We start from the raw sequence: 115,343 nt of genomic DNA on the forward strand, positions 1-115,343 counted from the left end.
GGGTACCAGATAGGCAAAGATTGGCATGGTTTGCATCAAATCAAGAAGAGGTGAAATTGCCTTTTCAAATTTTGGCCAACGATACCCACAAGTTCCGATCAACACACCACCAATCACCCCCATAGGAACTGCAATCACAATGGAAGACAATGTGATCATAGAACTTTCCCATTGCCCAAAAACAGCCAGATATAGGAAACATAACATGGCAAATATCGCCAAGCTCATTTTGGCGGGTGTGAGTTTCATTGCCCGTGCAAAATGCCCTATTGCAAAGACAATAATGATCACCGCAATCCAACTTATCGGTGGCAATACCTGTACAGCCTCATTGCCTAGTCCACTGTAAAAACCTGTTGAGAAAATTGCGGTAGAGAAATCAAGTGGCAACTCCAAAAGATAGGCAATACCACGGGTAAACTCCTTAAAAGTGAACAAGCCAAAACTGGCTTCTTCCACCAACCATTCCATACCGTTGGTGATATGACTTTTTAAAGGCAAACGCCATCCAGCAGGATATTTCATCGCCCATTTCATGCCCAATATCTTTGACCAACCCTTGGCATTTGCCGCCAAGATCAAAGAGGCAATGAATAGCAAAAGCCACATCCCTCTGACAGAGACTATAAAATTTTTGAACCTCTCAGTCACCGGCATATCCTTCACCAGCAACAAGAACACTAATTACCTTATCCCGCGAAAGGCTCCCCACCACTTCGCCATTTTCATCCAAAACAGCAAATGGCTTATCTGCCGCTTCAACTTTCACAGCAACATCAGCAATTAAATCTTTCACAGCAACATCGCCAGCAACCTCGTGAGCGCCCAAAGGTGCCGCCATGACTGAACCAACAGTTAAAACTTTGGCTTTTGAAACATGGCTTGTAAATTCCTCTACATAAGCATCCGCAGGGTTTAAGACCAATTCTTCTGCCGTTCCAATTTGTACGACACGTCCGTCCTTCATAATTGCAATGCGGTCTGCCAGACGAATTGCTTCGTCGAAATCATGGGTGATAAAGGTAATTGTCTTATGCAGAACATTTTGCAGACGTAAGAATTCATCCTGCATCTCACGACGGATTAACGGGTCCAAGGCACTAAACGGTTCATCAAGAAACCATAATTCAGGCTCTACTGCCAAGCTACGTGCGATACCAACACGCTGTTGTTGGCCGCCTGAAAGCTCACTTGGATAGTAATTTTCACGCCCTTTTAAGCCAACCAATTCAATAACTTGTCTGGCCTGCTTTTCACGTTCAGCTTTACTCACACCCTGAACTTCCAGTGGAAAAGCAACATTTCCAAGTACGGTTAAATGCGGCAATAATGCGAAATGCTGGAAAACCATCCCCATTTTATGGCGACGAATTTCGATCATTTCTTCTTCGGTCGCATCCAGTAAATTCTTACCATCAAAGATAATTTCACCCGCTGTGGGCTCAATTAGTCTGGATAATAATCTGACTAAGGTGGATTTACCTGATCCTGATAATCCCATAATGACGAAAATTTCGCCTTCATAAATTTCAATATTGGCTTGGCGGACACCAACAACGCAACCTTGCTCCTTCAGGGTTTTATCAAGGTTTTCTGAGCTGGTTTCATTCATAATCTTTTCTGCATTCCCACCAAAAACTTTCCAAATATTTTTGCATGAGAGTTTTACAGATTGGCTGGGCATTTATTTATTCCGATCCGATCAAAACATAAAAAGAAGGAGGAGCATCAAGGACACTCCTCCATAGCAAGGAGTAAAGAGTTTACTTAAGCCACTCTTTCCAGACATCTTCGTTTTCAGTGATCCAGCCTTGAACCACATCATCAATATCTTCGCCGTTCAAATCAGCTTTCACGATCAATGCGGACATTTCGTCATTATTCATGTCAAAACTTTCAATAGCTGAATGTGCACCCGGCCATTTATCCTTCACGCCAGACCATGCCACTTTCCAAATCGGACCTGTTGGCTTACCACAATCATAAGCCAAATCAGGGTTCACACCGACAGATGGGTCATTATAACATTCTGCGCTATATTCCGGGAATTGAATCCAATCTCCCTGAAATTTGAATGTGGCCCAATGTGGGGAATACACCCATAGTAAAATTGGGGCTTCACGTTGATAAGCAGATTCAAGTTCTGCAAATAAAGCAGCATCGGTACCTGCATGAACAACTTCATAATCAAGTTCTAAGGCTTCAACACGCTCATCATCAAAACCACCCCATGTTACGGGTGCGCCAAGATAACGACCATTTGGCAAAGTTTCCGCAGTTCCGAACTCTTCAGCGCAATCATTTAAGGCTTCCCAATTTGGTAAGCCCGGGCAGCGTTCTTCCATATATGATGGATACCACCATTCCTCAATCGCTTGCATACCTGTCGAACCAAGGTTTTCTACCTTGCCGGTTCCAACAGCCTTATCCATAGCTTCACGACCTGTTGTTTCCCAGATTTCCATCGCCACATGCAAGTCTCCAGACTGAAGACCCGCAAATTGCGCAATATAATCTGCCTGTACATATTCTACGTTAAAGCCACCTTTTTTTAGAACCTCACCCATGATCTTTGTGGTGAGTAACTGGCCAGTCCAATCATGCAATGTCAATTTGATCGGATCAGATGAATTTGCCCATGCAGATGCACTTGCACCTATACACATAGCAAGACCAGCCAAACCAAATGTAGCCTTCCTTATTCCATGTCCCATTTTCATAAGTCACCTTCCTGTTATACGAATTTTTTCGTCTTTATTGTCTTCACGATGAGTTAAACACGAACTCATGTCAACATTATTCAACATTTATAATACAAATTATGTTGTTTTGTATAGCATAAATGTCTTTTTTATGTTTCCATCATTCTTATATGCAAAGAATGTAAAGTCACAAAAAGCGAGTTAAAGCTTGTAAAAACTTCAGTTTTCCTTATGAAAACAACCATTAACAGAGATGTTGGTTTATGTTGATTTGCAGATCAGAATGCGCTTTTCAATTAAATTGGCTTTGATTAAAATAGCGGAAAATTAAGAGATTAAAGATAATGCACGCGACAAAACGAGAAACAGAAATCCTTAACACTGTGCGATTGAAAGGGTCCGTTACGACAATGGAACTGGCAGAAATGCTGGGCGTAACTGATCAAACCATTCGCAGAAACGTGATCCCACTGGTTGAAAGAGGATTGGTTAAGAAGGTGCATGGGGCCATCGTTGCACCTGATCGTCTTTTAGAAGCCCCGTTCCATCGTCGCATGCTGGAAAATCAGGACGCCAAACAGAATTTAGCAACTGTGGTGGCCGCAACGATAAGCGATGGTGACTCTATTATGCTAGATGCCGGATCCACGACTTCTTATGTGGCACAAGCCCTTGCGGATAAAAAAAATCTGACTGTGATTACCAACTCCGCACAAATTGCAAGTACCCTCGCACCTAATCCAACAAATAAAGTCTACTTCGCTGGATCAGAACTACGTAGCGATGATTCCGCAGCATTTGACGCACAAGCATTAAAGACTTTCAATCAATTTGACGTACAATATGCAATTCTCTCCGCAACGGCTTTACATGCACAACGTGGCATTATGGTTCAAAAAGCCCATGAAGCGGAATTATCACGTATGCTTATCAGTCGGGCAAGCCATGTAATCGTCGCTGCGGATAGCACAAAATTCGACCGTAAATCTTTGATTTCTGTCTGCGAGTTTTCCGATATTCAAACTCTGGTCAGTAATGAAGCCCCTATAGGTGAACTGGCTGAGGCACTGGAAACAAATAATGTATTTGTTTCAACTCCTAATACTTAAAGTGAGTCATCAAAGCCTTTCAGGACATTAAATACATTTTGTCCAATAGGACCAACATCGTACCCACCTTCCATTGTAAAGACAGTTGGTAGCTCAAGTACCTCTAACAATTTCCCCATTGTTAGAAAGTCATCCGTTTTCAACTTAAACTTTGAAATTGGGTCGCCTTCATACGTATCGACGCCCAAAGGTACAACCAACATCTCCGCGCCAAACGCTTTCACTTTATCACAAGCAATATGAAACGCGTCTTCCCAATCCTTAAAATCGGCACCATCTTTAAGAGGCAAATTTAAATTACATCCCACCCCGGCACCTTCGCCCATTTCATCTTCATATCCCAAATAATATGGAAAATTCGTTTTTGGATGTCCATGTATTGAAATAGTTAAAATATCTTCCCGATCATAAAAGATATCCTGTGTACCATTCCCATGATGGAAATCCACATCTAGCACACATACTTTTTCATAACCGCGGTCCCGCGCCGCTTGTGCCGCAATAGCTGCATTATTCAAATAACAATATCCACCATATGTGGCTGCATGCGCATGATGTCCTGGCGGGCGCGTTAAAGCAAAAGCAGACCTATCACCTGCGCATACATAGTCCAAAGCTGTAAGGGCGGTTTGTGCCCCTTGATAAGCCGCCTTCCAAGTCCCATCCACAATGGCGGAATCGCTAGAGAACGCATAACTTCCAATCTTGGCATTTAAATTTTCATGCGATGAAATATGTTTCAATCCTTTAGCGGGCCATATATAGGGAATAACGTCGCCCTCATTGCCTGCGGCTTTCCATTCTTTCCAGATATTTTGCAAGAACGTCACATAATGATCTTCATGTACTTGGACAATAGGATCTAAACCAAAATCTTTTGGTTCCAGAAATTCGGTTACGCCATTTTTTTTGAATAAACTGATAATATTTCTAAGACGGGACGGGTTTTCGAAACTCGGCACAAGCTTCCCATGGTGAAATTCTTCTCTCGCGTCATGATAAACCGATGCTTCATTTAAAACAATTTTCATTATAATAATCCCGCCTTAATCCTTATTTGTAGAAACATCATATAGATATCAACATTTGTCAGAAACATCATATTTGTAGAAAATTGATGAAATATTGATTATTCTGCCAGCTCAATTAACGAAATCGGCAATAGGAATAATATGGACGACCTAGATCATAGATTGATAGCAGAACTAAGAATTAACGGACGTGCCTCGGTTCCGGTCCTTGCTCAGATACTTGGTGTTGCAAGAGGGACCGTACAATCCCGCCTCAACAAACTACTAGATTCAGGCGTCATTAAAGGCTTCACCGTCAAATTACGTGATGGGGAACGACAAGATATTATCAAAGCAATAATGATGATTGAGCTTGGCGAAAATAACTGCCGTGCCACCATCAATAGCTTAAAGAAAATTCCAGGCCTATCGGAAGTCAGCACCACCAACGGTAAATGGGATTTGATTGCCAATGTTGAAGTTTCAACCATGCAGGAAATCAACCAGCTTATAACCGATATCCGGGCCATGGATGGCATCCGGAAAAGTGAAACTTTCCTGCAATTAGGTCCAGCCTAAAACAAAACCCCGAACTTCATATAAACTCGGGGTTTCATTTTTACTCAGACAGATGAGTTATTTTTTCAAATTCGTCCAGATTGTGTCGTAAACGGCCTGAGTTGCCTGATCACAAACTTCGATAAACACGCCAGGTCCTGCTTTCGCATGTGGGTTCTTCTCTGGCTGGGTTGCAAGTTCTGGATCAAGGAATTCAGCCACACCATTCACACCCGCATTGTAACGCGCATAATTTGTGACAGCCGCAATATTTTCTGGTTCAAGCAAGAAATCCATAAATTTCAATGCGTTTTCACGATTTGGGGCATCCTTTAATAGAACCACATTATCCATCCAAGCTACATAACCCTGTGTTGGATATGCATATTCTACATTTGCGCCTTCTTCCCGTGCTTTGGCGGAGAAACCATCATAAATCTGACCAACGGCAACATCACCTGACACCAACACCTCTTTGGCAGTATCAGAGTTAAAAGAGGCCCAATGTTGTTTTGCATTCTGTAACATCGCGTTAAGAGCTTTTAGCTGTTCACGATCTTGGGAACATTGTGGAATACCCATATGAACAGATGCCATTGCCATCACTTCACCCTGAGAATCCAGCATATTAATGCGTCCACTTAATTCTGAAGGCGGGTTAAACAGGATATCTGTGGTTTGAATATCGCCATTATAAACATCACGATTCACCGCAAAACTTGTGGAGCCCCATTGATAAGGGATGGAATGTTTACGGCCTGGATCGAAACTTGGATCCGCCCAACCGGCTTCGATATTTCCTTTATTTTTCAATTCACCATCGGCAATTGTATCTAACAGACCTTCGCCTGCCATAATCGACACCATGTAATCACCTGGCACAGCAACATCATATGTACCAATTGCACCAGCTTTTAGGGATGCCAACATAGATTCATTTGAATCATAGGTATCCATGGTGACTTCAATGCCTGTTTCTGCTGTAAACTTATCCAGCAATTCTTGTGGCATATATTCAAACCAATGATATACGACCAGTTTTTCTTGAGCTTTAGCAGCAGTTGCCGTCAACCCGAGTGCAAGTGCCATCACACCTGACATTAGATATTTTTTCATTTTCTATCTCCCATGTTTAAAAACATAATTTTATTTTGTGTTATCCGATTTACCGACGATGTAACTTAAGGTGACCATGACAATGGACACGCCCAGCAAGAGGGATGAGATCGCCATAATATTTGGTTTGATGCCTTGCTTAACGGATCCAAAAATGGCCGTTGGTAAAGTTTCCACACCCGCGCCTTTCACAAAATTTGTAATGATGAAATCATCCAAAGAAACGATGAAGGCCAGAATGAAACCAGAAATAATTCCCGGCATCATCAACGGCACCAAAATCTTGGTAAATGCCTGGCGTTTATTGGCATACAGGTCCATAGCAGCTTGTTCATAACTGCTTTCAATACCTTGCATACGTGCTGAAATTGGCAAATACGCAAAAGGAATACAAAAAGCTGTATGGGCAAGAAGAATGGTCATCACTCCACGGTCAAAACCAATAGAGTTAAAGAAGATCAGCGTCGCAACCGCCGTCACAATTTCAGGCACCATCAATGGTAAACTGATCAAACCAAAAGAAACCGTACGCATACGGAAACGCCCGCCTCGGATCATTGCAGTTGCTGCAAGTGTTGCGATTAAAGTCGCCATTGTGGCTGCGGCAATCGCAATCACAAAACTGTTCCATGCAGCGACTTTAAATTTCTCACTTTCCGGACCGCTAAATACATCAATATACCAGCGGAAAGAGAGGCCCTCCCAATTTGTGAGCGATGCGGATGCATTAAAACTATAAACAGTTACGACAACCAATGGCGCATAAAGCACAAACAAGCAAAGAAGCGTGATTGCCTTAAAGCCGCTATAATTTTTGATGTCATATTTAGAGGATTTACGTGTTGCCATGATATCACCCTCCCGCTTTGTCAGCTTTGGCTTGCTGACGCGCATAAAGCATCAGAAGGATCAAAACCATAGACATCAAAATCATGGAAGCCGCGGCCCCAAACGGCCAGTTACCTGCATTCCCCTTAAACTGCTCTTCAATCAATGAACCAATCATAAAGTTCTTCGCCCCACCTAATAAATCAGGCGCTAAGAAAGACCCCATAGAAGGCACAAAGACCAAGATACAACCTGCAATCACACCTGGTTTAACAGCGGGTAACAACACACGTCGCAAGGTTGTCCATTTTGTTGCGTATAAATCTGCCGCTGCTTCGGACAATGAGAAATTATATCTTTCGACCGCCGCATAAATCGGCAATACCATGAAAGGTAAATAGGAATAAAATAGCCCCATCTGCACTGCAAAATCTGTATTCACAATTGTAATCGGCGTATCAATTAATCCGATACCAATCAAAAAATCATTTAAAGGCCCCTGATCTCTTAAAAGAAATTTCATCGACACCGTACGGATCAACAGGTTTACCCAATAAGGAATGGTGATTAGGAAGACCCACATTGGACGGATTTTTTCTGGGCGGGTGGCAATATAATATGCCGTTGGGAAACCAATAACCAAACTCAACAATGTGGCCGCTAACGCTTGCCAGATTGAACGCCAGAAAATCAGGATATATGTCCATTCAATCTTTGGAGGTTCATCCCCAAAAAGACCACGATCAAAGAAGAACTGATCATATGCTGCCAAACTAAATTCCCAGATCACACCTCCGCGAAATTCCTTTGTCAGGAAGGAATATATCAACATCATGAACACGGGTGCTAATACCAAGAAGCCCAAAGTTATCCATGAAGGTAATAATAACCACGTTCTCGCTTCTTTATATGTATCAGTTGTGGCACTGCCGCCACTTGCTGCGCCGCCTGCCATTAGTCCACCAAGAGGCGTGCTGCCCCCAGCTCCATATTTACATAAATCTCACTGCCCGGCTCAAAGATACGTTTATTACCCCGATCACTATTTGACGTGCGAACAATAAAATCCACACCATTGGACAATTTCACAATCGTTGATAAGTCAGTCCCAATAAAGATGTTATCCTGAACGATCCCCTTTAGACTCTCGGCTTCCACAGGCGTATCTGACATAAATAATCTTTCCGGTCGAATATTCATATGAACTTGTGAGCCAACACCAATTCCATCCACGGCATTACAGGTTAATTCATGCCCGCCACCTAGATGACAAACCGCGCGCCCTTCTTCAATTTTATCGACAGAAACTTCCAACAAATTGGTTTCACCAATAAAATCAGCCACAAACATATTACGCGGACGTTCATAAATCTCACGCGCCTCACCCAACTGCTGTAATTCGCCCGCTGACATCACAGCAATACGGTCTGACATAGTCAGGGCTTCTTCTTGGTCATGTGTGACAAAGATAAAGGTAATGCCGGTTTCACGTTGCAAATGCTTCAGTTCAATCTGCATTGCTTTTCGTAATTTTAAATCCAGCGCCGATAAAGGTTCATCAAGTAATAAGACCTTGGGTTCAGGTGCCAATGCACGTGCCAAAGCCACACGTTGTTGTTGCCCCCCTGAAAGTTGACTTGGTTTACGATCTGAAAACTGGCTGAGTTGCACCAACTCCAACATTTCGCCAGCACGTTTGCGGGCATCCGTTTTAGACGCGCCCTTCATCTCCAACCCAAAACCCACATTATCCAAAACTGTCATATGGGGAAAAAGTGCGTAATTCTGGAAGACAGTATTCACTGGCCGCTTAAATGGGGGCAGATTTTCTATCTCAGCTCCATATAGGAAAATCTCACCTTCTGTTACCGTTTCAAATCCGGCAATCATCCTTAACAAGGTTGTTTTGCCGCAACCGGATGGTCCCAATAAGGTAAAGAATTCATTATCCTTAATCGATAATGAAATCTTCTTAAGCGCTGTAAAACTGCCATAGCGCTTGACGGCATCGCGCACGTCAATGGCGCAATCAATTCGATCAGTCACACTTTTCTCCCACTTAGCTTATCCTTTATCCTTAAATTGAATAGCCGACGCAGAAGCAGTTGATAAGGACTGAGTTCCTTAGCTTTGATTAGAAGAAATCTAACCAGATAAAAAATAGGGAGATAAAACCCGATGCCATTGAGAATAGTAAGCGCATGTCAGATAGCTTTTGATTTTTTATTCGTTTAGCCCTACGGTTTTGCCATAACCAATGAATAACGCCTCTATCTATATGAGATTTCAACATGATGGCTGATCTTGATAAGAAGAAAATTTTACCAGAAACAGATCTTCCTTCCGGTGAAGAGCTATTGAATGAGGGACATAAATTACAATCCCACTGGACGGTAGGCAGCAATCTCTTCCTTAGGGAACATGCTGTTGCCAACGAGATAGAATATAAAAATAAGGCCATTCGAAACCGCCGCCTCATGCAACATGCCCATCTTGGTTATCGCAGCCTTGAACATACTTGCGAAGCTTTAAAACGCATCTATGACACTTGTCAGGAAAAAGATGCCACCGTTGATCGTTTTGGCGTTTGTCTTGATTGGTCCATGGGCTATCCAAAAGAAAGTCGAGCGGGCAAGGTAACAGGAACGGGACTTATTTTGAACGGCCCTGAAGATTTTCAAAAACTATCCGACACTGTACCTTCGGCCATGCATTTTGGCGACTTCATGTTAGGTTTTCCTGGTGCCTTAGAGAATACCTGCGCAGCCCTGTCTGCAGGGGCAACCACTATTGGCAATCTTGGGCAGTTTTTCACTTTCAGATTACCTAATTACACTGATGATGTTGAAACAACGGCAAACACCGTAAAAGCACTAGGTTTGATTGCCGCTCAGCCTGTTGATGTGCTCGTACATTCAAATCTTGATGATGGTTTTGCCGCTATCTTTGAAGATTTGACCAGTGCATTAGGCATGGCAATTCTTGAGAAATACATCGTCACTGATCTGATTGGGGCGAAATATGCTGTTTGTTACGGCCATCACTTCACAGAACCCTTAACACGTATAGCTTTCCAGCGTGCACTTTCTGTTGTGACGGATGGCGTTCCGGGATCGCAAGTCTTTGGTGCAACTGTTTTATATGAAGGCGATAGTGCAGAAAATTATGCCTCACTTGCGTCCTACCTCCTCAGCGATATTGTGGCACAAAATACATTACCAAGTGGACATGCGGTAAATCCTGTCCCTGTCACAGAAAACAAACGTATTCCAGATGTAGATGAAGTAATCGATGCGCAATTACATCTTTATCGCCTCTCTCAATTGGCAGAGGGCTACGAACCTGTTTTCAATTTCGCTGCAATTGATGAGATCTGTAATCAGCTCGTAAAAGGTGGCAGACAATTTACCGAAAATGTCCTGACGGGTTTCAAGCAGGCTGGCTTTAACTGCAATGACCCATTTGAGCTACTTCTTGCTTTACGACGCATCGGCGGACGGGAACTTGAACGACGCTTTGGCATTGGCCCCATTCCCGATAAAAAACCGTTACGACGACAACCTGTTATTCCAGCAACTACCTTCACTCATCTTGAAGAAATGGCAACAGAATATCTGGAAACTGCCTCTGCAAAAGGATTGTTTGAACTGGGCGAAAAGGATTTTACGATACTCACTGCAACGACGGACGTTCATGAACATGGGAAAGTCTTTCTTGATATGATTTTTGCAAATGCCAATTTGAATGTCATAGATGGTGGTGTCTCAAGTGATCCAGAAGTTATTATAAGTCTCGCAAAAACTCATAATGCCAAGGCGATCGCCATTAGCACCTATAATGGTGTGGCCCTTCGTTACACAAAATCCTTACTAAATGAGATGAAAGATCAGGGAATTAATATTCCAATTTTAGTCGGGGGTCGTTTAAATGAAATTCCTGAAAATAGTAATACGAACCTCCCAACAGACGTGACACAAAAAATCAGGGAACTCGGCGCTTATCCATGCGCAGATATGGAAGCAGCATCCACTATCTTATCACAGCTTTCATAAGCATGAATTTTTCTGCTATATAACTAAGATATTCATATTTTTCGAGAATCAGACAAACCTGAATGGGGGAACATCAATGGCGAATACTATTCAAGGCACTCAAAGCTTTGGTAGAAGCATTCAGGTTTTACAAGAAATCGCCGATGCAGAAAAACCGCCTCTCATATCAGATTTACTGAAGACAACAGAATTAAGCCGCCCAACTCTTTATCGTATCCTTGCCTCACTTGAACAAGAAGGTTTAATCAAACGAAATAACGATAAAAGTTATGCTTTAGGTGGCCGTTTAATTTCTTTGGCCCGGCGTGCTTTATCAGATAATAATATCCGGTCCATTGCACAAAACGCACTTGAAGAACTTCGTGACCAAACAGGTGAAACCGTCCATCTTGCTATTAGAAGCGGAGATGAACTGGTTTACATTGATAAATTTGAAAGTCGTGCCACAGTAAAGATGGCGTCCAAGATTGGCACCCGTGTCCCCTTTCATTCCAGTGGTGTTGGCAAAGCCTTTATGGCTGCATTGAGCACGGAAGAAAGTGAGGAGCTGCTTACTCGCATATCGCTGCCTGCGATCACACCGTTCACAACAACAGATAAAGTTCAGCTTCGTAAGACAATAGAAGAAGTTAGAAAGCATAGATATGTTTTTGATGATCAAGAAAATGAAGAAGGTATCGTCTGTTTTGGGGCTGCGATCTTAAATGATCGCAACATACCAGAAGCGAGCATAAGCGTTTCAATTCCCAAATATCGATTAAAGCCCGAATATCATGAATATATCGGCCCTCTGCTTCAATGTGTCGATAAAATTGGGAAACTGCTCACCTAACCATCCTTTGAAATGCCGAAAGTTAACTTCGGCATTTTTGCTTTTTACTCACTGACCTGAAATAGAGATATGTTAATTTGTCCATATATGAATAATTTAGTCCATAATATGGACATTAATCAGGATAGATTGATATGAAGCATGCAAAGAAACAAGTTCTTGTCACGGGCGGGACAAGTGGTTTGGGTCAGGCAATTGCCGAAGGTTTCGCAAACGCAAATTGCCAAGTACTTGCAGTGGGTCTTGGTGACCTTCCTCAAGACAAAGAAAATATAAGCTATCGTCATCTCGACGTAACTGATTTAGATGCTGTTATTAGCCTGATCGATACATTGTCTTCATTAGATGTTGTTGTAAATGCCGCCGGTGTCATTCGCAGAGAAGAAGAACTCTCCCCCGACGTCTTTGCTCAAGTGGTAGATATCAATCTAAACGGCACCATGCGTGTTTGTGCAGCGGCACGCCCTCTATTAGCAGATCGAAATGGATCAATCATCAATATCGCCTCCATGCTCAGTTATTTTGGCGGTGGTTTGGTGCCTGGCTATGCCGCTTCCAAAGGCGGCATAGCACAATTAACTAAATCCTTGGCGATTGCTTATGCGTCGGACAATATCCGTGTGAATGCATTGGCCCCTGGCTGGATATCAACGCCACTCACTCAAAACTTACAAGATGATGCAGAACGCAGCGCAGCTATTTTGTCGCGCACACCCATGGCACGTTGGGGACAACCTGAAGATCTTATTGGTCCGGCCTTATTTCTCGCTTCCGAAGCAGCAGGCTTTGTCACTGGAACTATTTTGAATGTCGATGGCGGTTACGCAGCTGTCTAAACCTGAAAGGATTTTTCAATGCCATTAGTTGAAAAAGATGAAAACCCGCGTATTGCATATAAACATCCTATGCCTCAAGACGCTTTACCTGAAATTGTTGTACCTGATGCCCTATCCGAAGAGGATCCACGCATGTGGGTGCAACAGGCAGAACATGTTTTCTTTCGTCCGCTTTGCTTAAATGTCAGTCAAGGATATTGGATGAATCTACTAAAGGTCACAAAGTCAGGCGTGTTGTCACGTCATCGTCACCCCAATGCAGTACATGGATTTGTTCTTAAAGGACGTTGGCATTATCTGGAACATGATTGGGAGGCCCGTGAAGGTGGATATGTATTTGAACCGCCAGGTGAAACGCACACATTGGTTGTACCGGATGATGTCGATGAAATGATCACTTATTTCCAAGTAAATGGCGTCATGTATTACTGTGACCCCGATGGTAATCATCTTGGCTATGAAGATGTATTTACCAAGATCGAAATGTGTCGCAAACATTTTGAAAATGTCGGCCTCGGTGCCGATTACGTAAAAAATTTCATACGGTAACTGATCTATGAGCAATATTATTTATGACTATAAAGATCGTACCGCAGTTGTAACAGGTGGTGCCGCTGGTATTGGATTAGAAATTGCAAAACATTATGCAAAGGCAGGTGCCAATATCGCTATATGGGATTTATCTGAACCATCTGACCTTCCTAACGGATGCATATATTGTAAGGTTGATATCAGTCAGCCGGATCAAATCACCAAGGCAATTGAAAAAACTGTAAATGCCTATGGCACAATTGATTTCCTATCCCATAATGCAGGCTTCGCAGGTCCAACGCTTCCCGTTGTTGATAATGATCCGGAAACTTGGACGCGTGTGATTGAAGTTAATCTGACGGGCACTTTTCATCTGGCTCATCAAATCGTACCAATCATGCAAAAACATGGATTTGGTCGCATTATCAACATGGCTTCCTTGGCTGGTAAAGAAGGCACACCAAACGCTTCTGCCTATTCCGCAGCGAAAGCAGGTGTGATTGGCTTCACCAAATCTTTGGCTAAAGAACTGGCACATACTGATATCCGCGTGAATTGCATTGCGCCGGCGGCGATCAAGACAGCTATTCTTGATCAGATGGAACCGGAATTTGTTCAAATCATGATCGACAAATCCCCTATGAAACGCTTAGGCTGGGTTGAGGAAGCCGCCCGTATGGTGATGTGGCTATCTTCAGATGATTGTACTTTCAACACAGGTGCGGTTTTTGACTTATCCGGTGGGCGCGCCACTTATTAAATTGATGGAGTAAACGATGACATTGCAAATCACCAAAGCCAGTGAAGGTTTAAGCAGCCGTGCGATAGATGCATCCCCATCCATTACACGTGAGTTAGCCAATGCAGCCATGGGAACAGAAGGATTAATTCCTCTATGGTTTGGTGAACCAAATGAACCAACCCCACAATTCATCTGTGATGCAGCAGCATCCTCCCTCTCAGCAGGGGAAACTTTCTACGCCGAAGGTCTAGGTCGTCCCTATTTACGCCAAGCCCTTTCAGAATATATGAGTAATCTGTATGGAAAAGAGATTGGCTCAAACCGTATTGCAGTCACTGTCTCTGGAGGCAATGCGCTAAATCTGGCCTTTCAATGCTTACTGAATCAAGGGGATACGATCGCCACTTTGACACCTGCCTTTCCAAACTTGTTGGCAATCCCTCGTTTACAAGGTGCAAATTTGATCACCCATCAACTGGAAATTAAAAACGGACGCTGGCATCTAGATGTGGATGCATTCCTGGACGCATGCAAACCAGCAAAAGCGGTCCTAATCAACTCCCCTTCCAATCCAACAGGATTCATGTTGGAACGAGAAAAGATGGATCATATCCTCAAAACCCTACGTGAACGTGGCACCTGGATTATATCCGATGAAGTTTATTCACGTGTGGTATTTGACCGTAAAGTTGCTCCTTCCTTTCTAGATGTCGCAGAGCCTGAGGATCGATTGATCGTGGTCAATTCCTTTTCAAAAAGCTGGGCGATGACCGGATGGCGTCTCGGATGGCTAACTTTGCCTGCATCCCTAACTCCATTGGTTGAAAAAATTGCCGAATTTTCAGTGGCCTGCGCGCCACCTTTTTCCCAACGTGCTGGGGTTATAGCCCTAAAAGAAGGTGAGGAATTCATAAGCCAAACAGCAGAGAAATATCGTCAGGCACGTGACATTATTCAGAGCCGCCTTGCCGATCATCCCAATGTTATTTGCCCTACACCGGATAGCGCTTTTTATGCATTTTTCAAAGTGCAAGGAGTTGAAGATTCGATCGAATTTGCGCGTAAACTTATTAAAGATGCGAAAGTTGGTTTAGCACCGGGGGATGCTTTCTTAATGCATGAACCCGGCTGGTTCCGACTATGTTTTGCACAAACACCAGAACAGTTAAATGAGGCCATTGATCGCCTATTACCTCATCTATAAAAAAAGCCGTTACTTCCACACAAAACCAAAAGGAAGTAACGGCTCTCAGGAAACATCAGGTCTGTTCTGATGTCGGGTTATTTCGGTGCATATGTCGCAACAGCGCCTGATTGCTTGCTCCATGCTGCATACCATGCACGGAATAGGTTAAACTGTTGCTCTGCATAGCCGCGTTGACTATCGGATAGCGCATCTGTTTCATTGAAATGGTGGGTATATTCTTTATCACCTAACATCACCATCAAATGCTTATAATAAAGAACTAAATCTGCGCCTTCATCAAAGGAGGACAACACGACTAAAGCTTCTTCCAGTTCTTTCGCTCTTACACGAGCATCCGCATCCCCTTTTGCCGCCGCATTACAAAGGGCTGCCAGATGCAAAACTTCTTTCGGCAACGCATTCCCAATCCCTGTAATTGCGCCTGTCGCACCACAATTCACAATGCCGTGGAAGACCGCGGTATCAACACCAACCATCAAGGCCACATTATCATCACCGCTGGTAATATATTCTGCAGCGTAACGCATATCATCTTCGCCACCAAATTCTTTAAACCCGATCAGGTTTGGATGCTCGTTACGAAGATCAAAGAAAAGATCAGCACGTGTAGCAAAACCATAATATGGGCTATTATAAATAACTGCCGGCAAGTCAGATGCCGCAGTTAGGATTGCTTTAAAATGCGCACGCTGGGCTGCTGCAGAAGTCCCACGTGATAAAACGCGCGGTATAACCATAAGACCATGTGCGCCGACTTTTTGGGCATGCGCCGCATGTGCCACAGCCATTTTCGTATTAATTGCCCCGGTACCAACGATAACTGGCACCCCCGCTTTTACCAAAGCTTCCACACCTTGCATACGTTGTTCATCTGTTAATAAAGGCCAATCCCCCATAGAACCGCAATAAACAACCGAAGACATACCTGCTGCAATGAGCTCTTTCCCTTTACGAACAAGAGCGTCGAAATCAGGATTACGATCTGCGTCGCAAGGCGTCATCAAGGCAGGGATACAACCTGAAAAGATATCTGGGCTCATTGGGGTATTCTCCTATCAATAAATCACGAACCAGTCAGAGCGAATATCATAGGCGAGTAACGCCATTTCGATCTTGTAATATATCAGTGATATATCAGAAAAAATATTATGTCTAGAAGAATTTTGAAACCTTACCCAAAGCTTCAAAGTTACGCAGAAGTTATATTATTATGATCAGATAGTTATGGATGTTTTACGAATATAAAATAATCGACAGAACAGGATAAAACTAACAACGCCCATCCCTAACATCAAAGCTAACCAAATTCCGGAATTATATAAATTAAACTGGATTGATAGAAGATAAGATAAAGGAATGGCCACGCCCCATAATCCAAATATGGAATAGTAAACCGGTTTTTCTGTATCCCCTAATCCGCGCAAAACGCCGATCAATGTAATACGACCAGAATCAATAATCAGACAAAGAGCCGCTAATATTAGCACCGCTTTTGCTTGCGCCATCACAAATTCTGTATTCGCTAATTCCTCGTCCGTAAATAACGGCACAAATATGTCCCCAAACATCATTAAAATGAATGCATATCCCGTCATTGTAGCTGCCCCAAAAGACAACCCCTTCACTATTAATTTTCTGATTTGGTCATATTGTTTCTCACCAACCGCATAGGCAATTGAAATAGCCGCGGCTTCACTAAACCCTAAGGCAAAAGCAATTCCAATTTCTGCAATTTGTATAGTGATCGCATGGATCGCGATGTAATCAGCTCCCGCCAAGCCAATGATAAATAAAATCACTGTAAAGAAAGCAATGGTTGAAGCTTCCAATATCGCCATAGGCACCGCATAAGATAGTACCAGCATAGTAGCATTTTTAGTAAACACATGAAACGGGTTCAAGAAAGCTAACCGCCCGATTACATTACGTGATTTGAGCCAGATATATAATGTAACAGCCTTAAGACAAATACTTATAAATGTACTTAACCCCAATCCTGCAATACCAAGACCGTCAAAATTCCCAACTCCAAACATAAAGATATAATTACATCCTGAATTTACAAAGATGGAGAGAAATGAAATCCAAAAAATCGCCTGAGATTGTTCTCGTATAGAAGCAAAAACCCACAAAAAGCAGAAAATATTAACGGCAATTGCACTTGGTATCAGGAAGTAAAAATAAGGAGGTGTCAGTTCAATCAAATCTTCTGGCTGCTGCAAAATTAACAACAAGTCGTCACCAAAGAATAAAATTGTAACGCCAATAATGGTTATTCCCAAGACGATGTAAGCCGCAATAGTCAGCGTTGAAATAATCTTTTCAGTCTCACCTGCCCCTTCATATTTTGCAAGTAACGGGGAAAGCCCCGCGATAAAGCCAATACTTGATAAAATAATTACGTAAAAGACAGATGCTGCTAAGGCAACTGCGGCTAATTTATCTGTTCCTAACCATCCTGCCATGGCCACATCTGTCACGCCGATCGCAATATGCGCCAAATGCGACAGCCCTAGAAACATTGCCAGTTTTATAAAACGCGGACTTTTGCGATCAGATTCCATATCACCCTCTTGAGGCTATCGGGCCGATGACGTCGATTTGTAGATTCCCACGTTGCGAGAAACCTAATTCTGTCTCCACATGATAAACATGGGCGATATTCCCTGTCGTCAGGACTTCTTCCGGCGGACCGACAGCAACAATTTCACCTTCATTTATTAACACCAAAATATCGCAAAAACGCGCTGCCATATCCAAATCGTGAAGCGCCGCCACTGCGATTGTCTGTGTTTCTTCAACTCTCTTTTTCACCCAATCAAGGACAATCATCCTCCATTGCAAATCAAGGGCAGCAGTTGGTTCATCAAGTAGCAACAATTCAGGATCACGGATCAACGCCAATGCAAGACCAACAAGTTGGCGTTTACCGCCGGATAAACTTTGAAGAGGAGATAACTCAAAACTCCGAAGGCCTAAATTATCAAAGATGGTTTCAATCTTACGCGCCAAATCTTTATCTGATAATGGAAGTGCTAAAGATCGCGCGGTACTCCACATCAATTCAGTTGGCGTCAAGGCTGTGGGGGAAGGTGGTGTTTGCGGCATGGTAGCTACCAAATCATACCATAGCTTTTGGCTTGTCTCTTTTAAATTTAGGCCTTTAAATTCGATAGTTCCCTGACATTTCTTCTCTCCAGAGATACAACGCATCAAAGTTGATTTTCCAGAGGCATTTGGCCCCAACAATCCTACCAAACTACCTTGTGGGATTTCCGGGAAAGAGATGTCTTTCAATATCTCCTTCTTTCCATAAAAGGCCGAAACATTTGATACCTTTAGCACCATTAGAACTGACCTTTCTTTTTAAACAATAAAGACAGGAACATCGGCACCCCAACAACAGCTGTTAAAATACCAACAGGTACAATCACCCCAGGAATGAGTGTCTTAGATAACGCAGATGCCAAGGAAAGAATAAGCGCCCCACAAAGGATAGACCCGGGTAACAAAGTACGATGATCTTCCCCAAGCAACATTCGCGCAATATGAGGGCCGACAAGTCCGACAAATCCGATTGTGCCTACAAAACAAACGGCAAAAGCTGCCAATATAGAAGACCGAACAATCACCCAAGTTCGAAGTCCAGCGATATTTACACCTGTACTACGCGCATGGTCTTCACCGCCTCGCAACAAAGTTAATACCCATACCTGCCGCATACTAAACGGAAATATCAACAGTAAACACAAACTTACAATGGTGACTTCAAGCCAACCAGCTTTGGTTAAATTACCAATAGCCCAGAAGACAATTTGCTGTGCAGCATCGGCATCGGCAATTAAATGAAAACCGGATGCCAACGCATCACAGAGGAAAAACATCGCGATACCAAATAACACCACCATACCGCGGCTTCCTTTTGAAACACGCACAACCACCAGCACAATCGCAGAGGAAGCTAAAGCTCCACATAAAGCCAAAGTTGGAAGGATCGCATATGAGGGCACAAAAGGAATCGCAGGTTCGACAATGATAGCAAAACTTGCGCCCAAGACAGCAGCAGACGAAATGCCCAGTGTAAACGGACTTGCTAATGGATTATCAAGAACGGTTTGCGTTTCAATACCCGATAATCCAAGCGCCCCACCGACTGCCAAGGCAATAAGTGCGTCTGGCAATCTAACGTCCCAAAGGATAATGCGATATCGTAATTCAAGTGTTTCCGGATCAAGTAAACCAGATAGAATTTGCCCCGCATTTAAACCCGCAGGCCCTGACATTAAATCAAGCCATAAACTAGCAAGCAACGCTATGCTTAATCCTGCAAGGATCAGATAGCGCCGCCCATTTAATCGTAAAAAATTTACGTAAAGAGAGGAAGTATTATTCATGATGATAAGTGGTGAAATAAGTTCCATCAATTTCAAATGGCATAAAGTCTTTATAGATCTGACGTAGGCTCGCGTCTGGATCTATATCTTTAAATTCTTCCGGATGTAACCATTTGGCAAAGGCTTCAAGAACCACAATATTGAAGGGTGAATTATAGAAGTTATGCCAAAAAGCATGCGAACGATCATTCTTTACAGCATCAATTGCCTGAAAGTCCGTCGTCTTTAAATATTTTCCAAGACTGCCTTCCGCCATCTCATCGGACATACCCGGACCAACTGTGACCGGCAAAGCCCCGCCATCATATTCCTGTTTCCAACCAGATGCTGTACCAATCCAGACATCGGGATTTTCAACTAATAAAAATTCAGCTGTGTGTAACGCAGTTGGTCCTGGCGCAACAGCATCGGCAATATTTACTCCACCGGCTTCACCAACAAACGGGCCAAGCATACCTTCAGCCATGCCCCAACAACATTCACGTCGTCCAGCATGAACTTGCAAGAATACGCTCGGTTTATCCTTAATCTTTGCAACGCGCGACTTCACCAAATCCAGCTTTTGTTGATAAAGATCGATATATCTTTGCGCATTTTCTTGTTCACCAAGGATTTCCCCCATCAGTTTCAATGAAGGAATAGTATTCTTTAATGGATCCAACCTGAAATCGATAAATACAACTTTGGTACCCGAAGCTTCCAAAAGGTCGATCAGCTCTTTCGCCTTAGAATTCGGCCCGTGATCGCTTAAACCTAAAAATGCCACTTGCGCCTTCAGCTCAATAATTTTTTCGATAGAAACACTATCTGCGCTTTGCATCCCAAAAGTTGGGATATTTTTTGCTTCGGGAAAACGCGCATAAAGCTTTTGTTCCAATTCTGGATGTGTCCAACCCAAAGTTGTCATCATGCCAACAACCCCCTTTACAGGGTTTTCAGGCCTTAAAAGAGATAGAACAGTAAGATAACGCCCTTCACTTACCCCAAATCGCTCAACAGAACCTTCGATTTTAATCTCACGTCCAGCCAAATCGATTGTGTTGATTTCGGCAGCAACTAGTTGCGATGCCCAAAGACATAATGCCAAGCCTGAGAATAAGGATTTTAACATAATTTTTCCCTTAAAAAATAAGAATGGCTCAAGCCCCAAAGTGACTTGAACCATTCCTGAAAGTTAGGATTAAAACTCAGCTTTTGCATAAACCATGAAGGAGCGTCCCGGCTCGTTCTTTGGCTCTACATTTGTAAATTCTGAACCATAAGTCGTACGATCAGCATATTCACGATCCGTGATATTATTTGCTTCAAATCGTAACGTTAAAAACTCATAATCTTCAAGTTTATATTCTGTATATAGATTGAAGACTGTATAACCGTCTAAGCTCTCAGTTTGTGAAGAACCGCCTATCTCACTGTTCGCGAGTGCGGCATCAATTGTACCACCAATTGCAACACCTGTTTGGCCAATACTTTGTTCCGCTTCGATTGCAATAATGCGACCAACTGGTGAGCCAAGATATTGTGATGCATCTGTATCTGTAAATTCACCATCGACACGGATTTCAGTATCAGAATAGGACACACGGGCAAAACCGGAAATCCAGTTATAGCCAAAACCGATTTCATAACCGTCTGTTCGGAAATCTACATTTGTTGCAGGGCCACCATTGTAACTTGCATCACGTGCATTTTTGAAATCACTGCGGAAGATGCTTGTATCAAAAGTAAAGCCATCGATATTGGTTTCAAAACCAACTGAAAAGTTCTCAGAACGTGTTGGCTTCACTTCTGCAGCATTATAATCCCATGCAGAGTTATAGATATATCCTTCAGCGATACTAATACCACCAAACACATTAGAATAACCTGCCTTTAATGTTGTGGTTTCATGCACATCATAGGCAAGGGAAGCGTTACCACTTAAGCCATCATTGGTAAAATCGGTGCCATCATGCCCTTCGAATGTTTGACGATCGCCACGGAAACCAACAGATACATTCAAATCTTCAAGCGGTCTAATGCGTGCTTGTGCATAAATACCAACATTATTGGCTTTTTCAGTCATCGCATCTGAAGTTGGATCATCATATTCGTTTTCATCTTTATAAAAATCGACACCAGCTGTAATTTTATTTTCGCTATCGAAATTGAAATCATTTTCAATTTTACCTGATAAACTGGTTGTTGACCCTTCACTACCGAATGGATCGGGCACATCCACATTAGCAATCCCATAGCCAAGAGTCGCTTTAGGGTCGAATAATCCACTTGCCCCTTCAAGGCTATAGTTAAATACATAGTTAGAACGGTCCAAATTATAGGCACGTTGCTCATTGGTGTTACGGTTCGTTAAATTGGTGATATTTGCACGATATGGTCGATTTTCGTGATCCTTCACCTTCTCACCGGAAACTTCAAAACGATGACCGTTTTCAGCTTCATATGCAACTTTACCCAAGAAAGAATATAATTCCGTACCGGAAGCTAGCTGAGTATCACCGCTTCCATCATCATAATCGTCCCCTTTGGCACCTTTCACAAAACCTAAGATTTCAAATCCATCAATCCGACCGTAAGCCGCATTACTGTTAGTAAAGATATCGCCATTTGTTTCAAAAGAAACCGTTGTAAAACCACCAACATTTTCACCTTCATCCAAAACATCGCCGACATCAATGGTTTCATAGGTAATGCCACCAGCAAGTGCGCCCGGGCCAGCATCGGCGGGTGCAACAGTTGGATCAACTCGTACAGCTTTCAGCAAGCTCGGGTCCAAAAGGTTATTACCTGTATGGTGGAAGTTTTTATTATTTTGACGGGCACCATCAATTGTTACTGCTAGGTTATGCTCTTCAACACCACGGATATATACTTTTTGGGTGGAAGTTTGCGCACCGCCAACTGAAATAGAAGCTTCACCCGCAAATAAATCCTTTGAGTCACTTGGTGTACGACGCGCTAAGTCAGTTGGTGTAATATATTTTGAATCACCGCGATCCGCAGCGCCTGCATGGTCATCAAATTCCGCAGCTTCAGACACCATGATAGGATCAAGCGCCTCATCACCAACCGAAACATCGACAGATGAAATCAATATGGACCCATCGGCTTGGGTTTCAAAATATAAACCAAGGCCGGAAATAATCTGATTCAATGCATCTTGCGGCGACATTTTTCCTTTGACCGCATTTCCTTTCAGATTACGCACAACATCCCCATGTGCGGAAACCTGTACCCCAGATTGTATTCCGAATTCTGCCAAGCTCGCAGATAAGTTTTGCGATGGAATATTGAAATCAACATCTTCTGATATAATTGTTTGCGCATGAGCTTGTTGTTGATATCCGGCAATACCGCCGCTCAATACCAGTGACAACATTGCTACACGAAGCAAGTTGTTGTTACGAAGATTGGATTTAAACCCCTTCATATTTTCTGTCCTTCTATATGCATGAAGCTTCAACTAAATATGCGAATGCTTCTTAATCTCATTACATGCATTATAGACGATTTGAGGTTTTGAAATTTTCAAAAAAAGTTGAAAAAAAATTCTAAACACTTGAAATTACTGTAATCCAAGGGGTGACATGATAAATTTTTGCCCCAACAGATTGTGCAATAGCAGATAACGCGGCATCAGGATTTGTAAGCTGATAAACACCAGTTACAGGCTGCTCACCAATATCATCACCAAGCACAAGTAACGTGCCAGAATGATAATGCGATAACGTTTCTATAACTTCAGAAACCGGTCGATCATTCACAATCAACCTATTCTCTTTCCAAGAAGACACATATTTGGGTTCGATTTTTCCATGGATAAGTGAATAATCGGGCTTAACTCTAATTGTATCCCCAACACGCAGAATGATCTCCTCCGTTTCATCGGGTTTAACAGAAACAATCCCTTCCTGCACTTGTACTTCGACGGATGGATGGCGTGTAGAGACATCAAAGGCTGTGCCAATTACCTTTACAACCGAATTTTCCGCCCTCACGGTAAAGGGTGATTTTGTATCATGCGCAACATCGAAGAAGGCTTGACCATCTATAAGCTCAACCGCACGCTGGGTTGTGGTAAAAGAGACATTCAACCGACTTTCCGGCGCTAGACGAACAACACTACCATCTGACAGGGCGACTTCTTTAACTTCCCCGATCCCAGTAACGTAATCTGCACGAAAATATGAGTGCCAGTTGACTAAAAACACAATTAGGAAACAGGCCGCAATGGACATCGAAGCAGTCCAAAACCTTTTTCTCTTAAGTTTCCCATTATCATTACTTGCAACAAAAAGCTGATCTGTTGAATGCAGATCCTCACTCTTTTGCCTCCACTCTTCTTCATATTGCGGCGGCACACTTCCCATTAGTTTATAAGCATTCAGGACCTTTTCCCAATCCTTTTGATGCTCTGCACTTTCTTCAAACCAATGCGAAAATGCCGCCTTCAAATTTGCATCATTCGGCTTCTCTAGCAAGCTGATCAGCCATTCGCTTGCCTTTTGTGGTTCCAACATCTCTTGCAAATTGCCCCCCATATGGGAAAATCCTGTAATTAAAGCCTATAAATTCTTTTCAATTTAAATTTTAAATTGTGCTACATACTTATAGACGTTTGTTATCCTATTATTTTCAAATTATTCTTCAAAAAGTTTATCACTGCAATATTCAATCGCCTGCACAACCAATTGGTGCGCCGTTCCAATTGACACATCTAGATGCGATGCAATTTCCTTGAAGGTATGATTGCCAAAACGATGCATTTCAAATGCAATCCTCTGTTTATCTGATAGTTCATCAAGTAATCTGGAAAGGTATTCAAGCTCTTGCTTCGCTATAATCTCACGTTCTGCAGATGGTCTTAATTCAGCAAGCTGTTCCAGCGCCAAATCTGCACTATTACCCTTTCTATGCTGATCTCGTTTTAATTGACGCTGTAAATCGTAACAAAGATTTCGAACGATTCTATATAGATAAGCCAAAGGTTCCGATAAGATGGTTTTTTCTGCAGCCTGCACAAATCGAAAATAGGCTTCTTGCACCACATCTTCCGCATGGGCTTCATCATCCAAGATTTTTTTCGCGTATCCAACAAGCTCATTTCTATGAACCGTATAGATATTTAGTGCTTCGGATTGACCAGAAATCATCGTAGTAATTGCCAGATATCGGTGAAATTAATAATTATTCTTAATAAGCTAATGGCAGGATGTTTAAGGTTTTGCAAGTCTTTCGACTATTTTTTCGCCTAACATCTTAAGTTTACTATTAGGGATAGTAAACCTAGCCACTTTTATCCCCTTATAAGCGAAGGACTAAATCCAAACTTTTTCTTATATGCCGTTGAGAAATTTGCAGCAGAATTATACCCAGCTAAAAATGCAGCTTGCGCAATCGTCAGATTATCCCGCTCCATCGCCTCATGAGCCATTAGCAGCTTCCGTTCCCGAATATAGCCCATTAACGGTTGATTAAATTCTGCCTTAAAATACCTTTGCAAACTGTTCACACTCACCCCAAGGTCAACAGAAAGTTGATCAAGACTCATATCTTGTTCAATATTCTGATCCACATAATTCTTGATGCGCAATGCTTTGGAGACATTATCTGTTGATGTGAGATTTTCCTCTTTTTCAGACAGAACATGCTGCAAAGCTTCGGTAATGATTTCTAGTGCAGCTGTCTGTTGGGCCAGATTTTTAACCATCGGATTCTCTTCCGTAGGTCTTATCAATCTTTCTGCAATTGCGAGTACTTTTGAACTTGGCCTCCACATTTGCGGATTTGGTTCATCTACTATTTTCTGCCATTTCTCTGCGGACACGTTAATATCCAAATCCTGGGTGACAAATTCATGATTCATCGTCACGACCACTTTTCGAATTAAGTTGTCTTTCTTGATATGACGTGTCCATTCAATATGTTTATTACGCGAAATAAAATATCCCTTCGGCCCATCATTTGCTTCCAGCACAGTTTCCACCCCATCACGTGCAAAGGAAATATGCCCGGCCAACATAATAATGATGGAAATTGCAGGTCCCAATGTGGCGGTTACATCGTAATCTCTGACTTCAATAATATCTGTTGTATGAATCCGGAAACCGGATTTGTAATTACTGTTTAAAATAGATCCGCGAATAATCGTCTTATCCTGAAACTCTGCCTTCTTTTTAATGGCCGGTTTACTGCCAAAGCAATTATCATCATTTAAAATTTCATCCAGATCGCTCACTTTTAAAGAACGATCATAGATGGCCGTATTTCGTTTTACCTTATGACGATTGATAGAATTCATTATGAAAAACCCGCCCAAGTCGCAAAAAAGCACCCTCTGGAATTTTCGCAAAACAATCTGAGGATTTTGCAAATACTTCTTCGCTGGAAAAATTAATGTTGCTTGATATTAATAATTATTCTTAATAAGTAAAGTTTTTTTCGGAGAAGGCAAAAATGGCAAAGTCCATTATGAAACATACACCTGCAACTTCTGCAGGACGCAGCAAGCTGCACCGCACCATGTTGATGTCCACAGTTGCTATGGTAGCATCCATGCAAGTTGCAATGGCTCAAGAGGCAAACAAAGAGGTTGTCACTTCTGATGAAGATGTTGTTTTGGAGCCTATTTCCATTGATGGTAAAGAAGACGTTCTCACAGGCGGTGTACAGTTAACCGCAGAGGAAATTGAGCGTTACGATCCACAAACATTGAAAGATGTATTTCGTCAAGAGCCAGGGGTGAAAGTGGGTTCGCCTAATACTGTGTCTCAAAAAATCTATGTAAATGGTGTTGAAGATACTAACTTAGCTGTTGATATTGATGGTGCGCGCCAAGCAAATAAAACATATCACCATGTTGGGACAACAATCGTAGATCCTGGTATGCTGAAATCCGTTAAAGTCGAAACAGGCGTTGCCCCAGCAGATGCAGGTCCTGGTGCAATGGCAGGTTCGATTTCTGTTGAAACTAAAGATGGTCGTGACTTGGTAGAGCCAGGTGAGTTATATGCCGGTTTTGCAAAGGTTACATATAACAGTAACACAAGAGGCTTTTCTGAAGATCTCGCCGTTGGAATGGAAGCTGAAGGCTTTGATATTCTAGGCTATGTCACACATGAAAATGGTGACAACTATCACGATGGTGAAAATGAGGAAGTTAACGGAACATCTCCGGCCGCAGAAAACTACCTTATGAAATTTGGTTATACCGCCAATAATGGTTATCGCATCAAATTTTCAGCCAACCAATTTATTGATAATGAAACTCGTTCTGGACGACCAAACTTCTTGGTAAGCTTTGGTGATCCAGCTCCAACTGAATATCGCCGTCAAAATTTCACCTTGTCATTTGGTGATGAAACACCGACTGCCATGTGGGACCCGCAAGTCACCTTAGCTTATACAGACACAGAATTACGCACAACTGTGCCATTACCTTTTGGTACCAATGCACCTCTGGATATTCATGCTGATGTTCGAACTGTGAATGGTAAGGTCCAAAATACATTCACAACTGAATATGGCAAAATTACCACCGGCTTTGACTATTACAAAGACCATGGTAATGGCGGACGTGCCGGATATCGTGGTACGGAAACAACAGATGATCTAGGCATATATGTTCAAGGTCGTATGAACATTACCGAAGACCTTCGTACCTCTTTGGGCGGACGTTATGATTGGAATGATTTCGAAGGTGCGGATGGCACTAAATTTGACGATAAAGGTTATAGCGCCAACTTAAACCTAGAATATGACCTTACAGATGAAGTGATGTTTTATGGTGGTGGTTCAACCGTCTTCGGCGCAGTCCCGTTATCAGAAGTAGGTTTCAAACAAGCCTCTCTTACTTATGACGACATGAAAACATCCCGTTCTTATAATACAAAAATGGGTATGGTCTATGAAGCAGGCCCAGTCACTTTTGATGGTAATGTATTTAGTACGGCAATTGACGATGCTAATGATATCGATGATTCCAACCGTGGTTCCGTCGATAATGTCACAACAAATGGCTTTAACCTGAACTTGAAATATTCATATGGTGATGGCTTTGTTCGTGGCGGTTATTCAAAAGCCAAAGTTCGTGTCAATTCAGAAGTCCCAACATCTACAAGTAGCCATTATCAAGGTATCTTGATGGGAGATTCCATGAACTTGGAAATCCATCATGATTTACCTGATTGGGGTGTACGCATTGGTACAACGAATGAATATTTCTTTGAAAATGATGATACGGAAGAAGCTCTCGGATATGCTTTAGAGAAATATTTCGTTTCTAATATTTACGCAGAATACAACCCTGAAGAAATTGAGGCCTGGACCTTCAGATTTGATGTTCGCAATTTATTTGATAGCGTTTATGCAGCTCGTACCAATGTCGGCGCTGATAGTACCAATAGTTCAGTTGACCCCTATAATGATCCGGGTCGTACCGTTTTGCTTTCGGCAAAACTTGACTTCTAACTCGTCATTAGAAGCAGTCAAAATCAGTGTATGGAGTGGGTGGTTTCGACCATCCACTTTATGCATTTTCACCACCCAAGAACCTTAGTCAGGTCAAATCATGTTAAAAAATCTCTCTATTACCTTCTGCTTGATTACTTTTGCACTTTTGTTCCCTGCACGTGCAGAAATTCATCTAACAGATATTGCAGGTCGTACAGTCGAACTAAATGCGCCAGCGCAGCATATCGTTTTAGGCGAAGGACGCTTCTTACCGACGATCGCTATTTTGGATGGCAAAAACGTCTTTAATCGCGTTGTCGGTATGATGGGAGATTTTAAGAAATATGATCCAGCTTCTTGGGCACAATATTCGAAGAAGTTCCCCCAACTGGAAGAAATTCCACTTATTGGTAGTACAGGGTCTATTTCTTTTAGTGCGGAAAAAGCTTTTTCAGTAAAACCAGACTTAGCTATTTTTGGATTGTCCAGCGGACATGGCCCTAGTGATAAAAACCAAACAGTTATGGATCAATTTGCTGCTGCAGGTATTCCCGTAATTATCATTGATTTTCGACTTGATCCTGTCGTCAATACGCCACGATCCATTGAAATTCTCGGCCAAGTTTTGGGTAAAGAAAAAGAAGCAGATGAATTCCTGAATTTTTACAATGGCAAAATGGCTTCTATTGAAGAAAAACTGAAAAATGTGAAAACCAAACCGTCTGTATTTATGGAAACTCATGTTGGTTTACGCCCAGAATGCTGTTCTGCATTTGGCAATGGCATGATGGGACATTTTATCGAATTAACAGGCGGTGTGAATGCCTATGGTGATGTCATACCAGGTGCGGCAGGCATGGTGAATATAGAACATTTAATTAGCAATCAACCAGATATCTATATCGGTACAGCCATTGGGTCCGCGATGAGTATGGAACAATCTCCCAACTTTATCGCATTGGGCGTAGGCACAGACGAAAATTTAGCCCGCAAATCATTGATTAACTCAACCCATCGAACAGGGGTTGCGCAGTTATCAGCCATAAAAGACAAACGTGGCTATGCGATTTGGCATCATTTTTATAACACACCGATGCATGTAGCCGCGGTAGAAGCAATGGCCAAATGGTTACATCCAGAAATCTTCGCTGATCTGGAACCAGAAAAAACACTGAAAACGTATTTTGATAAATTCCAGCCGGTTGATCTAGATGGTGTCTATTGGGTAGGCATGACTGAGTAGACATTATGAATTTTGATAACGCGGATACACAAAGTCTTTCCACACTTTATAGAAGTTTTATCTGGAAGCGAATCCTGCTTCTAGGTAGCTTCCTATTTGTTCTCATGCTTGCGCTTATTGTGAATATTATGGCTGGCCCCGCTGGTTTAAGTTTAAGTGAAATCTGGTCAGGCTTAACGGCTACAAATACCACAGAAAATTATTATGCCTTAATTATGTGGGAAATACGTCTCCCCTATGTCGTCATGGCAATGCTTGTCGGTGCTTGCCTCGGTTTGGCGGGCGCTGAAATGCAAACGGTCTTAAACAACCCGCTAGCAAGTCCGTCTACTTTAGGTGTGATGTATGGCGCAACCCTTGGTGCATCACTCGCCATCGTTTATAAAATTGGCGTCGGATATATACCGGAAAATTACATATTGCCAATCTGTGCTTTTCTGGGAGCAATGATAACAGTTCTCTTAATTCAGTTCCTATCAGCAAAATTTGGTGCCACCATCGATACCGTGATCCTATTCGGTATCGCAATGGTTTTCGCCCTGCAGGCTTTAATCGCTTTGGTACAATTTGTGGCCGACAGTGATAATTTACAACAAATCGTCTTTTGGACCATGGGAAGTTTAGCCCGGGCAAATTGGGAAAAAAACGCTATCGTCTTAGTGGTTTTATTAGGATGCATCCCTTTTACAATCAGACATCTATGGCAGATGACAGCCTTACGCGCAGGCGAAGAATATGCGAAAAGTTATGGATTGTCTGTCGAACGATTACGTTTGATGGTGCTATTTCGTGTCAGTATTGTGACCGCAGCTGCAGTATCCTTTACAGGTATTATTGGTTTCGTTGGTCTGGTTGCTCCTCATATTTCCCGCATGGCATTCGGTGAAGATCATCGTTTTTACATTCCTGGGTCAATTATTGCAGGTGCTTTTATTCTAGTAGGAGCATCCATTTTAAGTAAGACGCTCATCCCAGGTATTTTGATTCCTGATGGTATCGTCACAGCACTCATCGGTATCCCTTTATTTTTATTCCTTCTAATTCGCCAGAAGGGAGCAAATTGATGACTAATTTCAGCATTGAAAATTATAATTTTTCCTATGGTTCCAACCAGATCCTGAGCGAGGTGAATTTCAACGAAATACCAAAAGGCAAGCTTGTCGGATTACTTGGGGCAAATGGTGTCGGGAAATCAAGTTTCCTAAGAAGCATTGCAGGCCTTGAAACTTATACAGGCTCGGTCAAATTAGATGGTAAAGAGCTACAAGATCAAAGCATGTATAAACGCATGCAACTGGTTGGCTATATGCCTCAAACTTTACCGCAGGCCACCTCCCTTACTGCCTATGAATCTGTTTTTAGTGCCTGTCGTGCAGTACGTCCCGATCTCACCCGTCAGGCAGTTGAAAATAGAATTGAAGATGTTTTCGCAACTCTTGGTATTCGTCAATTAGCCTTTAAAACTCTAGCGCGTATGTCAGGGGGGCAACGACAAATGGTCGGGTTGGCGCAAGTCATCGTCAAAAAGCCAGACCTTCTACTTTTAGACGAACCGACAAGCGCATTGGATTTACGTTGGCAGATAAGTGTTTTTAATGTGGTAAAACAGATGCTGTTAAACTCGCAATCAATATGCATTACAGCGTTACATGATATCAATCTTGCCATGCGTCATTGCGATTATATCGCCTTGTTTGCCAAGGGTAAGCTATTATCCTTTGGCACGCCTACAGACGCGATTAACTCAACCAATTTAGATCTGGCTTATGGCGTCGCTGCTTCGGTAGAAACCAGTCAAGCTGGCTATCCATTTGCCGTTATAAACGGCGTAACCAATGAACAAAGAAATCAAACCTAAGGAGACGAAGTTGAAATATTCTTCTGTTGTAGAAATTAATACAGATCACGCAGGTAAATACATCCAGCAGCTCTGCAAACATTTTGCTCATAAAGTAGATGTAAAATATGACGATCAAAAAGGTCATGTCGACTTTCCAATGGGTGTCAGCAATATGACAGCCTCCCCCAACACACTTCAAATCACGTCAGAAACTGATGAATCTGAAGATGCACGCCGTACCATTGAGGTCATTATCGAAAAACATCTAGTTAAATTTGCTTGGCGGGAAGAAATCTCATTTGATTGGAATATCAAATAAAAATTTGAAAAAACAAATCCATTCTTCGTTATAGAGTATAGATAGCGCAAAGAATTATTTGCAAATAATTCTTAGTATCACTATGTTGCGTTAGTTTTACGTAATGAGCATTCTTGTTTTCAAATCTTGCTATTAATTATGAATAGCAAGAATGAGGTATTTTAAAATGGTTGCAGAGTTAATTGATTTAATAAATGCGGGTGGCTTTGTTGTATATATCCTAGTTGCCTTATCGATTGTTGTGTTAACTATTACCTTTGCTAAGATTTTGCAGTTTCTACAGGCAGGTGTTTTCAGCAAAGGACGCGCAAAACGTGCCGCTTTACAATTCCGTAGAGGAAAAGCGGAGGAAGCGTTGAGAATTGCGATTTCATCTAATGATCTGCGTTCAAAAATTGTACAAAAGTCTATTCGTGGTAATTTGGATACTGAAGGTAACAAAGAAGCCGCACGAGAAGAAGTTACCCGTTTTGCAGCTGAAAAGGTAAACTCACTTTCCAGTCATTTACGTGTCTTTGAATTAATCGGGGCTATGGCACCATTGCTTGGTTTGTTTGGTACCGTTCTAGGTATGATTGAGGCTTTCCAACAGCTAGAACAAGCAGGTAATCAAGTTGATCCATCTATTCTTTCTGGTGGTATATGGCTTGCCTTATTAACAACAGCAGTTGGCTTAGCAGTGGCAATGCCTACGGTTACAATTCATAACTTTTTAGACCGTCGTATCGAACGTTTGACTCATGATTTGGATGATTTAATCGCTCAGATTTTCGTTAAAGATTTCGATCGCATATAACTGGATATAGGCATTTGTTATGTCGTCCATCGCACAACAATATAAACGCAGAAAATTAATGATCAGTCTGACGCCACTTATCGATGTGGTGTTCATCCTGCTGATTTTCTTTATGTTAGCATCAAGCTTTGCAAAGAATCGCTCCTTAGAGCTCAATATTCCTGCAAATGGCACTGCAAATGCTAAAAGCGACATCATTCAAGATGATAAAACGCGCCTAAGGATTCTTGGCGAGGGTAAGATCGAAATTAACAAGATTACGTATTCATTTAACGAAATTTCATCCATCCTCCAAGAAAACAAAAACAACCGTCTGCTGATTGAAGTTGGCGAAGAAGCGATTGCGCAAGATATGGTACAAGTTATGGATTTGGTTTCTAAACTTGCGTTAGAAAAAGTTTCTCTCCTTCCTTATAAAAAGAAGGAAAACGCAGAATGAAATCGATCGCTCAACGCACAGCAAAAAAAGCCCATTTCACCGAAGAAAATGTGTTACCAATGATCAATGTGGTTTTTTTGTTACTGATCTTCTTCATGATTGCAGGTCATATTTCGGCTTCTGATCCTGTGGATCTGGATGCACTTTATTCAGAAAGTGAGACAAAGACCGACGATAATGAAGTCACGATCTTTGTAGATCAATCTGGACAAGTTTACTTTCTTGACAATGCCTATTTGGGCGAAACATTTAAATCACCAATTGCACATCATGTGAATGCAAATCCAAATGCCATTCTGCGCCTCAAAATAGATTCAAATTTAAACGGCCAAGAAATGCTAAAACTATTAAGTATTTTTCGTGAGCTAGGTTTAACAGAAGTCACTTTGGTAACTCAACTTCCTGAAGCAGGGAGTTAATCCAATGGCAAAACTCAACTGGATATTAAGTTTTCTATTAGCAATCTCCTTCCATATCGGCTTAGGACTTTATTACATATATAATCCAACGGTATCACAAGGTGCACGTGAGTTAGGTACTGATGGTTTTGAGGTTTCAATTTCAATGACCGCTGCACTGGCAGGCGAAGAGCCAACGCCCCAACCAGTGGCCGAAGAAGTCGAAGAAACTGTAGAAGAAATCCAAGAGGTAGAAGAACCTGTCGAGGAAATACCTGAAGAACCGACCCCTAATCCAGTTGAAGAAGTTGTTGAGGAAGAAGTACTTGAAGAACCGATTGAAGAATTAGTTGAAGAAATCATTGAGGAAGTCGTCGAAGAAGAAATCATCGAAGAAATTCCTGAACCAGTCATAGAAGAACCTTTGGAAGAAACAGTTGAAGAAGATTCTGTTATTTTTCCACGACCACAACTGAAGCCGATAAATGAGCCAAAATTGGATGTCGAAAAACCAATTGCTCAACCAATCAAAGTTGCTGCAGTAAAAGAGCCAATTCCTGACCCAAAACCAGTACAGCAAGAAACACTGCAAAAACAGATTCAAAAACTGAAAACGGAAGAGCAACCCCAACCCGAAAGGGAAGCTGTAGATGCCCCTAAACCTACTATTGACAGCCAAGGTACCGCTGTAAGTAATGCCGAAATCGCGGCAAGATCTGAAACAGAAAATCGATCAGGCGGTGGCGCATTTGTTGGACAAGTCTCTCCAGAATATAAGGCGGAGCTTCGTTATTGGTTGCAACGGCATAAAGGATATCCAAAATTCTCTCGTCGTCGTAAGCAGGAAGGTACCGTTCTATTAAAATTTACAATGACGCGCGAAGGTCAAGTTCTTGAATATCAAATTCAAAAAGGATCTGGTTATAAAAGACTTGATGAAGAAACGATTAAGATGCTTGAACGTGCACAACCCTTACCAAAATTCCCGGATGAGATTATCGAAGATGTCAGAAGTTTCACAATCCCTATTGATTTTTCCATCTCTCAATAATTGAATTTTATAAAATCTCTCAATTTGACAGCGCCAGAAAAATTCATATTAATGCGACTGATAATCATTATTAATAAAGATTTATAAATCAATGGACGCTTTCTACGGCAAAAACTTGTTCTTGGAACTTTTCACCCAGCATCAGCAGGATTTAATTCGCTATGCGACTTCAATTGTGGGTGAACGTCCTTTGGCTGAAGACGTTGTGCAAGATGCCTATATACGGCTTAGTAAATCCAAAGAAGATTGGTATCTCAATCGCCCGACAGAAGAACCTATCGGCTATATCTACAAAACCATACGCAATATGTCGATTGATGTATATCGAAAACGCAGCAAAGAAGATGTCGGTAACGCTGAAGAAGAATTACAACAATCGCAGAAACCATTTTTACAATCCGGCATCACACCGGAAAGTGAAGTGATGGCCAGACAAGACTTACAAATTTTACAAGATGCTTTGGATGAACTGCCTGAACGTACTAGAAAAGCTTTCGAATTATGTCGTTTTGGTGGGATGAAGCTAACAGATATTGCCGCTGAATTAGATGTCTCAGTAGGCACTGCACATAATCTAGTCAAAACAGCATTAGAGCATTGTAAATCAAGATTAAAAAATAATGTGAAAAAACTGAAAAATTAACCACTCAGATCGTTAATTACTTAGAGACTATGTGAAATAGGTCAGGATAACACGTGTGAATGAAATGAATGTAACTGCAAGTGATTGGCTCATCAATCTGGAACAATTTCCAGATGACTTACAGCTACGGCAAAAATTTGATAACTGGCTTTCCCAAAGTGATGAAAATCGTCGTGATTGGGAAGAGACAATCGAAACTTGGCGCTTGCTTGGTATGACAATTCCGGCTCATCCGGAATTACTAGCAAAGACAAAAGATCCCACTTCGGGGGAAGGTGATAAAGGTCAAGGAGTATCCAATACACATTCAGGTACCCGCGTATCCAGCATGAATGTACCTGCAAATGATAACTCGCGATCTTGGGGAAGAATCGCTATTGCGTCATGTGCAGTCTTATTCCTTGCCTTTATCACCAATATTTTTGACGGGATGAATTATATTCGCGCTGACTATTCTACACGTGCAGGCGAAATACGTGAAGTCACCCTTTCGGACGGCTCAATTGTCACTTTAGCTCCTGAAACCGCAATTATTGCAGATATAAAGCCTAATCAACGTACAATTGAGTTATTATCCGGCACGGCATATTTTAACGTTCAACCCGATAAATCTCGCCCCTTTCAAGTACAATCACGTGATGTTGAAACAACAGTCTTAGGAACAGCTTTTGATGTAGATATGTCACAACCTAAAACGCAGATCGCTGTGTCACACGGATTAGTTAATGTTACAAAGAATGCCAACAAATCCTTCAAACTAAGCCGCGGCGACGTCTTAACTTTTGACTCAGCTGGGCAAGCTTTGCGTCAAAAAATGGATATTGAAAACATTTCAGCCTGGCGCCATGGACAACTCTACGCAAAAAACAAAGCTGCAATTGAGGTTATCTCGGATTTAGATCGCTATTTTAATGGGTGGGTTCTTATTCAATCAGAAAAACTGAAAAACAAAAAACTCACTGGTGTTTACAACCTTTCTAAACCCATTGAAGCCCTATCCATAATTGCAGAAACATACAAAGTTAAAACCTATGAGATATCTCCATGGCTTATTGTCATTACCGACTGACAAAAAAAATTGAAAAATTTTGAAAAAATAAAAACATGCTTCGTTAATCCAATATGTAATGCAATTAATTATTAATAGCATTTGATTTTGACTAATTGGACTTGCGAGTAAAAAAATATGAAATCCGCACAATTCCCCATTAATAGCCGTGGTCTTCGTATGGCTATGGTAATGACAACTGCCTTAGTTTCGACCCCGACTTTAATTCAATCTGCATATGCCGAAAGCACAGAGGTTATTGTTCAAACCGCCCAAGCTATTGAACAAATTCGTTTCAGTATCGACGAACAATCTCTCGCAGATGCATTGGTAAAATTTGGACAACAGTCTGGTGTACAGGTATCCGTTGATAGTGACCGCGTGACAGGCCTTCGTACAAAAGGTGTCATCGGTGTAATGTCTAAGGAAAGTGCGCTTATTGAACTTCTCTCAGGTACGGGTTTAAATTATCGAACAACCTCGAACGGCAATATCATAATTGATGAAACACTCAACTCTGATGACGCCAGTGTCACCATTACAACGCCTGTTATGGTTCAAGCGGAAAGTGATGATACTTTAATTCAGGACGGATATGTGGCCTTGGTTAGTACGATCGGTACTAAAAAAGATACACCTCTTGTCGAAGTCCCTCAAAACATCTCGGTTGTAACAGAAGGTCAGATGGATGAGCGTGCACCCCGTACGATCAATGAAGCTATGGCCTATGTACCTGGCGTGAACAACAGTTCCTATGGTTTTGATACACGATATGATGCTTTTTTCATTCGTGGTTTTGATGGGGCCTATAACGCTGTATTCCGTGATGGACTACGCCAATATGGTGGATCCTCTGCCCTTTATAAATCTGAACCTTACGGTTTGGAGGGTATTGAAATTCTTAAAGGTCCTTCCTCTGCACTTTATGGTGCCAGTTCCTCTGGTGGTCTTGCCAATCAGGTAACAAAACGTCCAACCGAAGATCCATTGCGAGAGGTTGAGTTTCTCGTAGGTAGTCACAACCGGGCCCAAGCGAGTTTCGATGTCTCTGACAGTCTAACTGAAGAAGGTGAAGTGAAATTCCGTGTCACTGGATTAACTCGTGATGCAGACACAGAGCTTACAGATTACGCAGATGATCGTGATTATATTGCGCCAACCATCAGCTTCGAAATCACAGATGATACTAAAATTACGTTACTATCAGAATATATGAAATCCCTAACCGGAGGTACAGCCGCTTATTACAACGAAAATGGGCGAATTACAGATCTCTATGGTGGTGAAGATGGTTACAATGACTTTAATCAGCGCCAATATCGCCTCGGATATGAATTAGAACATCGTTTCAACGATATGTTTACCCTGCGTCAGAATGTTCGATATACGGATATCGATATCGATCTGGAATATGCATATTGGTATGATAATTCCGGTACTTTGGCGCGTGCGGCAGGCCGTGCCCTTGAAACCCAGCATGCTTTAGTTGCCGATACTCACTTAGTTTCCAAAGTTGCAACTGGTAATATTCGCCATACCGTCACAAGCGGATTAGATTATGGAAAATCCCGCTATGCTCAAGATCTTGTGCGCTTCGCAGCCATACCAACATTCGGCTCCACCGTCGACATGACGAACGCAACCAAAGAACGTCAAAAACAAGAGCAAGTTGGCGTTTATGTGCATGACCAGATGGAATTAAACGATTGGCGCTTCACATTGGGCGGCCGTTATGATCGATTGGATTCTACCACTCATAATTCAACTGCCGAGACAAAGCAGGACGATTCAGAGTTCTCTCATCAACTTGGTCTCTCTTATGTCTTTGAAAGCGGCTTTGTTCCATTTGCAAACTATTCCACATCTTTCACACCCAATACAGGCACGCTAATCGATGGCTCTGCCGCTAGTCCTACAACCGGCGAGCAAATTGAAGTTGGTTTGAAATATGAATTCCCTGATCGTAATGCGATGATAACAACTTCATTATTCCATATCGATCAAGAAGACGGCGTTGTCTTTGATTCTGCATCAGGTATCAACCGACAAGTCCAACAAGACATGCGTTCTCAAGGCTTTGAAATTGAAGCTGTTGCAAGCTTGGTTGAAGGTTGGAGCGTAAATGCATCTTATGCATATACAGACACTGAAATCCAAAATGGGGCACAAGGTACTTCAGGCAAGCAGGTTTCCGGTGTACCTGAACATACATTCTCTCTCTACAATGACTACACTTTCCAAAAAACTGCGCTTCGGGGTTTCGGTGCAGGTGCCGGCATTCGTTTCTTTGGTGAAAGTTTCGGAAATGACACCAACACCTTTGAAAATAGCTCTCGTTACTTTGTTGATGCCGCAGTTCATTACGATCTAGGTGAAGCAAACAAAGAAATGGAAGGTATGAAGGTCCAACTAAACGTTACTAACTTGTTCGATCAAACTCGTGAAATCTGTAAAGCAGGCTACTGCTATCGTGATGAAGGTATGAATGTGATGGCAAGTATGCGTTATCGCTTCTAGGGACATTATGACTGAACTTAAAAACAATATGGGTGAGAAATCCCTATTTGCCAGCCGCGAAATTTCTTTCGCGGCTGGTACTCGTGAAATCCTAAAACCTTTAGATCTTAGATTAGATACCGGTCTAATTTATGGCCTGATTGGACATAATGGATCAGGGAAATCAACGTTATTAAAGATCCTAGCAAAACAACTGAATGCCACCGCTGGAGATATCTTATTAAAAGGTCGATCTCTAGCTAGCTGGTCCGTAAAAGAATTCTCGCGTCATGTCGCCTATCTTCCACAAGATATTCCGCCAATCGCGAATTTAACCGTCAGAGAACTTGTATCTCATGGCCGTTATCCATGGCATGGCGCTTTTCTTGGGTTAAGTGATGAGGACAATTCATATGTAAATGATGCCTTAACATTAACCAATCTCAATCATATGCAAGATCGCATGGTAAACAATCTATCAGGTGGCGAAAGACAGCGCGTATGGTTAGCCATGCTCATTGCACAAAACACCTCTTGCCTGCTCCTTGATGAACCTATTTCTGCGTTAGATGTCTCACATCAAATGGATGTCATGGAGCTAATCAAAGATCTAAGTCAGAAAAAAAACTTATCGGTCATTATGGTTTTGCATGACGTCAATATAGCTGCCCGGTTCTGTGATCGTATCCTTGCGCTGCGAGAAGGCGCATTAATCGCAGATCGCAAATCAGAAGATTTAATGAATCCTGAATTGTTAAAAGAAATCTTCAACATGGATATGCAGGTTATCGATCATCCTTCCGGAAAAGGGAGAGTCGCCCTTGTCGATTAATTTCTTTGAAACCCGACGTGATCTTTTGAAAAAGATGATCTGTGTTTCGTCCGCATCACTTTTACCTACCCTATTAAGTAACCAAGTATCACACGCAGCAGAAACCTCTCCAAGGATTATCTCTCTCGATTATGGTGTTTCAACGACACTGATTGCCCTTGGTAGTTACCCTGTCGGTATTGCTTCTGCGGATCATTGGGATCGTTGGGTCAAAGAACCTGTCTTGCCAGATACAATTGCTGATATTGGTCATGATCTAGTGGTAAACAAAGAAGTTATCGCTGCTCTGAAGCCTGATCTGATATTTTTAACTCCCTATACAATGGCACATCAGGCAACACTTGAAAAATTGGCCGATACAGAAATTATTTCTGTGTATCAAGAAGGTACACAGCCGATGGATCGATCTTTCATTGAAACCCAGCGCATTGCTGAAGTCATCGGTGTACCGGAAAAAGGTGCCGCCTATATCGAAAAGGTAAAAACCAAATTAGATTTGGCGAAACAACTTGTTTCTAAACTTTCCCTTCCACCAATCACCATGGTTAATTTCATGGATGCCCGCCATGTAAGAGTATTTGGTGCCAACAGTCTTTATCAAAATGTTATGGATTACATCGGCCTAGAAAATGGTTGGAAAGGCGAAACCAATTATTGGGGCTTTAGAACAATTGGTTTAGAGGATCTCGCCATTAGTTCACAGGGCGATATGGATCTCATTGTATTCGAGCCTGTCGTTGAAGATATCCGACCGACGCTTGCGAATAGCCCATTATGGAAAGATCTACCCGTTGTGAAGCAAAACCGTATGACCATTCTTCCTGCAGTTTTGATGTTTGGCATGCTTCCATCTGTTGAACGCTTTATTGATATCGTCCTTGGCCATTTAGAGGCAAAATACAAATGACATCTCTTGCCCAAAATTCCTTTTCAAAAAACTTGAACCCTCTTATTGCATTAGCACTCTTTGGAGCGTCTGCAGGCTTAACCTATTTACTTATGGGATATGATTTAGCTCGTCTTGATTTATCCCTTCAGAATTACGATACCCGCCAAATGGTGTTGATTTATTCAAGCCTCCCCAGACTTGTAACAGCACTTGTATGCGGTGCAGCCTTGGCTGTTGCAGGTGCAATATTACAACAGGTTTTACGCAATCCACTCGCATCACCTACCACAATGGGTGTTTCAGCTGGTGCTCATCTTGCCTTGGTGCTTGCAACCTTATTTGCACCATCTCTATTAGAGTATGGTCGTCAACCTATTGCGCTTGTCGGTGGATTACTATCTGCCTGTATAGTATTTGGCTTTGTCATGCGGCGCGGTTTCTCGCCTGTTTCTATGGTGCTCGCGGGATTAATGACAAGCCTCTATTGCGGTGCTTTGGCAACATTACTTATTCTTTTAAACGATAGATATCTTATTAGTCTTTTCATTTGGGGGGCTGGTTCCCTCTCTCAACAAGACTGGTCCTTGGTCTCTAATCTCTTACCTCAAGTCGCTATTTTAAGTGTTATTTTAATCTTTCTGGCCCGACCAATGAGCCTTTTGGTGATGGGGGATTCAAGTGCTAAATCACTCGGCCTTAATCCAAATGCTTTGCGTATCCTTTGTGTCGTTGTGGCCATTGCTTTATCCGCAGTGGTGACCAGTAATGTAGGTGTCATCGGGTTCATTGGCCTTATCGCCCCGACAATAGCAAGACTATCAGGTGCCAGACGCACCGTAAGTCATCTAATCTGGTCCGCGATCTTTGGTGCATTGATTTTATGGTTTACAGACAGTGTTATCCAATATCTTGCGGGTAGTTTAAAAGAGTTTGTACCAACAGGTGCCGTTACAGCCTTATTTGGCTCTCCACTTCTGCTCTTACTTATTCCGCGTTTAAAAATGGTGGTAGAAAATGTTCAAGATCGTAACTTCAGCTCATATCAACGCCAATTGTCTACGATCTATCTTGTAACCCTATTTTCTATTCTTGGTGCCATTCTATTCATTGCGCTCACAATCGGAAGAACACCATCAGCGGATTGGAACTTTATCTGGTTCAACGACTGGGCCTTTATTCAAGAATGGCGTTTGCCACGTGTTTTATCTGCCTTTGGTGCAGGCGTTATGCTGGCACTTGCGGGCAGTTTACTACAACGTTTAAGTAACAATGAAATGGCCAGTCCGGAAGTTTTGGGCATTAATGCAGGTGCTATGATCGGCATTTGCATCGGCCTCTTTGTATTTGCGTCGAGCAGCTATCTCTCCTTTATGGTCAGTGCAAGTTGTGGTGCATTTATCTTTATGCTTCTCCTTTTCGGTTTGGGAAAGAAAAACGGATTCCAGCCGGAACGCATGGTGCTCGTCGGGATTTCTTTAGGGGCGATGCTAGATGCGTTTGTCGGTGCACTTGCTGCCACAGGGGATATTCGATCCATCCAGCTTTTACAATGGATGGCTGGATCTACTTACGGCGCAAGCATGACTTCAGCCCTCACCTGTATAACTGTTGCACTTATACTCGCAGCGCCGGTCTTTATGGCTGGTCGCGCCATGAATTTGATGCAATTAGGGGCTGCTATCGCAGGCTCTCTTGGTCTCAAAGTCAAACAGTTAAGATTGATCATGTTTGGTTTAGCATCCCTACTGACAGCAGGTGCAACAATCATCGTTGGGCCATTTAGTTTTATTGGATTAATGGCACCTCATATCGCTTCTGGATTAGGTTTTAAAAAAGCTGTCCCACAATTTTTTGTGGCTTGCATTGGTGGTGGTACCTTAATGGTATTTGCGGACTGGATTGGACGTGTTGCCAATCACCCGTACGAAATGCCCGCAGGCATCTTATCCGCACTTGTTGGGACACCTTTATTACTCATCTTGATGTCACGGCGTGGCACCGAAGAAGGTTTTCTTCAATCAAGCCGCTCTTTCTTTGGATTCAAATCAAAGGCCAAGTCATAATGGACTATACTTCTATCTTATCGCTTCCAATTCCTCATCCAGTAGAAACATTAAAAGCGCAAGTTGACGCTTTAAAAGAACATGACGTGATACCAGCCGACTATAACGAAAATCTTGCACGTTATGACACCGACTATGGTGATTTAGTTATTGAAGTCACTAACGAAGGTTGGTCGATCAAAGTCACCGGAACGAACGAAAACGGCTTAGAAATATTACAAAATTTCATCATTGAGCATATTTTGGAACATTACCCCACTGTACCAGAAGAGATTCTTCAATGGCAGGGATACCAATCCCACGGAGATCATCCCAGCAATTTCCGTTTGGTGGAGATCATTGAGAAAAAATTTGTCGACCCCAATATGATCCGCCTTACCGTAAAAGGACCCCATATGGCTTCCTATGCTGAAAATGGCTTACATTTTCAGTTACTCATTCCTTCAAACGAAAAACTTACAGCAATATGGCCTACAAAAAAAACATCTGGCAAAATTCATTACCCTGTCGCCAATGATGAAAGTGAACAAGGCCTATATCGACGTGTCTATACCATCCGCCATATTCGTGTGGAACAAAATGAGTTTGATTTCGATGTCTTAAGACATGCAGGTGGCATCGCGTCTGACTGGGCTGAAAATGTCTCTATCGGTGATAAGATTGGCATTATGGGTCCTTCCGGCGGTCATTACCCAGAAGCTAATTGGCTTATGCTTGCAGGTGATGAAACAGCCTTGCCTGCGATTGCACGTATCTTGGAGAATTGCCCAAAAGATACCAAAGGAGAAGCTATCATCTCCCTTAAGGATTTAGAAAAATGGGCAATCCAATTGAAAAAGCCAGACGGTATCAACATCAAATGGCTTGATCATTCCAAAGGAAGCATGATCGACACCGTTAAAACCGTGAATGTACCTGAAAATCAATCAGCTTACTTCTGGTTCGGCGGAGAATTTGAAGTCGCAGCCGATCTTCGGAAATATTTCAAACATGATCTAAAACTATCATCCAAACAATATCACAGCTCAGCATATTGGCGTCATTCCTAATATAACGACAATGTGAATGGCTAGATTTTTGAATGTAATTGATCACGGTTGACATCGCGAATGATAATCATTATTAACAACTGCCTATTAATGATATTCAAAGATAATCGCCATGCCATCTACAAATATCGAACATTTATATACAGGCCATAATCTGTGGCTTCGAAACTGGTTTTCTTCCCGGCTTGGATGTAGTTTTCAAGCAGCTGACCTAGCACAAGATACCTTTGTACGCATATTGATGCGTCGGGAGTCCTTAGATCATTCCGTGATACGGCAACCACGTGCATATTTACGTGTTATTGCTAAGGGGCTTCTAGTCGATCATTTCCGACATAAAGAAGTTGAACGCGCATTTCTTGAAGCGCTATCCATATTACCTGAACCGGAAGTTTTATCGCCAGAAGATCAAAAAGTTTTGCTAGAATCCATTCAACTCATTGATGCAGCATTAGATCGTCTACCTGACCCAGTACGCAAAGCGTTTCTGCTCTCTCAACTGGATGGTGCAACCTATAGCGAAATTGCTAATGAAATGGAAATATCCACCCGAACTGTGAAAAGATATATGCAAAAAGGCTTTAGCCAATGTTTGATGGCGGTGGCTTAAAATAATGACAAAACCTTCACGTAAAATCATGGAAGAAGCGGCTGAATGGTTAACAACCATGCAGGAAACGCCTCTAAGTAAGAGCCAAGAGATTGAACTTTTCAATTGGCGTTCCCAAAGCCCTGCTCATGAGCAAGCCTGGCAAACTGCGCAAAATTTTATGGGTATGATGGATGCAATACCATCAAAAGTAGGTCGCAAAATTTGGGGTCGTGATCGTGTGGACCGACGTGCAGCAATCAAAGCATTGGCATCCGTGATGCTATTAGCGCCTGTTGCAAAAATTGCATGGGATAAGTTGCCAGGTATTGTAGCGGATTACAGAACCAAAACAGGCGAAACCAGAAAAATTGAACTCCCTGATGGAAGCGTGATGCATCTAAATACAGCCTCAAGCATCAACGTCAATTTCACTGACAATTTACGGGTTGTTGAACTGGTTGAAGGAGAAATCCTGATTGAGACCACCAAAACACCTAAGATTAACCCTAATGCTCCGTTTATCGTCCAAACGCAAGCCGGGCATATTCGTGCACTTGGAACACGTTTTTCTATTCGTAAAATTGAAGATCAAAAAGTTAAAGTCAATGTTTATGAACATGCAGTCGCTATTAAACCAGCAACCGCCACGACTGAAAGCAAATTGTTAAAGAGTAAAAGCGTCATCTTTACACCTGTTGAGATTTCCCCTGCAACTGATCTTAAGCAATTAGAACCATCTTGGGTTTCCGGACAAATTATTAGTGAGAATATGCCCCTAGGTGAATTGCTGAATGAGATCGCACGTTATCGTACAGGTTTCTTGCGTTGCGACCCTACCGTTGCACATCATCGTATTTCCGGTGTCTTCCAGCTGTCTCAAACCGATGTGGCCTTAAACGTAATTGCCAATACCCTGCCCGTCCGCATCCATAGCATCAGTCCTTATTTTGTACTGGTCACAGAAAAATAAAAAAATTTCAATTTTCCATGTCCCCTTTTTCAATCTCATACGGCTTAGCTAGTAGAAGCAAAAAAACGACTATCCACTACTAGAGGGAAATAGGGATATGAATAAGATGAAATACGGCTTTATTGGTCGTACGAACAAAGCTGCCAGCACTATATTAAGTGCTAGCGTTTTAAGTTTAAGTGTTTTGATGACAGTTGCTCCAGGCAGTATTGCCTCAGCGCAAGAACAATCAACCACACAACAAGCCTACAATATTCCAGCAGGCCCTTTAGGACAGTCTCTCAATAAATTTGCCAGTATTGCGAAGATCACTTTGTCTTTTACCCCTGATCAAGTCTCAAACCAGACAGCACCTGTCTTATCTGGAAATTATGACATTGCCTCAGGCCTACAAGCTCTTCTGATCAATACAAATCTCAGTGCTGTTTATCAAAATGGCGCTTATCAGCTAGAAACAAAAACTGTTGCAGAAGATGTCTCACTCGCGCCGATCAACGTTTATGGTCGTCAACAAAATGATAGCGTAAAAGAAATCCCACAAAGTGTGTATGTCATTAGTGAAGAATCCATTGAAATGACACAATCCAATACTGTCGGTGAAGTCTTACGCCTCATTCCAAACGCATCGCGTAATGGGTCATCCCAAGATATGTTTGCAGATAATTATCGTATCCGTGGGTATGAAGCTGAACAATCAACAAATGGACTTGGTTTCACACGTACCGACCACCCAACAGATTTAGCAAATGTTGAACGCGTGGAAGTATTAACAGGTCCGGCTTCCGTGTTATACGGGCAAATGGAACCAGGTGGCACGGTCAACGTGGTTACTAAACAACCTCTCCACTATTTCTATTCTGATGCTGAAGTCGAACTAGGAAGTTACGGTAGTTATCGGACAACAGCTGACATTACTGGCCCTATCAGTGAACAAGTGCGTTTCAGATTTAATGCGGCCGTTGAGGAGCAAGGTGCAGATATTGATAATTGGGATTATTCTCACAGATTTTTTGCGCCAAATGTCACTGTCGACCTAACAGATGATACCAATCTTACGGTTGAAGGCAGTTATTCAACAAATGGGTGGACAGCCATTAACGGCGGCACACCATTTGAAGGCGCTGTCTTAGATAATCCAAACGGTGATTATGATAAGTCTTTCAACGTCGCCTCTGCAGATAGTTTCACAGATCGTGATTCATACAGCATGAATACGCGTTTAACACATGCAATCACCGATGGTTTGGATATTCGTTTCAGCCATAGCTATCTAAAAAATGAAGCTGACTGGATGGAATATTTCTCAACAGGTCTAAGTACATCCGACTATAGGACTGTTGGTCGCCGTATATTTGTTGGTGAAGATACCTATAACAAAGATCACGATGTTATTCTCGATTTGACAGGTGAGGCGGTTACAGGTTCTCTAAAACATAAACTTACAACTGGTGTCAGTTATCGTCATTCAGATGTAAATCGCCCGACAAAAGCATATAATGCAAGCTCCATCGACCTTTATAATCCTGAATATACAGAGACGGACTTATCTTCAGCTGTGCTACTTCGCGACCGTGTCACCTTACAGGAAGATAAAATCCTGTCTGCATTTATTCAGGATCGTGTAACATGGAACGATTTTCATTTCCTAGCGGGCGCGCGTTTTATTGACTCTAACCAAACTCAAACAACCATTGATCATCTGGCTTCAACGACGACAACTGATGAAGTGGATCAACGGGATGTAACCACACAGTTTGGTCTGGTTTATGATGTAACCAAAAATGTGTCAGTTTATACAAGCCGCAGTGAATCTTTTGTACCTCAACAAGGCACAACCGCAGGCCAATCACCTTTAGAAGCAGAAGAAGGTACTCAATACGAAATTGGAACCAAGGTAAACTTTGGTGGTATCCAAGCAAGCTTAGCTGGCTTTATTCTTAATAAGGAAAATATCGCCATTGATGATCCTAATGATAGTAACTTCTCTGTTGCAGCAGGTGAATCACGTTCCAAAGGTATCGAATTTGCCCTATCAGGTTACGTGATGGATGATCTATTTATTTCCACCAATTATGGTTACACACGTTCCGAAATCACAAAATCTGATACTGTTTCCCTAGAAGGTAATAGTTTTGCACATGTACCAACACATACAGCATCCATTCAGGGTTTATATGATATTAACTATGTCCCGGGCCTAAGATTGGGAAGCACAGTGACTTATACAGGGACACGTTTTGCTGAGGATGCGAATACAAACAAATTACCAAATCATTATCGCGTGGATGTAGGTAGCTATTACTCCTTAGATGATAATCTACAACTCGATTTCGTAATCGATAATATTTTCGATGAAGCGATCTATGCACCCGCAGCTTATTCCGGCGTGGTGAGAGAAGCAGGTCGTACCTACAAAGTTAAATTAGAATATACTTTCTAAGCAGAGCCCGGAAAAATGAAAATTCGGCAGAAATTAGTTGTTCTGCATCGCTATGTAGGGCTGGTTATGGCAAGTTTCTTGATCATCACCAGCCTGACTGGCGTTGTACTTGTTTGGTATCATGAACTTGATACTTGGATTCATGAACAATCATTCCCATCAAACTTGGCGGATAAATCATTTCCGCCTCTTTCTGATTTTGAGTTAAGACAGAAGGTTGATGATAAGTTTCCTGACGGAAGTGTGAATTGGATGCTCTTGCATCAACCATCTTCACCAGATGTAACTCTTTTTCTAATTGAGCCTAAAACACAACCAGATGGCACAAAGATGAAACTGGGATTTAACGAGATTTTCGTTGATCGTCGTGACGGCGAAATACTTGCCACAAGACAATGGGGTGATATCAGCCAAGGTTCAATTAATCTCATTCCCTTCCTCTATCGCTTACATGAATCACTAACGCTCGGTCGAGTTGGGACTTATATTCTAGGCGTTATTTCAATCCTTTGGTTGCTTGATTGTTTTACCGGCATTGTCTTGACCTTCCCTGCAAAATCGAAAAGCAAGACATCCCGATTAAAACGATGGGGAAAGGCATGGAAAGTTCGTTGGTGGGGAGGACGTCATAAAATCACCTTTGATCTACACACAGCAGGCAGTTTATGGGCATGGATTTGCTTATCCATCTTTGCGCTCAGCAGTTTTGCCATGACTTTACAATATGAAGTTTATTTCCCGACCATGTCGACAATGATGGAATTTAAGCTTCCACCTCGTTTGAAAGAAGTTGAACTTGCTCAGCAAAAAACCTCGCCAGAGATGGGATGGGAAAAAGGGTATCAAACTGCGGCACGTTATCTAGAATCGCTTTCTAAGGAAAAAGGGTTTGAGATCATCGCCCATGAAAGGATGGAATATTATCCCCATAAAAACACGTTTAGACTGATGTCTAGAACCAATCTCGACATCAATGATATTTATGGTCAAAGCTGGGTCTATGTGGATGCATCAACCGGCGAGGAACGTGGTTATTTTTTACCCACAAGCATGGCGACTGGTAATACCTTCACCCTCTGGTTAAACACCTTACATATCGCCCGTATTTGGGGAATACCCTATCGCATTGCGGTCACTATTATTGGTCTATTTGTTGCAATGATCACGATCACGGGCGTTCTGATTTGGTGGCGAAAAAAGAAAGCCAAACAACCCAAATTCAAAGAAACAAAAAAGGCTTCGTAAATCGAAGCCTTTTTCTTAGAAGTAACGAGTTAATCTAAGCTGAATATGATCATCATCGCGTGAACTATATAAAAGTTCTTCTTCGCCAATATTCTGATACATACGTCCTTCTAGTTCGATCGACCAGAAGTCCGATAATCTTGTTTCCGCCTCAACACTAAAAGAAGTCGCTTTCGAGGAAGGGTCATAAATAACACCGCCCAAGAAGCTGGTGTCATCCTCATCATTCAACGTCAAACGTGTTCCAACGAAAATATCATCATCAAACATGGTTGCTGGCGCCAAATCATTTCGACCATCATAATGATATTCAAGTAAGACGCCGATATCGCCCACATCATCAATCGCACCAAAGAAGGAATATTCGAAACCTGCGGTCATCGCCGCAAAGGAATCATAGTTATCTGCATGTTCATAAATCGCTTCCAGCTTCCAAAGCCATTCTTCGATAGTTGCTTGAACATCAATACTTGCGCGATCAATCAGATCATAATGTGGTATTAAAACCGTATTACCTGAACCATCCGTACCTGCCACAAGACGTGGGTCACGACTGGTACCACGGAAATACGAGGCACCTAAATCCCAATCCCCAACAACGTGAGAATAACGCAATGCATAATCTACATGTTTTTCTTCACGGGAAGATTCATAAACTGCCTGATCCGTGTCCACAACTAAACCACCGCGTAAACGCCCATCTATTCCTGCAAATGTTCTTTCACGGAAATAAGGTAAAACGAATGCGTTGATATTTCCCCAATCTTGTTGAAGACCAAGATTGATCATTGGTTGTCCGAGTTTATCCTCACCATCAACATCTTCGACAGCATCTGTTTGGTTAATAACATCAACCAAGTGACGGGATTCTGTCACCCCCCAGAACACTTTATCGACGCCAACAACCACATCCCAGCCATCATTGATATGTAAATAGTTCAGCTCCCGGATATCCCAATGACTGCGCTCTTCATCATGACTATCAAGACGCGCAAATGGGTTAAACTCAATACGGTCATCCCCACCATTCCATTCGTACAGCATTTCAGGCTGCAGAACCAAGGAACTATTGAGGGTTTGATCTTCCTGCCCTGTTTGAATGGCATCATTAGGAAAAACCCGTAAATCTGCCGCAACAAAACCGGAAAATTCAAAATAGGTATCATCATCTGCTAGCACAGACTGACTTAGGCCACCCATGGAAAGGGTGGCCATGCAGCTGGTCAGAAACAGTGATTTCGCCAGTTTCTTTGACATTAGCGTGCTCTTTTCAAGCTATTCTTGTTGAAGTCACCATCTTTAAGACCTGTTTGAAATTCAAACTCTGTGAAAACCAAATGTGTTTTCTTGCCTGTTTGATGGTTCTCCATATCCATCTTATGTGCACGCCAGTGTTTACCTAGATATTGTTTAAAATCTGAATATGTCAGCGTTTTCAACAATGTCTTCTTACGGTCATAGAACTCTGTCTTTTGTTGGCGATATTCGTCTTTGTCATACCAAACAATTGTCTTTGTATAACCGGAATTTTCATAAGTTGGATATTGTTCAACTACGAAACATTCCAAGTCCCCGCATTTTTCGTCACGTAGATATTTATATGTATATTTCTTCAATTCATTTGCGGATAAATCTTCAAACGCAAATTCAGACCCCACAAAAGGCCCAGATTTGTTTTTAGAAGAAATACGTTTTACACGTTTCAATGCTGGTAAATATAACCACTGATCATCCGGGTCCAGAATTTTGGCAAAGCTTAGGAAAGCTGTACCTTTCACATCACGTGGTTTGTCAAAGATTGTCAGGCTTTTATCACCGATATCCAATCCTGGAACCTCAAGAACCTTTTGACGCATTTCACGTTTGGATTCTTCACCATGGCGATTGACCAGCACCATTTGCATGGTCGCTTGTGAGTCACCAAAACCATGGTCACGTTTGTCCCATTCTGTTGCGATTTCCAACCCTTTTTCTTCATCGGTTTGCGCAATAGCAGTTGAAGACAATAATGGGGATGCGAGGGCCAAAAGGCCCAACGCAACGAAAGAGAAACCTAGTTTTTTAAAACTTTTCATTTTCTTTTCCTTAGTAAAATTCATTAGTCAGCCGCTTGCGGCACAGCATTGGTCATTGGTTTCTTGCCACCTAATAGAAGTAGTAACGGAGGCAACAATAAGAAATCAACAGCCAAGGCAATCGCAATAGTAATCGCCGTCAACAATCCCATATCCGCATTCAAGCTGAAGGAAGAGAAGAACAACACGCCAAAGCCCATCATTAATACAGCTGTGGTTACCCAAAGCGCCATACCAACAGTTTTAAAACTATAACGAACCGCATCTTCAGGGGACTCACCGCGTTCACGGCGTGCACGTACATATTTACTAAGGAAATGCACGGACGCATCTACGATCAACCCAAGACTAGTTGCGGCAATAACAGATACAGCCAAACCAACTTGTCCCACAAATACACCCCATAAGCCAAATGCCATGGCCGCAGGTAACATATTCGGGATCAAGCTAATCAAACCAATACGCAAACTACCCAATGCAACAACCATAGAGATAGAAATCAACACAAAGGCAAGTGCGGTACCGATTAACATTGATTTGATATTACGATCTGCAATATGAGCAAACATAACGGATGCACCCGATCCATCAGCATACATATATTCAGGCGCATTTAGCTTCAACCATTCGCTACCTTTTACTGCAAGACCACGAATATTTTCACTACTTACGTTATCCAATGTTACAGAAACACGGGTTGCAGATTTATCTACGTTGATCTGACTGTTCAAATCCAAACCATATGGCAAAGACATTTCATAAAGCAGCAGATATTGTGCGGCCAATTCACGACCCTCTGGTACTTTATAGTAACTTTCATCATCACCATGCATGGATTTGTTCAAACGCTTCATAACGTCTGTAAATACATTCACATGAACCACACCCGGCTGATCACGTAGCCACAATGTAAATTCTTCCAGTTTCGCCAAATATTCTGGATCGGAAATACCACCGGAATCAACGGCACCAACAGAAAATTCCAGATCATAAATACCTGTCAGATTTTCACGTGCAAAATCACTATCCACACGGAATGGAATAGAATGGTCGAAATATTCAACAAATCGATCGTCCAGTTCAATACGCGGGATTTGCGCAATCATAATCACGACAACAGCTGTCATCCCTACCAATAACTTGGTGCGATGAACAAGTACGAATTCCGCGAATTTACCCATAAAGCCAGATGCGTCGTCTTTCACTTCTTTCACACGGAAAGGAATGATCGCTGCAACGGCTGGCAAGAATGTCATAGACAATACCCAAGCTGCAACAACACCTGCAGCCGCAATATTACCCAAATCACCAAATGGCGGGGAATCAGAGAAATTCAAGCTCAAAAAACCAATGACAGTCGTGAAACTAGTCAAAAATACAGGCTGGGTATTCACACGAAGACTTTCAACAATCGCTTCACGTTTAGTGCGACCCATGCGCATTTCATGCAACATCGTAATTAAGATATGCACACAATCGGCAATCGCAATGGTCAGAATGATGATTGGCGCCATCGCAGAAGGTGGCGTTAATTTCACGCCTGTATGTCCTGCGAAACCCATCGCAGACATTACAGAAAGAATAATCACCATCAGGGTGACGATTGTACCAGAAATAGAACGTAAGAAACCAACCAGTGCCAATACGATAATACCAAACATAATCGGGATCAATGAACCCATGTCTTTTTGAGACGCACGTGGGAAGGAGTTACTTAATGGTGCACGACCAGTTACGGCGACTTCCAATTCTGGATATTGTTTCTCAATACTTGTCGCCATACCTTCAGCATATTCAACTGCTTCGGTCAGCGCGATTTGATCATCTTCAGGCAATTGCAGGGTAATATTAATCCCTGTTGTTTTGCTATCTTCAGAAATCAAGCGGCGGGCGAGAACTGGTTCTCTTTGTGCAACAGCTTCAATTTCTTTCAATTGCGCATTCGTTAGACTACCAGCTTCTTCCACCAAATCCGCAACAATCAAATCATCTTCTTCAGCGATTGTATGTTGGAAGTTAGATAGAGAATCTACACGAATTGAATAAGGCACCTGCCATGAATCTTCTGTAACCTGTTGGATTACCTGAAGCCATTTATTGGTGAAAACAGTACCTTCACTTGGTTTAATAACTAAAAGAACGTTATCGGTCTTTGTATAAATATCTTGTAAACCATCATAGGCTTGAAGCTGAGGATTATCCTCGCCAAAAAACACACGATAGTCACTTGTGAATGCCAAAAAACGCCCGCCAGATGCAAGCGCTAAAACTGCAACAACGCTGAATAGCAATACCAGCCAGCGCCACTTTACAACGCCTTTGGCAAAGCCAAGCGTCAAACTATTAATTAGTTTACTCATCTCCATCCCTTTCAGCGAGTGGCTAACTAATTCCCTTAAAAAAATGTATGTTTCCTCTTTGTACAGATTGATTTTGTAATCTAAAAGAAGTAAACTACACAGTGTAGTATTACAGAATAAATCAAAAGTAAACTACACGGTGCAGTTTTTTTTGGAGGTATTCGTGGCAAAAGTAGAGTGTCCGATGATGGCGTTTGGTACTAACGCATTGAAAACGTTAACAAGATCAGAAGAAAAACAGTTGCAAATTATTAATGCAGCCAAGAAAGTTTTTTTAGAAAAAGGTTTTGATATAGCCAGCATGGATATGATCGCTGCAGAAGCGGGTGTATCCAAACGGACCGTTTATAGCCATTATCAGTCCAAAGAGAATCTTTTTGCCAGTATCATGAATGATCTTTGCGCCAGTAAAAGAGGCGAAATCATTGATGAAACCGAAATGGATGCCTGCGACCTCCTTCCAAAGGATAAATCTGTCGAAGAGACCTTAACCATATTTGGTAACATTTTTCTTACATATATTTATGATCCAGAAGTTCTGGCGATGTTGCGCATCATGATTGGCCAGGCAGATAAATTCCCGGAGATCGGCGAAAGTTTCTACAATCAAGGTCCTGTTATGACGCAAAATATGCTTACAGCTTATTTTGAACATACCAATGGCACAGGCGAGACGAAGTTTCAGGATACATGCATTGCAGCGAAATCCTTTATCTCCTCTTTGCTTGGCCCAAACCATTTGAAATGTATGTTTGGCGCTAAACCTCCATCAGAGAAAGAAATCAAGGAACATGTAGATCAGGTCGTCTCACTGTTCACGTCCTGCTGTTAATCAGCAAATTCAGTTTTAAAAGAAAAGGCCCGAGAAAATTCTCAGGCCTTTTTATTTCTATCTTAACCACCGAAGTCATCAAGCATGATATCATCGCGATCAACGCCCATATCAAGGAGCATATTGATCACTGATGAGTTCATGATTGGAGGACCACACATGTAATATTCACAATCCTCTGGGGCTTCGTGGTTCTTCAGATATTCTTCATAAAGTACATTATGAATGAAACCTGTATAACCATCCCAGTTATCTTCAGGCAGTGCATCAGATAGCGCAACATGCCATGTGAAATTCGGAAATTCTTTTGCCAATTCATCGAAATCTTCAACGAAGAACATTTCACGCTTGGAACGCGCGCCATACCAGAATGTGATCTTACGATCCTTATTCTTCAAACGCTTCAATTGGTCAAAAATATGACTACGCATTGGCGCCATACCAGCACCACCACCGATAAAGACCATTTCTTTTTCTGTCTCACGGGCAAAGAACTCACCAAACGGACCGGAAATTGTCACTTTATCACCTGGCTTCAGGTTAAAGATATAGGACGACATCTTGCCCGGAGGAATCCCTTGCGTACCTGGAGGTGGCGACGCCACACGAACATTCAACATGATCATACCCTTTTCTTCAGGGTAGTTAGCCATGGAATATGCACGCTCAACCGGCTCATCAACCACAGATTCAAATTGCCACAAATTAAACTTGTCCCAATCTTCGCGATATTCTTCTTCAACATCGAAATCTTTGTAAGACAGTTTATGGGCAGGCGCTTCGATCTGAATATAACCACCCGCGCGGAAATTCACATCTTCACCTTCCGGCAGATCCAAAATTAAAGCTTTAATAAAGGTCGCCACATTTTCATTGGAGCGAACAGTACATTCCCATTTCTTCACACCGAAAACTTCTTCCGGTACTTCGATATCCATGTCTTGCTTTACAGCAACCTGACAAGATAAACGATCCCCGCAAGAGGCTTCACGCTTGGTGATATGGCTTTCCTCAGTTGGCAGAATAGACCCGCCGCCTGCATGTACCTTCACACGACATTGCGCGCAGGTACCACCACCACCACAAGCAGATGGAACAAATAATTTTTGTTCTGCCAGTGTTTGCAGCAATTTACCGCCAGCTGGTACTGAAACAGTTTTTTCGCCGTTAATTGTAATATTCACATTACCTGTAGACACCAGACGCGAACGCGCCGCCAAAATGATCGTTACCAAAGCTAGTACGATCAAGGTGAAAAGCAGAATGCCTAATCCAAAAGTTGCCATTCTCGCCTCCCTTACAGTTTCACGCCGCTAAAGGACATGAAGGCCATAGCCATCAATCCTGCGGTGATAAAGGTAATACCCAGACCTTGCAGGCCATCAGGAATATCAGAATATTTCAGTTTTTCTCGTACACCTGCCATGGCCACAATTGCCAAAGCCCAACCAAAACCGGAAGACACACCATATGTCGCAGCTTCCGCAAAGTTGTAATCACGCTCAACCATGAACAAGGAACCGCCCATAATCGCACAGTTCACTGTGATCAATGGAAGGAATACACCCAAGGCATTGTATAGTGGTGGGAAATACTTATCCAAAACCATTTCCAAAATCTGAACCAAGGCCGCAATCACCCCGATATAAGAAATCAAGCCCAAGAAGGTCAGATCAACATTTTCAAATCCTGCCCATGCCAAGGCACCCGGTGCCAACAAGTAAGTCAGGATTAAATTATTCACAGGTACGGTTAATGCCTGCACGATCATCACGGAAATACCCAAACCAATCGCTGTTGCGATCTTTTTAGAGACAGCGATAAAGGTACACATACCCAAGAAGAATGACAGCGCGAGGTTTTCGACAAAGACTGCCTTTACGGCTAATGAGAGAAGCTCTTCCATCTTAGTGTTCCTCTACCGCTTGAATTTTATATTCACGTTCTTCAACCTGATCTTTTTTCCATGTACGGAACGCCCAAATGATCAAACCGATCACGAAGAAAGCAGATGGTGGTAATAACAACATACCATTTGGTACATACCAGCCGCCGTTATTCACTGTTTCAAGAATGGTCACACCAAACAAAGAACCAGCCCCGAATAATTCACGGACAAAACCAACCAACATTAAGATCAAACCATATCCCAAACCGTTACCAACACCATCAATGAAGGAAGCAACAGGTGGGTTTTTCATCGCAAATGCTTCGGCACGTCCCATCACAATACAGTTTGTAATAATCAAGCCTACAAATACCGATAAGGTTTTAGAGATTTCATAAGCATAAGCTTTCAGAATCTGATCAACCATGATCACCAAAGACGCAATAATCACCATCTGTACGATAATCCGAATAGAGCCCGGAATGTGGTTACGGATCATGGAAATAAACATGGAGGAGAAACCAGTCACCAATGTTACCGCAATCGCCATAACCAAGGAAACTTGTAGAGACGAAGTTACCGCCAAGGCGGAACAGATACCCAATACCTGTAAGGTGATCGGGTTGTTATCCACCATAGGATCAAGAATTAAATCTTTACTAGACTGAGACATTACAGGTCTCCTTCTTTAAGGGAGGATAAGAACGGCGCATAGCCTGCTTCACCCATCCAGAAACGTACCAGATTATCAACACCGTTAGAGGTCAAAGTCGCGCCCGCCAAAGCGTCTACATAGAACTCCTGACCCGCAGCTGGTGCTGCTTTTGCCACTGTGATCTGAAGAACACCGTCTTCGTCATGCAATTTCTTGCCATTCCACAAGGCTTTCCAACGTGGGTTGTCAACTTCCGCACCTAAGCCCGGTGTTTCACCATGACTATAGAATTGCAGACCAAAGATATCATTGCCGTTTTCTTCCAAAGCAATGAAACCATAAAGCGTAGACCAAAGACCATAACCATGGATCGGCAAGATTACTTTGTCCAAGCTGCCATCTTCATTGCGAAGTAGATAAACAGTCACAAATTTGGACTGGCGACCAATGGAAGCTGGATCATCCGTCAACGCAACAGAAGTCGCTGGGTCATCAGCAGCAGCACGATCATCAAATGTGGCGGCGTCAAACTGATCCGTAAATTTACCTGTTTCAATTTCCAAAACATGCGGTTCAAACACTTTAAAGGCTTCAACCACATCTGAGCCTTCTTCATAAAGGCCAGCCACCTGAAGGATATTTGTTTGCTTATCCTTAAGTTTGTTTACTTCTTGAATAGGGCGCAAATATACGGCAACAGCGGATACCACCATGGAAGCTACCAGACAGATTGTAACCGCGACAAAGACAGTTTTTGGTACAGAATCCGCAGGCAAATCCAAGAAACGACGCAGAAGCCCTTTATTTTCATTATGCTCATGCATTGCGTTTAGCCCTCCGTTTAATATTGGCCTGGACAACGAAGTAATCAATCAATGGCGCAAAGACGTTACCGAATAAGATCGCCAGCATCATACCTTCCGGGAAGGCTGGGTTGATCACACGGATCATCACCACCATGAAACCAATCAAGGCACCATAAATGTAACGACCGGCATTTGTATGGCTGGCAGAAACAGGTTCAGTCACCATAAACGCCAAACCAAAAGCATAACCACCTGTTACCAGATGCCAATACCAAGGCATTGCAAACATTGGATTGGTTTCAGAGCCGATAAAGTTTAGCAATAGAGAGAAACCGATCATGCCCCCTAAACAACCAACAATCAGGCGCCAGTTCGCGATCTTGGTAATCAACAAGAAACCTAAGCCAATGAAACATGCCAAGGCAGATGTTTCACCGATAGATCCTTGGATTGTGCCAAGGAAAGCGCTCATCCAATCAATGCCATAGGCACCTAATTCTTCAAAACCGTTAGATGCACCAACAGAAAGGGCTGTCGCACCAGAGAAACCATCAACGGGTGTCCAGATTGTGTCACCTGACATCTGCGCAGGATAGGCGAAATACAAGAATGCACGGCCTGTCAAAGCCGGGTTCAGGAAGTTTTTACCAGTACCACCGAAAACCTCTTTACCAATCACAACACCAAAAGCGATACCCAAGGCAACTTGCCATAATGGCGCGCTTGGCGGCATGATCAATGCGTAAAGCATAGACGTTACAAGGAAACCTTCATTCACTTCATGACCGCGAACTGTGGCAAAGATTACCTCAAAAATACCGCCAACAATCAAAGTTGTCAGATAAATTGGTAAGAAATAAGTGAGACCATGCAGGATATTACCAACCGGATTTGCCGGGTTAAAACCGATCCCCAACAAATCAATCAAACCAGCGCGCCATCCAGATGGCTCAAAAGTTTGATAGGCTGTGTTTACTTGATAGCCCACATTATAAAGACCAAACAGGATCGCAGGAATAGTTGCGATCACCACATAGGTCATAATGCGTTTCATATCTACATAAGAACGCGCATGCGGTGCCACAGTTGTCACTGTTTTTGGTGTGTATAGGAAACTCTCCACCATTTCATAAACAGGGAAGAATTTCTCGTATTTACCGCCTTTTAGGAATTGCGGCTCGATACGATCGAAAAAGTTACGAAGACCCACGGCTTAACCCTCTTTCTCAATCTTGGTGAGGCAATCGCGAAGCGCGAGGCCATATTCGTATTTAGCAGGGCAGGCAAAGCCAACCAGGCCTAAATCCTCTTCATCAAGTTCCAACGCGCCCAGCGCTTGTGCTTGATCTGTATCCATCACCAACAAGGAACGTAACAATTGTGTTGGTAAGAAATCCTGCGGCATCAAACGTTCAAACGTACCTGTTGGCACCATCGCACGACGACCACCATTCAAGTTGGATGTCAGTGCGTATAGCTTTCTTGAAAAAGCGGAACCAAGAACCGGTTGAATGGCAAATTTAGATGCCATTGGACGAATCCAACCCATCGGAATTTGCTTTTGATCTTCTTCAATCACAGTGATCTGACGTGCATAACGCCCTAGATAAGCAGACGTACCTTCACCAGCACGACCACTTAGAATAGAGCCGGAAATCATCCGAACCGGAAGATCACTTGGCAGGTCTTTCTCTAGCAAATCCATCATAGACGCACCTGCAATGGTACGAACCAAACGTGGCTTCGCACATTGTGGCCCCGTCAAGGCGATTACGCGACTTGGATCATAGAAACCTGTCTCCAGCAGTTTACCAATGGCGATCACATCCGCATAACCAATAGTCCATACAGATTTATCGCCAACAGGTGGCTCCAAGAAATGAATATGTGTTCCAGCCAAACCAGATGGATGTGGACCAGAGAAACCAGCAGCCACAACACCTTTAATATCAGCACCCGGGATATCAGCACCTGATGGCTGACACAGGTAAGTTGTGCCTTCGGTTAAAACTGTAATTGCTTCTAAACCTTTGCGGAATGCCTCAGCTTGTTCTGCAATGATCGGTGTTGGATCAGCCGCCAGAGGCTCACTATCCGTCGCCGTTACGAAAATAGCTGCAGGACGTTCGTCCGATGCAGGTACTTTGGAATATGGTCTTGTACGGAAAGAGGTCCATAGACCAGAAGCACAAAGACGCGCACTTAAGCCATCAGCGGTGGATGCATCCCCGATATCAGAGAAATTAACGGGCTCTGCCGCTTTTTCATCAATATCAATAACCACACTGATCAATACACGGCGCTCACCACGGTTCACAGCACGTACGCGACCGGACACGGGGGATGTTACCAAAACATCAGGGGTATCTTTATGGGATAAAATTGGGGAACCTACACCGACTGTGTCCCCTTCCTTAACCGCAAGGCGCGGTTTAAGGCCGACATAATCAGCACCCAGAATGGCCGCAGAGCCAACGGATACTGCGTCATCGATTTCCTGCGACGGTGCACCTAGCACAGGAAGATCTAGACCTTTAGTTAGCGAAAAATTCTGCACGGTTTAGCAGTCCTATATAATTTTTTTGCTCTTATGCGATAAATATCCAGTCTCTTCAAAGGATTTTTTGTGAGAATGCGAATTTTTTTGTTGTATCCGCCCCTATTCTCGACCATAAGCAGCCCCAATAAATTGATCCCATAGACCTTTATGACAAATTTCATTTATGGCTTGGAGGCTCCCAGTGCCGGATAACACCTTAATTACACGTCGAAATTTTCTACTTTTATCAGCTGCTGCAATTGCGGTCGCTGGATGCCAGGCTGAACCGAAGGTTTTAAAACTGACCGGACCCGCGATGGGAACAAGTTATTCGATTATCGCCATTGATAAATCCGGAACGCTTACCGAAGCAGATTTACGCGACTCAATTGAAACAGAATTGAAAAAGGTAAACGATCATCTTTCAAACTGGGATCCAAATTCCGAAATTTCTCGCTTCAATAAATCACCCTCTATCGAAGCGATCTCTGTTTCACCAATGTTGGCAGAAGTTATGCAAGCCGCACAGGAAATTCATATTGCCAGTGAAGGACAATTTGATGTTACACTAGGTCCATTGATTGATCTTTGGGGATTCGGTGCAAAAGATCGTGAATTGCAAACACCAACTGATTTGGAAATTGCAGAAGCTTTGAAAATTTCAAACCAAAGCCGAAATCTATCCATCACTGATATAACTCTGCAAAAACATCTGCCAGATACAAGCATTTATCTATCTGCCATTGGCAAAGGCTACGGTGTTGATGTATTGGCTCGTAAACTGTCAGAGCTTGGTATCAAAGATTATATGGTGGAAATTGGCGGCGATCTCTATACCGCAGGTAAAAACCCACAAGGACAACCTTGGAAAATCGGTATCGAAACACCAAATACGTTGGATCCTTCTACTCATCAAGTGGTCGATCTATCCAATCTAGGCATGGCAACATCTGGTGATTATCGAAATTATTTCGAAAAAGATGGCCAACGTTATTCTCATATTCTGGATGCGCAGACAGGCCGCCCCATCACTCATAGAACCGCATCTGTTACTGTCTTGGCGGAAAACGCCATGTTGGCCGATGGATGGGCAACCGCGATGTTGGTTTTGGGGCGTGAACGTGGCTTAAAAATCGCAAATCAACTTAATATGGCTGTTTTATTCATTGAAAGAGATGCTGAGACAACCCATACTAAGTTCATCACAACACCAAGCAATCGCTTTACCGCCTTGCAAGTTAAGGAATAAGGATAAGTTACCTATGGAAACCTTCTTTCTCGCTTTTGGATTACTGTTAATCGTAATCGTTGGCATGGCCCTTGGTGTGATCTTTCAGGGTAAAACTATCAAAGGCAGCTGTGGTGGCCTCAATGCCATCGCTGATGCAGATAAATGTCTGGTATGCAGCAAAGAAATCGACCCAGACAGTCCTTTGCGCGAACGCTTACTTTGCCCACGCGGCAAAGAAATTGCCCGTAAACGCTCCGAACAAGCAAAGGCTTAGTCATCTTCATTCTTTATCAGTTATAGCGATGAACCACAATTACTCCTAGCTTAATATCGTTAAATTATCTTATTTATGGTCTCAAATGTTCTGCTGCGGGATTGAGTATATTGATTGCAGATTGATTTCCCATACCCCAAATTGCTTGGATAACAGGTATATCTGACCTGGATAACTCAATAATTTTATCTATGTTGCTGTTCTCCACTTCCATTCCTACCACGATACCGACTAATGCATCACTGAAGGATAAAAATTGATCATTAGTTCCTTCAGTAATCAAAATAAAACGATATTCGTTCTCTGTGTGCCAGTCACAATGCTTATAGAAAAAAAAATAATCTGGATTGTTAATAATATAGTCTTTTGCATCTTCAAAATCTGAGCAGTTATGTATAAGACCATCGCGTGAAGGACCATAACTTATTTTTCCGTCAAGCATGATATCTTCATTGTCTTTATTATTACAAATTGCTGTCCTCAATTTTTCTTTATCAAAAACTAGACAAATGCCTTTGTGATTATCACCATATGAGGCCCACATACGAGGTTTAGCAAAACCGCGACTGCAGAAATCATCCGTTAGAATATCACAAGAGAAACATACAGCTTTCGTTTGCGAACGGAAATAATCAACTAATTGCGGCCTAATATTCGAAGAAGAAGGTTCAATAGTGATTATATCTTCAAATCTGGATTCTTTAGGATCATTAAGATTCATGAATCGATTGAATTTTAATGTTTTGTTCGGCAAAATACAATCTATAGCTGTGCCTGCGGTAGTATAATGATATAAATACTTTTCAATATCAAAATCATTAGAGCGTCTAAACTGAAAAGGATGGATATTATTATCATACATTGGCGTAAAGCTGGTCATGTCAGAATCTATGAGGTAATAGCCAAATTATTAACAGAACACCAATTCAAATAAAAGGCCGATGATAAATCATACCCTAAGGCACCACAGGCATAAAACCAACAATCAATAAACATGCAGCGGCGATTAAACCGAATAGCCAGAGCTGCCATTTTGGGCCTTCTGCTTTCCAGACACGTCGATACTGGAAGCCTGCAAGACAGGCGATCACAAAGATAATAGTGGCGCTTAAAGATGTAAGGGTGACTGTCATCTTAAAGAAACTCTTCCCTCAAAAGTGAATTTGGCTTTATACTCATAAGCATAGTAAGTGTGACAATCAAGTGAGGAGGATCTACATGCCTGTCTCTTTTCAAGCACCAAAAAGGGGTGATAAAGACAAGAACAAGACCGTTAGCCAGTCAAATAAAAGCAATCTGGCCCAAGATACAGCCACCGTTCAAGACATATTGACCAAGAAAGGCGATACTGTTTTTTCCATTCGACCAGAAGACACATTGGGTCAGGCTGTAGAACTTTTAAGTGAAAAACACATTGGTGCCCTCGTCGTAACAAACGCCAATGGTGATCTAAAGGGTATCCTTTCTGAACGCGATATTGTGCGTAAACTCGCCCAGACACCGGGCAAAACACTTCCCCATAAAACTGAACAGGTTATGACCAGCAATGTCGAGACCTGCACCCGTGAGGAAAGCCTTATTTCCGTGCTTTCACGCATGACTGAGGGGCGTTTCCGCCATATGCCGGTCGTGGAAAACAACCATCTACTTGGCATCGTTACTATAGGTGACGTGGTCAATTACCGTTTGGTTGAACTGGAATATGAAGCCTTACAGCTTAAACAACTTGTTGTTGGGTAACCTATGGCGCCTTTGGATAAGACAAATTACTGGTTATCCAAATTGAAATTTATTCTATCAGTCGGGTTCTTATAGTCGGTTCTGGATGGAGAGGGTCATGTGGCCCTCATCCACATCGAACAAAGGACTGAATTATGATACCATTTAAACTGAGTGCAGAAACTGTCTCTCTCGATTCTTGGGGCACCCCTGAAGATTTAGGTGCAGAAACACTTTCCGGCAACCCGAAACTATCAGGTTTATTTCAAGAAGGCGGTCCGGATACACCGGTATCCGCGGGCCTTTATCAAGCGACCCATGGCACTTTCAAAGTTGTTTATCCTTTTAGTGAACATGCCACAATCCTTGAAGGCGAAGTTATATTAACAGATGATAGTGGCAATAGCGTTACTTACGGTCCGGGGGATAGCTGGTTCGTTTCAAAAGGTGAAACTATCATCTGGGATATCAAATCCGACTTTATTCGCAAAAGCTTCATCGCCGTGAGTTAGATATACATGAGGAATGAGCAACCTCTCATTCCTCCCCATTAATATAACTTGTTCATAGTTTTGAGACTGGGTAGAGTTTGCTTGTTGAATAATAACGCATTTAGTGAAGAGCAAACATGTCGCAAGAACCGCATATTCTGATTGTTGATGATGATCTCGGCATTCAAAAACTATTGAAAAAGTTTTTGTCCCAATTCGGGTTTCGGGTCACCTTAAGCACCAATGGGCAAGAAATGCGTAAAGCCCTTGAAGATTGGCAAATCGATCTTGTGGTCTTGGATGTCATGCTGCCGGGCGAAGATGGTTTTGCTTTATGCAAGGAAATTCGCCAAGACAGCAATATGCCAATCATTATGCTGACGGCAGTGAATGAAGAATATGATCGTATTTTAGGGTTGGAGTTAGGGGCAGATGATTATCTAACCAAACCCTTTAATCCACGGGAGCTTATGGCACGAATCAAAGCCATTTTACGCCGTGTAGAAGACCAAGGGGAACTTTCAACAAATACTAAATTCTCCAAGGCAATATTTGGCAATTGGACATTGAATATCAATGCACGTGAACTGGCTGATCAAAAAGGGGTCGTCACACATTTAAGTTCCGGTGAGTTTGCTTTGCTCGTCACCCTTTTACAAAACAGTCAGCGTGTTTTAAGTCGTGAGCAACTTGTTGACATTACAAGAAAGCGTAGCTCTCTTCCCTTTGATCGAAGCATTGATATCCAAATCAGTCGACTACGTAAGAAAATAGAAACGGACCCGAAAGCCCCGCATATTATCAAAACCATACGCGGTCAGGGCTACCAATTTTGTTGTGAGGCTGAATTCACCTGATGTGGGCTTATCTAAATAATTGGATACGTCCGATCAAACCCAAAACATTAGGCGGGCGTATTTCTGTTATCCTGTTGATGGCGGGTATAACCATTGCTGCTTTAAGTGCCGGTGCCAGTTTCTATTTCACAAATCTGAATAAGAAATATGCACAATCCTATAATCTAGGTGTCGACATTTATCAGTATCTTTCAGAATTACAGATAAAAGATAAACCATCCTTTGAAATTCCCGTATCGATTCTAGAAATCTCAGCAGATGTTCCTTCAGAGGCTCTTATCCAACAATCTATCAAGGTGCCAGACCATCTTATTGACGAGATTAGATACATAAAAATAACTCTTCTTTTTAAAGAGGGGAGTTTGGCGCCAGAGCAAATTTTGCATATCCAGCAAGCACCGGGTTCTGCTCATTTTTGGGGGCAGCTATCCACAGAAATCACAAGACAAGGCAGAGAAACTTCCATTCTCCTGCAATTTTCCAATGGTGAACAGTTAACACTACATTCCCCAGAATTCTGGCAAGAAAGATTGGTCCCCGCAGCTGTTTTCTTGTTATTCTTTGCAGGCTTTGTTGCATGTTTACTTTTCTACTCCTTTACCGCCAATCTATTGGCAGGTCCCTTCGTAAATTTAACCCGCATTATCCAAGAACAAGGTAAGAAAAGAAAAGTTACCTTAGCAGAAGAACGTGGTCCAATTGAAGCCCGTGAAATGGCACGTGCTTATAACGCTATCAGACAACAGATCATGCAAATGCTTGACGGGCGCACCAGAATGCTGGCCGCAATTTCACATGATTTACGTACGCCGGGCACACGCCTTCGTTTGCGGGCAGAATTTGTTGAAGATGATGAGTTACGTGAAGAAATCCTGAAAGACCTTGATGAGATGGATGGTCTGTTAAATGAAGTATTGGATTTCCTGAATGACAATAATCAGAAGGAAGAGAAGAAGAACGTGATCTTCCTCTCATTGCTGGAATCCATCTGTGATGACTATATCGATCTGGGCAGGCCTGTAACTTATAACGGGTTAAAGCCATTAAATTTTGAACAAGTTACAACTGTATTTGGGAAACAGGAATCTGAAACCAAATTCTTTGCAGACGAACGTAAAATTCAAATATCCTGCCGTCCTGATACTTTACGTCGTGCCATCACAAATTTGATCGACAATGCCTTAAAATATGGCGGCTGTGCGGTTATTGACGTGGATGCAACTCCGAAAGATATTACCATTACGATTGCTGATAAAGGCCCCGGTATTCCAGAAGAAGAAATGGATAATGTGTTCTTGCCCTTCTTCCGTCTGGAAACATCACGCGGACGCCAAACAGGCGGGAGCGGATTGGGCCTCGCCATCGTTAAAACGATTATCGAGGCCCATAACGGCGATATCGATCTATCAAATCATCCTAAACAGGGATTGATCATTTCAGTTAGGTTGCCTAGAGAATGGCAACCTATGACTAATACGGCTGATTAAATCCGTTTGGTTGAAATTGGATCAAACAGATTTGCCTTTGACATATCTGCCATAAATTTCATGACCTCACCGGATTGAACAACTTTATCAGGACGCACACGTGCGACGACTTCTGTATCCCCTAAAGTGATAAAAGTCATGGTATCAGCCCCCGTAGGTTCCAAAACATCCACCTCACAATCAAACTCAAAATGATGCCCTGTATGGGCCACATCATTCTCGCGATAATGAGTAATCGCTTCAGGGCGAATACCCAGAACAACTTCCTGTCCTAACCAGTCTTCATATTGCTCATTCGCATTTGGAAGAGGCAAAAAGATTTCTTCGTCATTGCGTCGCTTGATAGACACACCAAGACGATCATTCTCTTTGATCAATGTGGTTGGAATGAAATTCATGGAAGGTGATCCGATGAAACCAGCGACAAACATATTTTCAGGTTTCTCATAGATTGTTTGCGGGTCTGCAAATTGCTGCAAGATCCCATCTTTCATAACCGCAATCCGTGAGGCCAAAGTCATCGCTTCAATCTGATCATGGGTCACATAGACAATCGTCGACCCTAAACGTTGATGCAGTTTTTTAATCTCTGTGCGCATCTCGACACGTAATTTCGCATCAAGATTGGAAAGAGGTTCATCAAACAAGAAGATTTCCGGATTACGCACCAATGCACGCCCCATTGCCACACGTTGGCGCTGTCCACCGGAAAGTTGTGATGGCTTTCGGTCTAACAGGTGCTCAATTTGAAGCAATTCTGAAACAGTCTGAACAGCAGCTTCCTGTTCAGATTTTGGTATTTTACGAATTTCCATCCCAAAGGTGATATTCTTGCGAACGGTCATATTCGGATAGAGCGCATAGGATTGAAACACCATAGCGATATCACGGTCTTTTGGTTGCACGTTATTCACGCGGCTATCGCCAATCAAGATATCCCCATCTGTCGGTGTTTCAAGTCCGGCGATCAAGTTCAATAAAGTGGATTTACCACAACCGGATGGCCCCACAAGTACAAGGAATTCACCATCATCAATTTGGATATCAATATTTTTCAGAATATCGATTGAGCCAAAGCTTTTTTTGACATTATTAATGCTTAAAGAAGCCATTTTATTATCCTTTCACGGACCCTGCGGTCAGGCCGCGGACGAAATATTTTCCAGCTACGATGTAAACGATTAATGTTGGCAAGCCTGTCAGAATAGCAGCAGCCATATCCACATTATATCGCTTCACACCGGTGGTCGTGTTCACAAGGTTATTCAAAGCAACCGTCATTGGTTGTGCATCCCCGGAGGTAAAAGAAGCCCCAAATAGGAAGTCATTCCAGATTTGGGTAAATTGCCAGATGACCGTCACCACAATAATAGGCAGGGAAATCGGCAACATGATCCGCCAAAAAATTGTGAAAAAGCCTGCACCATCAATAGTGGCTGCTTTCACAAGTTCGCTTGGCACACCCACATAGTAGTTACGGAAGAATAAGGTGGTAAAAGAAAGACCATAGATCGTATGGACCAAAATCAAACCAAATGTAGAGTTTGATAACCCCAACTTGCCCAACAACTGAGCCATTGGCATGATCACCACCTGAAATGGGATAAAACAGCCAAACAACATCAACGCAAACATAATATTTGCACCTTTGAAATGCCATTTAGATAAAGAATAGCCTGTCAAAGCCCCGATCATGGTTGATAAAGCAACACCTGGGATCGCAATTAACATAGAATTCCAGAAATAAGGTTTAATCCCGGTACAATTCACCCCGATACATGCCTCACTCCAGGCAAACTGCCATGCTTCAAACGTAACAAGGCGTGGTAAAGCCAATAATGACCCTTCGCGAATTTCACTCAACGGTTTAAAGGATGTTGAAATCATCACAAATAGCGGGACGAGATAGAATAACGCAAAACCACCTAGGATAATGTATAACAATACACGCAAAATGATCTGTGTGATCAATTGAGAGTTTGATTCAAGCTGATAATCAGACATTTTTACGCCCTCTCAATTCAGAGTATAAATAAGGGACAATGATTGCCATCACCGTACAAAGCATCATCATCGCACTGGCAGCCCCTAATCCCATCTGATTACGATTGAAAGTCATCACATACATAAATGTTGCTGGTAAGTCCGTAGATGTCCCCGGCCCTCCACCTGTAAGTGCAATCACAAGGTCAAAACTCTTCACTGCTAAATGTGCCAAAATCACGATAGCACTTAAAAATACCGGACGAATTGATGGAATAATAATTCCCATATAGATACGCGGTAAACTTGCCCCATCCATTTGGGCCGCCTTGATAATATCCTGATCAACACCACGAAGTGCTGCCAAGAATAACGCCATCACAAAGCCCGATGACTGCCATACCCCCGCAAGTACCACTGTATAAAGCGCCATTTCAGGATCAATGAGCCAATCAAAACTGAAGCTTGTCCAACCCAATTCATGCATGGTTTTCTCAAATCCCAACCCCGGATTTAAGATCCATTTCCATGTTGTACCTGTCACGATGAAAGACAACGCCATAGGATAAAGGAAGATTGTGCGAATGGCACCTTCCGCACGAATCCGTTGATCCAGTAAAATTGCTAAAACAATTCCGATCAACAAACAAATACCAATAAACAAACCACTGAAGACAAATAAGTTTTCAATTGCAACATGCCAGCGCGACATGCTCCACAATTTCACATATTGCTTAATACCTATGAGATCGAAATTGGGCAGCATGCGTGATTTCGTAAATGAAATATATGCTGTCCAAAGGATAAAGCCGTAAACAAAAACCAAAGAAATTGCAAAAGAAGGTGCGACGACCAGTTTCGAAATATGTGGTTGTATACGCGCTCTAATTCCCCCTGAAGACGCTATGGTAGGCTTAGCCACAACACGGTCCTTTCCGTAAATTTGTAATTATAGGGAATAATAGATTTAAAAGAGGAGGCTAAACAGGGTTTAAACCTCCCCCTTCACAGGTATAAACGTTTAGTCTTTCGCGAGTTCAATCGCTTCAGCTAGCTTTGTGACTGCTTCATCGGAAGACATATCTGAATTGAAATGTTCTGTAACCACATCAACAATCGCCCCGGATAGGTGACCCGGCAATGCAATACCATGCGCCATGGACGGCACTAAAGTTCCACCAGACATTGAAGCTTCCAAATCATCCATGCCACGTGTTGCACAAGTATCAAAATTCGTACGCGGAACACCCGTACGTGCAGGAATAGAACCTTTATAAAGATTGAAAGTTTCCTGGAATTTCTCACCCAAGATCAACTCGGCCAATAATTCCTGACCTGCTTTTTTATCATCACCATCCACGTTGAACATAACGAAGCTATCGCTGTTCAATACGAACGCACCGCCTTTGGTTGGTGTTGGTGCACAAATGAAATCTTTGCCCGGTTGTTTACCTGCTGCCAAAAACTCACCTTTGGCCCAGTCACCCATGATTTGCATCGCAGCTTCGCCATTCATCACCATGTTTGTGGCAAGGTTCCAATCACGACCAGAGAAATCAGAATCCACATAACCACGGATTTTACGCATCTGGTCAAACACCTGTTTCATAGTATCGCTTTTAAGCGCATCTTCATCCAACTCAACCAACGCTTTGTTGAAGAATTCAGGTCCACCAAGACCTAAAACAACTGTTTCAAAGACGGTTGCATCCTGCCATGGTTGACCACCATGGGCTAAAGGTGTGATCCCTTGTGCTTGTAATTTATCGGCAACAGCGTTGAACTCATCCCAGGAAGTTGGAATATCAGCGCCAACCTTTGCTAATACTTCTGGGTTCGCCCAAATCCAATCCACGCGGTGAATGTTTACAGGTACAGCCACATATTTGCCTTCATGCTTTACAATTTTCTGTAACAATGGCGGCACTACTTCATCCCATTTTTCTGCAGCCGCAACTTTATTAAGATCAGCCACCACACCTTCAGCAGCCCATTCCTGAATAGCAGGGCCTTTCAATTGTACAGCCGCAGGTGCATCCCCTGCCAATACACGTGTACGCAATACGGTCATGGCAGCATCGCCCCCCCCACCTGCAATAGGGCTATCAATCCACTTACCACCGTTTGCTTCGTAATCTTCTTTTAAGGCTTTCAACGCCTTTGCTTCACCACCGGAAGTCCACCAATGTAGAACTTCTGCCTCAGGTTCAGCTTGCGCAACTGCCGAAACTGAAATCGCAGCCATAATTGCGCCAGCTGCCAAAAGACTTTTCTTAAAGGACATAACCTTCTCCCTGAATTATTACCGCATGCCCTTTGATAGGACATATCTGATGCTGGCATCATATGAGCATTAGTAATTGATGCATCTTTAAAAAGGTAACACTTTTTTTCATTCTTTCACTTTGAAACAAACTGTTACAATTTAATTCCCAAACATAGGTTAAATTGCGCAATAAAACACCCATACACTTTTCAAAAGATCAATAGAAAACAAAGAGAAGTTCAAACGGGATGTATAATCTAACAAACAAAGTCATCATTGTAACTGGCAGTTCATCAGGTATCGGCTGGGGTATCGCACAAGAAATACATAAGGCAGGCGGTCAAGTTGTCCTCCATGGGACAAATGAAGAATTACTAGAACAACGTGCTTCTCAACTTGAAGATCGCGTGACCTGGGTTTCGGGCGACCTATCAAATTCAGAAACTCCAGATCGGATCGTTGAAAAGGTCTTAACGAGCTTTGGGAAACTGGATGGCTTAGTCAATAATGCGGGCATCTTTCCGCGTAATAATATTGCGACTGTCACATATGATGATTTTGATAAAATCTTTGCCGTAAATTGTCGGGCGCCTTTATTCATGTGCCAAAAGGCAGTCCAAACATTTAAGAAAAACGGGACGGCTGGAACTATTGTAAATATCGGTTCCATCAATGCTCATTGTGGCCAAACCGATATTCTCGCCTATTCCATGTCTAAAGGGGCATTACAAACAATGACCCGGAATCTAGGAGATTCACTCGGATCAGACAACATTCGTGTCAATCAACTCAATGTTGGCTGGACCTATACCGAAACAGAACATCAAACTCAGCTGGCAGAGGGGCGCCCTGAAAATTGGCTGGATGATATTCCCAAGGCCTTTGCACCAAGCGGTTCTATCTTACGCCCTGAAAACATTGCGCCTCATGTGGCCTTTTGGCTTTCGGATCAATCATGGCCCGTCAATGGACAGGTTTATGAAGTTGAACAATATCCTGTCATCGGCAGAAACAAGATTAACGAAGGTTAAAAGAATGACGAAACGTGACCCAAGTATCTTACGCAGCCGACAATGGTTTGATGATCCAAATGATCCGGGTATGACCGCGCTTTATCTTGAACGATACTTAAATTACGGCCTGACCAGACAAGAATTGCAATCTGGCCGCCCGATTATTGGCATTGCTCAATCAGGGTCAGACTTATCCCCCTGTAACCGACATCACTTACAACTGGCCGACCGAGTGAAGGCAGGCATTCGTGAAGCGGGCGGTATTCCACTTGAATTCCCGGTTCATCCAATACAGGAAACAGGCCGTCGGCCAACCGCAGCTCTTGACCGTAATCTCGCTGCTATGGGTTTAATTGAGATTCTACACGGCTATCTACTTGATGGTGTTGTGTTGACAACAGGATGTGACAAAACCACCCCCGCACAATTAATGGCCGCGGCCTCCGTAGATATTCCTGCCATCGTTTTATCTGGTGGTCCTATGTTAAACGGTCATTATCATGGGCGATGTGTTGGGTCCGGCACCGTGATTTGGGAAGCGCGGGAAAAACTGGCTTCGGGCGAAATTGATACAGAAGAATTTATGGAACTTGCTGCCTCATCTGCACCCTCTATTGGTCATTGCAATACAATGGGCACCGCACTTACCATGAATTCTCTCGCAGAAGCGTTGGGCATGAGCTTGCCGGGTTGTGCTGCAATTCCAGCGCCCTATCGTGAACGTGAACAAATTTCTTATCTCACAGGTTTACGTATTGTGGATATGGTATGGGAAGATCTAACCCCATCCAAAATCCTTACAAGAGAAGCATTTCATAATGCGATTGTTTTATGCTCTGCGATTGGCGGTTCTACTAATGCTCCCCCGCATATCAATGCCATTGCGAAACATGCGAATGTAGATTTATCCATGATGGATTGGCAAGATATCGGTCAAAAAATCCCACAAATCGTAAATTGCCAACCAACAGGCGAATATCTCAGCGAAGAATTCCATCACGCAGGCGGTGTACCTGCCGTAATGCATGCATTGATGAAGGCAGGCTTACTATCCGAAACAGCCTTAACCATTAACGGTAAAACCATTCAGGAAAACTACGGCAAAACGGTATCAAAAAACAGAAATGTTATTCAAGACGTGGATCACCCAATTATGGAAGAGGCTGGCTTTATGATCTTGTCGGGTAATCTATTTAATTCTGCTGTCATGAAAATGTCCGCTGTCGGGGACGATTTCAGAAATAAATATTTAAGCAATCCTGACACACCTAATATTTGTGATCTAAAGGCTGTCGTTTTTGATGGACCGGAAGATTATCACACACGCATTGAAGACCCATCTTTACCGATAGATGAAAACACAATTCTGGTTATCCGGGGATGCGGCACAAAAGGGTATCCCGGCTCAGCTGAAGTGGTAAACATGTTACCGCCTCGTCGCCTAGTGAAAAAGGGCATTACAAATTTGCCGACAATGGGGGACGGTCGTCAATCCGGTACGTCAAACGCACCATCCATTTTAAATGCCAGCCCAGAAGCGGCTGCTGGCGGGGGATTATCAAGATTACGCACAGGCGATGTTATTCGTATCAACTTAAATGATCGGACAGCGAATGCACTGGTTTCTGCAGATGAATGGGAAACACGCGAAAGTATCTTTAAACATGTTGAAAACCAGACACCTTGGCAGGAAATCTATCGTGATACAGTTGAACAATTAGATCAAGGCGGTGCGATGAAAACGAGTGGTTCTTATCGAGATATCCGACATAAAACACCAAGGCATTCCCACTAATGACCAGTACGACTTACAATATTGCCTGTATCGGTGAATGTATGGTTGAAATTGCCTTGCTCCGTGATCAAGCATCAACAGCAAAAGTAGGGTTTGGTGGTGATACGCTCAATACTGCTATCTATTTAGCTAGATTGGCTGAGAATTCAGATATTAGAGCCCATTATGTAACCCTTCTTGGGGATGATCCTTTTAGTCATCAGATGAGAAATGCGTGGTCAAGCGAAGGCGTAGGTTGTGATCTGGTTGAACATCTCCCCGGGCGTGAAGCTGGGTTATATTCTATCTCTGTTGATGCACACGGAGAACGTAGCTTTAATTATTGGCGTAGCCACGCACCAGTACGAGAGATTTTTGAAGGTGAGGCAGGCCTTAAACGCCTTGATGAGTTAAGGCAGATGGAAGCCATTTTCTTTTCCGGTATTACACTTGCCATCCTTTTTGAAGAAAGTTGCGATCGGCTTCTTGATCTTTGTGCTGAAATGAAAAGAGCTGGAAAGACTGTTATCTTTGACAGTAATTACCGCCCCAGATTATGGCAAGGTCGAGACCCATCAAGTCCCTACGAAAAAGCATTCCAAGCTTCTACACTTATTCTGCCTTCTTATGAAGACCTGAGCGATGTGTTTGGTTCCACAGAACCAGCTAGTAAAGAGCGATTAGAAAAATACGAGTTGCCCGAAATCGTGTTAAAGAATGGCGGAAATTCCGTTGATTTATTTCAAGTCGGGCAGTGGCAAAATATTGAACTCAACCAAATCGAACTTCCGATAGATACAACAGCTGCAGGAGATTCGTTTAATGCAGGATATATCCACGCACGCCTGACAGGTGCTCCCGTTCTTGAAGCAATCCATCAAGCCCATAAACTTGCCTGTCGTGTGATCAATTTTCCCGGTGCAATCATTCCAAAATCAGAAATGCCTATAAAGGAATAGCCATGTCAAAATGGAACAAATTACTACAAGATATCCGTGTTGTCCCAGTCTTGGTTATTGAAGATGTTGAAAAGGCTGTTCCGCTTGCAAAAACATTATGCGAAGCCGGCCTTCATGTATTGGAGATCACATTACGTACCAAAGCTGCTTTACCCGCAATTAAAGCAATTAAAGACAATGTCCCAGAAGCTATCTTGGGTGTCGGTACTGTCTTGGATCATGAACAAATTGATCATGCCGCCAATCATGACTGCCAGTTCTTTGTGAGTCCCGGGCATACACCAAATTTAGTTCAAGAAGCCAAACAGAAAGAACTACCTTTCTTATTTGGGGCCAACACATTGTCTGAAATGATGTTCTTACGTGAACAGGGATTCATCATGCAAAAATTCTTTCCAGCAGAATTAAATGGTGGTGTAAAACTTTTAAAAGCTGCTTATTCTGTTCTACCTGATGTTCAGTTTTGTCCAACAGGCGGGATTTCCATTGAAAATGCAGAAGACTATTTAAACTTACCAAATGTTGCGTGCATTGGCGGTAGTTGGATAGCCCCAAAAGATCTTATCACTTCTGGGGATTGGGATAAAATTTCAAAACTCGCGAAGCATGCTGCAACTTTAGGACGTTAATCAATGAACATTCAAATTGCCGCAGCGACACAAAACTTACTCGGAGAAGGGCCTTTATGGGATCATCGCCAAAAATGCCTTTGGTGGGTGGATATTAAACAATCCCAACTTTTTCGACTTCGCCCAGCTAAACAAAGTTATGATAGTTGGGAGTTACCCAAAGCTGCCAGTGTCATCTCATTGTTAAGACAAGAGACAAAACTACTTCTTACATGCGTCGGTGGTTTTTATGAGTTTGATCCCGAAACAGGTATTTCTGAATCCATAGGCCCATTTGAAAGACATATAGAAAGTAACCGCCCCAATGATGGTAAATGTGATCCTCTTGGTAATTTATGGGTCGGATCTATGGATGATGCGGAAGAGGAAAAAAGTGGTTCTCTATATAGAATAAGCGCGGATTTAGAACCTAAACCAGTTCTAACGGGTCTAGGCATCCCAAATACCTTAGCTTGGAGCCCCGATCATAAACATTTCTATTTTGCAGATTCTACCCAGCAAACAATTTGGAAATTTGATGTAAATCTGGAAACTGGCACTTTGTCAAATCAACAGGTATTCGCATCTCTTAAAGGTACAGATATCTATCCGGACGGATCGACTATTGATCAGGAAGGCTATCTTTGGAATGCTCAATGGAATGGTTGGCGTGTCGTGCGATACGCGCCTGACGGCACTATTGATAAAATTCTGAAAATGCCTGTTGCCTGCCCAACGTCCTGCATGTTTGGCGGTGAGAATTTATCAACTCTTTACGTCACATCGGCTCGAAAAGGCCAAACAGATGAAGAATTAGCACAGCAACCTAATGCCGGCAGCTTATTTGCCATTTCCGTTAACACAACTGGTTTAAAAGAAACAATCTTTTAGTAAATGAATGAAACAATAGAAATAAGTCGTGGCCCATTCAAAGCCACGATCTCTCCACCACTTGGAGGCAGCTTACTTTCATTCACAGAAGATCTAGATGTTGGAACACATCACCATCTACGCCCTGCACCAATAGGAACAAACGACGTCTTACAAAGCGCATGCTATCCACTTGTACCATTCTCCAATCGTGTCTTAAATGCATCTTTTAATTGGGAAGGAGAACAAATAAATCTCAATCCCAATTTCGCACCAGAGCCACATATGATCCATGGACATGGATGGCAAAATCCTTGGCAGATAACTGAGATACAACCTAATCAAGCTTGTCTTTCTTATCGACATCAGGCCAATAACTGGCCATGGTCTTACGAGGCCTTACTTAGCTATTCTTTATCAGTTCACGGGTTAACTATTCAGCTTTCTATAACCAATCTTTCAGAAGAAAATATGCCCGCAGGTATAGGCTTACATCCGTTTTTCCCGAAACAAGAACAAACAATTGTCATTACAGATGTAGAAGCTATCCAACTTAACGATACAAACAAACATCCAGTTAGAATTGATAAAACTCACTACGCGCTAAAGCAATTGCAATATGGAACTTCATTCCCTATGGGACTAGACAATTGTTTCATAAATTGGTCTGGTCACGCCACCATTCAAAACAATAGAAAACTAGAGATATCTACCTCAGAAATTTTCAGTCACATGGTTTTATATACACCAAACGGGCAAAATTTCTTTTGTTTGGAACCAGTAAGTCATTTGAATTCTGCCTTGAATCTCAAAAAGAATAATTGCTTTGAGGCTGGCATCATTGTCTTAAAACCCGGTGAGACATTATCAGGAAATTTATCCTTATTATCTATTTCTTAACGTAAGTATCTCATAAACTTGTAATTGCCGCGATACGTGCTTTACAACGTTCTATCATATAGGCTGAAGGCGCATCTTCGCCGCCACGAACAGAAATGACATTCTCAAACAGTTTAGTTGCTTTTTCAAATTCCTGACGTTCGTAATGTTCTAGCGCATCTTCATAGATATTCACCCAATCATATTCTGGCATGATCGCACCACTATGGCTACGCATTGCCAGAAGCTCATAAATTGGGGTCTTTTGATCTTTACCCTTCACATTCACCGTATCAATCTTACGAGCAACCACTTCATATTTGGCAAATTCATAGGTCGTCGATCCAATCAAAATACGGGTTCCATAGGTTTTATTTAAACTTTCCAAACGTGCCGCCAAGTTAACGGGATCCCCCAGCACGGTATAATCCATGCGAGAATTAGAGCCGATATTACCAACGATTACACGCCCCGTATTCAAACCAATACGCGCCTTGAACACTGGATGACTTGGGTCCTTGGAAACCTCAGCCATAGACGTCAAAAGCTGCTGACAACGAAGCGCGGCACGACAAGCATCAACTGCTTGGTCATCATTGACATTTGGTGCTCCCCAAAAAGCCATAATTGCATCACCAATATACTTATCAATGATACCGTTTTCCGCATGAATTTCCTTAGACATTTGATCAAGGTAGTCGGATAAATGCGGTACCAAAGCAGGACCTAAAATTTCTGAAATGGTTGTGAAGTTTTCTAAGTCAGAGAAATAAATAGTCATCGTACGGTTGATACCACCCACACGTGCCAATTGATCATTTTGCACCAAGATCTGTACAAGTTCAGAAGGTAAATATTTTCTAAAAGCACCAAGACCACGCGACATCTTATTAAACGCATTGGACAAATCATCTAATTCAGAAATCGGTGAATTAACTTTACGAACTTTATTTAACTCAAACTTCTCAATTGATTCTGCTTGATGAATGATTTTTGCGATTGGTTTAATAATCATATGACGCGCCACGAGGACAGCAAACACGCCCACTGCCAAAATAGAAAGACAAATTGTAATCAAAAGTTTCTTATTGTTTTCTTTAATAGAAGACAAGAATGCATTTTCCGGCACAATCGTCACAATTGACCAATCCTGATGTCCAACTGGTGCAAGTGTTACATAATATTTATCCTGATTTTGATCTTCCAAATCATAATGCAAATATCCATCCAAGGATTCCAATGCAACATCGTTCTGGTCGATTGCTTGTGCCGCTAAACTTAACAATGGATGATAGGACTCACTGATCGGACGTAATTTTGGCTTGTTACTTATCTCATCCAGATAGGTCACTTCATTGGCATCAACAAATGCAATAAGAGATCCATCCCCGCGCAAAATCGCTGCCGTACCAGGTTTGCTTTTAAACTTGTTACGCATAAAGTTGGACAACCGTTCCAATTCAATCGCAATACTAACGACCCCGACGGATTGCTCTTCTTTGTCGACTCTACGTGCAATGTTAATCCCGGGGAGACGGCTGGTCGAAAAGATATATACATCCGTCCATATAGATTCCAAACTTTCCATAGGTAAAGTAATTGCTTGCTTATACCATGGGCGTTCCCGTGCATCATATTTACGCTGTTCAATGGAGGATTGTGTTTGGAACAAACGACCTTCTTGCAACACATATTTATTGTAATGACGATCAGCGATATCTTCGTCGTCATTCCAGTAACTTCGAACCGACTGGAAATTTTGAGAGCTTAAACGGTTAACACCGTAAAAGTCGCCATTAGGCAAGCCAAAACTGATCCAGGTGACATCTGGATTATTTTTCAATAATGGGAAGAAGTAATTTAACAATCTACCTTTGAAACTTAACTCAACAGCGCCATTTTCCATAGATTCCGCAATAGTATCTTGCACACGTTCCGCATTCTCAAAAATCACCTGAACTTCGCTGGATATATCGCTTATGATTTCTTGATTAAGTTTGGAAACCAATTCTTTAACATTGCTAGTCGCGGTATACATCCACGGAAAATGAATTGCAGCTGATGTTGCCAACGTAATCATCACCGTCAACATCACAAGACTTGGTTTGATACTGATGCGAAAACGATTTGTCTGCTCATAACTTCTACGACGATATTCGCGTTTAGGTGCAACAGGCGAGTTATGATCTTGTCCATCAAATTGCGGCTTCTCAACAGCTGTAGATTTATCTACTGACACCAACTCCTTAGAAGCACCCTCATTCGATGGCTTTTCTGTATCATCATTTTTGTTCAATGTTGAATCGTCCATTTGTGTCTCACAGCAAGAAAACCAGCTTTACTATCAAAGAAATAAATTACTATTTAATTCATTATGTTTCTAATCTACTATATTTTATAACAATATAAAGTAATATCTCTATTGTTAAGTCAGTAGGAGTTTACACAAATAGGTGAGATTTTTTTCAGATTATGGTCCAACATATCTTGTATCTATGATCATTGCTGAGATTTTATCATCACTGAAATAAGGATCGGAACAGGGACGGGATATTTTTTCATATGAAAAAGCATTCCGAGTCATCATGAAAAAATTAACTGGTTTTTCTACTTTTGTGGAAAGCATCAAAACAAGTTTCAAGATTGCAGTTATTTATGCAGGATCAAAAGATGACCCTGACAAAGTAATCAAGAAATCCATTAACACCCGAAGTTGGAAAAGTTATGAAATCGTCGCAAACGACATTGCCCAAGCCTTAAAAAGAAACGGCTTCCAAAATGTTTTATTGCTGGCGGAAGGTGTCGATTTACTCCCTATTTTAAAACAGGAAAAAATCGATCTCGTTTGGATTAATAGCGGCGGTGTACAGGGTGTTAACCCCGTCAGTCATCTTCCAGCAATGTTAGAAATGGCAGGTATTCCCTATATCGGTCACAATCCTACAAATGCGACGGTTTTAGATAATAAGCATCTCTTAAAATGGGGACTTCGCGCCAAAGAGTTACCAACCTCTCCATTTTTTGTATGGAACAGCAACCGCGAGGATTTTACTGGTAAAGACAATGCGAAGTTTCTACGTAATTTTGGTGATTATTCTGGCCCTTTTATCGTTAAACCTGTTACGGGTCGCGGGTCTGTCATGGTCGAATATGTGGAAACCTTAGAAGAATTAACAAATACTATTCCTCAAATATGCCATGATAGCCATGGTGCAGTTTTGGTCGAAAAATTTCTGTCTGGCGATGAATATACTGTTGCAGTCATGGAACCTATAATCTGGCAAAATTCAGAATTTTACCAATTAGATAAACCTCTCACATTTTCTTATACTAAAAGAAATCTTGATCGTGACGAGAAAATCTTCACCTCTATGGATGTCAGACCAATTGACAATAGCCGCTTCGAAGTCCTGTCACCAAACAAACATCCGGATATCACTCAGAAACTTTCTGAAATTGCGCAAGAAATTTTCCTTTCTTTCAATTTGGAAACTTTGGTCAGATTAGATTTACGTGCCGATCAGGAAGGCAACATCAATGTCTTAGAAGCAAATCCAAAACCAGACCTAAAAGCGCCTCAACCAGATGTAACCAGTCTGGTATGTTGTGGTTTAGATCAAATAAATAGCAGTTACGATGAGCTCATCATGAGTATCTTAGGCGCAAATCTAAGAAGCTTGTATATGGATAACGGGAAAAATTAAATGCAGAAACTAAAAGTTACCCTGCCAGTTCTATTCACCACTTTTCTATCCTTCCTGTTACTTGTTTATGTGGGTTATGGTGAGGTGCTGCGTACCGCACCTCAATTTGAAACCTCAAAAATGCAAGCACAAGGTGAAGTCATTCAGGATACTGCCGAATCATTTTTACAACTCGGCTTACCCCTAAAAGAATTCATTGGTTTTCCAGAATTAATCAGCACGATTGGTGAAACGGACCAAAGTATTGGGGCGATTACTGTATTTGATCAACAAGGTAATATCTTAGCGAGTTTAGATCGCACGGATGGTCAAAACCCGGTTAACTCTGAAGCCGTTAGACGCTATTTCGAAACTCATGATAATTTCGATCACTCTTTCTCACATCCAGACCACTTTGTCATTGCACTTCCATTAGAAGGGAAGTTTCAAATGGAAGGCTTATTGGTTTTGGTGACGCCTAAATCAATCATGGGAAACAAACTTAAAACGGCATTTTTTGAGATCTTACCATGGCTTTCAATATGTTTAGGCATCACTTTCATATTGTCGTTTCTAGCGACCGCCAAATGGCGTTTCAAAATTTGGCCACAAGAACTTGTTTTTGGTGCCTCTTTTCTAGCAGCCGCTGGCATTGTTTCCCTAGTTGTTGTTCAATTTTATTCGGAAGGCGTGCAACAAACAACGCGCGCTATGGCCGATAATTTATCATCTAGATTAAAAATCGTATCCTCAATGGGACTACAGTTTGAAGACATCAGCGGTATAGATGAGATGATTCAGCGCTATCGGACATTAAATCCAGAAATTAGCAGCGTATATGTAACACGTGATGAGAAAGTCCTGTTTTCATCTGCAAATGTTAACAATGACACAACAAACCAGGATGTCTTTACCCATAGCAGCGTTTTAAGTAATGCAGATAATGTAAAGCTATTAGTCAGCGTCAATACGCCAAAAGAACTAGTCTATAACGCCGTCTTAGATAATATTCGCAACTTTGCCGCTCTCTTTGTTGCAACGGCTTTCCTCGCAATCTTATTGATTCAGATCTCGTTCAATATTGGTCGCAGATTTTCTTCGCGTGATATCAAAGCCATACCAGCAGGCCAACCGGATCGGCGTAAAGGGATTAATATGATCAAGCCCATCTTCTTTATTGCGGTATTGATCGAAACTTTAAATGCATCTTTCCTTCCCCAACACTTGAAAGAGGTTGTTGCATATTCACAAGTCGAAGCGTCGCTTGCTGCACCGATTTTTTCTGCTTTCTTTGTCACATTTGCCATTTCTTTGATCCCGGCAGGAAAATTAGCGGACCGATATGGCTATCGCCCTCTACTTTTTTGGGGCGCTATTCTTTCCATCATGGCCCAATTACTATTGGCGATTAGTTTAGATTTTTATTCGGTCCTGTCCGCACGTCTTATTTCGGGCATAGCCCAGGGTATGCTATTAATAGGTGTACAAGCCTATATCTTGGTTAATGCTGATCATAACAAGTCAACTCAAGGTGCCAACATCATTGTATATGGTTTTAATGGCGCCATTATTTCAGGTGCAGCTATCGGTTCGCTCTTATCCATTTACATTGGTATTTCCGGAGTATTTTGGACGGCCACGTCAATCGCAGTATTCCTAATGGCATTGGTTTTGTTGACATTGGTCAATCAAAAACCAGATGTAAAACAATCAACAACTTCCAATGAAAGAACAACGGACAAACAAAAACCGGCAAGTATTCTTCATCTGCTAAAAGATTTCGAATTTATTCGGTCTCTTATTCTTATTGGCATTCCAACTAAAGCTGTTTTGGCAGGCGTCACAATTTATGCCTTACCAGTTATCTTAAACGCATTAGGCTATAAAAATGATACAATCGGCCAAATCATTATGTTCTATGCTGCAGGCGTCCTTTTAACCAGTCAATTTGCCTCCAAGCTCGTTGATAGAACTGGTCGCAAAGTTGCAATTTTATCTTTAGGCGCAATCTTGTCATCTGTCGGTTTAATACTGATTGGTGTTACGAATTCTGAAGTCAGTATTATTGGTGTATCTCTTATAAATATTAGCATTTATCTCGTTATAAGTGGTGTCTTTATTCTGGGGATAGCACATGGCTTAATCAATGCACCTATCGTCACACATGCCTTAAGCAGTAATTCGGTTAAATCGGTTGGCAAAACAGCATCAGCTGCGACCTATCGCTTTTTGGAGCGTATCGGGCATGTTGCAGGTCCCATTATAGTGGCGAACCTTCTTTATTGGATGAATAACAGCCCAAAAGCTATCTTATATATAGGTATCGCAATTGCTATAATGGCGATAGCATTTTGGATACCACTAGGCCGAAAAACCAAACTGATCGAACAAGACTGATCCCATTTGAATATACGGGAGTAGAAGATATGAAACTCAATTTGAATAGCTTAAAATATGGATCAATAGGATTGATTTCTCTCTCCTTCCTAATCTTGTTCTTTTTCTCTACCACAAGCAAAGCCGACGCTTTAGTTAAATTAACAGAATGGTTCGCCTATCAAGATACTAAAACCGAAGGTTGGTCTTTCAGTGTTCTAGACCCTCAACATATTCAAATCGTGAGAGATCAAAATTTCCTCGCGACTTCAAGCGAGCCCGCACAGAAAATCATGGTCATCTATCGAAAAAGATCCAGCGCGTATGATATTGCGATTTCTCAGGTTCTCAAAGTATTTGAGCAACGTGCAATCAATGCGGAACTTAATGTGGTTTTTATCGGGAAAGAAGTCGAACACGTTATGGCCGCGCTCCAAACAGCTGAAAACGAAAAATATGACTTGCTTGTAAGTATGGGGTCATCCACCACACGTTCCTTGATACGCAATTATTCAAATGGCAAAATACCAGTTGTAACGATTACTTCTAAAGACCCCGTTCTCATGGGACAATTGGCAGATTATAAATCTGGCAGCGGTACAAATGTTGCCTTTACTTCTCTAAATGCATCTGCAGAGACATTATTCCAATATTTGCTGCGATTAAACCCTGACATCAAAAACCTTGCCATCTTATATGCAGAACAAAATGAATCAGCTGTACTGACTCAATTCCAGCCTATGAAAGAACTATCGGGCGCTTACAATATCCAAATATATGATGTTGGTGTAAAAAATCGCGAAGAAGCCGCAAGTGAACTACAGACAATGCTTCCCGACGTTGTTAATCAGATGAAAGCATCTGACCCAGATTTGTCCAAAAGCATGATATGGTTAACAGGTTCAACTTCTGTTTTTCAGGAAATCAAACTCATTAATAAACTTGCCGGACGTATCCCCGTCTTAAGCGCGGTTACCAATGTCGTAAAAGAAGGTGAAGATTCAGCTGTTGTCTCAATTGGAATTGGGTTTGAATCAAATGCTCATCTAGCGGCAATCTATATGCTAGATATATTAAACGGTGCCGATCCGGGTAAAATGCCCGTTGGTGTGGTAACCCCGCCAGATATCTCTATCAACTTTCATATCGCTCATAAAATTGGCATGAAAATCCCGTTCGACTTTCTGGAAATCGCGAGTTTTGTATATGATAAAGATGGCAATCCTGTACGCATTTCAGGGCAAAACTTATTCTAGCTTATCAGATCGATGATTTGTTGGGATATTTCTTCCAATGACAAATGCCCCATGAATAAGGAGGACGGTACTTTTCGTCCCAATTCCTTTTCATAGGACAATAATATTTCAACAGAAAGCAACGAATCCACACCTAGTTCATTAATCGGACGGTTAGAATTGATATATTGAGCTTCCTGTTTTAGAACATTCGCCAAAATCTCTATTCCAAAATCGATCAGAATACCTGACTGTTCTTCTTTATCTAGCGTTTGAAGTTTTGCCACGAACCCCATGGAAACTTCATTCATCGGGCTATCTTCATGAAGGGTGTATTTATAAATTCCTATCACAGGATCGGCATTATTTGATGTCATAAGGATTTGTTCAAATCGGTTCAGTGCTTCTTCACTGCTAATCGCTTCAATTCCTTTGGCTTTAAGTGTTTTCTGTAAGCCGACATCACGGCTGACAATACCCACATCTGAAATCGCCCCCCATTGAATAGCCTGTGCTGCTAAGCCTTGTTGACGTCTTTGAACAACAAGACCTTCGATTGCACGATTGGCCATCACATAAGCAGCCTGACCTTGATTACCCAATGCACTGGCAATAGAAGAAAACATCACAAAATGGTCAATTGGTAAGTCTCGACTGGCTTGATCAAGATAGATGGCTCCATCCAGTTTTGGCCCCATAGTTTTATCAATCGATTCTAAGGATAAATTAGAAAAGAACTGATCTTCTAAAACCATGGCGGCATGGAAAATAGCAGATATAGGATTGTCTCTACCCGCTTCTGCTTTGAAGAAATAATTAACTGCGTCTTGATCTTCTACATCCAGCTTCACGATTTCAACATTTGGAGGAAGAGTATCCGTCTCCCCTTCTTTTAAAACACCGGACCGACTGGCCAAAATAATTCGCGAAGCGCCATTTAAATATAACCAAGATGCTATCTTTTCACCAAAACCACCTGTACCCCCTGTAATCAATACGGATTTACCAGTTAATGGAAAATTACTATCTGACAGATTTTCAAGCTCTTGTACTCTAATCTCTGGTATTTTTATACCATCATGAGTGACAGAAGAAATATGCGCCGAACCTTCGATTTCGAATTTCTTCAAAAAACTAGCTTTTCCTAGACGCAAATAAAGATTTGAATAACCTTCCTTTTCCAATGTTTTCAACAAACCAATCATCATATTTGACAATGGATTTAAATCTGTTTGTTCCTCAATCTGGATCAAAATGTTGCCAGATATATGCGAAAGGGATGGTTTTAATTCATCAAACAGAAACCTTTTAGCTTCTTTCACAGCATCCTGAAGTTTTCCTGTATCTTTCAGATAAAACTCTTTTTCGAAATTCAGCTCATTTTCATTTCCCGAACTTTCAAGAAAAGCCCAAGTTTCAACATAAGCGTCTGAGATCGGTTTTTGCCCTGAAGGAAGTGCGGCAAAAGTCACCCCCTTCGCCATCATACAAATTTCATCGCTTTCGTTTCGGATAATAAAATCAACAATAATCTTGTTCTGATCTAACATGCGTAGCTCTACACACGCTTTTGATCTTGATGGAAGCGCTCTATGCAAAGTTAACTGATCGATAGCATAAGGCACAGCTTGTATCTGAATATCTGCACGTGTCATCATTAAAACAATCACGGCTTGGAAGACACCGTCTAAAGCCGGAGGATAAGCAAAGTTATGATTTGTTACAGATGGTGCAGATAGGTCCAGATATATACGATCCTCAATCAAGCATATTCTTTCAATAGATTGAAAAGCATTTCGATATTCAAAACCTAGTGATTGAACGAGTTTATAAAAAGCAGGAACAGGAAACTCTTCCCCTTCACTCTTTTCATTTAGTTCCAAACCTTCCAGATGCTCCTCAGACGAGACCGCAGTTGCATGCAAAGGATGTTGATATAGTTGTCCACGTATACCGCTATGCAGTTCAATTTCTTTTGAGACAGCATCAATTCGCGAATAAAGGTTAAAGTTATCCGTCTCATTCATAAGCCATAAATTCAGGAAGCGAACATCTTTGAGGCTTAGTTTTTCAGCTTTTGGTGCAAGTTGTGCAGATATCGTCAACATCGCTTCAAGATATCCTGCTGCAGGAAAAGCGATATTCGTTCTAATGAGATGATCTTTAAGCCAGGGAAAGAAATGATCATTTATATCCGCTGACCAAACCGCCCCGGGTACATTCACACGGTTCAAAAGATAAGGCGACTGCGGTAAACCAAATCGTGTCTGTTTAGATAATGCAGATTCAATCCACATGGATGACCCTGTATCTTGTCGTAAGCTAAACGGATAAACTTGACGAACAGGATACCAATGTTCCCATTTCAAATTAAACCCGGAGTTATAAAGCTCTGTGACTAGTGTATATAATCTCTGCTCTTCCTCCTCCTCTCTATGTAACACATAGACATAAGGTTTTGACTGTTGCAGATGATACAGTGTCTCCTTAATTGGGTTCGCTAAAACTGGATGTGGGCCTATCTCAAGAAGATGGGTGAAATCATCCTTTACAAGAGCTTCCAAGCTTTCCTGAAACAAAACCGCATGACGGATATTCTGCCACCAATAGTCCGCCACAGACATATCCCCATCAAACTTTTGTCCGAATGCAGTAGAATAAAATGGAATTTCCGGCTTACGAAACTGAAGCGAGGAAATAGATTTTCTTAAGTCATCCTCAATCACATCCATGTATGGACTATGATAGGCAACCTCAACTTTCAGATACCGATTGAAAATCCCTCTGCTTTCAAGGATCTTTGCGATATCATCTAACTGCTCAATATCACCCGCCAATGTCAGCATGCTTTGGCTATTCTTAGCAGCAATATCCACTTGGTCGAAATCTTCTAACAAAGCTGCTGCATCAATTTCACTTAACGCAGTTGCTAGCATTCCACCCTGACCACGTGTTGTCGCTTGTAAACGGCTCCGGTGATACACAATTGCTACCGCATCTTCCAAGCTTAACATTCCACAAGCCCATTGCGCAGCAACTTCCCCTAAGCTATGACCAATCACACAACTAGGCTTCACGCCGATCGCTGCAAGATATTTGGTCAGTCCAACTTGCAAGGCAAAACCCATCGGCTGATCTATTTCAGTTTCACCAATCCTTGAATCATCCTGACCTTCGCCAAAAGCTTTTAATAGAGAATAACCAGCAAGTTTTTCGAATAGCGCCGCAACTTCATCAATAGCTTGTTTATAAACAGGCTCGCTTTGGTATAAACCACGCCCCATACCCCACCAATGTGGTCCCATTCCTGAATAGACAAAACCCGCCTTTGCACCATGAACAGCTTCATTTATCGGTAAACTTGGTGATTGCGTTAAGCTCTCTTCCAGATCTTTCGATGAACTATACCAATGCAATTGACGAAAAGGTGCTATATCAGTTGCAACCGTTTGAGAATAAGTAAAAGCTTGGAAATTATCTTTTGCTTCCCTTGCTATCGTCACCAGTTGTTCGGATAGATCAGATATCTGGTTTTGATTGTAAGCCGCCACAGGGAAAGGTTTTAACCTCCTCTCCCTTTCTAATTCTTCTGGCACATGTGCTTCTGGTTTCTCCAAAATCACCATGCCATTGGTACCACCATATCCGAATGAATTTACTAAAATAGCTTTTTTATCTTCGGGGTAAGAAAGAATCTCCGTTGGTGTTGAGACTTGAAATCCTTCACGCCAGGCAAGCTTAGGGTTTAGATTATTTAAATGCAGATTGGCTGGTATGGTTTTATGTTCAAAAATCAACAAGCTTTTGATAACACCTGCAATGCCTGCCGCGGCTTCTAAATGTCCGATATTTGATTTCACGGAACCCAGAATTAATGGTGACTCTGCAGAGACATTAGAACCAAAAACATGGTTCAATGTCTTTGTTTCAGCCTGATCCCCGGCTTGCGTGCCAGTACCATGGGCTTCCACATATCCAATATCTGAAACATCGATATCCGCTTTTGACAGTAGTTTTTCCAATAAGCGGGTTTGTGAAGAGGAACTTGGCAAAGTAATACCTGGCGTATGACCATCTTGATTCACACCACTAGCTGAGATTACGGCTAGGATGTTATCTTGATCCTGAACAGCTTTCTCATAAGGCTTCAACAGAATTAATCCACCACCTTCACCACGTACATAACCATCAGCCTTTTCGTCAAAGGTGGCACAACGTCCTTCTTTTGAAAGGAATTTTCCTTTGGACATGGCGATATAATATTCAGGCGACATGATAACATTTACGCCACCAACCAAAGCCATTTCACATTCTTCATTATGAATATTTTGTACCGCTTGATGCAATGCTACCAAGGATGAAGAGCAAGCTGTATCCAAAGTAAAACTTGGTCCGGTAAAATTGAACACATGGGAAATACGATTTGCCAGCATCGTTAAGGTTGCACCCGTTGCCGTATGCGGATTGATGTTATCCCAGTTATTCGGCCCAAGCTTTAACAACAGATTATCAACACAAAAACCACCAATGAAGACGCCAATATCTCTGTCACTAAATTGAGAAATCTGATATCCGGCACGACGGAACGTATCCACACTTAATTGCAGTAACAAGCGTTGCTGTGGATCCAGATTTGCAGCCTCCCTAGGCGAAATATTATATGGCAAGGGATCAAAAGATTCGGGATTCCAAGTTAAAAAACCGCCACGATCAGTGTAACTATGTCCTGTCTTCTCATCGACATCATTCACAAATCGATTTGTATTAAAACGGTTTGCTGGAATAGGTCCGATTGCATCTACCTGCTCGATTAAATTATTCCAAAATAACTCCGGATTATCTGCACCAGCCGGAAAACGGCATGACATGGATATGATCGCAATTTTTTTATTCTTTATTGTCATTTGCTCATTTTTCCAGCTTAAAAAGACTCTCAATCAAAGGATAGTTCTTTGAAAGTATTTCGATGCTATCCAACTGTTTTTCCATTAACAGTTCAAAATCTTGATCATAAATCTCAACGCTACGCCCCGTCACCAAACTTGATAAATATACATATTCGCCGGATCGGATTTTTATCACACCATATTGATCTAAAAAGCTATCATCAGGGTTTAAACTTCTAACCGACATTCCAGCACCTGCAATCAGGTCTGTTGGTAAAATCGACCATTGTGCCCAATCTTGATAGTGCTGCGCAATCCTATCTGCATAAGTGACGCCCATCTCTAGGACAGATCCCTGTAACTGGATGACATCCATGTTTAATTCTGTTGCATTAAAAACATAATCTAAATGATAGACAGAGAGTTTCTTTTCCTCGGCCAACATAAAAATACCAGCCGCGAGTGATATCTTCGCCTCGAGAAAACCCACATTTAATCGATAATGTAATTGGTCTTTAGACAATATTGTATCAGGCAAGGCGATAATCGTCTTATTGTCCTGCACAGCCTGTAAAAGTTTTATACTGAGCTGGGAATCGTTAACATCTAATATTATCTGATCAAGATAGTCAGAAATCTCACGCCTGCGATAATTATGTCCTTTACGCAGCAGAACTTCAATTTCGCGATAATCCCCTAACAGTAGAACGTTTGAATTTTCTTCATGTGCTATTAAAAGGATGTTTTCTAATATCCATTCCCAACCATGCATATGTGCCAAGACTAAAATAGAAGCGGATGGCAATCGTGTCAGCACTTGTTTCAAATGGTTATAATCTGCATAAAAGTGTGTTTGCCAGTAACGTAACTTTTCTTGAATTGCAGGTAAATACCAATACCAACCGGTTTGTATTTGATTTGAATGGATACGTTTCGCATCTTCCAAAATTCTTGATGCGGGCCCCGGTAAATACAGAGATAACTTCTGGGCTAACTGGATAATTTGTTCCGAACTATCATATAATAAACCACTATCATTCAGGAAACGATGGAAACCTTCATGTAAGTTTTTCCAATCTGAAGGTACTGATTGAGAAACATCACGAACTAAGAGCTCTTCATTCTTACCTAGATTATGGCTGAATGACTTGAATGGCACCAATCTTTGATAAAGATCAGCCACAGTTTCTGGTAATTCCGCCAGATCCAATGCCATTTGGAAAGTTTTTTCCAATCTTAGATCCAGCTGCAGAAAGGCTAAAGAATCAAAACTTAAATCCTTAAGGGATGTTGTCAGATCAATCACCGAGGTAGACGTATCTACAAACTCCGATAACAATTGAATAAACTTATTTGCGCTCATACCTGCTGAATTACTTTGGTGATGAGCAAACTGAGACACAATACTCAACTGCTGATCGTTTAACTGAGACAGTGCTTTTTGACGTTGTACCTTACCACTGGATGTCAAAGGTAACGTTCCTGTTTTCACAACAATAATTAGATCCAAAGACAATCCAATATTAGACATGACAATTTGGTTAATCTGTCGACAAAGGTCGACTAGATCCGTCTCATTACTCCGTCGAGGTTGCTCCAGTAATAGAATGATCTCACCTGCTTGATTTTGAACGGCAATAACCTTCTCCATGGATAAAAAGGCGTAAACTTCTTGTTCAATATCTTGAGGATGATAGTTCTCACCATTTACAATAATAAGATCTTTTGTGCGCCCGGTTAGATATAGGAAACCTGCATCAACAAAGCCCATATCACCTGTTTTTAAAATGCCGTCCTTAAAACTCGCCGTGGTCGCTTCGACATTTTGATAATAACCGGATGCAATAGGAGCACCTTTCAAATAGATCTCACCGACTTCTCTATCCTTCAAAATCTGACCTGATAAGGGATCGCAAACAAAGAGCTCTAGATCCGGAACAGCTTTTCCAAGAGAGATAACTTTTTGAATATTATTATCTTCCGAATACACAACACGATTTTCTCGCCGTAATATCTCACGATCAACAGATTTAATCTGTGGCCCCAAACCTAATGGCGTGGCAGATACCATTACAGTTGCTTCTGCCAATCCATAGGCAGGCATTAGAACACCCTCACCTAAACCGAATGCCCCCAGCAACTCCTGAAATTCAGCCAAGGTTTCAGGATGGATAGGTTCTGCCGCATTTACAATCGCCTTTAAATTTGAAAAATCCAGCCCATCCAGATCACCCGTCCCAACACGTTTCACACAAGCGCGAAAGGCAAAATCAGGCGCACTTGTATAATCTGCCTTATAATCAGACAGGGCCTGCAGCCAATTTTTGGGATTACGGATAAAATCAATCGGTTTAAGGATCACCAAATGCCCAGCAATAGAGAGACCAGATAACAAATGGCTAAACAGACCTAGATCATGATAAGGGGGCAACCAGGTTACTGTTATCCTTTGTACATCATGTGTAAAATTAAGGTGATCGTTGATGGAATTTAAATTTGATAAGATATTTTGTTGACTTAACAACACACCTTTAGGATCAGATGTCGATCCTGAGGTAAATTGTACTAGCACGGGACGATCATCGTCTTGAGAAACGACATGTTCCATAATAGGCGGTAAGGCTTGGAAGCTATTTCGGATTTGATCCACCATTAGACTACTGATTTTGACTTCCCCGAATATGGGGTTAGCTTTGTCTGCAATAATCAAATCAGGTTCAAATCCATTAACAATAGACAAAAAGCGATTTACAGTTCGCTTACTTCCCGGTTCAAAACATGGGGCGACTAATCTATCCGCATAAAAACAACCGATTAGAAAAGACAGGAAACTAAATCCTGGTGAAACCGTAAGCAGGATTTTGTCATCTCTACCGGTTTGGGTTTGAAGAAAATGAGAAACAAGTTGTGCTTCGTTTTCAAGTTCTTCATAGGTGTAGGATTTACCGCCTTTCTTACGGTATTCAGTCACAGCAATACGATCAGGATATCGCTGCAGAGCCTGTTTAAAAAATCTCGCAATTGGAGTTAATGTCGACACCGGATTTTGTATCTTCCCTGTTTATTATTTATCTGAAAGTTTAAGGTAATCCGTCGGATGGGGGAAGCAAAAACAAGCCGTAAAAAAGAAAAAGCAGATGCTGAACACATCTGCTTTTAATTCATAGATTGGACTGAAAATGGTAGGGATTAGGTACCTGGCACCAACGGAATAACGTTAATACCGCAAGGGCCAATATCAGCACCGCCTAAGACATCGATACCACATACGTTACCGGCACATACACCGGCACCAACAGCAGCACCACAAACGTCACCAGCACATGCACCGACACCGGCAGCCGCACCACAAGCCGTACCTACGCCAGCCGCAGCCGGACATGCATCCGCACCACAGACAGTACCAACACCAACAGCCGCGCCACAAGCAGCTGCACCACAGGCGTTACCAACGCCGGCATCCGCTGCACAAGCCGCAGCCCCGCAAGCGTTACCCGCACCAGCAGCAGCACCACAGGCATCCGCACCACAGGCAGTGCCCGCTGCAGCTTCAGCACCACAACTACCACCTTTGCCTCCGGCAACAGCCTCTAATTGATCGTCACTCAACTCCATGTCGAGTTCGATATCATCATCCCATTCTTCTAGTTGCTCATCAGTAACCAATGTACTGTCTTCCAATACACGGTGACGAGTAATCAAACGGAAATCGTCATAATCACTTTCGATAACTGTGCTTGGATCACCGCTTAGGCCTTTTGTGATATTTGTTTCACCATTGGCAACATTGATTGTATATTCACCGGCGCCGCCAATTTTAAAATGGATTGTTGTATCCCAATCACCAGCAGCTTGCGGTACAAAACATAGCGGAAGAATGTTCAAAAACAACAAGTCACTTTTCTTTTCAGGTGCAATGTCATCCGCTGATTCAACTACAGCGCCTTCCATTTCCTGTTGTTGCTTTGCCACATTCACAATCACTTCCGGATTCGCCGGAAATGCTTTCTCAAACAGTTGTAGGTCCTCAAGATTAGATGTCTTGATCTTCCCTGCCATAAAAGCTGTCTGAGGGTCTAGAATATGTACATCGGCCCCAAATGGCTTATCTACAAATTGCATTTTTAGTCCCCCTTTTCAAAAGGATAGTTGATTATTTTAGCCTCAATCGTCTCAATTTGTGCCTTCTGTAAAATCAAGTTTACTTGAAAGGCATTCTTCTTATTCGGTTATCCAACCACGGTCATTCCGCTGCCGCGCCAACAAACAAGCCCGACGTAGAATGATTTGCCCCAACCATCGAAGAAGAGGTTTGGCTCTCTTCAATGATATCTTCATGCGTAATCATGCCTTTTTTCTCAGCACGGATCAGCAAACGTTCACTAATATTAAATTTCCAACTTGGACATGGCAGACTACCGCCTTCACCTAATGTCTTGTCAGAATGTACAAATTTAAACGCGCATGCGCCTGTACAATTTGGTAAAATTTTACAACCACGGCATGTATCGTTGTTAAATGGAGACCAACTCATCCATTCATTATGAATCGCGCTTTCAAAAGCTGCTTCTGGCTCAAAAATCGTTCCGATTTTCAAGGTTGTATCATTCACGGTATCCCAGCATTTATGTAATTCACCGGTTGGTAATAGTACCAATCCATTTTGGCGAACGGCCGCGCAATTGCCATGCATCATTGGTGGACGTGGTAAGCCAGTTAAACCTGCTTCAAATGCGTAACGATATAACTCAGCTTCCATAATGGCATATTCATTTTTGCCCATAGAGATATCATTACAGCTGTGACAAGCTTCCGTAATGGATTCAATCGGCGCAAAATATATACCCAAATTTGTTCTATGATTGAAACCGCGTGACTTTAAGTCATCCATCAAATGTTTGATATTGTCTTTATTGTGATGATCGATATTCACGCGGATAGATACTTGGATCGGCGTTTGATTAATAACCTCGCCAATATTTTTGGCAATACGCTCATACGTTGGGCGACCCGATAGAAGATAGCGACGCTCATCATGGGACTCAGCGGCCCCATCGAATGTAACCTGACAACTTGTCACATCTAATTTATGAAGTTTTTTGGCGGTTTTGCCATCAAGGAAATAGCCATTTGTTACGATGAAAGCCGTATATTGCACATCATGTTTTTTACATAATTCTTTCATCTTCACAGTGAGTTCTTCGATGGTTTTCAACCCCATCAAAGGTTCACCGCCATACCAGCTAATGCTCAGAACTTTAAGAGTTGGCAATACTTTATCAAGATATTGCAACAAGGCATCTTGTACCAAGTCACTCATTTTCTTAACTGGCTTGTCAGCGCCTTGGAAACAATATTCACATGCAAAGTTACAAGCCATAATCGGTGCAATCGTCATCACCATGGTTTGTGAATCATGACGCGCAGCCATATATCTTTGTTCCAATTCACCTGTTTCATCAGTGTCATTGGCAACCATATATCCGGCATTAATAAAATTAGTCAGACGAGGATCGTTTACAAGAAGACGGCTTCTTTCCAGATCATTATAGGTATCAATATCATTTTGATCCCAAACCGCATACGCACCCGTTAATGTATTATATACAAGACTGCGATCGCCATTTGCGTCACCTTTGATCGGAATAAAAATATTGTATTTTGATTGAATCGCATATCGCGACTTATCATCATTTTCGACTGTTGTGGTAAAACCACCCGCAGATTCTCTACGGATTTGCTCCAGAATAGAAGCTCTTACGATTTCAGCAGCACTTGCTTGATCACCCATGAGATTTTCCCTGACCTAAAATCTGATTTTTATTTATATATTTATTTCACAAATGATATGACGGAATTAAATTGAAATCTACTAATATTTCATAAAATTGAATCTATTTTCCCAAAGATCGCTTATTTCGTGCAAGAAAATACATTCCTCCTGCTCCCAAAATACAAATTACTGGAAACGCTATTAAAAAATCTGCGTATTCAACTCTTAAACTTTGGGCTGGATAAAACGATAAATTCAACCAATTCATCATTCCATGAACAAATGCCAATGATAAAATACCAGCGCCATAGCTTCGAGCTAGTGAATATAGCAATCCTACAGCTGTTGTGGTTAAAACAATGGGCCATCCATGTGGAAGATGATACAACCCGAAAATAACAGAGGCGATAATAACAGCCTTAAAACTATGACGACCTAAATAATCCTGCAGAATGCCTCGAAACCAAATCTCTTCTACCAAGGCAATAAAAACAAAATATCGTATCAAATCCAATAAATTAAATACGCCATTATCTAGACTATGTTCATTTAAGCCATACTGACCAATTTGTACGACACATAAAACAATCAAGGCATATTTCCATCGACCGATCGATAAGTTTCGAGGTTTCAGAAGCAGTATTCCCCATGATAATTGAAGTATCATCAATCCCCATATCATCATTTGCACATTTCCAATGACACCCATACGCGCCATCATAATACCAAATAATGAAATCAGGAAAAACGCAATAAAATGAAGGAAATATCTATGATTTTGTAACATGTTTCGATTTCCGGATAGATAAAGTTAGCAAAACCACACCAATTATAATGAGTAGAATATAGGCCGGATTATACTGCATACCGCTATATTGCCTTATCACGATCGAAAAAGGCTGTTCCATTAGGTCATTGCCTGTTTTTTGAACGATAATTTTCGCCCTTTTTCCCACCTGTTGTTCAGGTGTCGCTAAACGATAATAAACAACACCACCTGTTTGGTTACGTAAATTAACCAAAACAAATGAGGATTCATTTTTAAACGGCTGCGACCCATCTTGTGGAATAACAGAAACAATAATTGAGATATCTGAATATTCGATTTTGCGATTACCCGTCGCAAGCCAAATACTTTCACCCTCTTGCAAAATACACTCTTCGCATATCTGCTGCTCTGTATTCAAAGAAAGTGAAACAGGAAATTCATGCCGATTTTCATATAGATTTGAGGCAAAAAGAATAATACTCATTACCAAGCCAAAAACACTGAGACCTAATCCCGTCACGAAAAAGAGAATTTGTCTTAAAGTTAACTTAGAAAAATCAATCTGTTTCCTCATAGTTTCACTTTCTCAATATTAACGGATTGATGTCTCCGGCAGCTTAATGATTTCACGGACGACATCATTTGTATCCCCGGTTAAGAAATCAATTGTTGCTTTGCTTTTTTCATATTCTGCCCGTGCCAAAGCACGTTTATTTTTAGCATCAGCCAATAACTGAGCCGCATTCAACACTTCGGTACTTGTTTGTTCCCCTCTGTTAAATTGCTTTAACTCAGCTTCGTAGATACGTGTGGTTACATCCACTTCATTTACCGCTGCTTGGAAACGTCGAAAATTCTGATGAACACGGTTCACAGATGTTTCGACTGTTTTAACAATATTCAATTTCTCACTGGAGATCGCATATTTCGCCAATGTATTTGCATTCACAGCCTGACGATAATCTTCTTCTGTTTCACGAAGCCCAAGTGGAATAGTCAAAGTAACGCCAATAGACCAATCATCAGAATCCGTCGTCACACTTCTTACTGAGGTATTTTTATAAATATCATCAGAAACCGAATAGCTCATTGTTAAATCCAGATCCGGATAACGTTGCCAATCTGCCGCTTCTACTGTTAAATCTGATGAAGTTAAATCATTATCCAACTGTTTCAATGATAGAGAATTGCGTAATGCTAAATCCGTAACCTCTTCTCTTTTAACAGAAGGTTGTACCACTTCAGGCGCCGCATTAGGTTCAATCAAGATCGTTGAATGTTCTTCTGGATTACTGGTGATTAAGCGCATCATAGTGTTATTGGTTTCAATCACACTTGTTTGGGCAAGGATAATAGCATCATATCTCTGTGCGACACCTGTTTGTGCACGCAATACTTCTACTTTCGCAACCAAACCAGCATCAGACAGCTTCGTCGCCAGATCTTCTTGCTTTTCAGCTAATGCCAACTGCTCCATCGCAATGGATAGATTCTGGAAAGAGCGCCAATGATCCCAGTAAGCAGACGTAACCTCGGTATAACGAGTTGCCATGGTTTCGACTTGAGCTAATTCTTGGTTAGTAAGACTTATCTTGGCTTGTTCGCGCGTTAAAGTATTAACTAAGAACCCACCATCTTTTAACAATGGTTGAGTTAAAGATAGTGTGGAAGTATCACCATCTCCATCTAAATCAGTGCCTGATGAAACCGCATCTGTCTCTGTATAAGTTTGTGTGGCAGAAATGATCGTACCTGGTTCAAAGGTTTTGGAAACACCTACAGAAATAGAATCCTGATCACCACGAAGATTCGTAACATCATTGTCACTTCGCGCTCTGGCAGTGGTCACGGTAACCGTTGGGTCAAACGATGCATCTGCGGATTCAATTGCGGATTTTGCCGTATCCACGTTCAGATAAGTTGGCTGTAATAGAAGTTCGTTAAATACGGTTTGCTTTTGCACCTTATCCAAAGACAACGCAATTGTGTCCCCCTGGAACTCAAACTCCTTCCAATAGGGAGAAAGGTGAAATTCTTGAGCCACAGCCAGTTTTGAAAAACTCAATGCCAAAACAGCTATGCCAGCAGCTTGCCAGTTTTTATTTGAAAATATTGTCGGCGCCTTCTTCATTATTCCATCTCTGCGGTGATCGTTTCTTATCCGTTTTTAAGTTTATCAATAATCACTTTAAAACGTGTTCCGGCCAAAGTGATTTTTTCCAAAACCTGCTCATCAATCTCATCATCGATAAATTCATCATCATCTTCACTATAAGCGGAGTCGCCAGAAATGACATTAAGATTTAATACTCGAAGACGTTGTGCCAAGAAGACGCCCAGAGCTTTATAAAAGCGCCCTTGGAACTTAGGGTTAGAATTCAGGCGCGCTTCCAAATCATCAAAATCAATTCTCAAAACCAAAATGTCTGAACTCGCCACAATGGTCGCAGAAGGTGGACGTGAATCTAATAAGGACATCTCACCAAAGACCTCACCTTGTGTAATCTCAGCCACTTTCTTACCACGGATTGTTACGTTCACTGTGCCATCAGCAATGATAAATAAATTACCGTTCTGAACATTTTCCTGAACCAATTCATCGCCGGGTTTATATTGTTCACGATGACCAGCAGTTACCATCCAATCAATATCTTCGTCTTCCAATAACCCCAAGATATATAATACTTTTTTCATTTAAGCCTCCTCTGTGACGGTTTGTTTTTTTGCCATAGAAGCAAACAAACCATCCAGTTTCATGAGTTCTTCATAATTACCCTGCTCTAGGATTTTGCCCTCTCCCAGCACAATAATTTTATCTGCATCAACAATGGTTGATAATCGATGCGCAATTACCACACGCGTTACTTTTCGGCGTCTCAAACTCTCTGTCACAATTTTTTGAGTTTTATTATCCAGTGCAGATGTGGCTTCATCGAAAAATACAATTGAAGGATTTTGCGCCAAAGCACGCGCAATCATCAAACGTTGTTTTTGTCCACCTGATAAAGTTCCGCCCCCTTCAGGCACAACCGTATGCAATCCCATGGGAAACCCTTTGATATCATCGGCAAGGCCCGCATCTTCAGCGGCTTCCCATGCCTCATCCATGCTCATTTTAGAAGCACCAATGATATTATGATAAATTGTTCCTGCACTGACTGAAGATTCTTGTAGAACCACGCCGATTTGGCGGCGAATACCAACCATATCCAATTTCGCTGTATCATTGCGATCATAGAGGATTTGACCGGATTCAGGTGTTTCAAATCCCAACAATAGTTTGAACATTGTCGATTTACCGCAACCTGATTGTCCTACAACAGCTATGAATTCACCCGGTAGAATTCGTAAGCTGACATCATCCAAAATAACAGGTGTGTCTTCGGAATATCGGAATTTCACATGAGAAAGTTCGATCAAACCTTCCAATGGGGGGGGCGTTTTCTTACCGCTTCCGGACTCAACTTCGGCTTCCAAAATAGGACGCGCCAATTCACGTTTCGCCATTTGTTGATGGATGGTTATAAAACTTGAAAAGAAATTCACCACACCACCGACAACCGCACTGAAGGCACCTTGAATAGCAAAGAAACTACCAACAGTCAGAAGGCTGGGTGCCAATGGATCCAACTCACGTAAATCAATACTTTCCTTAATCATTGTGCCGGCAAAATAATATAGCGCAATCGTACTAAAAGTCTGAATGAACGTATTAATCATTGAAGAATATTGCTGCAACTGGGCAACTTTATAATTATCCTTCAGTTGCTGGCCATATCTTTTACTCCATTGCGCAAAAGCTCTCGGTTCCGCACCAGCAATTTGTAATTTGGAAATACCTTTCACCATCTGCACCATAAAGCCAAATAGGTGACCACTGGCGCGTTCTTGTTTCAATGCAATCTTTCGAATTACGAAAGAGAAAGAAACTGAAATAATACTGGTTAGAACCGCAGCAATCAGCGCTAAAAATGCAAGTTTTGATGAATAGTAAAAACACATTAATAACATCATCAAAACAGATAGTAATGAGAATCCAGCATTAATCACCGTACCGGAAAAACCAGCACTAATTTCCGAAATCATCATCGACCGATTAAGTAAATCACCACTGCTGTAATTACGATAGAAACGTGTCGGCAGCTTTAACAATCTATCCATGATCATGGATTGCAGCTGGGCCGTCATGGCAGTTTGAATGCGAAGCGAAATAATACCTTGAGAAAGCGAGAAGAAGAATAATCCCAAAGACATACAACTCATGCCAATTGCCAGATCAACCATCAGATCCTTATTCGCATCCGGTATCACCTGGTCCACCAGTAATCTATTCGCAATAGGCGTGAATAAACCCAATAATCCCGACAGGAAGGATAAGGCAAACATTAAAATAAAATCAGTCGTGAATGGCTTGTAAGTAAACCGCGCCAATTTCATAAAACTTGTAGATTCTTCTTTATCTAGCGGCATAGGTCGAATGAAATAGTAAGCCTCTTCATTCAGTTCCAAATCCATATCCAGATCAAGCGGAATCATCTCACGCGTTTCCGGATCAAAGAAAAAGTAACGACGGACCAACCCACCATATTGAGCAAGGTTTAACAAGGCCATTGGTTTTCCTGTTTTCTTTTCAAAACAGAGAATATTACCAACATCATCCTTCCACCATTCGCCGATCAGGCGCACATGACGCATGCGCACACCTGAATCACGACAAATACGTTCAATCTGACCATCCACCGACAGGTTTTGATCCACCGGAATATCAAGATTGAATTCTAATTTCGCGAAATGCCCAATAACCTCTAGAACTGTCTGAAGATCATTCTCATGTTCTTGAGGTTGCCAAACGGATTTATCTTCAAGTTTCAGATTATCGACAGCATCACGTTTGTTGCGCTCAATCTCTTTTTGCAGACGTTTGAAACGATTTCTCTCTGCGCGTTCTTGATCCAAGATACGATGGTAATACAAGGCAACCATTGCAGATTGTAGGCTTAACAAGCCATCTAGATCTGCCGATTTCAGCTTTTCAACCTCTTCAAAACGACCTTTAAGATCTTCTGCCGCTATGAAATGCAGCGCATTCGTCGCATAAAAGATCAGATTGCCATCTTCTGCACCAACAGGCAGCACCTTCTCTTTATCGAAAGTAATCTTTCCTGTTTCCAGAACCAATCGATAAAATCCAGCATTTTTAGGGCGGAACTTTTGCCCATCACTATATTCCAGTTCATCAAGCTGTTCGGTTTTTTCGTAATAATCTTGAATCTGTAGTTTACTGATAAAGCTACCAACTTTTTCACACCAGCTTTCCAAAGCTTCCATATATTTAGAAGCTTTAGAAGAAACTAACGTTTTCTTACTGACATCTTGAAGTTCTGCATCTTCCACGGGTTCCGCAACCATTGTGAAATCTGCATCTTCCAGTGGATAAGTTCCGCCCCAGATAAGTGAACCCGCATGGCACGTCATCACATAATGACGTTGCCCAACCATTTCGCCATCGGCAAGTCGCACCAAATACAAGGCCAACGATCCTTGATCGATAAGATAGCCACTATCCTTGTCTTCCAGTCTCAGTATATCATGTCCTGTTAATTTCATGGCCTGACCTACTGCATCTTCACTAGTTTCGCATATGCACCATCGGCAGCATAAAGAGTTTCATGGTCTCCCACCTCTTTTACCTTACCTTTTTGCATCACGATGATTTTATGACAATTTCGAATGGTACTAAGACGATGAGCAACGATTAAAGCACTACATCCACGGCGGTGAATATTACGCATGATCTTGGCTTCTGTTTCCACATCCAGCGCACTGGTCGCTTCATCCATAATCAGGAAGGTTGGACGACGTACCAAACAACGGGCAATTTCCAAACGCTGTCGTTGGCCACCACTTAAGTTACCACCACCTTCTTCAATATCCGCATCAAGACCACCTGGCATAGCCAAAACTTGATCCAAAATAGCAGCATCTTCCAGCGCTTCTTTAAGCCATTCATCCCCAATGGTATTATCCCAAAGTGTAAGATTTTCTCGCACTGTGCCAGGGAAAAGAAGGAAATCTTGCTCAATGAAAGCAACTGAGTTGGTTAAAATTTCCGATGGGATACGTTCCCGATTGATACTATTGAACGCCACATCACCTGACCAAGGTGGAATCAAACCTGCCACCAGCCGGGCAATTGTGGATTTACCACAACCGGAACTTCCTACCAAGGCCACTCGTTCACCCGGCTTAATCTCCAGATTAAAGTCTCCAATCAAGGCGGGTTCAATTGGACTATACCCGTAGTTCAAATCTTTGATACTGAGTGTCCCATCCAGACGGATATTTAGATTTTCAAGCTGTTTAGTTTCTTCTTCCGTTGGTTTTTGGCCTTCATTTCCAAAGAGCTGATCACGCGTTGGGTGTTCCAAAACATCTTCCAACCGAACCACGCTACCGCGGATTTCTTGCATCTGCACCACAAGTCCTAATACACCTTGAATAGGACCAAGGAACTGTCCCATGATCAAGTTAAAGGCCATCAAGGTACCAATGGTCATATTGCCATTGATAACTTCCAATCCCCCTAATACCAAGGTGATCGTGCTCACGATAGAGGATGATAAAGTTGGGAAAATCGAAAACATGCGACTGTCCATCGACAGTTTCAAACTGGCATTGGAAGATGCAGAAAAATATCCCGCCCATTTCTCAAAGAAAGTACTTTCCATGCCAGATGCTTTAATAGATTCAATATTTTGAATAGCCGCAATGGTCGCACCTTGCACCTTACCTTGTTCTTTGGCGATCCGCATATTGGCTTCCACCCGCCGGGCTGACATAGAACGGATCAACGCAAAGTTAATCACCGTCGATAAAACACCAATAGATGTGATCATTGGATTGTAAGAAAACAAAATAATCCCAAAGAACACCATCGACACCAAACCAACGGCCGTGGAGCTCATCTGCCCTGCCATCAGAGAGACAACCATATCATTCAAGCCACTGCGATTTACAACATCCCCGACATAACGTTGGGTGTAGAAGTGATAAGGTAACTTTAAAAGATGTTGATAAAATTCAGCATAGAGCTTTGCAGAAAGCCCCATAGTCAAACGACGTGAAAACAACCCACTGATAGATTGCAAAATCAATTGGAAGACCATCACCACCACCATGGCGACCAACATCGGCCGGAGCCAGTCGTAATGTTCTTCGGTAATAATAGAATCAATAAAGAATTTAGAGAAAACCGCCTGCACCAGTCCCGGTATAATGCCAACAATACCTGCCAAAATCATAAAACCAATTGCCTTCTCGCTGCCAGCAATCCGTTTTAATAGCAAAGGTAATGGATTAGGCTGTGACCCTTCTTCTACAAATTCTTCAGTCGGCGTAAAGGTTAGTACCACCCCCGTATATCCTGCGCCGAATTCCTCATGAGTCAGTTTTCGATGCCCGACCGCAGGGTCATTCACATGGATATATTTTTCGCCAATTTTCTCAACAACAAGGAAGTGATTAAATTCCCAAAAAACGATCAATGGGAATTTCATATCCTTTAGTTTTTCCATCCCCTTACTATAGCCTTTTGCTTGCAGGCCATATTTTCGGGCAGCTTTCAAAATATTTGACGCCTTACTACCGTCGCGGGATACACCACAATCTGAGCGAAGCTTGGTCAAAGGAACAAACCTCTTATAATAGCCCAAGATCATTGCCAAAGATGCAGCACCACATTCCACAGCTTCCATCTGCAAAACAAATGGGGTGCGGTTTTCACGTAATACAGACTGCTTTCCCTGTAATGCGATATTAAGAACAAATGTCAGTAATCTAGACAGGAGGTGCATTATTGCTTTCCCCCATCAACCATTTACGCAGTAACGGTACCACAAATGTAATCGGTGGTCGTTCTTCCACCGTCACACGACAACTGGTTGTTGTTCCCGCTGTAATTTCCCCATCATACCCTTTTGATGTCCATTGATATTTTTCTGGATTATCAGGGTTTTTATTAAGTTTAGCTGTCACAAGAATCGTTCCGCCTTTTTCCAATAAGGCAGCGGCAACGTCTTTATTTCCCGTCAGACTTAAGACACCTTCCGATGTTACTGGATAAGCAGAAACAGAAATGGCTTCACCAACGATACTACCAAAACGCTGACGCTCCACATTGGATGGGCTCATTCGGATCTTCATCCCTTTTTGTACTTTTTTACCATCCCCAATGGTGAAAAAGCATAGATGTTTAAGGTCTTCATCCTTCACCACACCGCCTAAATTCATCACGGTTGCAAAGGATGGAATATTGTTTTCCGTCAACAAGTCTTCGTCATTCACTTCCAGAAAATATTCCGTATTATTTGTAGAATAAATGTCAAAGACACGTAAATTTCGAATTGGTTCAACGCGAACAGTATTTTCTTGATCAAAGATACCTAATGCCAAAAGCGCATTTTGAATTTTCTCTGCCGTTGGTGGGAAATGGATGTCATGTGTGGTAAATCCATCATAAACTAAAGAGAATGTGCCTTTTGATACATCCTCTCCGATGACAAGACGCTTGAACGGTTTTGTCGATTCAATTTGCATGATTGCTAGACGTTCACCACTGCCTAAATTTTCACCAACAGATGAACTTACTTCCAACACGCGTCCCGTATAATTACTATGAACGGATTGAAGGCGGAAATGACGCTCCTTGGTCAGTCGAATATTCGCAGCTAACTCCGTCAATTCCATTGATTTGCGATGTTCTTCAATCTCGAATTCTTGATTGATCTTTTCGCGCTTGATTAATTCTTGCTGTAGTCGTGAATTTAGTTGTGTGAGTTCTTGCAAGAAACGGATATCTTGCTGCTCAGTATCCAAAAGACGGACTTGCGTACTATTCTTACGCAAGTTCATCTCAGAAATACGACTTTCTGTATCTGTCAGCGTCGCTTGCATCTGCAATCTTTGAGAGTCAGATGCCGCCCCTTCTTCGATAAGTTCGGTGATCGCATCTAACTGCTTTTTCTGTGAACGATATAGCTCATCCAATAATTGTTGATTACGTTCCAGACTATCAGCCTCTTCCCGCGCATTCGAACGTGTCTGACTTTTCAACTTATTTCTCAATGCTTCGATAGCAAGAGTTTCATCATTCAAAGATTTAATCGTTGTATTCACCAACGCAATTTCCAAATCGCGTTTATTTCGAGAAATTTCCAATGTGTCCTGATTAAATATCTGTTTCGCATGATAGCGTGCAATATCTGTATTCAACTGGCGCGCTTGATCCGGATCATTTAATACTGCCATGACCTCACCGGCATCTACCTGTTCCCCAATGTCGGCATGAATGGAGAAAACAGTGCCACTACCAAGTGCTTGAACTGTCTTGATACTGCCTGGTTTTACTAAAATACCAAACCCATCCACCGTAACCGGAATACGAGATAACAACCCCCAGGCAATAACCACGATCAATACACCAACAAGAGAGGCAAGTGTCCACACTGAACGTGGCGTCACGACCACAAGTAATTGATCGAGGCTTTCCGGTTCATGAAGTTTATCAAGAGATTTTTTACGAAACATATTTTTTTACGCCAAGTCAAACATTAAAAATGTTAGACCCATACGGCCTCCTCTTGCGTTTGCAGCAACTTGAATGCACCTTTTGAATAATCAATTTTTGTTGCTAACGGCCCTAAATATCGTTCACAAAACTGCATCATTTGCTTATGACGAATAGAAGCGCCTAACTTAACTCTTTTATAACCTACTCTTTGTGCCTCAATACCAGCATGATACCACAACTTCACAAGCAGTAAATTTTGTTGAAATTTTGGATGAATATAACTCACACTGAAACGTGCTGTTTCTGCATCAATTTTATGCGTAAAATGCCAACCGATAATTTCCTCATTACAACGCAAAACAAAACTCAATTCAGGAATTATGGCTTTCCCATCCAAGCCTTGATATTGATGTTTTGAGGGAGATAACTCTGTCGGGATCCATGAAGCGGATTGCAATCTAGCCAGTTCTAATTCGCTGACATTATGCCAATAAGAAATCTGATAGTCGTCCTGTGCGTCTTTAATATCTTCTACCCAATTGGCACTGACTAATTTTTCTATTTCAATATCAAATAGCATCATTCTTAGATTTGATGCCGGCCATCCCAGTTTTCTTAAAAGATTTTCAACTGGCTGAGGTTGATCATCTTTGACCGTATATTTCAATTCTACAGATTGGATATCAAGTGCAGATAAGCGCATTTCCAGTAATTGCAACATTTCTTGGGCAATTCCAGTTTTTCTGCATTCTTTGCGTACAAAAACGGATAAAATATCCGCAATACGTTTATGCGGGTCCACCTTACTGATTAATAAACCTTCAGGATGAGTTTCATTTTCTGAAACAATACAAATTAAACCTGAATTTCCGCTAGGCTCATTCAGCAATACTCGATATTCAGGAAAGGTCATCGCCTTGAATTTTTCGATATTTTCCCCATCTAGAACGATCCTAGCGCCCATAATAAACCCTGTTTCTATCATGTACAGCTATGTGGCTTGCCACGTTATCGTGTTATTTATATCTGCAAACCATATATTTTATTGTTATAATATAATTAGTAAGGAAGATAACATATCTCGCCAAAAGAGGAAGCTTATTTTTCAACATGCTAATAATATCTATATCTTAGTGCTTATAATCCTCTTTCAAGAAACCTATATTCCCTGTGCGATTATCCTTTAGGTATCAATCGGACATTGGGACGTAAATTCTTAAAATCCAGATGACTTATATCGGCAAGAACAGGGGCCGGTGAAGCGACTTCTATAACTTCAGCAGCAATAGATTGAAAATCTGCGCGGAAATGGACACTACTTTTCAAAACCAAAATAGATGTTTCTTTTGGGTCCACGCCTAATACCGTAAACATAGCCTGATCTGCTGCTTGGTCTGCTTTACTCGCCACAACAATTCGGATATCTCCGATACGTAAAAGGGCCATAATACCCAAATCCATTAGACCACCGGCAAAATATACACCTGTTGTTTGTACCAATCCTTCATACAAAGCTTCTACTTTATAGGTTGCCTCAAAAGGTTCGTGTCCAGGGTAACCCGATTTACCTCCTATTCCAATCGTAATGCTTTCTCCAATCCCTGCTCGGTGAGCCGCCTCCGCAACTTCCGGGTCCCATAAGACACCAATAACAGCATTCAAGGCGTTCTGATTAACTAATTCTGCGAGAATGCCATTACTATCACTGCTTGCGCCTCCGCCATAATTGTCTTGAACATCCGCAAGAATAATAGGTTTACTTAGGGTCTTAGATCGACTTATTGCATAGCTTACTGCCTGCTTGGTTTGCCATAACTTAGGTGCAAATTCTCCTTCATGCTTCAGGACATATTGATACAAGTCTGTCGCCGCTTTCTGAGTTATAACCAGCTCATTCCCATATGCTAAAACTGATGGACCACAATCAGGAAAATCACTTTGGCTAAACCCACATGCAAAAGACATATGTGTGACACCCAATTGTTTTTCTAGTTCTCGCAATTTTTCATAGGTTCCTTTGGCAGGTTCTACCAAAGTACACCCAGAAGTCATTGGAATAAGAAATGGGATCTGTAAAAACGCTTGATGCTTTGGCTTACCTTCACTGAAAATGCGATCTAACTGATACGCAGCCTGACGACCAGATTCAGCCATATCCAAATGTGGATAGGTACGATAAACAATCAACTGGTCACTTAAATCCACCATGGCCTGTGTAATATTCGCATGAAGATCTAGACAAGCGACAATCGGAACACCCCAACCGCATTGTGTACGGATACGCTTTAAAAGCTCACCCTCTCCATCCCAATATTCCTCGCTGACCATCGCGCCATGTAGATCAAGTAAAATACCGTCCACAGGGCCCGCTTTACCCAAATCATCCAAGATCATATGAGTGATTTTTTCAAACGCATCATGCGTAACTGTACCACCAGCGCCACCATAGGCCCATGTCATTGGGGCTATATCCCACCCTAGCTCTTGCGCCCCTTCGATCAGGCCTGTCACCCCAATGTTGTAACCTTTTAGATTTGCAAGCAAATCAACTCCCCGGGTCAGACCCGGCCATCCATCAGCTTCCACAAATCGATCAAAACTTCCTTTTTGAGGTGCAAAGGTATTTGTTTCATGTTGAAACCCGGCAATAGCAACTCTTGGCATCGCAGCACTTTCTTCTTCTATTTCTGGCTAAATCAGGTTTCCATCGTAAAGACGGCTTCCCCCCGACGAATGGTTTGGGTAACACTTACATCCAGTAATTTTTCAGGGTGGAGACGAGGATCACGCGATAAGATTGCGAAATCTGCCAATTTACCGACTTCGACAGACCCACGTTTATCTTCTTGAAAAACCTGCCAAGCAGCGTCGATTGTTTGAGCCTTTAAGGCAGACATCACTGATACTTTCTGAGCATCGCCCAAACAACGACCTGCATAGGTTTTTCTATTCACGGAACAATGGGCCAAATGAATGGGACGCGTTGGTGTTACAGCCGCATCATTATGTATTGTGTAACGAACGCCAAATTTTTCTGCCGATGCTGCAGGTGAAATACGTTCTGCGCGTTCAGGCCCAAGGAATGTATCATAATGACGATCTCCCCAATAATAGATATGTGCAGGAAAGAAACTAACGGTGATGCCAAGCTCAGCCATACGTTCCAATTGATCATCACGCAAAGTTTGTCCATGAATAATAGTATGGCGATGATCCTTACGTGGATTTTCTTTCATCGCCTCCGCAACCGCACTGATAAACATATCTGCGCCTGCATCGCCATTACAATGACAATGGATTTGATATCCCAAATCATGCAAACGTTTAACCTGATAATTATGACCTTCTTCGGTCACATAAACTTGGCCACAAGGTTGATCTTCTTTAACCGGTTTTAAATATGGCTTCGTCAAAAAAGCCGTTTGCAACTGAAAAGCCCCATCTGTGAAAAGCTTACGTGGACCTAATGTAAAATGTGGGTTCCCAGGCCAATCAACCGCATCGGGCCCTTCTGTCATAGCAGGTTCACGTTCACCAACTGGTAATAAAACAAGATCATATCCGGGATCCTGATCTGCGGGCAGGGAGGCAAAATGTTCTAACATCTTTCGCGATGTCCATGCATTTTGCGCCAATGTCACGCCATGCTCCAGATATTCGTCTCGTGTTGCATTGAAACCTTGCCAGAAACGATCACGATCAATTAGGAAATTTGTACTTCCCAACGGCCCCATGGCTGAGATTCCTTCAATCAACCCTGTCAGCTTACCTGTTTGCGGATCCCGATCAAAACGTCCACCAACCGGGTCTTCGATATCATCTGTTATCCCGCGTTCTTCCAGCGCCTTGCTATTCGCAACACCATTATGACCGGAAGCATGAATCACCCAGATTGGATGATCTGTTGAAATTGCATCCAGCTCAGCACGTGTCGGCATGCGCCCTTCCTGAATGGAAGAGTTATCAAATGAAACTCCCATAACCCATTCACCCTTTGGCGTATCAGCAGCTTTTAAACGTAATCTTTCCATGGCTGTTGCCATATCAATACAGCTACCACGCGGCGGGGATGCAAGATCAACCCGAAACAGCTTGATAAAACCCGGATCCGGAAAATGTCCATGTGGATCAATAAAGGCTGGAATGAGTGTCTGGCCGTTAAGATTTACTTCTTCTGCGCTATTATTCATAACCGCGCGTAATTCAGCTTCTAAACCTACTGCCTTAATATTTTCCCCTTCAGTCAATACCGCTTCAGGGCAACTATCATTTTCATCCATCGATAAAATAAGCCCATTAAAATAGAGCTTTTGTTTTTCAATCATTTAATTATTCCTATTTCGCGTCAGCTATGGGTGCGCATAGGCGCAAGACAGCGTAAGCCATGATCCTCTACTTTGTGCCATTGTGGTGTTTGAGTACAAATTTCCTGCGCCACTGGACAACGATCTCTGAACTCGCAACCTGACGGTCGGCTAATAAGGCTCGGCGGCTCCCCTTTAAGCGCAATGCGTTCCAATTCGGCATCCGGATCGGGTTCCGGATTGGCGCTTAACAAACATCGGGTGTAAGGATGTTGGGGATCATGGAAAATGGTTTCGGTAGATCCTTCTTCGACCAATCGCCCTAAATACATAATCCCCATACGATCAGCCACATGACGCACAACATTTAAGTTATGGGTGATAATCACCATAGAAAGGCCCAGCTTTTCCCGTAATCTGTTTAAAAGATTTAACAATTCCCCTTGTACAGATACATCCAATCCTGCGGTTGGCTCATCTGCTAAAATAAGCTTAGGCTCCAACGCCAAGGCACGTGCCACCCCGACACGACGGGCCTGACCGCCAGAAATTTGATAAGGATATCGATCGGCAAAATGGGCTGGTAAGTTCACCATTTCCAATAGACGTTTTGCTTCTGCATCCAGATCTTTTTCTTTCATTCCCTGAATACGATAAGGTTCCGTGATCAAGTTGCGAATGGTTAAACGCGGAGATAAAGACCCAACGGGGTCTTGAAACATCATCGCGATATCTTTGCGATAAGGACGCATTTTACGTTCTGAAAGCCCGCGAATTTCCTGACCATCAAATAACACGGATCCTTCTTGTGCAGGTGCTAATCCGGCAATTGCCCGAATAACAGTCGTTTTTCCAGATCCACTTTCTCCGACAAGGGCATATGTCTCCCCTGCGGCGACTTCAAAATCGATCCCCGCCAGTACATTCACATGACCATAATTGGTTTTTAAATCAGATACACGTAACAGGCTCATTTTTCTGCCTCCTCATGGTTCAACCAACAAGCAGCTTTATGGCCATCTTTTAAAGTTACCAATGCAGGTGTTTCCTCGGCACATTTTGTCATGGCCTGATCGCATCGATCTTTGAAGATACATCCTTTGGGTACATCAATAAGGTCCGGCACCTCACCGGGAATAGTTGGTAATTCGCGTGCGCGTTCTTTGATATGTCCGGGATCGCATTCAATTAATCTGCGCGTATATGGATGACGCGGATTATGGAAGATTTCTCTGACATCACCCTTTTCCACAACAGCCCCCGCATACATAACCACTACGCGGTCACATAATTCTGCGATCACCCCAAGATGGTGTGAGATAAACAAAATGGCACAATGAAATTCTTCTTGAAGTTCCTTTAATCTTTCAATGATTTGGACTTCCAATGTGGCATCAAGAGCTGTCGTTGGTTCATCCGCAATCAATAAATCTGGCTCAGACATCAAGGCCATAGCGATTGCAATCCGCTGACGCATCCCGCCAGAAAATTCATGCGGGAATTGCTTTAATCTTGCTTCTGGATCGGGAATACCGACCGCCCCCAACATGCCTGCTGCACGCTTCAACTTTTCTGCTTTTGACAATTTAATCCTATGTTGGATATCCAGCATTTGCTGTCCAATAGATAAGACAGGATTGTGGCTTTGCATCGGGTCTTGAAACACGATGGAGATATCTGCACCGCGTAAATTACGCATCTGCTTTTCAGACAATTTCAGGATATCGTCACCCTTAAATTGAATCTCACCTTGTCGGAAACGAGTATTGGGTGCTGTAAGACGTAAAATAGACGAAATCAACGTGGATTTACCACAACCAGATTCCCCCACGATACCAATAATTTCACCTTTTTGGATATCAAATGAAATATCCCGTAGGGCTTTCAGATCCCCTCGTGCGGTTTCGTAATCAACACTGAGGCCATCAATATTTAAGAGAACATCACTCATCATCTTTGCTTCCTCAATTTCGGATCAACCACATCGCGTAAACTTTCACCAAGGAAGGTAAAACCTAATGTCGCGAGAATAATCGGAAGCCCACCCCCAACAACGAGCCAAGGAGTTTGACGAATAAGTGCATATCCATCTTTCAGTAATGCACCCCAACTTGGCGTTGGTGGTTTCACACCTAATCCAAGGAAAGAAAGACCTGCTTCCAAAGCAATCACGGTTGGAATATCCATAGCGGCCAAAACAGCTAGAACCCCAACGATATTTGGTAACATATGCACGCCCAGAATGCGGGCCATGCTGGCACCCATAGATCGTTCTGCCAAAATGAATTCTGAATTTCGTAAAGTCAGTGTTTGTGTACGTGCCACACGCCCATATGTGGGGATGGATGTGGCCATTACTACAAAGACAACCGTTTCAAGGCTTGGCCCAACAAGAGCAACAACCGCCAAGGCAAACATCACGGTTGGGAAAGAGCGGATCGTATCAAATAACATCATCAAGATATTATCGAGCCATTTGGGCCCATATCCAGCCAGCATCCCTAAGGTCAGACCAATAAACATCGCCCCAAAAACAGCTGGTAAAGCAACTTTAAGAGCGACCTGACCACCCATAACCACACGTGAAAAAGTGTCACGCCCTAGCTGATCAGTCCCCAATAAATGAGCCCATGACGGTGATTGCATGCGATCCATGATATTTAAAGCAACAGGATCATATGGCACGATCCAAACCGCAAAGATGGATGCAAAAACGATGACACTTACAATGATCAATCCGGCCAAACCCAAGGGATCTTTTGCTATGCCACGTAATATAATGCCGAGTTCGGATTGGGATTTTTTCATAACCTCATCCTCCCTATTTCGCACTGCGCGCACGTGGATCAAGCCACGCATTAATGATGTCAGCAAACGCGGTAGATAAAACAAACAGGCCCGTAGAAACTAGAAGTGCCCCCATCACAATTGGATAGTTTCGCGTTGTAATACTATCGATCACAAGCTTACCTAATCCGGGACGCGCAAAAACAATTTCGGTAAAGACAGCGGAACTTAACAAGAAACCCATGCCAACACCGATCACCGTTACAACTGGCAAGATCGCGATGCGAAGTGCATAAACCATCACCACCCGTCTTTCATGGATACCGAATGCCCGTGCCGTTCGTATATGGCTTTCCCCCATCACTTCCAACATAGAGGCCCTTACCAGTCGGGCGATGTACCCAACCCAGGACAGGCCAATTGCAAAGGCTGGTAAAACCACATGATTGACACGCCCCCAAAATCCTTCACCAACACCAATGGCAGGGAACCATTTCAAGGATACGGCAAACACCAATAATGCAAGCAATGCCACAACAAAGGCAGGCGCAGCGACAAAACTAACGGAAATCGCGGCCGCAATCCGATCCATCAGGGAATTTGGATGAGCCGCCGCATAGGCCCCCAATAAAATTCCAAGACTTGCAGACCAAACAACAGAGGAAAATATCAATTCCAGAGTATAAGGTAGTTGTTGAAACACGATGTCCGTTACAGATCGTCCTGAAAAGACATCAATGCCCAAATCTCCTTGTATCAAATTTCCATAAAACAGAATTAATTGTTTCCAGATCGGCTGATCTAATCCTAACTGGGCAATCAATTTGGCTTGTAATTCAGGCGTTGCGCGCGGGCCCAACATGATTTGTACGGGATCTCCGGGGACCGCACGTATCATCAAGAACATGGCCGAAACTGCGACAATGAGGATCAATGTCGCCAACGCAAAACGTCGGGCCGTATATTTCAACATTTTAGGTGCTCCAGATTATATTTATTTTTATGACCTGGCTGGAGATAGGCTTCTTAATCGAATGTCTATCTCCGCCAAGCTCAATCCTGATTATGATATTGAATTATGCTTTGCCAAAATAACGAAGCAAATTCAAACCATCTGGGCGCAATGCCGGAATAACACGGGACGAATGAATAACAGGTGTCGCTTCATGTGTAATGAAACGATAAGCACCACTTTCTTCCATCAAATCCTGTGCACGTTCATACATAGCTGCACGTTTGTCATTATCGGTAATTTTTGAGGCTTCCACGTGAATTTTATCAAATTCCTCATTCTTGAAGCGTTCCCAGTTCCAAATACCCGCCTGTTCAGTCGTGAACCATGCTGTTGCGTAATATGGATCCGGTGTCATAGAGAAACGGTTCAACATCATTTGCAGATCTTTGTTTTCGGCAGATGCCCAGAAAGCACCAGATTCCAAAACATTTACTTCAACAGTGATACCGATTTGTGCCAATGTTGCCTGAATAACCTGTGCCATTGTCACATAGGTTGTCTTATTTAAAATATCCAAGGAGAGCGTTACATTTGTTTCACCAGATTCCTTCAACAAAGCCGCTGCTTTTTCAAAGTTTGCTTGTGGTGGCACCAGACTTTTCGCACGGTTACCAACAAGACCAGGAGCGATAATACCTGTAGACGGCTCCGCCGCACCGAAATATGCAGCTTGCATGATAGATGGGATATCAATCGCATGTTGAATAGCTTGGCGAAGTTTTTTGTTTTGTAGTTTTGGATGATCCAAATTCATACCCAACCATACATAAAAGAGTGATGGATTTTCAATCAAGGTACCATTATTGGGAACCTCTCCACGATAGCGCTCTACAGAGCCAAGTGACACACGGGTAAGATCCAATTCACCTGCTTCAAATGCAATTTCCGCTGTGTTCTCATCATCAATTGGCAAAATCTCAATATTTTCCCAAGCTGCAGCTTCACCTTTCCAATCAGGATTTCTTTTGAGAACAATCTTTTCCTTAGGGTTCCAGCTTGCACGCAGATATGGTCCTGATTCAGCAACCGGATCAGTACCAAAACGCCCACCGGCAGCTTCAATCGCCTTTTTAGAAATGATGTTACCTGTAATATATGGCAAAGCGATGGACCAAAGAGGCGCAAATGGATCTTTTAGAACGATCACACCTTCACGTTCACCTGTCACTTCCACATGGCTTAATGGCCCTAAATCCGGTTTGTTCGGGCTTTCAGTGGCGTCATCCACATAACGTTCCAAGCTAAATTTGACATCTTCTGCTGTCATCGCACCGAAACCATTGGTGAAACCAATATCATCACGCAAGGCGAATTTAACATGGGTTGGATCAACTTGCTCAATCATGGCGGCTGCATCCAACTGCCATCCCCATTCGCTGCCCGGTTTATATTGGATCAACTTGTTATAAACATTGGCATGTACATCTTCGTCAAACACACCTAACGAATAAGCAGGATCCATTGTACTTTGATCGCCATATGAACGTACACGCAAGGTGTCACCATCTGCCGCCTGTGCAGATTTTGGCCACTTCATTGGCAAGGTTGCAGCCGCACTTAAGGCTGTCGCACCTCTTAAGAAATTCCGGCGGTCCATTTGGGTCCGCATCCAAGTCATTTTCATCATTTTCTCCCTATCTATATATTTTGATGAATTAGTTGAAACCTCGTGGAATGGTTTCCTGCCATTCCTTTGCATATACCTCTTCATCATCGATGCCTTCAGTGGCTCGAATCTTTCGTGAGATATAAAAATTATCTTGATCACAATGCATTTTGTTTTCTGTATCGATGGAAACCATCCACTCGTCCCGCTCAAATGTGAAGTTCCAAGATGCTTCAAAATTGGCAGAGTTCGGCTGGTCGGGATGGATAGAATTATGTACGCGTACATGGCTTCCCACGATCAATCCATGAATAGAGGATTCCGCTTTGCCATAATCGTCAAATGTATCCAAAGTAATCGTACCATCCGCTTGTGCTTGTCGCTTGGATGTACCAGATGGTTCACGTAATATGTTTTCTGCTAATATAGGATAGTTAGACGGAAGCCCCGGATTAGCGGGATCAATCTCTTCCTCAACCTGTCTGACAGGTAAAACCAATTCACAGTCCGCTTGATATAGTGTAACAGCAATAGCTTCTGGATTTGTCCATGTAATTGGCCAATAGGATGTTGATAAAGCCAAACGTAATTTATGTCCCTGTTTCAAATGATGCGCACATTCATTCAGCTGAATTTCAGCTTCATAAACTTTACCGACCTCTAGATATTCCGGTGTCTCATGGCTGTCATAATGATTCAAATTTAAGGGACGATATGTGATACGTTGGGAAATACCATCTGGTGAAACATCACATAATCTGGCAACAAGCTGGGCCACTGGTTTATCTACAGAAAATTTAAACCGCAATTTGGGGCGCCCCATCAATTCCAGCGTCTCAACTATGTCTAAATCAAAACAGGATGAGTTTGCATCATCTTCCGTTTGGTCACCTGCCATTTCATTATCGTATCGCATGCCCGGGCAAAAATAACCTGCATTCTGTCCCACATGCGCAGGCGTAGAGACCACAATTTCTCCTTCTCTCTTTTCCTTCGTTAACCCATCGCTTGATAGATTGTATATTTCTTCATGAATATTTGAAGATGGCCAACT

The 115,343-nt window shown here is 42.2% G+C and carries 97 protein-coding genes (2 of these 97 only partly in view); 44 read left to right on the forward strand and 53 right to left on the reverse strand.

The annotated features are described in order from the left end of the window. The 3 genes from ACOQOA_RS07420 to ACOQOA_RS07430 all read right to left on the reverse strand — a co-directional run. A protein-coding gene (locus tag ACOQOA_RS07420) for an ABC transporter permease (protein ID WP_420548010.1) crosses the window boundary here: on the reverse strand, positions 1–609 show its beginning. It extends 1,374 nt beyond the left edge of the window; the window shows 609 of its 1,983 coding nt (coding positions 1–609); its start codon is at positions 607–609; its stop codon lies off the left edge, out of view. Positions 610–643: 34 nt separating this feature from the next. After that, positions 644–1,684 (reverse strand): quaternary amine ABC transporter ATP-binding protein, encoded by a 1,041-nt coding sequence (locus tag ACOQOA_RS07425; protein WP_420548011.1) that lies wholly within the window; start codon positions 1,682–1,684, stop codon positions 644–646. 79 nt (positions 1,685–1,763) lie between these two features. Continuing rightward, complete coding sequence (locus tag ACOQOA_RS07430; protein ID WP_420548012.1) at positions 1,764–2,720, reverse strand: ABC transporter substrate-binding protein; 957 nt, start codon at positions 2,718–2,720, stop codon at positions 1,764–1,766. A 326-nt stretch (positions 2,721–3,046) separates the two neighbouring features. Here ACOQOA_RS07430 and ACOQOA_RS07435 point away from each other — a divergent pair, with 326 nt between their 5' ends. Beyond that, on the forward strand, positions 3,047–3,811 hold the full coding sequence (locus ACOQOA_RS07435; protein WP_420548013.1) for a DeoR/GlpR family DNA-binding transcription regulator: 765 nt from the start codon (positions 3,047–3,049) through the stop codon (positions 3,809–3,811). On the opposite strand, the gene ACOQOA_RS07440 is transcribed toward ACOQOA_RS07435, so the two are convergent. Beyond that, complete coding sequence (locus tag ACOQOA_RS07440) at positions 3,808–4,842, reverse strand: histone deacetylase family protein (RefSeq protein WP_420548014.1); 1,035 nt, start codon at positions 4,840–4,842, stop codon at positions 3,808–3,810. The genes ACOQOA_RS07435 and ACOQOA_RS07440 overlap by 4 nt on opposite strands. A 141-nt stretch (positions 4,843–4,983) precedes the next feature. On the opposite strand from ACOQOA_RS07440, the gene ACOQOA_RS07445 reads away from it, so the two are divergent. Beyond that, positions 4,984–5,400, forward strand: coding sequence for an Lrp/AsnC family transcriptional regulator (locus ACOQOA_RS07445; protein WP_420548015.1), 417 nt, complete (start codon positions 4,984–4,986; stop codon positions 5,398–5,400). Between the two features lie 57 nt (positions 5,401–5,457). On the opposite strand, the gene ACOQOA_RS07450 is transcribed toward ACOQOA_RS07445, so the two are convergent. The 4 genes from ACOQOA_RS07450 to ACOQOA_RS07465 are packed head-to-tail and all read right to left on the reverse strand — an operon-like array spanning position 5,458 to position 9,369. After that, positions 5,458–6,495, reverse strand: a complete 1,038-nt coding sequence (locus ACOQOA_RS07450) for an extracellular solute-binding protein (RefSeq protein ID WP_420548016.1) — start codon at positions 6,493–6,495, stop codon at positions 5,458–5,460. A gap of 30 nt (positions 6,496–6,525) precedes the next feature. After that, complete coding sequence (locus tag ACOQOA_RS07455; RefSeq protein WP_420548017.1) at positions 6,526–7,344, reverse strand: ABC transporter permease; 819 nt, start codon at positions 7,342–7,344, stop codon at positions 6,526–6,528. 4 nt (positions 7,345–7,348) lie between these two features. After that, a complete protein-coding gene (locus ACOQOA_RS07460) occupies positions 7,349–8,278 on the reverse strand; it encodes an ABC transporter permease (RefSeq protein ID WP_420548018.1) in 930 nt (309 codons plus the stop codon). After that, positions 8,278–9,369 (reverse strand): ABC transporter ATP-binding protein, encoded by a 1,092-nt coding sequence (locus ACOQOA_RS07465; RefSeq protein WP_420548019.1) that lies wholly within the window; start codon positions 9,367–9,369, stop codon positions 8,278–8,280. Before ACOQOA_RS07465 ends, ACOQOA_RS07460 begins: the two co-directional genes overlap by 1 nt. Before the next feature lie 245 nt (positions 9,370–9,614). Between ACOQOA_RS07465 and ACOQOA_RS07470 the strand changes: the two genes are divergently transcribed. From ACOQOA_RS07470 to ACOQOA_RS07495, 6 genes are all read left to right on the forward strand, one after another. Next, positions 9,615–11,375, forward strand: coding sequence for a cobalamin-dependent protein (locus tag ACOQOA_RS07470; protein WP_420548020.1), 1,761 nt, complete (start codon positions 9,615–9,617; stop codon positions 11,373–11,375). Positions 11,376–11,451: 76 nt separating this feature from the next. Beyond that, the gene (locus ACOQOA_RS07475) at positions 11,452–12,207 is read left to right on the forward strand and encodes an IclR family transcriptional regulator (protein WP_420548021.1); all 756 of its coding nucleotides are present in this window, start codon (positions 11,452–11,454) and stop codon (positions 12,205–12,207) included. A 134-nt stretch (positions 12,208–12,341) separates the two neighbouring features. Next, positions 12,342–13,043 (forward strand): SDR family NAD(P)-dependent oxidoreductase, encoded by a 702-nt coding sequence (locus tag ACOQOA_RS07480; RefSeq protein WP_420548022.1) that lies wholly within the window; start codon positions 12,342–12,344, stop codon positions 13,041–13,043. An 18-nt stretch (positions 13,044–13,061) separates the two neighbouring features. Continuing rightward, the gene (locus ACOQOA_RS07485) at positions 13,062–13,592 is read left to right on the forward strand and encodes a 2,4'-dihydroxyacetophenone dioxygenase family protein (RefSeq protein ID WP_420548023.1); all 531 of its coding nucleotides are present in this window, start codon (positions 13,062–13,064) and stop codon (positions 13,590–13,592) included. 7 nt (positions 13,593–13,599) lie between these two features. Then, positions 13,600–14,334: an SDR family NAD(P)-dependent oxidoreductase gene (locus ACOQOA_RS07490; protein ID WP_420548024.1), complete on the forward strand. Its 735-nt coding sequence runs from the start codon at positions 13,600–13,602 to the stop codon at positions 14,332–14,334. A 16-nt stretch (positions 14,335–14,350) separates the two neighbouring features. Beyond that, complete coding sequence (locus ACOQOA_RS07495; RefSeq protein WP_420548025.1) at positions 14,351–15,520, forward strand: pyridoxal phosphate-dependent aminotransferase; 1,170 nt, start codon at positions 14,351–14,353, stop codon at positions 15,518–15,520. A 77-nt stretch (positions 15,521–15,597) separates the two neighbouring features. Here the strand turns inward: ACOQOA_RS07495 and ACOQOA_RS07500 are convergent, their stop codons facing one another. The 9 genes from ACOQOA_RS07500 to ACOQOA_RS07540 all read right to left on the reverse strand — a co-directional run bounded on the left by ACOQOA_RS07500 (position 15,598) and on the right by ACOQOA_RS07540 (position 26,218). Next, positions 15,598–16,563, reverse strand: coding sequence for a dihydrodipicolinate synthase family protein (locus ACOQOA_RS07500; protein ID WP_420548026.1), 966 nt, complete (start codon positions 16,561–16,563; stop codon positions 15,598–15,600). Positions 16,564–16,737: 174 nt separating this feature from the next. After that, the gene (locus tag ACOQOA_RS07505; protein ID WP_420548027.1) at positions 16,738–18,087 is read right to left on the reverse strand and encodes an MATE family efflux transporter; all 1,350 of its coding nucleotides are present in this window, start codon (positions 18,085–18,087) and stop codon (positions 16,738–16,740) included. Position 18,088: 1 nt separating this feature from the next. Continuing rightward, positions 18,089–18,820: an ABC transporter ATP-binding protein gene (locus tag ACOQOA_RS07510; protein ID WP_420548028.1), complete on the reverse strand. Its 732-nt coding sequence runs from the start codon at positions 18,818–18,820 to the stop codon at positions 18,089–18,091. A 50-nt stretch (positions 18,821–18,870) separates the two neighbouring features. Further along, positions 18,871–19,944, reverse strand: a complete 1,074-nt coding sequence (locus ACOQOA_RS07515) for a FecCD family ABC transporter permease (protein WP_420548029.1) — start codon at positions 19,942–19,944, stop codon at positions 18,871–18,873. Next, positions 19,910–21,028: an ABC transporter substrate-binding protein gene (locus ACOQOA_RS07520; RefSeq protein WP_420548030.1), complete on the reverse strand. Its 1,119-nt coding sequence runs from the start codon at positions 21,026–21,028 to the stop codon at positions 19,910–19,912. Before ACOQOA_RS07520 ends, ACOQOA_RS07515 begins: the two co-directional genes overlap by 35 nt. A gap of 69 nt (positions 21,029–21,097) precedes the next feature. Continuing rightward, positions 21,098–23,347 (reverse strand): TonB-dependent receptor, encoded by a 2,250-nt coding sequence (locus ACOQOA_RS07525; protein ID WP_420548031.1) that lies wholly within the window; start codon positions 23,345–23,347, stop codon positions 21,098–21,100. 121 nt (positions 23,348–23,468) lie between these two features. Then, positions 23,469–24,458, reverse strand: a complete 990-nt coding sequence (locus ACOQOA_RS07530; RefSeq protein WP_420548032.1) for a FecR family protein — start codon at positions 24,456–24,458, stop codon at positions 23,469–23,471. Positions 24,459–24,557: 99 nt separating this feature from the next. Then, positions 24,558–25,070, reverse strand: a complete 513-nt coding sequence (locus ACOQOA_RS07535) for an RNA polymerase sigma factor (RefSeq protein ID WP_420548033.1) — start codon at positions 25,068–25,070, stop codon at positions 24,558–24,560. Positions 25,071–25,213: 143 nt separating this feature from the next. Further along, a complete protein-coding gene (locus ACOQOA_RS07540; RefSeq protein WP_420548034.1) occupies positions 25,214–26,218 on the reverse strand; it encodes a helix-turn-helix domain-containing protein in 1,005 nt (334 codons plus the stop codon). Positions 26,219–26,373: 155 nt separating this feature from the next. Between ACOQOA_RS07540 and ACOQOA_RS07545 the strand changes: the two genes are divergently transcribed. The 20 genes from ACOQOA_RS07545 to ACOQOA_RS07640 all read left to right on the forward strand — a co-directional run bounded on the left by ACOQOA_RS07545 (position 26,374) and on the right by ACOQOA_RS07640 (position 48,721). After that, on the forward strand, positions 26,374–28,386 hold the full coding sequence (locus ACOQOA_RS07545) for a TonB-dependent receptor plug domain-containing protein (RefSeq protein ID WP_420548035.1): 2,013 nt from the start codon (positions 26,374–26,376) through the stop codon (positions 28,384–28,386). A gap of 100 nt (positions 28,387–28,486) precedes the next feature. Further along, entirely contained in the window at positions 28,487–29,611 is a 1,125-nt protein-coding gene (locus ACOQOA_RS07550) for an ABC transporter substrate-binding protein (protein ID WP_420548036.1), read from the forward strand. Positions 29,612–29,616: 5 nt separating this feature from the next. After that, positions 29,617–30,675, forward strand: coding sequence for a FecCD family ABC transporter permease (locus ACOQOA_RS07555; RefSeq protein ID WP_420548037.1), 1,059 nt, complete (start codon positions 29,617–29,619; stop codon positions 30,673–30,675). Then, positions 30,675–31,469, forward strand: a complete 795-nt coding sequence (locus ACOQOA_RS07560) for an ABC transporter ATP-binding protein (protein ID WP_420548038.1) — start codon at positions 30,675–30,677, stop codon at positions 31,467–31,469. Before ACOQOA_RS07555 ends, ACOQOA_RS07560 begins: the two co-directional genes overlap by 1 nt. Positions 31,470–31,479: 10 nt before the next feature. Continuing rightward, positions 31,480–31,770: a DUF2218 domain-containing protein gene (locus ACOQOA_RS07565; protein ID WP_420548039.1), complete on the forward strand. Its 291-nt coding sequence runs from the start codon at positions 31,480–31,482 to the stop codon at positions 31,768–31,770. 166 nt (positions 31,771–31,936) lie between these two features. Beyond that, positions 31,937–32,566, forward strand: coding sequence for a MotA/TolQ/ExbB proton channel family protein (locus ACOQOA_RS07570; RefSeq protein WP_420548040.1), 630 nt, complete (start codon positions 31,937–31,939; stop codon positions 32,564–32,566). Positions 32,567–32,585: 19 nt separating this feature from the next. Continuing rightward, on the forward strand, positions 32,586–33,005 hold the full coding sequence (locus ACOQOA_RS07575) for an ExbD/TolR family protein (RefSeq protein WP_420548041.1): 420 nt from the start codon (positions 32,586–32,588) through the stop codon (positions 33,003–33,005). Then, the gene (locus ACOQOA_RS07580; protein ID WP_420548042.1) at positions 33,002–33,424 is read left to right on the forward strand and encodes an ExbD/TolR family protein; all 423 of its coding nucleotides are present in this window, start codon (positions 33,002–33,004) and stop codon (positions 33,422–33,424) included. The genes ACOQOA_RS07575 and ACOQOA_RS07580 overlap by 4 nt, the downstream gene beginning before the upstream one ends. Positions 33,425–33,428: 4 nt before the next feature. Next, on the forward strand, positions 33,429–34,454 hold the full coding sequence (locus ACOQOA_RS07585; protein ID WP_420548043.1) for an energy transducer TonB: 1,026 nt from the start codon (positions 33,429–33,431) through the stop codon (positions 34,452–34,454). Positions 34,455–34,545: 91 nt separating this feature from the next. Continuing rightward, entirely contained in the window at positions 34,546–35,097 is a 552-nt protein-coding gene (locus ACOQOA_RS07590; RefSeq protein WP_420548044.1) for an RNA polymerase sigma factor, read from the forward strand. A 64-nt stretch (positions 35,098–35,161) separates the two neighbouring features. Beyond that, positions 35,162–36,166, forward strand: a complete 1,005-nt coding sequence (locus ACOQOA_RS07595) for a FecR family protein (protein ID WP_420550096.1) — start codon at positions 35,162–35,164, stop codon at positions 36,164–36,166. 117 nt (positions 36,167–36,283) lie between these two features. Then, complete coding sequence (locus ACOQOA_RS07600; protein ID WP_420548045.1) at positions 36,284–38,662, forward strand: TonB-dependent siderophore receptor; 2,379 nt, start codon at positions 36,284–36,286, stop codon at positions 38,660–38,662. 7 nt (positions 38,663–38,669) lie between these two features. Further along, the gene (locus ACOQOA_RS07605; protein WP_420548046.1) at positions 38,670–39,473 is read left to right on the forward strand and encodes an ABC transporter ATP-binding protein; all 804 of its coding nucleotides are present in this window, start codon (positions 38,670–38,672) and stop codon (positions 39,471–39,473) included. Continuing rightward, positions 39,463–40,380, forward strand: coding sequence for an ABC transporter substrate-binding protein (locus ACOQOA_RS07610; RefSeq protein ID WP_420548047.1), 918 nt, complete (start codon positions 39,463–39,465; stop codon positions 40,378–40,380). The genes ACOQOA_RS07605 and ACOQOA_RS07610 overlap by 11 nt, the downstream gene beginning before the upstream one ends. Beyond that, positions 40,377–42,425 (forward strand): Fe(3+)-hydroxamate ABC transporter permease FhuB, encoded by a 2,049-nt coding sequence (gene fhuB / locus ACOQOA_RS07615; protein ID WP_420548048.1) that lies wholly within the window; start codon positions 40,377–40,379, stop codon positions 42,423–42,425. Before ACOQOA_RS07610 ends, fhuB begins: the two co-directional genes overlap by 4 nt. After that, a complete protein-coding gene (locus ACOQOA_RS07620) occupies positions 42,425–43,474 on the forward strand; it encodes a siderophore-interacting protein (RefSeq protein ID WP_420548049.1) in 1,050 nt (349 codons plus the stop codon). The genes fhuB and ACOQOA_RS07620 overlap by 1 nt, the downstream gene beginning before the upstream one ends. Positions 43,475–43,586: 112 nt before the next feature. Next, a complete protein-coding gene (locus tag ACOQOA_RS07625; protein WP_420548050.1) occupies positions 43,587–44,084 on the forward strand; it encodes a sigma-70 family RNA polymerase sigma factor in 498 nt (165 codons plus the stop codon). A gap of 4 nt (positions 44,085–44,088) precedes the next feature. Next, a complete protein-coding gene (locus ACOQOA_RS07630) occupies positions 44,089–45,036 on the forward strand; it encodes a FecR domain-containing protein (protein WP_420548051.1) in 948 nt (315 codons plus the stop codon). 97 nt (positions 45,037–45,133) lie between these two features. Beyond that, positions 45,134–47,476 carry a TonB-dependent siderophore receptor gene (locus ACOQOA_RS07635; protein WP_420548052.1) on the forward strand — a complete coding sequence of 781 codons (2,343 nt, stop codon included), beginning with the start codon at positions 45,134–45,136 and terminating at the stop codon, positions 47,474–47,476. A gap of 15 nt (positions 47,477–47,491) precedes the next feature. Continuing rightward, positions 47,492–48,721 carry a PepSY-associated TM helix domain-containing protein gene (locus ACOQOA_RS07640; protein ID WP_420548053.1) on the forward strand — a complete coding sequence of 410 codons (1,230 nt, stop codon included), beginning with the start codon at positions 47,492–47,494 and terminating at the stop codon, positions 48,719–48,721. A 15-nt stretch (positions 48,722–48,736) separates the two neighbouring features. On the opposite strand, the gene ACOQOA_RS07645 is transcribed toward ACOQOA_RS07640, so the two are convergent. The 3 genes from ACOQOA_RS07645 to ACOQOA_RS07655 are packed head-to-tail and all read right to left on the reverse strand — an operon-like array spanning position 48,737 to position 53,156. Beyond that, positions 48,737–49,978, reverse strand: coding sequence for a hypothetical protein (locus tag ACOQOA_RS07645; RefSeq protein ID WP_420548054.1), 1,242 nt, complete (start codon positions 49,976–49,978; stop codon positions 48,737–48,739). Beyond that, positions 49,978–50,796, reverse strand: coding sequence for an outer membrane lipoprotein-sorting protein (locus ACOQOA_RS07650; protein ID WP_420548055.1), 819 nt, complete (start codon positions 50,794–50,796; stop codon positions 49,978–49,980). Before ACOQOA_RS07650 ends, ACOQOA_RS07645 begins: the two co-directional genes overlap by 1 nt. 23 nt (positions 50,797–50,819) lie before the next feature. Then, the gene (locus tag ACOQOA_RS07655) at positions 50,820–53,156 is read right to left on the reverse strand and encodes an efflux RND transporter permease subunit (protein ID WP_420548056.1); all 2,337 of its coding nucleotides are present in this window, start codon (positions 53,154–53,156) and stop codon (positions 50,820–50,822) included. Positions 53,157–53,319: 163 nt separating this feature from the next. Between ACOQOA_RS07655 and ACOQOA_RS07660 the strand changes: the two genes are divergently transcribed. Beyond that, on the forward strand, positions 53,320–53,988 hold the full coding sequence (locus ACOQOA_RS07660; protein WP_420548057.1) for a TetR/AcrR family transcriptional regulator: 669 nt from the start codon (positions 53,320–53,322) through the stop codon (positions 53,986–53,988). Between the two features lie 62 nt (positions 53,989–54,050). Here the strand turns inward: ACOQOA_RS07660 and nqrF are convergent, their stop codons facing one another. The 6 genes from nqrF to ACOQOA_RS07690 are packed head-to-tail and all read right to left on the reverse strand — an operon-like array spanning position 54,051 to position 59,894. Then, complete coding sequence (gene nqrF / locus ACOQOA_RS07665; protein ID WP_155155272.1) at positions 54,051–55,274, reverse strand: NADH:ubiquinone reductase (Na(+)-transporting) subunit F; 1,224 nt, start codon at positions 55,272–55,274, stop codon at positions 54,051–54,053. Between the two features lie 11 nt (positions 55,275–55,285). Continuing rightward, complete coding sequence (gene nqrE / locus ACOQOA_RS07670) at positions 55,286–55,894, reverse strand: NADH:ubiquinone reductase (Na(+)-transporting) subunit E (protein ID WP_155155273.1); 609 nt, start codon at positions 55,892–55,894, stop codon at positions 55,286–55,288. Between the two features lies 1 nt (position 55,895). Then, complete coding sequence (locus tag ACOQOA_RS07675; protein ID WP_155155274.1) at positions 55,896–56,549, reverse strand: NADH:ubiquinone reductase (Na(+)-transporting) subunit D; 654 nt, start codon at positions 56,547–56,549, stop codon at positions 55,896–55,898. After that, complete coding sequence (locus tag ACOQOA_RS07680; protein ID WP_420548058.1) at positions 56,549–57,355, reverse strand: Na(+)-translocating NADH-quinone reductase subunit C; 807 nt, start codon at positions 57,353–57,355, stop codon at positions 56,549–56,551. Before ACOQOA_RS07680 ends, ACOQOA_RS07675 begins: the two co-directional genes overlap by 1 nt. Beyond that, a complete protein-coding gene (locus tag ACOQOA_RS07685; protein ID WP_218048857.1) occupies positions 57,348–58,547 on the reverse strand; it encodes an NADH:ubiquinone reductase (Na(+)-transporting) subunit B in 1,200 nt (399 codons plus the stop codon). Before ACOQOA_RS07685 ends, ACOQOA_RS07680 begins: the two co-directional genes overlap by 8 nt. 3 nt (positions 58,548–58,550) lie before the next feature. Beyond that, entirely contained in the window at positions 58,551–59,894 is a 1,344-nt protein-coding gene (locus ACOQOA_RS07690; RefSeq protein WP_420548059.1) for a Na(+)-translocating NADH-quinone reductase subunit A, read from the reverse strand. 184 nt (positions 59,895–60,078) lie between these two features. Here ACOQOA_RS07690 and ACOQOA_RS07695 point away from each other — a divergent pair, with 184 nt between their 5' ends. Together ACOQOA_RS07695 and nqrM are read left to right on the forward strand one after the other, a co-directional pair. Then, the gene (locus ACOQOA_RS07695) at positions 60,079–61,125 is read left to right on the forward strand and encodes an FAD:protein FMN transferase (RefSeq protein WP_420548060.1); all 1,047 of its coding nucleotides are present in this window, start codon (positions 60,079–60,081) and stop codon (positions 61,123–61,125) included. 13 nt (positions 61,126–61,138) lie between these two features. Further along, positions 61,139–61,381: a (Na+)-NQR maturation NqrM gene (gene nqrM, locus ACOQOA_RS07700; protein ID WP_420548061.1), complete on the forward strand. Its 243-nt coding sequence runs from the start codon at positions 61,139–61,141 to the stop codon at positions 61,379–61,381. Positions 61,382–61,454: 73 nt separating this feature from the next. On the opposite strand, the gene ACOQOA_RS07705 is transcribed toward nqrM, so the two are convergent. Together ACOQOA_RS07705 and ACOQOA_RS07710 are read right to left on the reverse strand one after the other, a co-directional pair. After that, a complete protein-coding gene (locus ACOQOA_RS07705; protein WP_420548062.1) occupies positions 61,455–62,261 on the reverse strand; it encodes a DUF2971 domain-containing protein in 807 nt (268 codons plus the stop codon). Between the two features lie 76 nt (positions 62,262–62,337). Further along, a complete protein-coding gene (locus ACOQOA_RS07710; protein ID WP_420548063.1) occupies positions 62,338–62,514 on the reverse strand; it encodes a hypothetical protein in 177 nt (58 codons plus the stop codon). Between the two features lie 85 nt (positions 62,515–62,599). Between ACOQOA_RS07710 and ACOQOA_RS07715 the strand changes: the two genes are divergently transcribed. The 4 genes from ACOQOA_RS07715 to ACOQOA_RS07730 all read left to right on the forward strand — a co-directional run bounded on the left by ACOQOA_RS07715 (position 62,600) and on the right by ACOQOA_RS07730 (position 65,935). Next, entirely contained in the window at positions 62,600–63,121 is a 522-nt protein-coding gene (locus ACOQOA_RS07715) for a CBS domain-containing protein (protein WP_420548064.1), read from the forward strand. A 134-nt stretch (positions 63,122–63,255) separates the two neighbouring features. After that, positions 63,256–63,612 (forward strand): cupin domain-containing protein, encoded by a 357-nt coding sequence (locus ACOQOA_RS07720; RefSeq protein ID WP_420548065.1) that lies wholly within the window; start codon positions 63,256–63,258, stop codon positions 63,610–63,612. Positions 63,613–63,728: 116 nt separating this feature from the next. Beyond that, entirely contained in the window at positions 63,729–64,448 is a 720-nt protein-coding gene (locus tag ACOQOA_RS07725; protein WP_420548066.1) for a response regulator, read from the forward strand. Beyond that, positions 64,448–65,935 (forward strand): sensor histidine kinase, encoded by a 1,488-nt coding sequence (locus ACOQOA_RS07730; protein ID WP_420548067.1) that lies wholly within the window; start codon positions 64,448–64,450, stop codon positions 65,933–65,935. Before ACOQOA_RS07725 ends, ACOQOA_RS07730 begins: the two co-directional genes overlap by 1 nt. Here ACOQOA_RS07730 and ACOQOA_RS07735 read toward each other — a convergent pair. From ACOQOA_RS07735 to ACOQOA_RS07750, 4 genes are all read right to left on the reverse strand, one after another. Next, on the reverse strand, positions 65,932–67,047 hold the full coding sequence (locus tag ACOQOA_RS07735; RefSeq protein ID WP_420548068.1) for an ABC transporter ATP-binding protein: 1,116 nt from the start codon (positions 67,045–67,047) through the stop codon (positions 65,932–65,934). The two genes, ACOQOA_RS07730 and ACOQOA_RS07735, sit on opposite strands and share 4 nt — an antisense overlap. Positions 67,048–67,051: 4 nt before the next feature. After that, positions 67,052–67,939, reverse strand: a complete 888-nt coding sequence (locus ACOQOA_RS07740) for a carbohydrate ABC transporter permease (RefSeq protein ID WP_420548069.1) — start codon at positions 67,937–67,939, stop codon at positions 67,052–67,054. Continuing rightward, on the reverse strand, positions 67,932–68,840 hold the full coding sequence (locus ACOQOA_RS07745; protein ID WP_420548070.1) for a carbohydrate ABC transporter permease: 909 nt from the start codon (positions 68,838–68,840) through the stop codon (positions 67,932–67,934). The genes ACOQOA_RS07740 and ACOQOA_RS07745 overlap by 8 nt, the downstream gene beginning before the upstream one ends. 99 nt (positions 68,841–68,939) lie before the next feature. Further along, on the reverse strand, positions 68,940–70,202 hold the full coding sequence (locus tag ACOQOA_RS07750; protein ID WP_420548071.1) for an ABC transporter substrate-binding protein: 1,263 nt from the start codon (positions 70,200–70,202) through the stop codon (positions 68,940–68,942). A gap of 230 nt (positions 70,203–70,432) precedes the next feature. On the opposite strand from ACOQOA_RS07750, the gene ACOQOA_RS07755 reads away from it, so the two are divergent. The 6 genes from ACOQOA_RS07755 to ACOQOA_RS07780 are packed head-to-tail and all read left to right on the forward strand — an operon-like array spanning position 70,433 to position 76,308. Then, the gene (locus ACOQOA_RS07755) at positions 70,433–71,215 is read left to right on the forward strand and encodes an SDR family oxidoreductase (protein WP_420548072.1); all 783 of its coding nucleotides are present in this window, start codon (positions 70,433–70,435) and stop codon (positions 71,213–71,215) included. Between the two features lie 4 nt (positions 71,216–71,219). Continuing rightward, positions 71,220–72,992 carry an IlvD/Edd family dehydratase gene (locus ACOQOA_RS07760; RefSeq protein WP_420548073.1) on the forward strand — a complete coding sequence of 591 codons (1,773 nt, stop codon included), beginning with the start codon at positions 71,220–71,222 and terminating at the stop codon, positions 72,990–72,992. Next, on the forward strand, positions 72,992–73,930 hold the full coding sequence (locus tag ACOQOA_RS07765; protein WP_420548074.1) for a sugar kinase: 939 nt from the start codon (positions 72,992–72,994) through the stop codon (positions 73,928–73,930). Before ACOQOA_RS07760 ends, ACOQOA_RS07765 begins: the two co-directional genes overlap by 1 nt. 2 nt (positions 73,931–73,932) lie before the next feature. Beyond that, on the forward strand, positions 73,933–74,559 hold the full coding sequence (gene eda, locus ACOQOA_RS07770) for a bifunctional 4-hydroxy-2-oxoglutarate aldolase/2-dehydro-3-deoxy-phosphogluconate aldolase (protein ID WP_420548075.1): 627 nt from the start codon (positions 73,933–73,935) through the stop codon (positions 74,557–74,559). Positions 74,560–74,562: 3 nt separating this feature from the next. Next, complete coding sequence (locus tag ACOQOA_RS07775; protein WP_420548076.1) at positions 74,563–75,429, forward strand: SMP-30/gluconolactonase/LRE family protein; 867 nt, start codon at positions 74,563–74,565, stop codon at positions 75,427–75,429. A 3-nt stretch (positions 75,430–75,432) separates the two neighbouring features. Then, positions 75,433–76,308, forward strand: a complete 876-nt coding sequence (locus ACOQOA_RS07780) for an aldose 1-epimerase (protein ID WP_420548077.1) — start codon at positions 75,433–75,435, stop codon at positions 76,306–76,308. 10 nt (positions 76,309–76,318) lie between these two features. Here the strand turns inward: ACOQOA_RS07780 and ACOQOA_RS07785 are convergent, their stop codons facing one another. Then, positions 76,319–78,598 carry an adenylate/guanylate cyclase domain-containing protein gene (locus ACOQOA_RS07785; RefSeq protein ID WP_420548078.1) on the reverse strand — a complete coding sequence of 760 codons (2,280 nt, stop codon included), beginning with the start codon at positions 78,596–78,598 and terminating at the stop codon, positions 76,319–76,321. A gap of 274 nt (positions 78,599–78,872) precedes the next feature. Between ACOQOA_RS07785 and ACOQOA_RS07790 the strand changes: the two genes are divergently transcribed. The 3 genes from ACOQOA_RS07790 to ACOQOA_RS07800 are packed head-to-tail and all read left to right on the forward strand — an operon-like array spanning position 78,873 to position 83,602. Continuing rightward, positions 78,873–79,991, forward strand: coding sequence for a D-alanyl-alanine synthetase (locus tag ACOQOA_RS07790; protein WP_420548079.1), 1,119 nt, complete (start codon positions 78,873–78,875; stop codon positions 79,989–79,991). After that, a complete protein-coding gene (locus tag ACOQOA_RS07795; protein ID WP_420548080.1) occupies positions 79,992–82,367 on the forward strand; it encodes an MFS transporter in 2,376 nt (791 codons plus the stop codon). It abuts the gene before it with no gap. A gap of 29 nt (positions 82,368–82,396) precedes the next feature. Continuing rightward, positions 82,397–83,602 carry an ABC transporter substrate binding protein gene (locus tag ACOQOA_RS07800; RefSeq protein ID WP_420548081.1) on the forward strand — a complete coding sequence of 402 codons (1,206 nt, stop codon included), beginning with the start codon at positions 82,397–82,399 and terminating at the stop codon, positions 83,600–83,602. Here the strand turns inward: ACOQOA_RS07800 and ACOQOA_RS07805 are convergent. From ACOQOA_RS07805 to ACOQOA_RS07900, 20 genes are all read right to left on the reverse strand, one after another. Next, complete coding sequence (locus tag ACOQOA_RS07805) at positions 83,599–88,485, reverse strand: type I polyketide synthase (RefSeq protein WP_420548082.1); 4,887 nt, start codon at positions 88,483–88,485, stop codon at positions 83,599–83,601. The genes ACOQOA_RS07800 and ACOQOA_RS07805 overlap by 4 nt on opposite strands. Positions 88,486–88,489: 4 nt before the next feature. Beyond that, positions 88,490–91,507, reverse strand: a complete 3,018-nt coding sequence (locus tag ACOQOA_RS07810) for a non-ribosomal peptide synthetase (RefSeq protein WP_420548083.1) — start codon at positions 91,505–91,507, stop codon at positions 88,490–88,492. A gap of 149 nt (positions 91,508–91,656) precedes the next feature. Further along, complete coding sequence (locus tag ACOQOA_RS07815) at positions 91,657–92,589, reverse strand: hypothetical protein (protein WP_420548084.1); 933 nt, start codon at positions 92,587–92,589, stop codon at positions 91,657–91,659. A gap of 121 nt (positions 92,590–92,710) precedes the next feature. Next, positions 92,711–94,258 carry a TIGR04463 family radical SAM/SPASM RiPP maturase gene (locus ACOQOA_RS07820; RefSeq protein WP_420548085.1) on the reverse strand — a complete coding sequence of 516 codons (1,548 nt, stop codon included), beginning with the start codon at positions 94,256–94,258 and terminating at the stop codon, positions 92,711–92,713. A 103-nt stretch (positions 94,259–94,361) separates the two neighbouring features. Next, positions 94,362–95,027, reverse strand: a complete 666-nt coding sequence (locus ACOQOA_RS07825; protein WP_420548086.1) for a CPBP family intramembrane glutamic endopeptidase — start codon at positions 95,025–95,027, stop codon at positions 94,362–94,364. Then, on the reverse strand, positions 95,011–95,493 hold the full coding sequence (locus tag ACOQOA_RS07830; RefSeq protein WP_420548087.1) for a hypothetical protein: 483 nt from the start codon (positions 95,491–95,493) through the stop codon (positions 95,011–95,013). Before ACOQOA_RS07830 ends, ACOQOA_RS07825 begins: the two co-directional genes overlap by 17 nt. A 108-nt stretch (positions 95,494–95,601) precedes the next feature. After that, on the reverse strand, positions 95,602–97,140 hold the full coding sequence (locus ACOQOA_RS07835) for a TolC family protein (protein ID WP_420548088.1): 1,539 nt from the start codon (positions 97,138–97,140) through the stop codon (positions 95,602–95,604). Between the two features lie 26 nt (positions 97,141–97,166). Beyond that, positions 97,167–97,703: a cyclic nucleotide-binding domain-containing protein gene (locus ACOQOA_RS07840; protein ID WP_420548089.1), complete on the reverse strand. Its 537-nt coding sequence runs from the start codon at positions 97,701–97,703 to the stop codon at positions 97,167–97,169. Continuing rightward, on the reverse strand, positions 97,704–100,616 hold the full coding sequence (locus ACOQOA_RS07845; protein WP_420548090.1) for an NHLP bacteriocin export ABC transporter permease/ATPase subunit: 2,913 nt from the start codon (positions 100,614–100,616) through the stop codon (positions 97,704–97,706). An 8-nt stretch (positions 100,617–100,624) separates the two neighbouring features. Continuing rightward, a complete protein-coding gene (locus tag ACOQOA_RS07850; RefSeq protein ID WP_420548091.1) occupies positions 100,625–102,862 on the reverse strand; it encodes an NHLP family bacteriocin export ABC transporter peptidase/permease/ATPase subunit in 2,238 nt (745 codons plus the stop codon). Continuing rightward, the gene (locus tag ACOQOA_RS07855; protein ID WP_420548092.1) at positions 102,846–104,594 is read right to left on the reverse strand and encodes a hypothetical protein; all 1,749 of its coding nucleotides are present in this window, start codon (positions 104,592–104,594) and stop codon (positions 102,846–102,848) included. Before ACOQOA_RS07855 ends, ACOQOA_RS07850 begins: the two co-directional genes overlap by 17 nt. Before the next feature lie 32 nt (positions 104,595–104,626). Beyond that, positions 104,627–105,541 (reverse strand): GNAT family N-acetyltransferase, encoded by a 915-nt coding sequence (locus ACOQOA_RS07860; protein ID WP_420548093.1) that lies wholly within the window; start codon positions 105,539–105,541, stop codon positions 104,627–104,629. A 212-nt stretch (positions 105,542–105,753) separates the two neighbouring features. Then, entirely contained in the window at positions 105,754–107,241 is a 1,488-nt protein-coding gene (locus tag ACOQOA_RS07865) for a M81 family metallopeptidase (RefSeq protein WP_420548094.1), read from the reverse strand. Positions 107,242–107,273: 32 nt separating this feature from the next. Continuing rightward, the gene (locus ACOQOA_RS07870) at positions 107,274–108,902 is read right to left on the reverse strand and encodes an amidohydrolase (protein ID WP_420548095.1); all 1,629 of its coding nucleotides are present in this window, start codon (positions 108,900–108,902) and stop codon (positions 107,274–107,276) included. 20 nt (positions 108,903–108,922) lie between these two features. Beyond that, a complete protein-coding gene (locus tag ACOQOA_RS07875; RefSeq protein WP_420548096.1) occupies positions 108,923–109,855 on the reverse strand; it encodes an ABC transporter ATP-binding protein in 933 nt (310 codons plus the stop codon). After that, on the reverse strand, positions 109,852–110,835 hold the full coding sequence (locus ACOQOA_RS07880; RefSeq protein ID WP_420548097.1) for an ABC transporter ATP-binding protein: 984 nt from the start codon (positions 110,833–110,835) through the stop codon (positions 109,852–109,854). Before ACOQOA_RS07880 ends, ACOQOA_RS07875 begins: the two co-directional genes overlap by 4 nt. Then, on the reverse strand, positions 110,832–111,689 hold the full coding sequence (locus ACOQOA_RS07885) for an ABC transporter permease (protein ID WP_420548098.1): 858 nt from the start codon (positions 111,687–111,689) through the stop codon (positions 110,832–110,834). The genes ACOQOA_RS07880 and ACOQOA_RS07885 overlap by 4 nt, the downstream gene beginning before the upstream one ends. Before the next feature lie 13 nt (positions 111,690–111,702). Beyond that, the gene (locus ACOQOA_RS07890; protein ID WP_420548099.1) at positions 111,703–112,641 is read right to left on the reverse strand and encodes an ABC transporter permease; all 939 of its coding nucleotides are present in this window, start codon (positions 112,639–112,641) and stop codon (positions 111,703–111,705) included. 103 nt (positions 112,642–112,744) lie between these two features. Then, positions 112,745–114,310 carry an ABC transporter substrate-binding protein gene (locus ACOQOA_RS07895; protein ID WP_420548100.1) on the reverse strand — a complete coding sequence of 522 codons (1,566 nt, stop codon included), beginning with the start codon at positions 114,308–114,310 and terminating at the stop codon, positions 112,745–112,747. Positions 114,311–114,338: 28 nt separating this feature from the next. Further along, a protein-coding gene (locus ACOQOA_RS07900) for a CocE/NonD family hydrolase (RefSeq protein ID WP_420548101.1) crosses the window boundary here: on the reverse strand, positions 114,339–115,343 show its 3' portion. The gene runs 972 nt beyond the window's last position; only the last 1,005 of its 1,977 coding nucleotides appear in the window; the start codon falls outside the window, past its right edge — the gene reads right to left on this strand; it ends in the stop codon at positions 114,339–114,341.

The organism is Curvivirga sp. (genome assembly GCF_965219885.1).
Classification (GTDB): Bacteria; Pseudomonadota; Alphaproteobacteria; order UBA8366; family Aestuariispiraceae; genus Curvivirga.

Bases quoted from the DNA above. Each gene is read 5' to 3' on its own strand.
- ACOQOA_RS07735 (WP_420548068.1), bottom strand. From the start codon at position 67,047: ATGGCTTCTTTAAGCATTAATAATGTCAAAAAAAGCTTTGGCTCAATC.
- ACOQOA_RS07775 (WP_420548076.1), top strand. From the start codon at position 74,563: ATGAACATTCAAATTGCCGCAGCGACACAAAACTTACTCGGAGAAGGG.
- ACOQOA_RS07780 (WP_420548077.1), top strand. From the start codon at position 75,433: ATGAATGAAACAATAGAAATAAGTCGTGGCCCATTCAAAGCCACGATC.
- ACOQOA_RS07580 (WP_420548042.1), top strand. From the start codon at position 33,002: ATGAAATCGATCGCTCAACGCACAGCAAAAAAAGCCCATTTCACCGAA.
- ACOQOA_RS07440 (WP_420548014.1), bottom strand. From the start codon at position 4,842: ATGAAAATTGTTTTAAATGAAGCATCGGTTTATCATGACGCGAGAGAA.
- ACOQOA_RS07795 (WP_420548080.1), top strand. From the start codon at position 79,992: ATGCAGAAACTAAAAGTTACCCTGCCAGTTCTATTCACCACTTTTCTA.
- ACOQOA_RS07750 (WP_420548071.1), bottom strand. From the start codon at position 70,202: ATGTCCTTTAAGAAAAGTCTTTTGGCAGCTGGCGCAATTATGGCTGCG.
- ACOQOA_RS07535 (WP_420548033.1), bottom strand. From the start codon at position 25,070: ATGATTTCTGGTCAATCCGAAGCACTAAATATCTATACGGTTCATAGA.
- ACOQOA_RS07855 (WP_420548092.1), bottom strand. From the start codon at position 104,594: ATGTTTCGTAAAAAATCTCTTGATAAACTTCATGAACCGGAAAGCCTC.
- ACOQOA_RS07490 (WP_420548024.1), top strand. From the start codon at position 13,600: ATGAGCAATATTATTTATGACTATAAAGATCGTACCGCAGTTGTAACA.
- ACOQOA_RS07540 (WP_420548034.1), bottom strand. From the start codon at position 26,218: ATGAATTCTATCAATCGTCATAAGGTAAAACGAAATACGGCCATCTAT.
- ACOQOA_RS07550 (WP_420548036.1), top strand. From the start codon at position 28,487: ATGTTAAAAAATCTCTCTATTACCTTCTGCTTGATTACTTTTGCACTT.
- ACOQOA_RS07860 (WP_420548093.1), bottom strand. From the start codon at position 105,541: ATGGGCGCTAGGATCGTTCTAGATGGGGAAAATATCGAAAAATTCAAG.
- ACOQOA_RS07600 (WP_420548045.1), top strand. From the start codon at position 36,284: ATGAAATCCGCACAATTCCCCATTAATAGCCGTGGTCTTCGTATGGCT.
- ACOQOA_RS07755 (WP_420548072.1), top strand. From the start codon at position 70,433: ATGTATAATCTAACAAACAAAGTCATCATTGTAACTGGCAGTTCATCA.
- ACOQOA_RS07595 (WP_420550096.1), top strand. From the start codon at position 35,162: ATGAATGTAACTGCAAGTGATTGGCTCATCAATCTGGAACAATTTCCA.
- ACOQOA_RS07705 (WP_420548062.1), bottom strand. From the start codon at position 62,261: ATGACCAGCTTTACGCCAATGTATGATAATAATATCCATCCTTTTCAG.
- ACOQOA_RS07890 (WP_420548099.1), bottom strand. From the start codon at position 112,641: ATGTTGAAATATACGGCCCGACGTTTTGCGTTGGCGACATTGATCCTC.
- ACOQOA_RS07605 (WP_420548046.1), top strand. From the start codon at position 38,670: ATGACTGAACTTAAAAACAATATGGGTGAGAAATCCCTATTTGCCAGC.
- ACOQOA_RS07850 (WP_420548091.1), bottom strand. From the start codon at position 102,862: ATGCACCTCCTGTCTAGATTACTGACATTTGTTCTTAATATCGCATTA.
- ACOQOA_RS07710 (WP_420548063.1), bottom strand. From the start codon at position 62,514: ATGACAGTCACCCTTACATCTTTAAGCGCCACTATTATCTTTGTGATC.
- ACOQOA_RS07460 (WP_420548018.1), bottom strand. From the start codon at position 8,278: ATGGCAGGCGGCGCAGCAAGTGGCGGCAGTGCCACAACTGATACATAT.
- ACOQOA_RS07525 (WP_420548031.1), bottom strand. From the start codon at position 23,347: ATGAAGGGGTTTAAATCCAATCTTCGTAACAACAACTTGCTTCGTGTA.
- ACOQOA_RS07840 (WP_420548089.1), bottom strand. From the start codon at position 97,703: ATGAAAAAAGTATTATATATCTTGGGGTTATTGGAAGACGAAGATATT.
- ACOQOA_RS07820 (WP_420548085.1), bottom strand. From the start codon at position 94,258: ATGGGTGATCAAGCAAGTGCTGCTGAAATCGTAAGAGCTTCTATTCTG.
- ACOQOA_RS07835 (WP_420548088.1), bottom strand. From the start codon at position 97,140: ATGAAGAAGGCGCCGACAATATTTTCAAATAAAAACTGGCAAGCTGCT.
- ACOQOA_RS07830 (WP_420548087.1), bottom strand. From the start codon at position 95,493: ATGAGTATTATTCTTTTTGCCTCAAATCTATATGAAAATCGGCATGAA.
- ACOQOA_RS07425 (WP_420548011.1), bottom strand. From the start codon at position 1,684: ATGCCCAGCCAATCTGTAAAACTCTCATGCAAAAATATTTGGAAAGTT.
- ACOQOA_RS07495 (WP_420548025.1), top strand. From the start codon at position 14,351: ATGACATTGCAAATCACCAAAGCCAGTGAAGGTTTAAGCAGCCGTGCG.
- ACOQOA_RS07630 (WP_420548051.1), top strand. From the start codon at position 44,089: ATGACAAAACCTTCACGTAAAATCATGGAAGAAGCGGCTGAATGGTTA.
- ACOQOA_RS07505 (WP_420548027.1), bottom strand. From the start codon at position 18,087: ATGGAATCTGATCGCAAAAGTCCGCGTTTTATAAAACTGGCAATGTTT.
- ACOQOA_RS07590 (WP_420548044.1), top strand. From the start codon at position 34,546: ATGGACGCTTTCTACGGCAAAAACTTGTTCTTGGAACTTTTCACCCAG.
- ACOQOA_RS07740 (WP_420548069.1), bottom strand. From the start codon at position 67,939: ATGTCTGATTATCAGCTTGAATCAAACTCTCAATTGATCACACAGATC.
- ACOQOA_RS07825 (WP_420548086.1), bottom strand. From the start codon at position 95,027: ATGTTACAAAATCATAGATATTTCCTTCATTTTATTGCGTTTTTCCTG.
- ACOQOA_RS07675 (WP_155155274.1), bottom strand. From the start codon at position 56,549: ATGTCTCAGTCTAGTAAAGATTTAATTCTTGATCCTATGGTGGATAAC.
- ACOQOA_RS07655 (WP_420548056.1), bottom strand. From the start codon at position 53,156: ATGAGTAAACTAATTAATAGTTTGACGCTTGGCTTTGCCAAAGGCGTT.
- ACOQOA_RS07800 (WP_420548081.1), top strand. From the start codon at position 82,397: ATGAAACTCAATTTGAATAGCTTAAAATATGGATCAATAGGATTGATT.
- ACOQOA_RS07635 (WP_420548052.1), top strand. From the start codon at position 45,134: ATGAATAAGATGAAATACGGCTTTATTGGTCGTACGAACAAAGCTGCC.
- ACOQOA_RS07765 (WP_420548074.1), top strand. From the start codon at position 72,992: ATGACCAGTACGACTTACAATATTGCCTGTATCGGTGAATGTATGGTT.
- ACOQOA_RS07680 (WP_420548058.1), bottom strand. From the start codon at position 57,355: ATGCATGAGCATAATGAAAATAAAGGGCTTCTGCGTCGTTTCTTGGAT.
- ACOQOA_RS07585 (WP_420548043.1), top strand. From the start codon at position 33,429: ATGGCAAAACTCAACTGGATATTAAGTTTTCTATTAGCAATCTCCTTC.
- ACOQOA_RS07530 (WP_420548032.1), bottom strand. From the start codon at position 24,458: ATGGGGGGCAATTTGCAAGAGATGTTGGAACCACAAAAGGCAAGCGAA.
- ACOQOA_RS07455 (WP_420548017.1), bottom strand. From the start codon at position 7,344: ATGGCAACACGTAAATCCTCTAAATATGACATCAAAAATTATAGCGGC.
- ACOQOA_RS07470 (WP_420548020.1), top strand. From the start codon at position 9,615: ATGATGGCTGATCTTGATAAGAAGAAAATTTTACCAGAAACAGATCTT.
- ACOQOA_RS07435 (WP_420548013.1), top strand. From the start codon at position 3,047: ATGCACGCGACAAAACGAGAAACAGAAATCCTTAACACTGTGCGATTG.
- ACOQOA_RS07515 (WP_420548029.1), bottom strand. From the start codon at position 19,944: ATGGAACTTATTTCACCACTTATCATCATGAATAATACTTCCTCTCTT.
- ACOQOA_RS07805 (WP_420548082.1), bottom strand. From the start codon at position 88,485: ATGACAATAAAGAATAAAAAAATTGCGATCATATCCATGTCATGCCGT.
- ACOQOA_RS07640 (WP_420548053.1), top strand. From the start codon at position 47,492: ATGAAAATTCGGCAGAAATTAGTTGTTCTGCATCGCTATGTAGGGCTG.
- ACOQOA_RS07720 (WP_420548065.1), top strand. From the start codon at position 63,256: ATGATACCATTTAAACTGAGTGCAGAAACTGTCTCTCTCGATTCTTGG.
- ACOQOA_RS07645 (WP_420548054.1), bottom strand. From the start codon at position 49,978: ATGTCAAAGAAACTGGCGAAATCACTGTTTCTGACCAGCTGCATGGCC.
- ACOQOA_RS07520 (WP_420548030.1), bottom strand. From the start codon at position 21,028: ATGTTAAAATCCTTATTCTCAGGCTTGGCATTATGTCTTTGGGCATCG.
- ACOQOA_RS07870 (WP_420548095.1), bottom strand. From the start codon at position 108,902: ATGATTGAAAAACAAAAGCTCTATTTTAATGGGCTTATTTTATCGATG.
- ACOQOA_RS07570 (WP_420548040.1), top strand. From the start codon at position 31,937: ATGGTTGCAGAGTTAATTGATTTAATAAATGCGGGTGGCTTTGTTGTA.
- ACOQOA_RS07725 (WP_420548066.1), top strand. From the start codon at position 63,729: ATGTCGCAAGAACCGCATATTCTGATTGTTGATGATGATCTCGGCATT.
- ACOQOA_RS07885 (WP_420548098.1), bottom strand. From the start codon at position 111,689: ATGAAAAAATCCCAATCCGAACTCGGCATTATATTACGTGGCATAGCA.
- ACOQOA_RS07545 (WP_420548035.1), top strand. From the start codon at position 26,374: ATGGCAAAGTCCATTATGAAACATACACCTGCAACTTCTGCAGGACGC.
- ACOQOA_RS07480 (WP_420548022.1), top strand. From the start codon at position 12,342: ATGAAGCATGCAAAGAAACAAGTTCTTGTCACGGGCGGGACAAGTGGT.
- ACOQOA_RS07785 (WP_420548078.1), bottom strand. From the start codon at position 78,598: ATGGACGATTCAACATTGAACAAAAATGATGATACAGAAAAGCCATCG.
- ACOQOA_RS07760 (WP_420548073.1), top strand. From the start codon at position 71,220: ATGACGAAACGTGACCCAAGTATCTTACGCAGCCGACAATGGTTTGAT.
- ACOQOA_RS07560 (WP_420548038.1), top strand. From the start codon at position 30,675: ATGACTAATTTCAGCATTGAAAATTATAATTTTTCCTATGGTTCCAAC.
- ACOQOA_RS07650 (WP_420548055.1), bottom strand. From the start codon at position 50,796: ATGAAAAGTTTTAAAAAACTAGGTTTCTCTTTCGTTGCGTTGGGCCTT.
- ACOQOA_RS07485 (WP_420548023.1), top strand. From the start codon at position 13,062: ATGCCATTAGTTGAAAAAGATGAAAACCCGCGTATTGCATATAAACAT.
- ACOQOA_RS07620 (WP_420548049.1), top strand. From the start codon at position 42,425: ATGGACTATACTTCTATCTTATCGCTTCCAATTCCTCATCCAGTAGAA.
- ACOQOA_RS07895 (WP_420548100.1), bottom strand. From the start codon at position 114,310: ATGATGAAAATGACTTGGATGCGGACCCAAATGGACCGCCGGAATTTC.
- fhuB (WP_420548048.1), top strand. From the start codon at position 40,377: ATGACATCTCTTGCCCAAAATTCCTTTTCAAAAAACTTGAACCCTCTT.
- eda (WP_420548075.1), top strand. From the start codon at position 73,933: ATGTCAAAATGGAACAAATTACTACAAGATATCCGTGTTGTCCCAGTC.
- ACOQOA_RS07555 (WP_420548037.1), top strand. From the start codon at position 29,617: ATGAATTTTGATAACGCGGATACACAAAGTCTTTCCACACTTTATAGA.
- ACOQOA_RS07880 (WP_420548097.1), bottom strand. From the start codon at position 110,835: ATGATGAGTGATGTTCTCTTAAATATTGATGGCCTCAGTGTTGATTAC.
- ACOQOA_RS07815 (WP_420548084.1), bottom strand. From the start codon at position 92,589: ATGCAATTTGTAGATAAGCCATTTGGGGCCGATGTACATATTCTAGAC.
- ACOQOA_RS07450 (WP_420548016.1), bottom strand. From the start codon at position 6,495: ATGAAAAAATATCTAATGTCAGGTGTGATGGCACTTGCACTCGGGTTG.
- ACOQOA_RS07730 (WP_420548067.1), top strand. From the start codon at position 64,448: ATGTGGGCTTATCTAAATAATTGGATACGTCCGATCAAACCCAAAACA.
- ACOQOA_RS07625 (WP_420548050.1), top strand. From the start codon at position 43,587: ATGCCATCTACAAATATCGAACATTTATATACAGGCCATAATCTGTGG.
- ACOQOA_RS07845 (WP_420548090.1), bottom strand. From the start codon at position 100,616: ATGAAATTAACAGGACATGATATACTGAGACTGGAAGACAAGGATAGT.
- ACOQOA_RS07790 (WP_420548079.1), top strand. From the start codon at position 78,873: ATGAAAAAATTAACTGGTTTTTCTACTTTTGTGGAAAGCATCAAAACA.
- nqrF (WP_155155272.1), bottom strand. From the start codon at position 55,274: ATGGCAACTTTTGGATTAGGCATTCTGCTTTTCACCTTGATCGTACTA.
- ACOQOA_RS07715 (WP_420548064.1), top strand. From the start codon at position 62,600: ATGCCTGTCTCTTTTCAAGCACCAAAAAGGGGTGATAAAGACAAGAAC.
- ACOQOA_RS07500 (WP_420548026.1), bottom strand. From the start codon at position 16,563: ATGAGCCCAGATATCTTTTCAGGTTGTATCCCTGCCTTGATGACGCCT.
- ACOQOA_RS07575 (WP_420548041.1), top strand. From the start codon at position 32,586: ATGTCGTCCATCGCACAACAATATAAACGCAGAAAATTAATGATCAGT.
- ACOQOA_RS07430 (WP_420548012.1), bottom strand. From the start codon at position 2,720: ATGAAAATGGGACATGGAATAAGGAAGGCTACATTTGGTTTGGCTGGT.
- nqrM (WP_420548061.1), top strand. From the start codon at position 61,139: ATGGAAACCTTCTTTCTCGCTTTTGGATTACTGTTAATCGTAATCGTT.
- ACOQOA_RS07865 (WP_420548094.1), bottom strand. From the start codon at position 107,241: ATGCCAAGAGTTGCTATTGCCGGGTTTCAACATGAAACAAATACCTTT.
- ACOQOA_RS07475 (WP_420548021.1), top strand. From the start codon at position 11,452: ATGGCGAATACTATTCAAGGCACTCAAAGCTTTGGTAGAAGCATTCAG.
- nqrE (WP_155155273.1), bottom strand. From the start codon at position 55,894: ATGGAAGAGCTTCTCTCATTAGCCGTAAAGGCAGTCTTTGTCGAAAAC.
- ACOQOA_RS07875 (WP_420548096.1), bottom strand. From the start codon at position 109,855: ATGAGCCTGTTACGTGTATCTGATTTAAAAACCAATTATGGTCATGTG.
- ACOQOA_RS07445 (WP_420548015.1), top strand. From the start codon at position 4,984: ATGGACGACCTAGATCATAGATTGATAGCAGAACTAAGAATTAACGGA.